The organism is Pantoea sp. 1.19 (assembly GCF_001922585.1).
Taxonomy (GTDB): Bacteria; Pseudomonadota; Gammaproteobacteria; order Enterobacterales; family Enterobacteriaceae; genus 1-19.
Window position 1 is genome coordinate 1 of record NZ_MRBS01000003.1, and the last position, 113,778, is coordinate 113,778.

Consider the following 113,778-nt stretch of genomic DNA (forward strand, 5'->3'; position numbering starts at 1 on the left):
CGTGCGCGCTCTGGATACGTACATTTTTGCCGACGGCCAGCTGAGCTACCATTTTGACGTGCGCCTGCCGTACCGCGAGCCTTCGGGCCTGTTCGACGGGGCGGCGGAGTCGGTCTGGGACGTGCGGACCTGGCACGGCCCGGCCACCGGCGCCGTCGCCACGCGGGATTACAACTACCGCGCCGCCTGCGCGCCGATGGACGCGGCGGCCAGCGTGCGCAGTGACGCGGTGACGACGGGCGAACACTACCGCTACAAAGAGCCGTACCGGGAAGCCGGCGACGACAGCGACCCGGAGGCGGAAACCGAAACCGGCGCGTTCTACGCGCGGCTTCACCACGAGCGGGAGCTGAACAAATCGGCCCGCATTCACCTGTTCAGCAACGCTGCCCACCTCACGCCCGGGCAGGTGCTGGAGCCGCAGGGCGACGTCATTGCCGCCCTGCAAGAGGGCGTGCTCCTCACGCGGGTGACCTACCGGGGGGCCCGCGACTCCCGCCTGCACGTGTCGGTCTGGGGCCTGCCTTACACCGAGCGTTACTGCTTCCGTCCGGCGGAAGTCCCGCGCCCGGTCATCCCGGGTACGCTGCCGGCCCGCGTCGAGAGCCGGGAGAAGAGCGATACCTACGCGCACCTGGACGAGCAGGGGCGCTACCGGGTGAAGCTGGACTTCGACCGGGAGGGGACGGAACCCGGCTACGGTTACCTGTGGCTGCGGATGGCGAAGCCGACGGCCGGTGGCACGCTGGGCTGGCATGCGCCGCTCATCGACGGCACCGGAGATACCGTTGCGGATAACGCCATGAGTTTCGGCGCAGCGGGGACCAATAACATCACTTTTCGCCATCAGTCATCCCAAAAGATGAGCATAAAACAACACTCACTCTGCGTCACGACCCTGAAAACTGTTGAAACGTGATGATAAGGGATGCGTGTATACAGCTTCTGATTAACGCCATGCGTTAAAAAGCTCCGCGACTGCCGTGCGGAGAAGCCGCAGGGTTGATCAGGCGCTCAGCGTAACGGTGAGAGCCTCGCAGACCAGCGCTGCGGGGGCACGGTTGCGCAGTGTCGATGGTGATAAACGGATTGTCACCGCTTGCTGACGGAGCCGCGTATAAACCGGCGGCATTTTCAGCGTGACATCATCGCCCGGCGCTATCCGGGAGCGCTGGCGGCAAGATGCAAGGGGAGTGAGTTGTCTGATGCGTTCGCCAGTGAGCCAGCGCAAGCCAGACGGCAATGGCATACCGAATGGCATAGCGAACAGAAACGCAAAAAAAAGCGCATGTTCATTGATAACATGCGCTCGTAATATGGCGGTGAGGGAGGGATTCGAACCCTCGATACGTTGCCGTATACACACTTTCCAGGCGTGCTCCTTCAGCCACTCGGACACCTCACCATATTGTTTGTTATCAACAGCAGGCTGTCGACGGGCGCTAATGTAGGGGAAGCGGCGGCGGGGGTCAATCCCCTTTTTCAGGATGTTGATGCGTTTAGCTACTATTTCGTCATTGTGCGCTGAAAGTGTGCGCTTTTACCCGGCGGGAAAGGAAAACAGCGGCCCGGGGTGGTGCGCTTGCGATGCTACGCGGCATATTTTTCTTGCCTCGGCGCGGCTTTTCTCAGAGCCTTGAGGAAAAAGGAGGAAGCATGGAACTTATCTTTTACCATCCATTTTTCAACAGTGACCGCTGGATAACGGGTCTACAGACGCGGCTGCCCGGATCGCAGGTGCGCGTCTGGCAACCCGGCGATGATGCCCCCGCCGACTATGCGCTGGTGCGCACGCCGCCGCCGGAGATGCTGCGGGGGCGTCAGGGGCTGAAGGGCGTGTTTGCGCTGGGCGCCGGTGTGGATGATATTCTCGACCAGCTACGCACCTGCCCGGATATGCTGGACCCCGCGGTGCCGCTGTTCCGCCTGGAAGACACGGGCATGAGCCTGCAAATGCAGGAGTACGCGGTACAGCGCGTGCTGGGCTGGTTCCGCCGCTTTGATGAGTATCAGCAGCTGCAAGCGCAGGGGCGCTGGCAGCCGCTGAAGCCTCACCGCCGGGAATCCTTTACCGTCGGCGTGCTCGGCGCCGGCGTACTGGGCCAGGCGGTGGCCTCCAGCCTGAAGGCGTGGGGCTTTCCGCTGCGGCTGTGGAGCCGCTCGCCGCGGGAGTGGGCCGGAATGCAAACGTTTCACGGACGGGAACAGCTGCCGGCGTTTCTCGCCGGTACGCAGGTATTAATTAACCTGCTACCGGCGACGGCTGAAACCGAGGGCATTATCAATCGCGCCATGCTGCGCCAGCTGAATCCGCAGGCTTATTTGCTGAATCTCGCGCGCGGCGTACACGTGGTCGAGGCGGATCTGCTGGCGGCGCTGGCGGCCGGCGAACTGCAGGCCGCGGCGCTGGACGTGTTTAACGTCGAGCCGCTGCCGGAAGATCACCCTTTCTGGCACCATCCGCGAATCGCTATCACGCCGCACAATGCGGCGGTAACCCTGCCGGAAGAGGCCATGGCGTATATTGCCCGCGCGATTGGCGAGTACGAAGCGGGCAAAATGCCGGCAGGGTGGGTTGACCGCCAGCGCGGCTATTAATTGCAGTCCGGGGCGCCGGGCGTGCCCCGTATTATTCACATCAGGAGAAGGCAATGTACCCGGTTGATTTACATATGCACACCGTGGCCAGCACCCATGCTTACAGCACGCTGCGGGACTACGTCCTGCAGGCGCAAACCTGCGGCATCCGCCTGCTGGCTATCACCGATCACGGTCCGGATATGGCCGATGCGCCGCACTACTGGCACTTCGTCAATATGCGCGTCTGGCCGCGGATGATTGACGGCGTCGGCATCCTGCGCGGCATTGAGGCCAACATCAAAAACCTTGCGGGGGAGATCGACTGTAGCGGTCCGATGATGGACGCGATGGATATCGTGGTGGCCGGCTTTCATGAGCCGGTATTCCCGCCGCAGGATAGCGATACCCATACCGCCGCGATGATCGCCGCGATGGCCAGTGGTCAGGTGCACATCATTAGTCATCCTGGCAATCCGCGCTATCCGGTAGATATCCCGGCAATTGCCGCGGCGGCGGCCCGGCACAACGTTGCCCTTGAGCTGAATAACTCTTCCTTCACCCATTCCCGCAAAGGCAGCGAGCCAAACTGCCGGGCGATTGCGGCGGCGGTTCGCGATGCCGGTGGCTGGCTGGCGCTGGGGTCAGATTCCCATACCGCCTTTACTCTCGGTCATTTTGAGCACTGCCTGCGTATTCTGCGCGAGGTGGATTTTCCGGAAGATCGGGTGTTAAATGTGACGCCCCGACGCCTGCTGAACTTTCTTGAGCTGCGCACCGGGAAACCCATCGCCGAACTGGCTGAACTGTGACGTTGTCACATATAACGGAATAACATCATGAATGAGTTTTCAATCCTCTGCCGCGTGCTGGGCTCGCTGTATCACCGCCCGCCGCAGGATCCGATCCTGACGCCGCTGTTTGCCCTGCTGCGTGAAGGCACCCTGCGGGCGCAGTGGCCGCTGGAGCAGGATGCGCTGCTGCAGCGACTGGAGCAGAACGCCGAACCGGCCGCGCTGGCAGGGGATTACGCGGCGCTGTTTGTCGGTGAGCAGTGCGCGGTCCCGCCCTGCGGATCGCAGTGGCCGAACGGGCCACAGGAAGCGGAGGTGCGCGCCTTTTTAACCTCGCGCGGGATGTCGCTTGGCGAGGCGCCGGCGGATCACATCGGCCAGCTGCTGCTGGCCGCCTCCTGGCTGGAAGATCAGTCGCAGGAGGATGAATACGCGGCGCAGGTGAGGCTGTTTGACAGCTACCTGCTGCCGTGGTGCGGCACGTTTCTGGGTAAGCTCGAAGCGCACGCTCAGACGCCGTTTTATCGTGCGCTGGCCGGCCTGAGCCGCGAAGCTATTCAGGCGATGCGTGAAGAGCTGGCGGAAGTGGAAACCGCGGCCGCCGATCGCGGCGCCTGACGTCGTCAGGTCGCCCAGCGTGCCGCGCGACCAGCACCACGGGGTGCCGGGTAGCCAGAAGGGTGCGCGCAGACGCTGTCCTCCCCCCGCGCCGTTAGCGCAATCCCGGCGTTCACATCGTCCGGCGTGCCGGTGACCGGCGGCGCCGCTGGCCGCTGCGCGCAACCAGAAACGCCGGGGGGCGGCCAGCGACAGCCGCGCCTGCCCGTCGCGCGGCTGCTGCAGGCGTTCGCTGATGCCGCGCAGCACGGCGGCGGCCATCAGATAACCGGCGGCGTGATCCCGCGCCGGCAGCGGCACCGGCCGGTTGGCCTGCTGCCAGCGCTGACCGGCTTCGTCCATGCCGCAGGCCATGTGTACCAGGCTGTCAATGCCACGCCCCCGGCCAGCCCCGTGCGTTCAGCGAAACGTCAGGCAGCCCTGGCGCCAGTCGCTGCAGGCTGTCAGCTTCATATCGCAACCGCTCCAGCGCAGCGGCGCGCTAGCCGTGAACCCGAATCCCGGGCTGCGCCAGCAGCCGCGTAAACGCGGCGCTGTCGTCACGCGGCCGTCCATCGAGACGGGCGCAGCGTTTGCCCAGCGTCAACGCCTCCTTGCTGCCCGACTCCTGCCAGCCGGATGGATCAATGCGCAGCACCTCCGCGTCCACTCCGGGCAAAAAGCGGGCGATGACCGGGCCGGCAATGGCGGCGTGGGCGATCATCCCGGGCTGCGCCAGCAGCCGCGCAAACGCGGCGCTGTCGTCACGCGGCCGTCCATCGAGACGGGCGCAGCGTTTGCCCAGCGTCAACGCCTCCTTGCTGCCCGACTTCTGCCAGCCGGATGGATCAATGCGCAGCACCTCCGCGTCCACTCCGGCAAAAAAGCGGGCGATGACCGGGCCGGCAGCCGGCCCGATGGGCGCCTGGCCACGGCGGCGCCGGCAATGGCGGCGTGGGCGATCCGCGGGGCCTGCTGTCCGGCAATACCCCGGGGAGGCTGCCGTCACGCCGCAGGGCTGCGCAGGTGTGCGGCACAGCCGCCAGACGCCAGGATGGCTCCTCCAGCGCCGCTGCCGCCCCCGGGCTTACCGCCGCGGCCAGCCGGGTGTTATCGCCGTGAGCGCCCCGCACCGCCCGCATTGCCGCGCGATGATTCGGGGCAGTCGTCAGCAGACGGATCCCGCCGCCGGCAGCGGCGGTATCTCCGGCCAGCGGGTCCCACAGGGCCTGAGCCGGCCGGTTTAGCGGAATAACGCGCGGCGCGAACCAGCGCGAGGCCAGCCGCACATCAATCTGCGGCGTGCGGGCCGGCCAGGCGCGCTGCGGCGCTGATCGCTACAGCCGGGCTGCTGGCCGCCGGCTCACCGATTGCACAGGCGCAGCCGAGCCGCTGCTCGCCGCAATGGTATGCTGGCCGGGAGCGTATCGGTAAATGGCTGCGGCCAGAGGGTTTGCCACCGTGAGGTCTGTGAAGACAGGCTTTGGCTCTTTATATCACCCCGACGCTCAGGAACGGCGGGCACGCTGGAACCGCCACAGCGCACGCAGGTGGCTGCGATTCACCACCGCGACGCAGGTACCGGTGACCACCAGCGCCGCACCGATCAATTTAAACTGATTCAGACTGTCTCCCAGTACCAGAATACCAAACAGCACCGCCAGGACGGGGGTCAATAAAGACCAGGGCATCAGCATATTCACCGTGTATTTGCGGATCAGGCCATACCAGAGAGAATAGGCCAGAATGGAGGATCCGATGGCGCTGTACAGAATCGCAAACCAGCCGCGCCAGCTGGCATGCTGCAGCGCGCTCCATTGGTCCTGTTCCAACAGCAGCGAGGCGGCGCCGACAATGGGAATGGCCAAACATGACACCCAGGCGCTCATGGTCAGCGGCTTGATGGGCGGGGACTTTTTCACAATCATATTACTGATCGCCCAGCCTGCGGCGCTGGTTAATAACAGGCAGAGCACCCACCAGTGCGGAATGGTTGGACTGCCGCTGATCACCATGACGCCGGTGAGGGATAACAGAATACCGACAATTTGCTGCAGGCTCAGTTTCTCTTTCAGCACCAGCATGGCGAGGATCATGGAGAACGGCGTGCCGAGCTGCACCAGAATGGCGCTGGTGCCGGCGTCGGTGTAGCGGGTACCGACGAACAGCAGTGAAAAGTGCATAAAACCAAAGGTAAAGGCCAGCGGTACCAGATAGCGCAGTTCGGCGCGCCTGACGCGACAGAACGGCACCAGCAGCACGGAGACGACGACAAAGCGCATTAGCGTTAAAAACAGCGGCGGCAAATCGACCAGTCCCCATTTAATCGCTACAGAATTAAATGCCCAGAGCGAAACAATACAGAGAACCAATAATTGATGACGGGGAGCCAAAGGAAATCCTTTATAGTCAGGCGGCGCTGGCGGATAAAAAAACGCCAGCGGGCGGTAAATCAGATAAAAGAATACTATCGCATTCTGGCACGTTTTTTTCACCGCCTAATGATGAGGAATAATTAACCGCAGGAAAGGATTCACCGCGCGGAACAAGTCTGGTATTTTTTCTGCGGTAAGCAAAAAATACCCTGCCGTGCATTAATTATGCCGCCTCTGTTTGGGAGTGAGCCCATGCGTCGAGAGTCTGTTGCCCCGTTAGCGATTATTCAGTTACAACCCCCTCCGGAGCGCGTGCGCCAGCAGATTGGCGAGCAGCACCAGTGGTTTATTGCCGCGCTCGATTTACAGCCGGGCGACTATCAGGTCTGCCGCCCGGATCTCGGCGAGGCGTTGCCAGCGCCCAGCTCTCTCTCCGCGGCAATCATCTGCGGCTCCTGGGCAATGGTCACCGACCATGACGCCTGGTGCGATCGAATGGCGGACTGGGTGCGACTGGCGGTGAGCACCGATCTCCCGCTGCTGGGGGTCTGCTATGGCCATCAGCTGATGGCCTGGGCGCTGGGTGGTGAAGTGGCGGATAACCCCAACGGCTGGGAGCGCGGGTTACAGCAGATATTGGCCTTGCCGCCGCTGGCGAGCGATCCGCTGCTGCAGCGCTTTCCCGCCCAGTTTTCCGCGTGGCTGTCGCACCGGCAGTCGGTCATTACGCCGCCGCGCCAGGCACAGGTACTGGCGCGCTCGGCGCTGGATGGCTGCCAGATCCTGCGCTACAGCGATCGGGCGCTGTCGGTACAGTTTCACCCGGAGTTCACCGGCGAGATGATGACGGCCTGCCTGACGCACGCGCTGCCGCCGGGCGGCGTCGTGAGCCTGATGTGCCATCAGGAAGAGCCGCACTGGGCGCGCGAACTGCTGCTGCGTTTCTGGCAGCAGGTGGCGGTCAGCCCGTCGCGCGCGCTGGCGGAATAAAAAAGCCGCCCGGTGGGCGGCTTGATGTGATGGGGTCTGACTTACAGCATAATGGTCATCAGGTAGGCGACAAACAGCGCCAGGTGTGCCGCGCCGTTTAGCACGTTGGTCCTGCCGGTCGAGAACGAAATATGGCAGAGCACCAGCGCTGCCACCATCACCACCATTTGCGGCGGCTGCAGGGCAAAGATCAGCGTCTGGTTGGTCAAGATGGCAATGATGGTCACCGCCGGCACGGTCAGCGAAATGGTGGCCAGCACCGAACCGAAAAACAGGTTCATGGCGCGCTGTACCTGGTTAGCCAGTACCGCTTTTAACGCGCCCAGCCCCTCCGGCGACAGGATCAGCAGCGCCACCAGGAAGCCGGTAAACTGCGCCGGAGCGTTCATGATCGTCAGCAGCTCTTCCAGCGGATTGGCGTTCATTTTGGTAACGCTGATCACTGCAATCAGGTGCACCACCAGCCACAGCGCATGCCACAGGCTGCTGTGTGCCGACGGCTTGCCGTGATGGGGATCGTCACCGTCATCTTCATGCTCATAAACAAACAGGCTCTGGTGCGTTTTGGTCTGGATCAGCAGGAAGACGCCGTACATGGAGGCAGAAATGGCCGAGGCGATCAGCGCCTGGGTCGGGGTAAAATTGCCGCCGGGCAACGCAAAGGGAAACACCAGCACGATAATCGCCAGCGGGAAAATCGCAATCATATACTGCTTGATGCCGCCAAGGTTGACGTACTGGGTCGCAAATTTCCGTCCGCCCAGCAGCAGCGAAAAGCCGACCAGGCCAGTAGTCACAATCATCACGATGGAATACAGCGTATCGCGCATCAGCGCCGGGGCGGCATCACCGGTGGCCATCAGCGCGGAGATCAGGCTGACTTCCAGAATCACGACCGACAGGCTGAGGATCAGCGATCCGTAAGGTTCGCCCAGACGGTGAGCCAGCACGTCAGCATGGCGCACCACGCTGAAGGCGCTACTGAGGATCGCCACCAACGCCAGCAGGTTAATGCCGATCAGCGCCGGCAGATCGGTGGTCGCACCAAACAGGATAAGGACCCCGATCGCGAGCAGTGGGAAAAGCAGTGAGTATTCGGTATGGCGGGTTTTCGTGCTGTCTGCGGCACTCATAGGCAACATCTCCTTACACCAGAATTCCTGAAAAAAGACTTCAAAACCGCGCAGTGCGGGATAAAGCGCCAGCGGCGCAGGGTCGAACGCAATAAGTGTAGCGAATTTCACCACACTGAATAATTTTTTTTACTTTTATTTACTTCAGTTGATTTTCGAACATGAAGGGGATTTATTGCGAAGTGACTAATTAACTTGTTGATAGTAATGGTTATGATAAAGAGGGTTTTGGTGCTTATCTCAGGCTGGCTGGCCGATAATCGCCTTAAATATCGGTTGGAATAAGGCATTGTTCATCGTTTATTTCGATGACAGCAATAAGTCACAGGTATCCCTCCGCCGGTAAACAGGTTTGCCGCCAGAGAGCCCGAACTTGATCGCGCCGGGTGAAAACCCTATGGTGGTAGCCTCACCGGGTGCGAGGCATCGCACCGGCTGAAGTGACCGCTGAGAACGTTGTACGGGGGAAAGCAGTGCTAACACGAGACTGGTTACAACAGGCCGATTATCGCACCGCATTTGGACAGATTGATGAGGCGCTGCTGTGGAGCGATGCACAGCGCGAGGCGTCCCTGCGCCATACGCTGGCCGCGCGGCCCGATCGCAGTCCGGTGTGGCTGTTTGGCTATGGTTCGCTAATGTGGAACCCGCTATTTGAGGCCGAGGAGGTGGCGCCGGCTACGCTGGAGGGCTGGCACCGGGCTTTTTGCCTGCGGCTGACCGCCGGGCGCGGCACGCCGGACAGTCCCGGGCGCATGCTGGCCTTGCGCGACGGCGGCCGCACCCACGGACTGGCCTTTCGCCTGCCCGAGGCGACTCTGCTGGCAGAGCTGCGGCTGCTGTGGAAGCGCGAAATGATTATCGGCTGCTACGTGCCGACCTGGTGTGCGCTGACGCTTAAGTCGGGGCAGCAGGTGACCGCGCTGGCGTTCGTGATGGATCCGACCCATCCCCTGTATGAACAGGACGTTACGCCGCAGGCGGTGGCGCCATTGATTGCCCGCGCCAGCGGACCACTGGGCAGTAACGCCCAGTATCTGTTTGCCCTGGAGCAGGAGCTGGTCAGGCGCGGTATTGACGACGGCAGCCTGCGGGAGCTGGTGGAGCGGGTACGTATTCTGCACGCTCCGCCCGCCAATCGCGGCTAGCGGGGCAGAGCGATAAGCCAGGTGCCGGGTGAATCCACCTGCAGCCGCTGCGTCAGCCGCTGGCTGCCGCCCTGTACTTCAAGCTGGTAGTCGCCGGCGGCCAGATTGAGCACCGCATAGCCGTTATCGTTTGGGGTAACGGCGATCGCCTCACCGTTTAGCCGCAACCGCTCACCGTGGCTGAGGCGCAGGTAAACCGTGGCCAGCGTCGGTCCTCCGGCGGCGGGCTGGCCGGCGAGGGGGACGCTGGCCACCGGCGCTACGGCGGACGGGCTGATGGCCCGCCACAGGCCGAATCCCATCGCCAGCAGGGCCAGCAGCGCGACGCCGCCGAGCACCAGCGTGCGGGGCCGCAAACCTTCGCCGGGCAGCGCGGCTGACGGCAGCGGCTGAGCGGCGGCGGGCCGGCGGCGCGCCGGCGCGGCGCTCTGCCGGGTGACGATGGCCCCGACCTCCAGCGTCTCGCCGGCCGCCGCCTCGCCGACCGGCAGGGCCAGCAGCGCGGCAAAGGCCTCAATGCTGGCCGGTCGACGATCCGGCTGCATCGCCAGCGCCTGGTCAATGGCGCGCAGCAGCGGCGGGGAGAAGCCCGCCGGGCGGCGCGTGGCCAGCGGCTGATAGTTATCTTCGATACAGCGCACCACGCTGGCGCTGGGCGGTTCGCCGGTGACCAGCGTATGCAGCACGGCGCCCAACGCATAAATGTCCGTCCACGGCCCCTGTCGGTTATCCTGCTCTTCACTGTATTGCTCAATTGGCGCGAATCCCGGCTTCAGGATGATGTCGGTCTGATCGCTGAGGTTGCCAATCGCTTTGCGCGCCGAGCCAAAGTCGAGCAGCACCGGCAGCTGATTATCCTGTACCTGAATGTTATCCAGCGAGATATCGCGGTGCAGGTAGCCTGCCCGGTGCAGCGTGGCAATGGCGCCAAACAGCGGCGGCAGCAGACGGCGAATCCAGGCTTCATCTATCATCTCGCGGCGCTGCTCTAACCACGCCTTCAGCGTCATCCCGCTGTAGTAGACGGTGCCCATGTAGGCGGTGCCGTTCTGTTCCCAGAAGCGCAGTACGTGCAGCAAGCCGGGGTGATTAAAGCGCGCCAGCAGGCGCGCTTCCTGCATAAAGCTGTTAAGGCCGGCGCTGAACAGCTTTTGCCAGCGCTCGCCGCGCACCTCCACGTTCATCGCCTCGTTTCGCTCCGCCAGCGATACCGGCAAATACTCTTTGATAGCGATGGTGCGCTCCAGCTGGTGATCCCAGGCGCAATAGACCAGACCAAATCCGCCGCCGCCAATAACCTCCAGAATCTCAAATTCATTAAAACGGTAGCCGGCAGGCAGCGCGTGTGGCGCGGTGAGCTCTGACGTCGTCATCGTTGTCTCCCTGTAAGCGGCAAAGGGCCGCGAGTGGTGCGCTATGCTGACCGCGCCTTAGGGTGCCGGCGTAAGGCGGCGCCAGGCGGCCGCGCTGGGATCGGCCGCGGTCACCGGCAGTGCGTCAACCAGATACACGCTATCCAGCGGCCTGGCGCCCAGCACCGGGCGCCAGGCCTCTTCCACCGCGCTGACCCGACTGGCCAGCGCGGCGTTGGAGAGCGCCGGGGACGCCGCCTGCAACAGCAGCAGAGCGCCGGTAAAATGCCAGACGTGGCGCTCGCGATCAAAGGGCAGCAGCAGCCAGCTGTCGGGGGCCGCGGTGCTGGCCAGCAGCAGCCGCTGATTGTTAATCGCCGCCACGCGCAGCCGATCGTCGCTGCGCAGGCCGGAGAGCGGGTAACCGGCCAGGAACAGTACCGGCAGGGACTGCGTCTGTCCCGCGCGGTGAAGCGTCAGGGTGGCGGCCCCCTCCAGCCACCCTTCGGCGCTACAGCGGAGCACCGGCGCCTGTGGGATAAACAGCGATGAGCCGCTGGCGTCCCACCAGGTGCGAAAATGGCAGCCGTCCGGTAATGCAAAATGCTGCAGCGGCTGGCGGTTAGCCGGCGCGGAGGCGGTGAGCGTCGCCGCCGGGGCGATCGCCAATTCCACCCGCCAGCCCTCGGCGCGGCTGGCGCTGCCGCTGGCCAGTCGGGCGCCGGTTTTATCCGTCAGCTGCCAGGGCAGGAGAGTCAGGCTGGGGCACTGGTTTTGCAGCAAATTACCCACGCGCGGCAGAAAATCCTGCAGCACTGCCGGGCTGGCCGCCTCGCCGGTCACAATGCGCAGCGGCAGCGTTGGCTGACACCAGCTCTCCGGTGCGCTGTCGGCAACATGGTCAATATAGACCTCCAGCGACAGGCTGGGCGACCAGACCGCGCGGTAATTTTCCGCACCGGCCGCGCCGGCCAGCGCCAGCAGGATCGGAGCTATCAGAGCAGGTTTCATGCGTATTCCGGTTCAGTGTTGGGACGGAAGAGAGTGGGCGGCAGCGCCCGGCAGCGGCCGCAGAGCCACCGCCTGCGGCGCACCGATCCAAACCGCCAGCGCGCTTAAATTATCGCGCGGCGGCGAGGCGGCGCTGGCCTGTAGCATCCGCGTCAGCCACGCCTGCGGTGAGCTAACCCCGTGCAGCGTCTGCACCATATCCGCCGGCGTAAGCTGCTGCCAGAAGCCATCGGTACAGAGTAAAAAGGCGTCGCCGTCCTCCAGCGACAGCAGGCCACTGTAGCTGGCCTCGCGCGGCGGCTGCGCCCCGAGCGCGTTGACCAGCAGGTGGCGGCTGCGATCGGAGACCTCCAGTCCGGCTTCGCGCAGCTGCTGCGCCAGGCTGTGGTCGCGGGTCACCTGACAGAGTTCGCCGCGGCGGAAGTGATACAGCCGGCTATCGCCGGCGTGCGCCCACCAGGCCTGCTGCTGATGGCGATCAATAAACAGCGCGGCCAGGGTGGTGCTCATCTGCGCATGCTGCGGGGAGCGGCGCTGGCACTGGCGGATCCGGGCATCGGCCTGCACCACCCGCTGCCGCGTCTGCTGCGGACTGAACCGTTCCTCGCCGGCCGCCGGCGCGAGCAGCACCTGCCGGGCGATCCCGGCCGCCAGATCACCGCCGGGGGTGCCGGCCACGCCGTCGCAGACCAAAAAACAGCCGCTGTCGGCGTCAAGCCGCGCGCCGGTGAGATCCTGATTGCTGTCGCGTAGCCCCTGCAGGCTGTCGGCTGCCCAGGTAATGTTCATGACGCGTCAGTCCGGTTTTGTGAATCCTTGTACTGATGCACTTCCGTATCGTAGGCGTGGAGAAAGGCTTCGCCAAACAGGGTGTGAAAGTCATCTTCAATTTCGCCGGCGGTGTGCTGATAGTGGCGCTCAAAAAACGACCACATCGCCGCTTTTCGTCCGCCGCTCAGGGCAAATTTCGGCGCCAGCCCCTCGCGCTGCGCCAGTTCCTCAAGCCGTTGAGGATGAAATGATTGCAGCATGGCGGCAATGATCGCGCGGATGCCGGCAATCATGCCGAGCTGATGGGCCTGCAGATCCACCAGCGCATCGCGCACCGCCGTTTCCGGTGCCATAAAGCCGGGCATCTCGCTCTGATACATCTGCATCAGCACGGTTTTGCCGGAGGGCAAAATCTTGAACGGATTATTGGCCTCATTGAGAATCAGGGTCATCTCCGCTTTGACGCCGCGTTTGAGAATTGAACGCGAGGAGAGCAGGGCCACGGTGCCCTGGGCGAACAGGCTGAGCATTCTGCCGGTCATGCGCATCTGTTCCTCATCCAGGCCGCCAGGCTGGCCGTGCAGATCGAGGCCCATGCCCTCCAGCAGGGCTGACACCAGCCGCGGTTGATCGGCCGCCGGGGCGGCACGATCCGGCGGCATGCTGGCCAGCGGATCGATACTCAGGCGCTGATGGGCCGCGCTCTGCGTCGTCCCGGAGGGGGCGGCCTGGCGCGGCGGGCAGAGCTCCGCGGCCTGCGGCTCGCCGCTGCCGTGCGGCGCAGCCGGTTCGCCAACCTGGATGGCGTAGTGGCCAATGGTCAGCACATCGCCGTTGCGCAGTACCACCTGGTCGCCACACGCCAGCGGCTGCGCATTCAGCAGCACCGGGGTGACGCTGCCGTAGTTGGTGAGCCGGCAGTCGCCCGCGGCGCTGAGATGAACCACCGCCTGCAGGCGCGAGATAGCACGATCGTCATCCGGCAGCACCAGATCGTTGTCCGAACTTCGGCCAATCGTTCCGCCGGGCGGGCGGAACGTGATGCTGTCGGTCGGACACGCTGGCGGTGCCGCTATCAGGGTAAATTGCATGGTGATTTCCGAATCATGGCCGATGCCGTTAGTCGAACATCGGTGGATAAAGCCCGTGTTGCCCGGGACGCGATCCCGCCGCGGGATGAAACAGCGTGGTGAACAGTTGGGCGGTCAGCTTGCCACTGTGTTTATGGGTGGTCAGGGGATACCCGTCGCGCTGATTTGTCCACCAGTAGCTCACGTACTGCATCGGATCAAAATGGCTGCCGACCTCATCCCAGCGCAGCGAGCCGGGCAGACTCTGCCAGCCCAGTACCTCCAGAATAGCCGATGGCCGCGGGTCCGGCACCGTCAGCGGCGGCAGTGCCATTAGCTGCGCGTCGAGCTGTTCGGCATCCAGCCGGTTGCGCACCGCGGCGCCGAGCGTCTCGCCGAGATCGTCAAACCACTCGCCCGCCAGCGCCAGCTGCGCCGGATGCCAGTGGGCGGGGGCAAAGCTGCGCAGGGCCAGCAGCGGCCAGGCGCGGCCCACCCGATCACGCGACGGCAGCAGGCAGCCAATTTGCACCCGCTGGATCCCCAGCGTGGCGGGCAGGGCGAAGTTCCAGATCGGCGCGAGCCCGAAGCGATCGCCCGCCAGACCGCTGAACTGATGCCAGTGGCTCAGGCCGGACTGAAACCAGTTCGACCAGGCTGATACGGTGGCATCTGAGACGCGGCGCTGTAAAAAATCGCCGGCGCCGGGTAATTTGCCGTACCACCCCAAACCGTAGCGTTCAGCCATCTCTTCCCTCCCTTATGGCGACGTCAGTGATGGCTCAACCACCGCCGTGATTGGCCGCCGCGGCGCGGGGACATCGGACGGTGGCAGACCGGCGCCCTCCAGCCTGTTGGCCAGTCTGCGCATCATCAGCGCATTATCACGCGCATAAGGCGAGGATTGGATCTGCTTGTCCAGCAGCTGACTCAGGTGCCAGTCGAGCTGCTGCAAATCGCGCGGCGTCGCGCCCGGCGGCAGCGAGCGCTGGACATTCTGCATCACCCAGCCGCGCAGGAACTCGCCGTCGTAGCTGCGCGGCTGATACAACATCTGATAGGCGCGCAGCGCGGCGCGGCTAAAATCATCATCGCTGCCGTTATCATGGCGCAGCGTTTGGGTGATGCTTTGCGCCACGCGCGGCAGCAGCAGGGCGCGCAGCGCGTGTTGATACAGCGCCCAGCTGGCGTTGGCAACCTGTTCGCCGCGCCACAGGCCGGCGCGCAGGCTCAGCGGCGGATTATCCAGCGTAAAGTCAGGGCTTTGCGGCAGCGCAATCAGCTGATTGAGAAACGGCAGCAGGGCGAACAGATCGCCGCGAACGTCGCGGCTCTGCTGCATTGCCGCCTGCTGCATCGCCGGCAGGCGTTCGGCCACCCGGGCGAGGTAGCTGCGGTTGTGCAGGTAGCTGAGCGTCCAGAGGCTGCAGAGCAGGGCCAGCATCGCGGCAAGGGCGCCGTAGCCCAGCCAGTGGAGGCGCCGGTGGCGATACTCCCAGCGGCGATCGCTGCCGGCCAGTCCGCGCTCGCGAAACACCCGATCGCGCAGCAGGTGGTGGATAAAATAACTCTGACCGCGGGGGGCGGGAATCGGCGCCTGCCGGCTCACGCTGTCCCAGCTGGCCAGCGTCTGGCTGCGCGTACCGGGCAGCTGAAGCTTGCGCGTTAGCTCGCCCATAATCCGGTCAAACGGCAGTCCCTCCTGGGTGCCGCTGGTGAAAAAAAGGCCGCGCGGCGACCACGGCAGGCGCGGCTGTTCAGGCGTAAAGACGCGCTCCAGATATTCGGCCAGCAGCGGCTGCAGCGAGGCAAACTCCTGTGGAAACAGAAACGCGTCGGCGCGCGACTGCAGTTCGTGCTGACCGGCCATGCGGGCAGCCAGCCCCTGCATCAGCTGCTGGTGCATCTGACTAAAGCCCTGGCTAAAGCGCGCGTGCAGCGCATCGCGGCTTTGCGGCACGCTCTGCCACGGAAAAGTGAAGCCCCAGTGCTGCTGGCGTCCTGCTTTATCCAGTCCGGCAAAATAGCTCATAAAGCCCTTCAGCAGGTCGGTTTTGGTCACCATCAGGTAGACCGGAAAGTGAATCCCGATCTGCTGGTGCAGCTCTTCCAGCCGCTGCCGCAGCGCCAGCGCCTGCGCCTGGCGCATCTCAGCAGTATCACTGAGTAAATCAGCCACCGACAGGGTGAGGATCACACCGTTGATTGGCTGGCGCGCGCGATAGCGCTTTAGCAGCGAGATAAAACGCTGCCACTCGCTGGCGTCGCGCTCGCGCATACTCTCCTGCAGGGCGTAGCGTCCGGCGGTATCCAGCAGCACCGCCTCGCCGGTAAACCACCAGTCGCAGTGGCGGGTGCCGCCAATGCCGCGCACGGCGGCGTTGCCCAGCGTTTCGCTCAGCGGAAACGGCAGCCCGGAGTTCACCAGGGCCGTGGTTTTGCCGGCGCCGGGGGCGCCAATCACCATGTACCAGGGCAGCTGGTAGAGGTACTGCGTATTGAATCGCGACCAGCGTCCGCTGCGGCTCTGGCCGTCGGGCGTAAAGTGGGCCCGCTTGAGTACCTGGATCGCATCGTTAAAGCGCTGGGTCAACACTCTTTCGGTGGCCTGCAGCGCATCATCACCCCGCGGGGGTTGCAGATGGCGCAGCAGCTTGCGGTTAAACCAGCCGGCGTACAGGCGGGGAATCAGCTGAAACAGCACCCAGGCAAAACAGCATCCCGCCATTGCCAGCTGGCGGTTTAGCGGCGACGCCAGCGGGTGCCCGTCGCCCAGCGGTAGTAGCGGGCCCACTAACCAAATTAGCGAGCAAAGGGCGGTGATCCCGAGCAGTCCCCACAGCAGCGGGTGCGTGAGGAGGGCGTGACGTTTAGTCGGCATTGGGAACCTCGTGTGCGCGTTCAGCATCGGCCGGCGGCGCGGCGGACAGGACCAGTTCAACCCGGCGGTTGCGCTGGCGGTTTTCCGCCGTGTCGTTGGGCAGCAGCGCACCGCTATCGCCGCGGCCCTCGGTCTTCAGCGCGCGTCGCGCGCCCTGACCGTGCTGGCTCAGCAGCGTCGCGACAGCCCGCGCCTGGGCGAGGGTATATTCATAGCTGGAGGCGAAACGCCCGTCAGCGTGCGCACCGTCATCGGTATAGGCGCTGATAGTCAGAGTGCCGTCGATTGGGCCCATCACCCGGGCGACGCGCAGCAGCAGGGCACGCCCTTCGGCGGTTAATACGCTGGCGTCGCGACCAAACAGGGTATCGCTCGGTACGATCACGTTGCTGCTAACCGGGCCGTCATTGACCTGCAGTGCCTGGCGGTGCACCTCTGGCGCCAGCGCGTCGCGCAGCGCGAGCAGCGGCGTGCCGCTACGGCGGTCGGCAATCGGCCGCGCGCTTTGATAGATTTCGCGTAACACCGGCTCGGCGGCGTTGCCCAGCCGCCAGTTTAGCGCGGTATAGACCAAACCAGCCAGCAGGGCGGTAAGCATAAGCGCGGCCCACAGCGGCACCGGCGGGCGCCAGAGAGCAGTGTGCGCCGGGGGAACCACCAGGTTGGCCAGCGGCGCCGCGGCAAGCGGACGGTGCGTCGCGGCGAGCAGCGCGCCAAGCCGCTGCACCGTCGCCTCACGCTCGGCGCGGCCGTTTTCCAGCCCGCGATAGCGGCCTTCGTAGCCCAATAGCAGGCAGTAGTGCATCACTTCCAGCAGCCAGAGATTTGGCTGCGGCTGTTCTGAGAGGCGGGACAGCAGCTGAAAAAACTTTTCTCCCCCTCCGCTCTCAGTGTGAAAGGTGACCAGCAGGCCGCTGCCGGACCATACGCCGCGGCTGCCCCAGGGCGTGCGCGATGCGGCCTCATCCAGCACGCTGCACAAGCAGTAGCGGCAACCGATCAGCATATCGAAAGGCAGTCCGGCCTGTTTGCAGCGGGTTTCAAACAGGCGCACTTCGTCGATCAGCTGCAACCGCAGACCGGCGGGATCGTCATGGGTGGCCGCCATGCGCAGCTGCACAACCGTGTTCAGCAGCGGCGTGGCCGCCCGCAGCAAAGGGTTATCACCGTTAGCGGTATGGCCGCCCACCGCGCGACGCGCTGGCACGTTCACGTCCGGCAGGCCCAGCGGAACGCGTCGCCGCACTGGCGATGCTGTCGCTGAACGGGGAGGGCAGACCGCGGTCGCCGACGGCCCGCGACGTCCGGAGGTAAAGGGCGGGATCGGCTCATTCGAGGATCCAGGTGCTGCTGGCGTGACTGCGGCAAGCTTTGCTTTGTCCCCCGACGTCGACGCACTCTTTTTTCACCGCCCTGCGCGGCCGCGGGCGATCGCTGCGCAGGGTGGCGGCATAGCGATCGCTGGAGACCAGCGCTTTGCGCGGCACGTAGCCGAGCAGCTGTGACGCACCGGCATCAGCCACTGCGTACCACTGGTTTTCCACCTCGCCCAGCAGCCGGTAGTGGGCGCCATTCTCCAGCTGCTGCACCACGCTGCCGCCAAAATCGGGCCGGGACATGACCGAGGCGGTATAGAGGGCGCGATAGTCACCGTTCACCGGCGTAAACTGCGCCGGCGGCTGAATGGCATAGCGGTGCAGCAGTGTCACACCGTCCACCTCGCTGGTGATGAGCGTGTCATCCGTCGGCGGCGGCGGGGCGGTTTTACAGCTCGCCAGAGCCAGAATTGAGACAAGAATGCACGCGGCGCGAATTTTCACAATGATCCTCGGGAACATTAACTGTTTTATTTACCGATCATACTTAACAAAATTAAGACGGAACGGGACGCAGGCGATAAATAACGGGTGCCAGGACTGGCTAAAATTGCTTCAAATTACATGAAGATAATACCGGCGTTTAGTCTACCTGACCGCTTTGGGAATTCAAACAATTGCGCAACGGGGCAAGTTATGATCCGGCCCTGCCGCCGCCGTTACATCGGGGAAAGAGGCGCAAAAAAGCTTACAATTTAACGGGAAAGCGCGGTTCACCGCCGCGCGTGCCCAGAGCTAACAGTGTGAAATTTAAGAATTTCCGCGTCGCGTCGTTATGCGTCTGGCCAGCGGCTTTCGGCGCTCAGCGTTTGCGCCAGCGCGGCGGCGGCCTGCGATAAACGATGTTGTTTATGCTGCAGCAGGCCTACCCGACGCTCAATGGCAGGGTGGGTGAGCGGCCGGCAGACCGCGCCCAGTTCACGCATCTGCTGCACGCACAGTGCCGGTACCGCGCTGACGCCCAGCCCGCAGGCCACCATTTTTCCCACCGTCACCAGCTGATGACTTTCAAAGGCCACGTCGAGGCGTTTCCCGTCCCGCGCCAGCGCCTGTTCTAACAGCAGGCGCACCGCCGAGGGGCGCTGCAGGGTGATGAAATCCCACTGCAGCAGCTCGCGCCAGCTAATGTACTCGCGCGAGGCCAGCGCGCTGTCAGCGGCGACAATCGCCACAAAGCGGTCGCTGCCCAGCGGGGTAAAATGCAGCGAATTCGCCGGCTCCGGTTCAAAGGCAATGCCCAGCTCGACGCGTCCCTCCTGCACCATCTCCACGACCTGTTCGTTTATCACATCGTGCACCGCGACGTTGATGCCCGGATAGCGCTGGCGAAACGCCTTTAGCACCGCCGGCAGCTGATTTCCGGCAAACGACGGCATCGCCGCCACGGACACTTTGCCCAGCTGCAGGGTGAAGCGCAGGTGCATTGCCTCTTCGACGTTGTCCCAGTCGGCCAGCAGCCGCCGCGCCAGTGGAAAAAAGGCTTCTCCCTCGGGCGTCAGAGTGACGTGGCGCGTGGTGCGCAGCAGCAGTGCGCCGCCCAGCGCGTCCTCGAGCGCGCGGATGGCAAGGCTGAGCGCCGGCTGGGAAATATTCAGGCGTTCGCTGGCCAGGGCAAAGTTCAGAGTGTGAGCTACCGCTAAAAACGCGCGTAACTGCTTGATACTCATTTTCATCGCTGTTCTTTTTAACCTGATTGAAAACAATAGGTAACATTTAATTAATAAGTAAATTAAATCAATTTTGCATAAAAACAAAATTAACAAATCATTTTTGTGACGCGACTATGCCGACAACGCGCCCTGCGGGGCGACAGCAATAGCGGAGGCGGTATGGCAGGGCTGGATAAACGCGTGGCCAGTTATCAACAGGCGCTTGAGGGGTTACAGGACAATATGACGGTGCTGGCCGGCGGTTTTGGCCTGTGCGGTATCCCGGAAAATTTGATCGCTGAAATTCGCCGACGCGGTACGCGCGGTCTGACGGTGGTCTCCAACAACTGTGGGGTGGATGGCTTCGGTCTCGGTGTGCTGTTGGAAAATCGGCAGATCCGCAAGATGGTCGCGTCTTATGTCGGTGAGAATGCGCTGTTTGAACAGCAGATGCTCAGCGGAGAGCTGGAGGTCGAGTTAACGCCGCAGGGCACGCTGGCTGAAAAGGTACGCGCCGGCGGCGCCGGTATTCCGGCGTTTTTTACCGCTACCGGCTACGGTACCCCGGTGGCCGAGGGCAAAGACGTACGCGAGTTTGACGGTCGGCACTGTATCCTTGAGCCGGCTATTCGCGGCGATTTTGCCCTCGTTAAGGGCTGGAAAGCCGACTGGTTTGGCAATGTGATTTACCGCCATACGGCGCAGAATTTTAATCCGCTGATGGCCACCGCCGGCAAGATTACCGTGGTAGAGGTGGAAGAGATCGTCCCGCCCGGTACGCTGGATCCCGCCGCTATTCACACGCCCGGTATCTACGTTGATCGTCTGATCCAGGGCGAGTTTGAGAAGCGGATCGAAAAGCGCACCCTGCGTGCAGGAGGCGATCATGCTAACCCGTGAGCAGATGGCGCAGCGCGTGGCTCAGGAGCTGCGCGACGGCGATTACGTCAATCTGGGTATTGGGATGCCGACGTGGGTGGCCAACTACGTACCGACCGATATCGATGTGATGCTGCAATCCGAAAACGGGCTGCTTGGCATGGGCGCATTTCCCGATATCGGGCAGCTGGACGCCGACATGATTAACGCCGGAAAGCAGACGGTCACCGCGCGCGCCGGCGCCGCCATTTTCGACTCCGCGCAGTCGTTCGCGATGATCCGCGGTGGCCATGTGGACATGACCGTACTGGGGGCGCTGGAGGTGGATGTCAGCGGCAATATCGCCTCGTGGATGATCCCCGGTAAGAGAGTGAAAGGCATGGGCGGAGCGATGGATCTGGTGGCCGGCGCCGGAAACATCATCGTGATGATGACCCACGCATCGAAAGGGGGGGAGTCGAAGCTGCTACCGGCCTGTCGCCTGCCGCTGACCGGGGTGGGCTGTATTCGCCAAGTGATCACCGAACTGGCCTGGCTGGAAATTGCCGACGGCGCGTTTATTTTGCGTGAGCGCGCGCCGGGCGTCAGCGTGGCGGAGATTCAGGCGAAAACGGCCGGGAGGCTGGTTATCCCGGACGACGTACGTGAGATGTCCTTTTTTCCCACGGCGGGAGGTGAATGATGCAAGACGTCGTGATTGTGGCGGCAACGCGAACGCCGATCGGACGCTTTCAGGGCGCGCTGGCCTCGCTCAGTGCGGTAGCGCTGGGTGAGACGGTAATTGCTGGCCTGCTGCAGCAGAGCGGTATCGATCCGGCGTCGGTTGATGACGTGCTGATGGGGCAGGTTCTGACCGCCGGCTGCGGGCAAAATCCGGCGCGGCAGGCGGCGCGGCGGGGCGGCTTGCCGGACAGCGTGCCGGCCAGCACTCTGAATATGGTGTGTGGCTCTGGCCTGCGGGCGGTCCAGCTGGCGGCGCAGGCGATTGCCTGCGGCAGTGCTGATATCGTGATTGCCGGCGGTCAGGAGAGCATGAGTCACGCGCCTTATCTGCTGCCGGAGATGCGCGGTGGTCGCAAGCTGGGGCACGGCCAGCTGCTGGACAGCGTGCTGCATGATGGCCTGTGGGATGCGTTTTACGACTGCGCGATGGGCGTCACCGCGGAGAATGTGGCGACGCGCTTTCAAATCGATCGCGCCAGCCAGGATGCGTTTGCGCTGGCGTCGCAGCAGAAGGCTGCCGCGGCGCGCCAGGCCGGTGACTTTGTCGCCGAAATCACCCCCGTCGCGGTAGCGCAAAAGGGGGATGCTCCGCGTTGGATCCGTGAGGATGAACAGCCGCGGGCGGAGACCACGCTGGCCCAGCTTGGTCGCCTGCGCCCGGCGTTTCTGCCCGACGGCACGGTCACCGCCGGCAATGCCTCCAGCCTGAATGACGGCGCGGCGGCGGTGCTGCTGATGTCGGCACAGCGGGCGCAGGCACTGGGGATGACGGTGCTGGCGCGCCTCTGCGGCAGCGGTATCAGCGGTGTGGATCCGGCCTTCATGGGCATCGGCCCGGTCGAAGCCAGTCGGCGCTGCCTGCGCCAGGCGGGCTGGCAGCTGCAGGACGTGGAGGTGATTGAAGCAAACGAAGCGTTCGCCGCACAGGCGCTGGCGGTGGGGGCCGCGCTGGGCTGGGATCCCTCGCGGGTCAATCTGCGCGGCGGTGCGATTGCGCTGGGGCACCCGATCGGCGCTTCCGGCTGCCGTATCCTGGTGACCCTGTTACACATCATGCAGCAGCGCGCCCTGACGCGCGGGCTGGCTACCCTGTGCGTCGGCGGTGGCCAGGGCGTGGCGCTGGCGATCGAGCGCCCGGGCACCGCGCCAGTGTCGGAGGCAACACCATGAGCGTCACTATTGCCCTGGCGGCGCTGGCGCTGCTGATGATCGCCGCGTATCGCGGTTACAGCGTGATTCTGTTTGCGCCTATCGCCGCGCTGATGGCGGTACTGCTGACCGATCCCAGCGCCGTAGCGCCGGTGTTCAGCGGTCTGTTTATGGAAAAAATGGTGGGCTTCGTGAAGCTCTACTTCCCGGTGTTCCTGCTCGGGGCGATTTTCGGCAAGCTGATTGAGCTGTCGGGCTTTTCGCGCGCCATCGTCAGCGCCGCTATCCGGCTGCTTGGCCAGCGCCACGCCATTCCGGTGATTGTACTGGTCTGCGCGCTGCTGACCTACGGCGGCGTCTCGCTGTTCGTGGTAGCGTTTGCGGTCTACCCCTTTGCCGCCGAGCTGTTTCGCCAAAGCGATATTCCCAAGCGATTGATTCCGGCCACGGTGGCGCTCGGCGCCTTCTCTTTTACCATGGATGCGCTGCCCGGTACGCCGCAAATTCAGAACATCATTCCCGGCAGCTTTTTTGGCACGAACGGCTGGGCGGCGCCGTGGCTGGGACTGATTGGCTCGCTGTTTATCGTGATTATTGGCTTGAGCTGGCTGGAGCGCCAGCGCCGCCGGGCGCAGGTGCGCGGTGAGGGCTACGGCAGCGCGTTGAAAAATGAGCCGGAGACGGCCGAAGATATCGCGCTGCCGCATCCGCTGATAGCCATTCTGCCGCTGCTGTTAGTGGGCGTGTTAAACCTGCTGTTTACCCATTGGATCCCGCAGTGGTACGGCGCGGAGCACACCACCAGCCTGCCGGGCAGCCGCGCGCCGATCGTTACCGACGTGGTAAAAAGCACCGCCATCTGGGCAGTACAGGCGGCGCTGCTCAGCGGTATCCTAACGGTGCTGCTGTTCGGCTGGCGCAATATTCGCGGCCGGCTGGCCGAGGGCAGCCGCACGGCGGTTGGCGGTGCGCTGCTGGCGGCGATGAATACTGCGTCGGAATACGGTTTTGGCGCGGTGATTGCCGCGCTGCCGGGGTTTATGGTGCTGTCCAACGCGCTGCAGGCGATCCCCAACCCGCTGATTAACGAAGCGCTGAGCATTACCGTGCTGGCCGGGATCACCGGCTCGGCTTCCGGCGGGATGAGCATCGCGCTGGCGGCGATGGCTAACGAATTTATTGCCGCGGCGAACGCCGCCGGCATTCCGATGGCAGTGCTGCACCGCGTGGCGTCGATGGCCAGCGGCGGGATGGACACGCTGCCGCACAACGGCGCGGTCATTACTTTGCTGGCCATTACCGGCCTGAGCCATAAACAGGCTTATGGCGGCATTTTTGCCATCACTATCATCAAAAGTCTGGCAGTGCTGTTTGTGATTGGGGTGTTCTACCTCACCGGCATTGTCTGAATCAGGAGACGCTTATGCAACTGCATGGAAAAACCGCGCTGATCACCGGATCGACCAGCGGAATCGGCCTCGGTATTGCTCATACTCTGGCCGCCGCCGGAGCCAATATTATTCTTAACGGCTTTGGCGAAGTGGCGCAGGCGAAGCAGGCGCTGGCGCCGCACGGCGTGCGCGTACTGTATCACGATGCCGATATGGCCGATGCTGAACAGATTGCCGCCATGATGGCCTGGGCCGGAGCGGAGGCGGGCGGTGTTGATATTCTGATTAATAATGCCGGTATACAGCATACCGCGCCGGTGGCCGCGTTTCCGGTAGCCAGCTGGGACGCCATTATCGCCGTTAATCTCTCCTCGGTGTTTCACACCAGCCGGTTGGCGCTGCCGATGATGCAGGCGCGCGGCTGGGGGCGGATAATCAATATCGCTTCGGTGCACGGACTGGTCGCCTCGAAGGAGAAGGCTGCCTACGTAGCCGCCAAGCACGGCGTCGTGGGGCTGACCAAAGTGCTGGCGTTGGAAACGGCGCACGCCGCCATCACCTGTAATGCCATTTGTCCCGGCTGGGTACTGACCCCGCTGGTGCAGCGGCAAATTGATCAACGCATTGCCGCCGGGGCCAGCCCGGAGGCGGCCAGCGCCGCGCTGCTGGCGGAGAAGCAGCCGTCGCAGCAGTTTGTCACCCCGCAGCAGCTGGGCGAACTGGCGCTGTTTTTATGCAGTGAGGGCGCCGCACAGGTGCGCGGCGCGGCGTGGAATATGGATGGAGGCTGGCTGGCGCAGTGATCGCCCCGGCTGGGCGAAACGTGCTCTGGCCATGTTGTCCCGGAAAATTCCGATTATACTGCTACCCGACGCCGCGATCGGCCGATCGCGGCGCTTTTTTATGACCGGGTGCGCCCGCGCGCTGCCCGCCACCGATGAAAAAGACAGGGTCAGTCATGAAATATTTCATCCTCGCGATCTTTCTTCTTTCCGTGTTATACGTGCATTTTCGCGGCCGGGTGCGCTACCGCTTTTGGCGCCAGCTGTCCGATCACTCCACCTTTACCGCGCCGCTTAACGGCTTTATGTACCTGTTCTCCGGCGTGCCTAATACGCCGTTTTTGTCGCCACAAACCTTTCCCGAGCTGCAGGTACTGCGCGATAACTGGCAGGCGATCCGCGATGAGGGGCGTCAGCTGATGGCGATGCAGCAGATTAAAGCCGCAGAGGGGTATACCGACGCCGGATTTAACTCCTTTTTCAAAACCGGCTGGAAACGTTTTTACCTGAAGTGGTATGAGGAGGCCCATCCCTCTGCCAGCGCGCTCTGTCCGCTGACTTCGGCGCTGCTGCGCGATATTCCGTCGGTAAAGGCGGCCATGTTTGTCACCTTGCCGGACGGCAGCCGCCTGCCGCGTCACCGCGATCCCTATGCCGGATCGCTGCGCTATCATCTGGGACTGGAGACCCCGAATGATGACCGCTGCTTCATCGAGGTGGACGGTACGCCTTACAGCTGGCGGGACGGCGAAGCGGTACTCTTTGATGAAACCTACATCCATTTTGCCGAGAATCACAGCGGTGCCAACCGGCTTATCTTGTTTTGCGATATTGAACGCCCGATGCGCTATCGCTGGGCCCAGGCGGTCAATCACTGGCTGGGTCGGCACCTGATGAGCGCCGCCGCGGCGCCTAACGGCGAGGGCGATCGCACCGGCGGCGTCAATCGCGCCTTTAAATACATCTACCCGATCCGTCTGGTCGGCAAGCGGCTGAAGGCGTGGAACCGACGCGTCTATTACCTGGTGAAATGGCTGCTGTTCGGTGGCGTGGCCGCCCTGATCTGGTTCTCGCTGTGATTAATGGTTCGCCGATTGCCCCTGACGTCGCGGCGAACTGTCTGATAATCCCCAGGCGGCCCTGAGAAATGGATCCGCTTATGTTACGCTTACGTTTAATGTTGTGATTGAGATAACGCGTTTACCGCTACGGACCCGCTGTGATGATCGTTAGTCCGCGCTTACGCCGCTGTATGACTCTGTTGGTCGTCGGGCTGCTGCCCGCCGTGCCGGTGCTCTCTGCCGCCCCGGGGGTGTCGGAGGCGCCGTTTTCCGATCCGGCACGCTTCCAGGCCCGGGAGCAGGGGCTGCCCGAGCTGGGCGGTCAGCAGGACGATCAGGCGCTGGCCCGCCGGCTGGCCGAAATGGCGCGCGACATTGGCGAAGCCAGTATGAACAGCAGCGACGATCGCTCGCTGGGCGATCAGGCGGAGATCTGGGCCTTTAACCAGCTGCGCGACACGGTTGCCGGCGAGGTCAGCGATCGCGGGGAGGCGCTGCTGTCGCCGCTGGGCAACGCCACGCTTGACCTGCAGGTGGATATGGACGGCAATTTTAGCGGCACCGGCGCTCAGCTGTTCACCCCGTGGCAGGATCGCGACGATCGTTTGACTTTTAGCCAGCTGAGCGTCCGGGAGCAGGATGAAGGCCTGCTGGGTAACGCCGGGTTGGGTCAGCGCTGGATAAGCGAACGCTGGCTGCTGGGCTATAACGCCTTTGTGGATCACCGCTTTCGCGACGGCAGCAACCGCGGCTCGATCGGGGCCGAAGCCTGGAACCGCGCGCTACGCTTTTCCGCCAACTATTATCTGCCGCTGTCGGGCTGGAAAAACGCCGGCGCCGGACAGCAGCAGCGAATGGCGCGCGGATATGACATAACAACCCAAAGCTACCTGCCATTCTGGCGACAGCTGGGCGTGTCGCTGAGCTATGAGCAGTACCTCGGCGATCGGGTGGACCTGTTTAACAGCGGTAATCCCTATCACAATCCCTCGGCGGTCAAGCTCGGCGTAACCTGGACGCCGGTGCCGCTGGTGACCCTGTCGGCCAGCCATAAAGAGGGTGAGGGGGGAGAAACCCAGGATCAGTTTGGCCTGAAGCTTAACTACCGTTTCGGCGTGGCGCTGGAGCAGCAGCTGCGTCCGGATAACGTGGACGCCATCCGCTCGCTGCGCGGCAGCCGCTATGACAGCGTCGAACGCCGTCAGGATCCGGTGATGGCTTACCGCCAGCGGAAAACCCTGTCGGTGTTTCTGGCTACGCCGCCGTGGCAGCTGGCGCCCGGCGAGACGCTGGCGTTGAAAGTGCAAATTCACCACGCCCACCCCATTCGCCAGGTGATCTGGCAGGGCGACACCCGCGAGCTGAGCCTGACGCCGCCGCCGGATAATCGCGATCCGCAGGGCTGGACAATCATTCTGCCGGCCTGGGACGGCCGTCCGGGGGCCAGCAACAGCTGGCGACTCTCGGTGACGCTGGAGGACGATACCGGGCAAAAAGTGACCTCGAACTGGATAACCCTGAGCCTCACGCCACCGGTCACGCTCGACGACGGTGACGCAGACGCCCGTTTTAATCTGATGGCCCCCTGAAAACGTCCGCGTGTGCGACAAAAGCGTGCAGCCCTGCCTCTCGGTGGGGCAGCCGCCGGCAAAAAACCTGACCCATTCCCGGCAGCGATCACAACTCCATCATTTTCTTCCCATTTTGCATAACTCTGCTGATTAATGCATGGCGAAAGCCGGCATTCGGAGAGTTATTCACTTTTTATGCATTTTAATTGAATAACTGGCGGGGCTAACTCATTGATATTACTTCAGCACAGCGATTTTATGCATTTATTTCGCTAGCTGGCACGAACGCTGCAAATTACATTAGAACCGTACCTAATCATTTCAGTAACATTATTAGAACTTTTGATTAACTTGTCAGCTGAGGAGCGCGAGGCCGCTATGCAACAGTCCATGTCACGTCAAGATTTCGATCGCCTGATGGTGCCCACCTACGCGCCGGCCACTTTTGTACCGGATCGGGCCGCCGGTTCTCGCCTGTGGGATCAGGCTGGCAAAGAGTATATTGACTTTGCGGGCGGCATCGCGGTGAATGCGCTGGGCCACGCCCACCCGGCGCTGCAGGCGGCGCTGCAGGAGCAGGCTACCCGCCTGTGGCACACCGGTAACGGCTACACTAACGCGCCAATCCTGCGGCTGGCGCAGGCGCTGACCGACGCCACCTTTGCCGACAAAGCCTTCTTCTGTAACTCCGGCGCCGAGGCCAATGAAGCGGCGCTGAAGCTGGCGCGTAAAGTGGCGCACGATCGGGTAGGCATGCACAAAAGCGGCATCGTGGCGTTCAGTAATGCGTTTCACGGCCGCACGCTGTTCACCGTCTCCGCCGGTGGTCAGCCAGCCTATTCGAAAGACTTTGCGCCGCTGCCGGGCGCCATTAGCCATGCACCGTTTAATGACCTGACCGCCGCCAGCCAGCTGATCGACGACAGCACTTGCGCGGTGATCGTAGAGCCGGTGCAGGGGGAAGGCGGCGTACTGCCGGCCACGCAGGCCTTTCTGCAGGGGCTGCGCGCGCTGTGTGATAAGCATCAGGCCTTGCTGATTTTTGATGAAGTGCAGACCGGGGTGGGCCGCACTGGCGAACTGTATGCCTATATGCATTACGGTGTGACTCCGGACGTCTTAACCACCGCCAAAGCGCTGGGCGGCGGCTTCCCAATTGGCGCCATGCTGACCCGCGACGATCTGGCCACCGCGCTGGTGGTGGGCACGCACGGCACCACCTATGGCGGTAACCCGCTGGCGGGTGCCGTGGCCGGCAAGGTGCTGGAGCTGATTAACCAGCCGGCGATGCTGGCCGGGGTGAAGCAGCGCCACGAGTGGTTTAAAGAGGGGCTGCAGGCGATCAACCAGCGGCTGGGCGTATTCAGTGAGATTCGCGGGCTGGGGCTGCTGATTGGCTGCGTACTCAGCCCCGCGTGGGCGGGGCAGGCAAAGGCGTTTACGCTCGCCGCCGCCGAAGAGGGCGTGATGGTGTTGATTGCCGGGGCTAACGTGGTGCGCTTCGCACCGGCGCTCAACATCAGCGAGCAGGAGGTGGCCGAGGGGCTGCGCCGCTTTGAGCGCGCCTGCGAAAACAGGCTGGAGGGGGGCGCATCATGATGCTAATCCGTCCCGTCACCCGCGACGATCTGCCGCAGCTACTGACAATGGCGGAGAAGACCGGCGGCGGTATGACCTCGCTACCGGTTGACCGCGAGACGCTTGCGGCGCGCATTGAGCGCTCGCTGCAGAGCTGGCAGGGGACGCTGCCGCGCGGCGAGCAGGGCTTTGTGTTTGTGATGGTCGACGCCGGGCAAGATCGCGCCGTCGGGATCTGCGCCATCGAAGCCGCGGTCGGGCTGCAGGATCCCTGGTATAACTATCACGTCGGCAACCAGGTACACGCCTCAAAAGAGCTGAATGTTTATAACAGTATGCCGACCCTGTCGCTCAGTAACGATCACACCGGCAGCAGCGAACTCTGCTCGCTATTTCTCGATCCGGACTGGCGCGTCGGCAAAAACGGTTATCTGCTGTCAAAATCGCGCTTCCTGTTTATCGCCGGTTTCCGCGATAAGTTCGCCGACAAAGTGGTGGCGGAGATGCGCGGGGTCAGCGATGAGCACGGCCATTCACCGTTCTGGGAAGCGGTGGGGCAGCGCTTTTTTTCGATGTCGTTCCGCGATGCCGACTACCTCTCCGGTACCGGTCAGAAGGCGTTTATTGCCGAGCTGATGCCCAAGCATCCGCTGTATATCGATTACCTGTCACCGGCCGCGCAGGCGGTGATTGGTCAAACCCATCCGCACACCGCGCCAGCGCGTGCGGTGCTGGAGGCTGAGGGCTTTCGCTACCGCAACTATATCGACATTTTTGACGGTGGTCCGACGCTGGAGTGCGACACCCGCCATATTCGCGCGGTGCGTAAAAGCCGGCTGCTGACCGTCACCGACGCCGCGGTCATCGACACCACGCTGCCGCTCTGTCTGGTGGCGAATGAGGACTTTCACCAGTTCCGCGCGACCCTGCTGCGCGCCGATCCGCGGGCGAATACGATCGCCATCGACGCGCGCGCCCGGGGGCTGCTGCAGATCCAGCCGGGCGATACCGTGCGGGTGGTTAAACTTTGTGAGGAGGAGAAAACAGCATGACGCATCTGATTAACGGTGAGTGGCAGACCGGCGAGGCGGCCCCCTTTGCGAAATGCGATCCGCTGAGCGGGGAGTGCCTTTGGCAGGGAGAGGCCGCCAGCGATGGGCAGGTCGACGCCGCGGTAAGTGCGGCGCGCGGCGCCTTCCCCGAATGGGCACGGCAGACGTTCGCCGCGCGTCAGGCGCTGTGCGAACGCTTTGCCGGACTGCTCAGCGCCAATCAGCGTGCCCTGGCGGAAACGCTGGCGCGCGAAACCGGCAAGCCGCGCTGGGAAGCGCTGACTGAAGTGGCCGCAATGATCAACAAAGTGGCGTGGTCGGTGCAGGCCTACCATCAGCGTACCGGTACCACCACCCACGCCGACGGGGCGCTGCGCCACCGTCCGCACGGCGTGATGGCGATTTTTGGCCCCTATAATTTCCCCGGTCACCTGCCCAACGGTCACATCGTGCCGGCGCTGCTGGCCGGGAACACGCTGGTATTCAAGCCGAGTGAACTGACTCCCGCCACCGCCGAAGCCACAGTGAAGCTCTGGCTGGAGGCCGGGCTGCCGGCCGGCGTGCTGAACCTGGTGCAGGGCGGACGTGAGACCGGCCAGGCGCTGGCCCGGCATCCGCAGATCGATGGCCTGCTGTTTACCGGCAGCGCCGCTACGGGCTTTCAGCTGCACCACCAGTTTGCCGGCCAGCCGGAGAAGATGCTGGCGCTGGAGATGGGCGGCAATAATGCGCTGATCGTAGAGGACGTGGCGGACATCGACGCCGCGGTTCACCTGACCATTCAGTCCGCGTTTATCAGCGCCGGACAGCGCTGCACCTGTGCCCGGCGCCTGCTGGTCCGACGCGGCAGCGAGGGCGATGCATTTCTGGCCCGCCTGGTGGCGGTGGCCGGACGGCTGCAGCCCGCCGCGTGGAACGCCGAACCGCAGCCGTTCATGGGCACGGTGATTTCGCCGCAGGCCGCCGGACGCATCATGGACGAGTGGCAGAGACGGATAGCGGCCGGGGCGCAGGTACTGCTGCCGATGCGCTGGCCCGATCGCCAGAGCGCGCTGTTAACCCCCGGGATCCTTGACGTCACCGGACTGCCCGCGCTGCCCGATGAAGAGGTCTTTGGTCCGCTGCTGTCGGTGATTCGCTATGACCACTACCCGCAGGCGATTGCCCTTGCGAATCAGACGCGCTACGGCCTCTCTTGTGGGCTGATATCGCCGCAGCGTGATAAATTTGAGCGGCTGCTGCTGGAAGCGCGCGCCGGCATCGTCAACTGGAATAAGCCGCTGACCGGCGCCGCCAGCAGCGCGCCCTTTGGCGGTATCGGCGCCTCCGGTAACCACCGCGCCAGCGCCTGGTATGCCGCGGACTACTGCGCCTGGCCGCTGGCGTCGCTGGAGAGCCCGGATTTAACCCTGCCTGCGACCCTGTCGCCGGGCCTCGACTTTACCCCGGGAGATTATCATGCGCGCGCGTGAAGCGAATTTTGATGGCCTGGTGGGGCCCACCCACCACTACGCCGGCTTGTCCTTCGGTAATGTCGCGTCGACCCGGCATCAGCATCAGGTGTCAAATCCGAAACTGGCGGCCAAACAGGGCCTGCTGAAGATGAAAGCGCTGGCGGATCGCGGGTTTTTACAGGGCGTGATCCCGCCGCATGAGCGCCCCTGTCTGCCGGTGCTGCGGCAGATTGGCTTTTGCGGCAGCGATGAAGCCGTGTTACGCGCCGCGATGGCGCAGGCACCGGCGCTGCTCTCCGCCGCCAGCTCTGCGTCGGCGATGTGGGTGGCCAATGCTGCCACGGTATCCCCCTCGGCCGACAGCGGCGATGGCCGGGTGCATTTCACCGTGGCTAACCTGAATAATAAATTCCATCGGGCTATCGAGGCGCCGGGTACCGAAGCGATTCTGCGGGCGCTGTTTGCCAGCCCGGCGCATTTTCGCGTGCACGGCGCGCTGCCGCAGGTGACGCTGTTTGGCGACGAGGGCGCCGCTAACCACAACCGCTTTGCTGAACAGCACGGCGACCCCGGCGTGCAGCTGTTCGTCTGGGGCCGCGAAGCCAGCGGCGCAGGACTCGCGCCCAGCCGCTATCCGGCGCGACAAACCCGCGAGGCCAGCGCCGCGGTAGCGCGACTGCACGGTCTCGATCCGCAGCGGACGCTGTTTGCGCAGCAGAATCCGGCGGTGATCGATCAGGGCGTATTCCACAATGACGTGATCGCGGTGAGTAACGGTCCGGTGCTGTTCTGCCACCAGCAGGCCTTTGTCGATCAGCCGGCTCTGCTGGCAACGCTGGCCGAACGGGTACCGGGGTTTCAGGTGATTGAGGTGCCTGACCGCGCGGTTTCGGTAGCCGATGCGGTGCAGACTTACCTGTTTAACAGCCAGCTACTGAGCAAAGATAACGGCCGCATGCTGCTGGTGTTGCCGGAGGAGGCGCGTCGTCACGCCGGCGTCTGGCGCTGGCTCAATCAGCGGGTAGTGCACGATTCGGCAATCGACGAATTGCAAGTGTTCGATCTGCGCGAGAGCATGTGCAACGGCGGCGGCCCGGCCTGTCTGCGGCTGCGGGTCGTGCTGACCGACGCAGAGCAGGCGGCGGTGAATCCGGCGGTGTGGATGAATGCGGCGCTGTTTACCCGCCTGAATCAGTGGATCGACGATCACTATCGCGATCGCCTCAGTCAGGCCGATCTGGCCGACCCTCAGCTGCTGCAGGAGAGTCGTACCGCGCTGGATGCGCTAACTACCCTTTTGAATCTTGGCAATATTTATGCCTTTCAGCAATAGGATGGCGGCCTGAACGCCCAGGAGAGAACGATGCAACCGTTGTTACAGACGTTACTACAGCCCGGGATGGTTGGCGATCCCTGCGGTGAAACCGCGACGCTCCAGTGGCAGTGGCGGGAAGAGGGGATCCTGGAGCTGGAGCCACGCCGGCCGGTCAGTCAGTCGCTGGTGCTCTCCTGCGGTATTCACGGTAATGAGACCGCGCCGGTCGAGATGGTCGCGGCGCTGGTGGAGGCGCTGTTGCGCGGCGATGCGCCGCTGCGGGTCAGATTGCTGGTGGTGTTTGGCAATCCGGCCGCGCTGCGCGCCGGAAAGCGCTACCTGCATGATGATATGAACCGCCTGTTTGGCGGCCGCTGGCAGCGCTGTCGCGACGGGATTGAGTCGCGGCGGGCCTGGCAGCTGGAGCAGGCGCTGGAGCGTTTTTATCAGGCCGGGCACGCGGAGGAGACGCGCTGGCATCTGGATCTGCATACCGCCATCCGCGGCTCGCACCATCCCCGCTTTGGCGTACTGCCCTTCAGTTCCCAGCCGTTTCCGACCGCGTTTATCGACTGGCTGCCGGCGGCCGGAATGGAAGCGCTGGTGTATCACCGGGCGCCGGGCGGTACCTTCAGCCACTTCAGCCGCGCGCAGTTTGCCGCAGCCAGCTGTACGCTGGAGCTGGGAAAGGCCCTGCCGTTTGGCGCGAACGACCTGGCGCAGTTCCGCAGCACGGCACAGGCGCTGGCGGCGCTGCTGAGTGCGACGCCGCTGCCGGCCATCACCGCGCGGCCAAAACGTTACAGTGTCACTCAACAGATTACCCGAAACAGCGAGCAGTTTATGCTGCACATGCGCGCGGATACGCTGAACTTTACCGCCTTCGAGCAGGGGACCCTGCTGGCAGAAGAGGGGGATCAGCGCTACTACGTGCAGCAGCCGCGGGAGTATGTGCTGTTTCCTAACCCCGGCGTGGCGCCGGGGCTGCGGGCGGGACTGATGCTGGTGGAGGAACCCGCGGAGTGAGCGGCCTGATGGATTATCCTCCGTGACAGCCCTTATCGCATCCTGAACAGGTCGGCGCCGCGACGCGGCCGGGACCGGAGAGACTGCGCCAGTGGCGGGCGCGGCGCAATAGCAGCAGCAGCAGCAGGTTGACCGCCACAATGCCGACTACCCACAGCAGACTGCGGCCGGGATGCTGGGAAAACGTGGCGATCTGATAGAACAGCGTGGCGATTGACCAGGCGACGTTCAGCCCCCAGCCAATCGAGAACAGCATCCAGCCGCGATGCGCTTCCCGGGCAATCGCCCCCATTACCGATACGCAGGGCACGTAGAGCAGCACGAAGATCAGGTAGCTGTAGGCGGCCACGCCGCTGCCGAATTTGCTGCTCATGATCCCCATCGCGCCGGTGGCCATCTCACCGTCACCTTTGCTGGCTTCGATGGGGTTGGCCAGCACGCTCAGGCTAACAATCTCACGCAGCCCCTGCCAGGTCTGACTCAGCGCAGCGCGCAGCGCGTTGGTCAGGCTGAAAGTGGCGGGGTCAAACGGCTGCTGATGCAATTGTTCCGCGGTGTATAGCGTGTTCAGCGTCCCCACCACTACCTCTTTTGCCATCGCGCCGGTAATCAGCCCAACGGTGGCCTGCCAGTTATCGTCGCTGACCCCCATCGGCCCTAACAGCGGGGTAATCTGCTGGCTAACCGACGCCAGCGCAGACTGGTTGATGTTATCCACCGCCTCTCCCCGCAGCGAAAAGCTGTTCAGCGCGCCAATCACCAGGCTGACAAGGATAATTATCTTGCCGGCGCGTAAAATAAACCCCCGCAGCCGCTGCCACGTCTGCAGCAGCAGGGTTTTCAGGTGTGGCAGGTGATAGACCGGCAGCTCCATGACGAAGGGTGAGGCGCTGCCGCGCATCAGGGTGGCTTTCAGCATCAGGCCGGTGAATACCGCCACCAGGATCCCGAGCAGATAGAGTGAGAACACCACGGCGGCTCCGCCCTGGCCGAAAAACGCCGCGGCGAAGACGGCAAAGATGGCCAGACGCGCCCCGCAGGACATAAACGGTGCCATCATGATGGTGGTCAGCCGTTCGCGCGGCGATTCCAGGGTACGGGTTCCCATCACCGCCGGCACATTGCAGCCAAAGCCAACAATCAGCGGCACAAACGATTTCCCCGGCAGGCCGAGCGCCTGCATCAGTCGATCAATGACAAAGGCCGCGCGGGCCATATAGCCAGAGTCTTCCAGCAGCGATAAAAACAGGTACATCAGGCCAATCTGCGGCACCAGCGGCATCACCGTATTGATGCCGCCGCCGATCCCCTGGGCCAAAAACAGCGTCAGCCAGCCTGGAAAGTGCAGGGTGGCGCCCAGCCACTGGGTGCCCTGAATAAACAGTGCGGCCGAGCCGATATCAAACAGCGGCTGCAGCGCGCCACCGACGTTGATCGCCAGCAGGAACATCAGGTACATCACCAGCAGAAACAGCGGCACGCCCAGCCAGCGGTTCAGTACCCAGCGATCAATGCGCGCCGTGGCGCGGTGCGGTTGCGCCTGATGGCTGTTACTGACCGCCGCGCAGAGCTGGTCAATGCGCTGATAGCGCGCCAGCGCCTCGTCGGTATCGGTGTCGGCGCCGGCGGGCAGCGACCGCACCGCTATCTGCTGCGGCGAACGGCGGTGCTGAAAGGCGTCGATAGCCTCGCGGAGTGCCGCCAGTCCCTGCGCCCGGGTCGAGACCATTGGCACCACCGGACAGCCGAGCCGCGCCGACAGCGCCGCAACATCAATGCGGATCTGCTGGCTGGCGGCGACATCCAGCATATTCAGTACCACGATGCAGGGCAGGTTACGCTCCAGTAGCTGCAGCGTCAGCCACAGGTTACGCTCCAGGTTAGCGGCATCGACGACGTTGATAAATAGCGCCGCTTCGCCGCTGTCGACATAGCGACAGGCGATTTCTTCATCCAGCGAGGTCTGCCGATCGCCGTGGCTTAACGAGTAAGTCCCGGGCAGGTCCACCAGCGTGACCTGCTGGCTGGCGGTCGTAAACTCGCCGCTTTTTCGTTCAACGGTAACGCCGGCCCAGTTGCCGACCCGCTGCCGCGCACCGGTAAGCTGATTAAACAGGGTGGTTTTGCCGGCGTTGGGATTGCCAATCAGGCCGACGGTCAGGCGGGGCAGAGACATCTCAGCAAGCTTCCAGCGTTAACAAAGCAATGTCTTTTTTACGCAGCACGAGGCTGACGCGGCGAGTTTTGATCTCGACCGGATCGCCCAGCGGCGCCACGCGGATCACCGCAAAGTGGCTGCCGGGCAGTAACCCGAGAGAGAGCAGTTTTTGCCGCCACGCCGGCGGCGCTTCCGGCGCAAAGCCGGTAAGGGTGTAGCTGTGGTTGGGCTGCAGACGCATAGCACCTTCCGTCCTGATGGGGAATACGTTAAAAAATAAGAGTGATAATCATTTCAGGTTGGTTCCGGGGCCATATCACCACAGTGGTGCCGGAGTGTCCAGAGGGATAGTGGTATCAGTTGATGAACGATTGACCCGCACGCCTTTCCCTGCGCCGGCAATTGGATTACACTTCTGCCGAATTTCTGCATGATTCCGCACTGTTACATCTTTCGTTGCAATTTTTCACGCCAATCTTCGCATTTTCTTCATGGTTGTTCAGTTCGTGTCTTTTACCCTTGCAGGGCTTTACGGTTGTTCTGACTGATTGACACTCGACCCCGTAAACTTGTTTTCGAACACACGACACCTCAACATGGTGCCGTCATACATCCGAAACGAAAGGACAATATCATGCGTAAACTCACCTCTCTGGTTGTAGCAATGTCACTGGCGCTGGGAGCAGCAAATATCGTTCACGCCGCCGCCGATAATCTGACACCGCCGCCGGCCGGCGCGGAAAAACCGGCGCACAAACCGGGCATGCACGGTCACAAACACGGCCCGATGGCCATGCTGAAAGACCTGAACCTGACCGACGCGCAGAAAACCCAGATTCGCGACATCATGAAAGCCGGCCGTAAAGAGATGAAGCGTCCGTCGGTTGAGGAGATGCGTCAAAACCACGCCATTATTGCCGCCAGCAGCTTTGATCAGGCTAAAGCAGCGCTGCAGGCGGATAAAATGACCGCTAACGCGAAAGAGAATGCGGTGGCGATGATGGCGACGCAGAACAAAATCTACAACGTTCTGACCGCGGAACAGAAAAAGCAGTACGATGCCAATTTTGAGAAGCATTTGGCAGAAATGGGTAAGCATAAAGATAAGATGCTGACACCGGCGGAATAACGTCGGGCCGCTTATTGCCCCGCCGCCAGTGCGGCCGGGGCTCCCGCCTTGAGACCGCCGGCGCTGCTCACCATCCCTGATTGCGGGGGTGAGCAGCGTCGGCGGTTTTGCGTTGGGCTCAGAACACGCCGCTGCCGCCGTCGGAACACCAGATTTGCCCGGTGGTGTAGCTGCTCTCATTGCTGGCCAGCAGTACATAGATGCCGGCAATCTCCGCCGGCTGACCCGGACGGCCCAGCGGCGCGGACTCGCCAAAGCTCATCACTTTTTCCATCGGCTGTCCGCCGCTTGACTGCAGCGGCGTCCAGTAAGGGCCGGGCGCGACCGCATTGACGCGGATACCCTGCGGTGCCAGCTGTTTCGCCAGCGCCTGACTGAACGCGGCAATGGCGGCTTTGGTTGACGCATAATCCAGCAGGTTTTCACTGGGCTTCCCGGCCTGCACCGAGGAGGTGTTGATGATAGCCGCGCCTGGCTTCATCAGCGGTACGGCCGCTTTGGTGATCCAGAACATCGCATAGACGTTGGTTTTATACGTCAGATCAAAGGCCTCGCTGCTCAGTTCGCTGATGTGATTGGCGAACTGCTGGCGGCCGGCGTTATTGACCAGAATATCCAGCCCGCCTAACGCCTCCGCCGCCTGCTCCACCAGCGACTGGCAAAAGGCTTCCGATGTAATATCCCCGGGCAGGGCCACCGCTTTTCTTCCTTCGGCTTCAATCAGGGCAATCACCTCGCGGGCGTCGGATTCTTCGGCGGGCAAATAGTTGATGGCCACGTCGGCCCCTTCACGCGCGTAAGCAATGGCCGCCGCGCGTCCGATTCCGGAGTCGCCGCCGGTCACCAGCGCTTTACGCCCCTGTAGCCGGCCGCTGCCGCGGTAGCTGGTCTCCCCATGGTCCGGCAGTGGACGCATCTCACTGGCCAGTCCAGGAGGCTGTTGGGGCTGGCGCGAAAATGCCGGCGCCGGCCCGGCGTCGCGTGGGTCAAGTAGCGGCTTGCGATCTGACGGGTTCATATGACCTCCCTGAAGTGTAAAAACAATCGGCCCGCAGAGTGCGGGCCACGGATTTAACACCTTAAGCCTGGTCGACGATTGACGATCGCGCCGGATAATTTATCGTTTGTCGAGATAAATTAACGGGTAATCACCGCGGAGCAGCGGTTTGCACAAAATCTTGTAGCCATCCTGATCAAAACTGGCGGCGGTGCGGCTGAGGGCCTGGGCCGCCTGCGGATCGCTGACCGATCCCAGCCACAGCCAGTGGTGAATAACATGGATTTGCGTCATGGTCGGCCCCTGTTCCACCATGCCTACGGCGCCTTGCCACGGCCAGCACACCAGCCGCACGCGCTCGAGTGCTGTTCGCAGACGCGCATCGTGCGCCGCGCGGCTTTCGCGACCGCAGCAGGCACCGGCGCAGCGCTGCAGCGCTGCGCGAAAGCAGGGGCGGCCGGCGCGCAGGGATTCCAGGCCCAGCAAACCGTAGCAGAGCTGGTGGTCATCGGCGAGACTGCGCAGGGTTTCCAGCGCCGCGTGGCGGCTGCCGTACAGGCCAAACAGGTCCGGCGTGTGGGCAAAATCCACCGCTTTAGCAGAGACCACCTCCGGCGTCGCGCCGTCCTGCAGTCGCAGGGAGCACAGTTGGCGATTTTTGCGCAGCCGCTTATTGAACAGCGGCTGACGGGTCTTGATCAGCTGCGCTTCCAGCAGCAGCGCACCCAGCTCACCGGCGGTTTCCGTGTAGCGGATCGTCCGGGTTTGCCGCAGCAGTCTGGCCTCGGCAGGGGTGCGAAAGTGGGACATGACGCGGGTGCGAATATTAATGCTTTTACCGATATACAGCGGCAGCGTATCGCTGTCGCCGTGGAATTCATACACGCCGGGCCCGCGCGGCAAATCGGCCAGCTGGTCCCGCAGGTGTTCGGGATACTGATAGATATCGGCGTCGTCGGCGACGGGGCCGTATTGCGTAAAACGTTTAACCACGGTGGCTCCTGATACTGTAGATAAACCCAGTATAGCAAGCCGCGGGAAACGCGCAAAGCGTGACCAGCCGGCAGGCTGGTCAGCGCAGTCAGGCTTGCCAGAAGTCGTCAAAGACGGTAATGGGCGGACGACGCTTGTGCTCAGTCTTGCGATACCAGTTTTCAATGGTGCGCGCCGCGGCGGGGTCGATGGACTGTCCCTCCAGATAAGCGTCAATCTGCGCGTAGGTTACCCCCAGCGCCACTTCGTCCTGCAGGCCGGGACGGTCATCCTCCAAATCGGCAGTCGGATCTTTCAGATACAGATGCGCGGGGCAGCCCAGCGCTTTCAGCAGCTGCTTACCCTGACCCTTGTGCAGGCGGAAAATCGGGTTGATGTCGGTGCCGCCGTCGCCGTACTTGGTGAAGAAGCCGGTGACCGCCTCCGCGGCGTGGTCGGTGCCGACCACGACGCCGTGGGTCATGCCGGCGATGCTGTACTGGGTTTTCATGCGCTCGCGCGCTTTGTCATTGCCGCGAACGAAATCGGAAACCGTCAGGCCCGCCGCTTTCAGCGCCTGCTCGGTGGCCTGCACCGCCGGTTTAATATTGACGGTTAGCACGCGATCCGGCTGGATAAAAGCGATGGCATCCTGACAATCCTGCTCATCGGCCTGAGTGCCATACGGCAGGCGCACGGCGATAAACTGGTAGTCATGAATGCCGGTCTCCTCGCGCAGTTCGCCGATCGCCAGCTGGCAGAGCTTTCCGGTCAGGGTGGAGTCCTGGCCGCCGCTGATGCCCAGCACCAGCGTGCGCAGGAACGGATGTGTTTTCAGATAGGACTTCAGAAAATCGACGCTGACCCGCACTTCGTGCTGCGGATCAATGGTGGGCTTGACGCCAAGGGCGGCGATAATCTCCTGCTGCAATGCCATACTGGTTCCCCCGTGAATGGATGGGCCATCGGGCCCGCTATCAACGTTAAACGTTAGCGCCTGCGGTGGCAAACGACAAGCGTCATTGCGCCTGCCGGATGGCCGCTGGCAAAAGGTCAGGCGCCGGTCGGTTGTCGCGCCAGCAGCCGGAATGTCAGCATCGCCAGCAGGTAGCAGCCAAACAGCGTCAGGCTCATGCTCAGCAGCGAGGTGCCGCCAAGGCTGGTTAGCGGGACGGCCACGCCGCCGAGAGTAAAGCCGGTGACGCCAATCAGCGCCGAGGCGCTACCTGCCCGCTCTCCCTGGCTCTGCATCGCCAGCGACGATGCGTTGACGGCGATGGCGCCCAGGCTGCCAATGGCGCAGAACAGCGCCAGCAGCACCAGCGGTAACGGTGCCGCCAGCAGGGCCGTCAGCAATAGCGCCGCGGCGGCGCTGAGCGCCAGCCACAGCGCGCCGCGCAGGACGCGATATTCGCCCCACAGCCCACTCAATCGGGAGCCGGCCTGCGAGCCGATGATCAGCCCGGCGCCGTTGGCGGCAAAGCAGTAGCTAAAGGCCTGCGGCGACAGGCCGTAAATCAGCTGCAGCACAAAGGGGGAAGCGCCGATGTAGGCAAACATACCGGCCATCGCACACCCCTGGGTCAGGCAGAAGCCCATAAAGGTGCGGCTGGCCAGTACCGGTCCCAGTCCGGCCCAGGTGCTGAGCAAGGATCCCTGACGCCGCCGCGGCGCGGGCAGGCTCTCACGCAGAAAGCGGCAGGCCATCAACAGCAGCGCCAGCGCAATCAGCGACAGCGCGGCAAACAGCCCGCGCCAGCTGAGGAAGGTGAGCAGCGCGCCGCCAAGCACCGGCGCCAGGATAGGCGCCAGGCCGTTAACCAGCATCAGCAGCGCAAAAAATTTGGTCAGATCGTGACCGCTGTAGGTGTCCCGGGCCATGGCGCGCGACAGTACTGCCCCTCCGGCGCCAAACATCCCCTGTAGCAGCCGCGCCAGCAGCAGCTGTTCAATGTTTTGCGCGAGGCCGCAGGCCAGCGAAGCGAGCAGGAACAGCAGCAGCGAGGCCAGCAGCGGGCGCAGGCGGCCATATTTATCGCTCAGCGGGCCAAACAGCAGCTGGCCAAGGCCAATGCCGGCCAGTCCGGCGGTGAGGCTGAGCTGCGCGGTGGCCGTGACGGTGTGTAAATCGGCGGTCAGCGCCGGCAGGGCCGGCAGATACAGATCGATACACAGCGGGCCCAGTCCGGCCAGCAGACCGAGGACGATGGCAAAGCCTAAACGGTGGGGAGTGGATGCGGTCATACAGCCTCTAAAACGGTAACGCGCATCCGTGATATGCCTGCGGATGCGAAAAGTTGACATAATTATACGTAAGTTGACCGCCTAACCCCACCCTTTCTGCGCGCCGGCTGGCGGAACCTTGAGCGAAAACAGGCGGATAATTTGAAAAAATATGATTCCTGCGCCAGGCTTATGCTGAACATGGACTCAGTGAGAGGAATAATGATGAAAAAAGTAACAGGATTTTTAGGTGCGGCAGTGGTGCTGGCACTGCTTTCCGGCTGTACCGCTTACGATCGTGCAGAAAGCTATGTCACCAAGCCGGTCGTGAAAGATGTGAAAAAAGGCATGACCCGTGACCAGGTTCGCCAGATTGCCGGTGCGCCGTCCACGGAGATTACCATGGTGCACGCGCGCGGTACCTGCCAGACCTACGTGCTGGGCCAGCGCGATGGTAAAGCGCAAACCTATTTCGTGAGCTACAGCGACACCGGTCGGGTAATGAATTACGGCTTCCAGAGCTGTGAAGAGTACGATACCGATCCGCAGGTGCCACAGAAGTAAGTGTCTGCAGTTCGCTAAAAGCCACGTCAGTGGCTTTTTTTACGCCCGCGCGAAGAGGGCACGGCGCCCGAAAATCCCGCGCGTCGTGCCCGGCGGCGGCGGGCGGGCAGGAGGACGTCTCCGGTCGGCTGCGCGTGGGGCGGCGGCGGGCAGACCGACGCCCGCATCAGCCCGGCGCTCACACCCGCGCGGCGCTTTCCGCCGCGGTGGCTGAGTAAACCACCGGCGCGCGCTGCCCGCTGCGCCGCGCGCGGAGGATCAGGCCGGAATGAGCCGCGAACGCGCGCTTCGCGACCAGATGCGGTGGCAGGTGAGGGCGGAGAGGAATTCGCTCATCAGGACGCCCTCCGCCTTGCTGTCTTCGATCACCCCCTCTTCGGTTTCTCCTGCGGCAAGGCCCCAGGGGGCCTTGAAGCGGCGCGCTTCGCCGCTCAGGCCAATGACCTTCAGGTGTTTGTAGGCTTCCATCAGGTAATAGCGGGCCGCGCCGTTTAACCACAGCCCTTCCATGTCACCGTCCGGCATCATCACGGCGTCAAACAGCAGCGACGGCAGAGTGCTAAAGGTGCCATCTGGCGTGACCGACGACCCGTCATCGGCCGTCACCGCACCCAGACCCGGCGCCACCAGCCTGGCATACACGCCTTCGGCGCGCAGCGCCTGTAGCATCGCCAGCAGATCCGCCGCGCTGACGCCGTTATCAATCACGATGGCGACCTGTCGACCGCGAATGTGGCCGCTGGGAATGGCGTACAGACTCAGGCTGGCATCCTTGCGCAGGCCGTTGACGTCCTTAGGCGGCAGGGTGTGCAGCAGATCATCTGCGAGGCGAATGCCCAGTCGCTCAGCGACCGCGTGGGCCAGGCCCACGTCAATGTGTACCAGCGCGCCCACGACCCGCTCGCGCAGAGCGTGGCGGCGCACTTTGCTCAGTTCATAGGCGAAGGCGTCGACGATGTGCTGCTGCTCAACCGGCGTCTGGCTGTGCCAAAACAGACGCGGCTGCGAATAGTATTCGCCAAAGGATGGACTGGATTCGCGGGTGGGTAGGCCCTCGCTCCGCTCCGGGTAGCTGGCAAACCCGCCGCGGTGCGGGCCAGGCGGCGTTTCGCGTGGCCAGTTATCGTTAATCGAGTTAGGGTGATAGTTCACCGGATCGCTGTCGATGACGCTGCGGTGACGCCCCGCCCGCTGGTGGTTATGCCATGGGCAGAGCGGCCGGTTGATCGGCAGCTCGTGGCCGTTCGGGCCACCCAGGCGTCCGGTTTGCGCATCGGTGTAGGCGAACAGGCGCCCCTGCAGCAGAGGATCGTGGGTAAAATCGATCCCCGGTACGATGTGGCCCGGGTGAAACGCTACCTGCTCCGTTTCGGCAAAATAGTTATCCGGATTTCGGTTGAGCACCATTTTGCCAATCAGCTCGACCGGCACCAGCTCTTCGGGGATAAGCTTGGTGGCGTCCAGCAAGTCGAAATCGAATCGCGAGGCGTCCTCCTCCGGAATACGCTGAACGCCCAGCTCATATTCCGGAAAATCGCCGGCTTCGATTGCGTCCCACAGGTCGCGGCGGTGGTAATCCGGATCGCAGCCGGCCAGCTTTTGGGCTTCATCCCAGACCAGCGAGGCTTTGCCGGCCACCGGCTTCCAGTGAAAGCGTACCAGCGTGGCGTCGCCCGCGGCGTTAATCATGCGAAAGGTATGGATGCCAAAGCCCTCCATGGTGCGGTAGCTGCGCGGGATGCCGCGGTCCGACATCATCCACAGCACGTTGTGCAGCGTTTCCGGCTGCAGTGAGACGTAGTCCCAGAAGCTGTCGTGCGCACTTTGTCCCTGCGGCATCTCACTGCGCGGATCCGGCTTCAGGGCGTGGACAAAATCGGGAAACTGAAGCGCGTCCTGGATAAAAAAAACCGGCGTGCTGTTGCCCACCAGATCAAAATTCCCTTCCTCAGTGTAAAACTTGGTGGCAAAACCGCGAATGTCGCGCACGGTATCGGCGGAGCCGGCGCTGCCGGTCGCGGTGGAAAAACGCACAAATACCGGCGTGATTTGCTCTGGCGATCGCAAAAAATCGGCGTGGGTCAGTGTCGCCAGCGAACGATAGGGCTGGAACCAGCCGTGGGCCGCCGCGCCGCGGGCGTGCACCACCCGCTCCGGAATGCGCTCGTGGCCAAAGTGGCTGAGTTTTTCCCGCAGGATAAAATCTTCCAGCAGGGTCGGGCCGCGCACCCCGGCGCGCAGTGAACGCTGATCGTTGGCAATCCGGGTGCCCTGATTCGTGGTGAGCGGCTGGTTTTCGCTCCGGCGGCGAAAGGTGTCCAGCGCCTGTAGCTTCGCCGAGCTGACGTCAGGGGCCCCGCGCCCGTCGGGGGCGGTGGGCTGGCTACCCGGGGCGCCGGGACGGTGCGGACCGTCCGCCGGCACCGGCGAGTCCGTTCCAGGCCTGGCGGATTCCGGGCCGCTGGCGGAGGCCGGGTGCTGCGGGGGCGTAAACGCGTTATCTTTCGACATGGCCTGATGCTCCTGTTGCCGTCGGGTACCAAGGTCACTTAACTATAGAACATCCCCCCCGGCAGACAGCAAAAGGGCGCCTTATGGCGCCCTGAAAGGGTAACAAGCCGTGAACCGTTAGCGATGCGCCAGTTCCGCCTCGTCCTCTTTATCGGTGTTCATAACCTGGCGATCGGTGAGCTTCATCCACTGGCTGGTCAGGGTGCCGGCAGTCATCGAACCGTTCACGTTCAGCGCGGTGCGGCCCATGTCGATCAGCGGCTCAATGGAGATCAGCAGCGCCACCAGCGTGACCGGTAACCCCATCGTCGGCAGGACGATCAGCGCGGCGAAGGTGGCCCCGCCGCCGACGCCGGCCACCCCCGCGGAGCTCAGGGTGACGATTCCGATCAGGGTGGCCATCCACAGCGGATCAAAGGGGTTAATGCCCACCGTGGGGGCCACCATCACCGCCAGCATCGTCGGATAGAGACCGGCACAGCCGTTCTGGCCGATGGTCGCGCCGAAGGAGGCGGCGAAGCTGGCAATGGATTCCGGTACGCCGAGGCGACGGGTTTGTGCTTCTACGCTCAGCGGAATGCTGGCCGCACTGGAGCGGCTGGTGAAGGCGAAGGTGATAACCGGCCAGACTTTACGGAAGAAGCGCAGCGGGCTGACGCCGTTGACGGAGAGCAGCAGCGCATGTACCGCGAACATGATTGCCAGGCCCAGGTAGGAGGCAATAACAAAACTGCCGAGCTTGATGATGTCGTGCAGATTAGAGCTGGCAACCACTTTCGTCATCAGCGCCATCACGCCATACGGCGTCAGCTTCATCACCAGGCGGACCAGCTTCATCACCCAGGCCTGCAGGGTATCGATCGCCGCCAGCACGCGTTCACCTTTACCGGCATCGTCTTTCAGCAGCTGAAGCGCCGCGACGCCCAGGAAGGCGGCAAAGATTACCACGCTGATGATGGAGGTCGGGCTGGCGCCGGTCAGATCGGCAAACGGATTTTTCGGAATAAATGACAGCAGCAGCTGCGGCGCAGTGAGATCCGCCACTTTGCCTGCGTAGTTGCTCTGAATCGCCGCCAGACGCGCGCTCTCCTGAGCACCCTGCACCAGACCACTGGCATTAAGGCCAAACAGCCAGGTAACGAAAATGCCTACCGCGGCGGCAATTGCCGTTGTAAACAGCAGCACGCCGATGGTCAGAATGCTGATTTTACCCAACGAGGAGGCGTTGTGCAGGCGCGCCACCGCGCTGAGAATAGAGGCAAAAACCAGCGGCATAATGATCATTTGCAGCAGCTGGACGTAACCATTGCCGACGATGTTAAACCAGCTGATCGAGGTTTTCAGCACCGGATTGTCGGCGCCGTACACGGTATGCAGTGCCAGACCGAACAGCACGCCGACCACCAGGCCGGCAAGGACTTTTTTTGACAGGCTCCAGTCAGCGCGCGCGGTACGCGCCAACAGCAGCAGTAGCGCGACAAACGCGACGATATTCAGAATCAACGGCAGATTCATCCCCAGTTCTCCTTAGCGCCCGTCTCGCCTGACGCAAGCGGGCATCTTGTGATGATAAATTACGCCAGCAGCGTAACAGTTCGCGCATGGTATCAGTTCGCCCCGTGGGCGACTTATATCCAAAAAGTATGGCTTATAACCGAACGCGTGAATTTGTACACTGACTGAGCGATGTGCTACCTGATTAGCCGGTTAAACGTGTCATGAAGTGCGGTCAGCGTCTGCTCTGGCCAGGCGGTAGTGCCGAACGGCGGAGTGCCGGGGCTGAACCACAGCGACCAGGCGACCAGCGCGCTGCACAATACCCGTTCCAGCTGATTGCCGCGCTGGCTGTTGAGCAGCGGCAGGCGAAAGCGCCAGCGGCACGGCCACAGCAGCGGCACTCCGGCGGGGGTGAGCATGTCGGCAATGATATGACTGAGGTAGCCGACGACCATCCCCTGCAGGGCATCGGGGGGCAGCCAGCTGTCGGCAGGCAGCTTCACTTTTAACAGAAACACCCCGCCGGCGACGGCCAGCAGGCTGTGGGTGAAACCACGGTGGCCAAAGATGCGCGCGATAGGCTTTGATAACCACTTCAGCCGCTGGCCGAGCAGGGATTTGGGGTGATCAATATCCGGTAACAGGCAGGTTAACAGCGCTGCCGGGATAATGTGCCACCAGTCGCCATTGGCCAGTTCAGGGGTCAGCTCAGCGCGCCCGGCGAAGATGGCGCTGGCCAGGGCAAAGATAACGTGGCCTTCGGCGGTCATCGCGGATTCCTGGAGGATTCTGGTAATCCATCCAGTATAGGGAATTTATCCAGTGGTTTGAAGTGGTTACACTGTAACTAAAGTTATCTGCTGCTTTTCCCGGCAGCCGCCCGCGCGGGCGGCCGTTGCGGCCTTTAGCCGTGCAGATCCGCGGCGCGAAGCGCGCAAAGCTGGCTGAGCCTGACCTCGGCCAGCACCCAGCGCGGATCGGTACGCTGCGCCGCGGCAGGAACCACAATGGCGCGCATGCGGGCAGCCTTGACCGCCACCATGCCGGTCAGCGAGTCCTCCAGCGCCACGCAGCGCTGCGGATCGATCCCCAGCCCGGCGGCGGCGTTAAGATAGACCTGCGGATGCGGCTTGCTCAGCGGCAGCGTGTCTGCCGAGGCAAGAAAGGCAAAGCGATCGCGCAGCGCGAACAGCGTCAGCACCTGCTCAATCATCGCCAGCGGCGAGGCGGACGCAAGGCCGATTTTCAGCCCCTGCGCCGCGCACAGGTCAAGCGCATGATGGACTCCGGGCATGAGCGGGCGGGCTGCCTGTATCAGCGCCAGGGTGCGGGCGCTGATCTGCTCGGTCACCGCTTCGCACGACGGGCCGCGCCAGGGCGAGACGGCGTACCACATCGCCACGACCTGATCGATACGCACGCCGGTGGTTTCCGGCAGCCGGTCGCGGCAGCGCAGATCAACGCCCAGTTCACCCAGCACCTCCTCTTCGGCACGCTCCCACAGAGGCTCGGAGTCAATCAGCAGACCATCCATATCAAAAATGGCGGCTTCACAAGGCAGATGATAACGCATGCGACGTTCCTGTTTGGGAAGAGAGGCTTTACTGTAACATGTCCGCCGGGGGGAAGGCATGCGCCGTGCTCCCGTGGGCAAAAAAGAGCGATTTTTCAGGCGTGATGGGCTAACTGCGGGTAGACTTACAGCCACTGAAATCTGGAGAGGAATTACGATGACTTATCAACAGGCGAGCAGGATCGCAGTGGTAAAGCGGTTGGCCGGTTGGGGGCTGTTTTTGATTGCGCTGCTGTCGACCACCGTGTCGCTGCTCGGCTTTTTATATCAGCGTAGCCAGCATCCGCTGCAGGGGCTCGACGCCGTGCTGCTGGATTTTATTCGCGTGATGGTGGAGATGATCAGGTTTAATACGCCGTTTCTGGCGCCGCTGTGGCAGCACTCTCCGGTGCCGGATTTTCGCACGGCGGCCAACGTCGGCTTCTGGCTGGTCTATTTTCTGATTTTTGTCGGTCTGGCGCTGACCGCCTCCGGCGCGCGGATGAGTCGCCAGGCCCGCCACGTGCGCGAGGGCATTGAAGACCAGTTGATCCTCGAGCGCGCAAAGGGCAGTGAAGGGCGCAGCCGCGACGAGCTGGAAGCAAAAATAGTGCTGCCGCGGCATACTATCCTGCTGCAGTTTTTTCCGCTGTATATCCTGCCGCTGCTGATCGCCGCCGTGGGCTATTTCATCCTGAAGCTTGTCGGCTTTCTGCCCTGATGCCCGGGCGTCAGGCCGGCCTGGCCTGGCGCTCTCCCAGTGGTTCAGCGTCGAGCAGATCGCCAATCGCACACTGCGCGGCATCCAGCCATTCACCGCCGAAGACGTTAGCCCGGTTCAGCAGGTAGTAGAGCTGATAGACGGTCTGACGCCGCGCATAGCCCTCCGGCAGCGGGTTTACCGATTGGTATCCTGCCATGATTGCCGCGACCGGCAGATCATGGAAGCGCGGCAGCATCGCCAAATCGCACTCCCGATCGCCCCAGTAGCAGGCCGGATCGCACACCCACGGGCCGTGCGCGCCTCCGGCGCAGTTAGCCGGCCAGAGATCGCCGTGCAGCAGTGAGGGCTGAGGATGATGGCTGGCGAGGAGCGCCTGAACGCATTGCACAATCAAATCGGCGTTCCCGTAGCGGATGCCTTTCTCCTCCGCCAGCTGCAGCTGCCAGCCAATCCGCTGCTCGGCGAAAAAGACCGACCAGCGTTTGAGCCAGCCGTTAGGCTGCGGCGTGGTGGTGATGTTATTGTCAAAATCGAGGCCGAACTGCGGCTGATCGCTCCACTGATGAAGCCGGGCCAGCTGGGCTCCAAGGTGATGACCGGCCTGCGCATCAAGCGGCAGGGCGTCATGCCAGGAGAGCAGCAGGAAACTGTGCTCTTTGTCCTCACCGACGCCATACACTTCAGGCACGTTGACAGTGTGCGTCCGCGCCAGCAGCGCCAGCTGATCCGCTTCCCAGCTGAACAGTTCACGCATCTCACGCTGATTGCTTTTGACAAAAACATCGCGCTCGCCGAAGCGAATATGCCATGCCGGATGCACATCGCCGCGCTGCAGCTTTTTGCGCGACACAATGGTTGCGCTGCCGAACTTCTCGCTGAGAATCTGACTGATGGCTGACCACATACCGGTTACTCCTCTTTTCGCAGTGTACGCAGTGACCTGACGCGTCAAGACGACAGTAAAACCCGTGTTTGTTCACAGCTAAGCGCAACTTTTACCCCATGACAAGCCCTTCAGGGGGGCATTTCTGTAACCAGCGCTCCCAGGGCTGCACCTCGACCTGCACTTCGCGGTGCAGCGCTGATTCAGCCAGTCCGGCGGCGTGGCTGCGTAGCGTCTCCGCATCCTGTCCGCTGGTGATACCAAAGCTGTTCGTACCCAGCTCCCAGGTTTTACCGTCGTCGTCGGTCATTCGCGTGCTGTAGTGGGCCAGCGTGAAGACGCTGGTCAGGTTATTCAGGTCATTCAGATTACCGCCTTCATAGCGCAGTGTTACCACATAACGGGCGATGTTTTCCTCACTCATGATTTACCTCGTTGTTTTTTCATCCCTGTTAGCATAGTCAAAAAAGTAACGTTTACAGGTTAATGATGCTGTGCAAAAAATTATCAGCGCGGTGTGATGTAATTCACGTTACGACTCTCTATAATGCGCCGCGGTAATCGGTTCAGTCCACCCTGAGGGCGGCACCGGCCATGTTGGTAGTAACATAAAGTGTTAAATTTCACGACGGCGCTTGCCCTGCATGGTCTTGATTCCAAGAAGGTTCTCTTTCAGACTCACCCCTTTGAAACTGTTGCTAAGGCCACAATGTAATGAAAGCGCAATACAAGTTCCCCGCTCTGCTTCTGCTCTCTGCTTCCGTGTTCAGTTCGATGGCGCTGGCAGATAACAATGTGTTTACCGTCATGGACGATCCGTCCACGGCCAAAAAACCATTTGAAGGTAATGCCGCCGCCGGTTACATGGCGCAGTCAGGTAACACAAAAAGCTCATCGGCCACCGCTAACCTGAACGCGACCTGGTATCAATCCCAGATGGCGTACAGCCTGTGGGGCAGCGCGGCGAACACCTCATCTAATGATGAACGTTCTTCAGAGACCTATCAGGTGGGAGGGCGTACCCGTTATAACATGGACGATCGCAACTACCTGTTTGGTCAGGCGAGCTGGCTGAGCGATCGCTTCAACGGTTACGACGGTCGTACCTATGCCGCGGCCGGTTATGGTCGCCAGATCCTCAACGGACCGGTGCACTCGCTGCGCGTGGAAGCCGGCCCCGGCGTGCGTTACGATGAATTCCATGAAGGTGGTCATCAGACTCAGGCACTGGGCTACGGTGCGCTGAGCTATCAGTGGCAGCTGACCGATAATACCCGCTTTGTGCAGGGCGTATCGGTACTGGGCGCGGAAGATACGACCGTCAACTCCGAGACCGGTTTGCAGGTCGGTATTAACGATCGTTTTGCGCTGAAACTGGCTTACAACGTGACATACAACACGAAACCACCGGCTTCGGCACCGGACCACACTGATACCCGTACGACCATTTCGCTCTCTTACGCCATGTAAACCGGGCGGGCCGTCGCCGCTGGCGGCGGCCGTTCACTTCCTGAGCCAACGACGCCCGTTTCTTTATCCCTCCGCTATTTATGTGTAGACTACCCTCTTCAGGATGCTGCTCCGTCGGCCCTGAAGTCTGTTTCGGGTTATGAACCTATTCGGCAACAGTGAGCCAAACAGATGCGATAACCCGCGTTTAAATTCACGACTCGCTCTTGTACGTAGCCTTACGTAGGGGTTACCACTGCAATTAAGGATGTAACATGCCAGTAATTACGCTTCCTGATGGAAGCCAGCGTCAGTTTGATCATCCCGTCTCGGTCATGGATATCGCTCAGGACATCGGTCCCGGGCTGGCGAAAGCCTGCATTGCCGGACGCGTGAATGGTGACCTGGTCGACGCCGTCGATCCAATCGCTGAAGATGCCCACGTGGCGATCATAACCGCCAAAGACGATGCCGGACTGGAGATTATCCGCCACTCCTGTGCGCATTTGCTGGGTCACGCCATCAAGCAGCTGTGGCCGGATACGCGGATGGCCATTGGCCCGGTTATCGATAACGGCTTCTATTATGATGTCGACATTGACCGTGCGCTGACGCAGGAGGACCTCGAGGTGTTGGAGAAGCGGATGCACCAGCTGGCCGAGACCAACTATGAGGTCATCAAGAAGAAGGTGAGCTGGCAGGAAGCGCGCGATGCATTTGCCGCGCGCGGTGAAACCTATAAAATGGCCATTCTTGACGAGAATATCCGCCGCGATGATCGTCCCGGACTCTATCATCACGAAGAGTACGTGGACATGTGCCGCGGCCCGCACGTGCCAAACATGCGTTTTTGCCACCACTTTCGATTGCAGAAAATTTCCGGCGCTTACTGGCGCGGTGACAGCAACAATAAGATGCTGCAGCGCATTTACGGAACGGCCTGGGCGGATAAGAAGCAGCTGAATGCGTATCTTCAGCGTCTGGAAGAGGCGGCCAAGCGCGATCACCGTAAAATCGGTAAGCAGCTCGATCTCTACCATATGCAGGAAGAGGCGCCGGGCATGGTGTTCTGGCATAACGACGGCTGGACCATTTTCCGCGAGCTGGAAGTGTTTGTACGGACCAAGCTGAAAGAGTACGACTATCAGGAAGTTAAGGGTCCGTTCATGATGGACCGGGTGCTGTGGGAGAAAACCGGGCACTGGGAGAACTATAAAGATGCGATGTTCACCACCTCTTCAGAGAACCGGGAATACTGCATTAAGCCAATGAACTGTCCCGGGCACGTGCAAATTTTCAACCAGGGGCTAAAATCCTATCGCGACCTGCCGCTGCGTATGGCAGAGTTTGGCAGCTGTCATCGGAACGAGCCTTCTGGCGCGCTGCACGGGCTGATGCGCGTGCGTGGCTTTACTCAGGACGATGCCCACATTTTCTGTACGGAAGATCAGGTGCGTGATGAAGTGAACGGCTGCATCCGCATGGTGTATGACATGTACACCACCTTTGGCTTCGAGAAAATCGTGGTGAAACTCTCCACCCGCCCGGAAAAGCGCATCGGTACCGATGAGGCCTGGGATCGGGCGGAGGCGGACCTGGCCGCGGCGCTGGAAGAGAACAACATCCCGTTTGACTACCAGCCGGGAGAGGGCGCCTTTTACGGTCCGAAAATCGAGTTCACGCTGTATGATTGCCTCGATCGTGCCTGGCAGTGTGGCACCGTGCAGCTCGATTTCTCGCTGCCGAAGCGCCTGGATGCCACCTACGTAGGCGAAAACAATGACCGTCAGACTCCGGTGATGATTCACCGTGCGATCCTCGGTTCTGTTGAGCGCTTCATCGGCATCCTGACCGAAGAATTTGCCGGTTTCTTCCCAACGTGGTTGGCGCCGGTGCAAGTGGTGGTGATGAATATCACCGATAGCCAGTCCGATTACGTCAACGAATTGACGCGAAAATTGCAGAAAGCGGGCATTCGTGTAAAAGCGGACTTGAGAAACGAGAAGATTGGCTTTAAAATCCGCGAGCATACATTACGTCGTGTTCCCTACATGCTGGTTTGCGGTGACAAAGAGGTGGAAGCAGGCAAAGTGGCCGTGCGCACCCGCCGCGGTAAAGACCTCGGGAGCATGGACGTTAATGAACTGATCGCAGCGCTGCAGCAAGAGATTAGCAGCCGCAATCTTCATCAATTGGAGGAATAAGGTATTAAAGGCGGAAAACGAGTTCAACCAACGCGTCCTAACCGAATCAACGGCGAAATCCGTGCAACAGAGGTACGCTTGACCGGTGTCGATGGCGAACCAATCGGTATTGTCAGCCTGAATGAAGCGCTTGAGAAAGCGGCAGAAGCAGGTGTCGATCTGGTCGAGATCAGCCCTAACGCCGAACCGCCGGTTTGCCGCATCATGGATTACGGCAAATTCCTCTATGAAAAGAGTAAATCTTCTAAGGAACAGAAGAAGAAACAAAAAGTTATCCAGGTGAAGGAAATTAAATTCCGCCCTGGTACAGACGAAGGCGACTATCAGGTAAAACTCCGCAGCCTGATTCGTTTTCTGGAAGAGGGTGATAAAGCCAAGATCACGCTGCGTTTTCGCGGTCGTGAAATGGCGCACCAGCAGATCGGCATTGAAGTGTTAAACCGCGTCAAAGACGATCTGAGTGAACTGGCCGTGGTCGAATCCTTCCCCTCGAAGATCGAAGGCCGCCAGATGATCATGGTGCTCGCCCCGAAGAAGAAATAACGGGCAAACAAGCAGTTGAAGCCGCGCGGTCGCGTGCCGTGCGGTCTTCGACTCGCCCGTTGTTTCGTTTTATTAACAATGCGAAGTGGATATTTTTAACATGCCAAAGATTAAAACTGTACGTGGTGCAGCGAAGCGCTTTAAAAAAACCGGTGGCGGTGGATTTAAGCGTAAGCACGCCAACCTGCGTCACATTCTGACCAAGAAATCAACGAAGCGTAAACGTCACCTGCGTCCGAAAGGCATGGTGTCTAAAGGCGATCTGGGTCTGGTTATTGCCTGCCTGCCGTACGCTTAAGTTAATTTTTTTCTCCCCGCTGGCTGACGCCTGACGTCAGGTACGGGGTACACTCAGAATGTTGAAACAGGAGAGCTCACATGGCTCGCGTAAAACGTGGTGTAATTGCTCGCGCACGTCACAAAAAAATCTTAAAACAAGCTAAAGGCTACTACGGTGCACGTTCGCGTGTATACCGCGTTGCCTTCCAGGCTGTTATCAAAGCTGGTCAGTATGCTTACCGCGACCGTCGTCAACGTAAGCGTCAGTTCCGTCAGCTGTGGATCGCGCGTATCAACGCAGCGGCTCGTCAGAACGGCATGTCCTACAGCCGTTTCATCAATGGCCTGAAAAAAGCGTCCATTGAGATCGACCGTAAGATCCTGGCCGACATCGCGGTCTTCGACAAAGTGGCATTCACTGCCCTGGTCGAAAAAGCGAAATCAGCTCTGGCGTAAGCCGGTTGAAAGAGGGAGCGTGCTCCCTCTTTTGCTTTTCAGAGCGCTAACTCCAGCAAATGATTGACATTTTCGTCGGCTGGCTTTTCAATAGAGCCCTGACGCCATCGCGATAAGGTAACTGCAAGCATGCACGCTGCTCTTTTCCGTTTCTTTTTTTACTTTAGCACCTGATCATCGGGGCTTTTGCGCACAGAAAAGAAACGAAAAATCGCGCTGAAAGCCTCCTGTATGGAGGCTTTTTTCGTTTATCGGCGCCGAGAATTTGCGGCTCAACGAACAGACTGACCACCGGGTCAAAAGAAGAGGATACCATGTCACAACTCGCAGAACTGGTCGCTCGCGCCAGAGCGGCCGTCGAAGCGGCGCAGGACGTCGCGGCGCTGGATGCCGTTCGCGTTGAATATCTGGGCAAAAAAGGCCACCTGACCCTGCAAATGACCACCCTACGTGAGCTCCCGGCGGAGGCGCGCCCGGCAGCGGGCGCGGTGATCAATGAGGCGAAGCAGCAGGTGCAGGAGGCACTGAATGCGCGCAAGACGCTGCTGGAGTCGGCGGCGCTCAACGCGCGGCTGGCCGCGGAGACCATCGACGTCTCGCTGCCGGGACGCCGCATAGAGAACGGCGGCCTGCATCCGGTTACCCGCACCATCGATCGCATTGAAACCTTTTTCGGTGAGCTGGGCTTTGCGGTGGTGAACGGTCCGGAAATTGAAGATGACTACCATAACTTCGATGCGTTGAATATTCCGGGTCACCACCCGGCGCGCGCCGATCACGATACCTTCTGGTTTGACGCTACCCGCCTGCTGCGTACCCAAACTTCCGGCGTGCAGATTCGCACCATGAAAAACCAGCAACCGCCGATTCGCATCATTGCCCCGGGCCGCGTCTATCGTAACGATTACGATCAGACCCACACCCCGATGTTCCACCAGATGGAAGGGCTGATCGTAGATAAAAACATCAGCTTCAGCAATCTGAAGGGCACGCTGCACGATTTTCTGAACAACTTTTTTGAGGAAGATTTGCGTATTCGCTTCCGTCCCTCCTATTTTCCGTTCACCGAGCCGTCGGCGGAAGTGGATGTGATGGGCAAGAACGGCAAATGGCTGGAAGTGCTGGGCTGCGGAATGGTGCATCCAAACGTGCTGCGTAACGTCGGCATCGATCCGGAAGTGTATTCCGGCTTTGCCTTCGGTATGGGGATGGAGCGCCTGACCATGCTGCGCTACGGCGTGACCGATCTGCGCGCCTTTTTCGAAAATGATTTACGTTTCCTCAAACAGTTTAAGTAAGGACGGGATGACCAATGAAGTTCAGTGAATACTGGTTGCGTGAATGGGTGAACCCGGCCATTGATACCGAGGCGCTCTGCGGACAAATTACCATGGCGGGGCTGGAAGTGGACGGTGTTGAGCCCGTCGCGGGCGCCTTTCACGGCGTGGTGGTCGGCGAGGTGGTCGAGTGCGGCCAGCACCCCAATGCGGATAAGCTGCGGGTGACCAAAGTGAACGTCGGCGGCGATCGCCTGCTGGATATTGTGTGCGGCGCGCCAAACTGCCGACAGGGCCTGAAAGTGGCGGTTGCCACCGTCGGTGCGGTGCTGCCGGGCGATTTTAAGATTAAGGCGGCCAAACTGCGCGGTGAGCCGTCGGAGGGGATGCTCTGCTCCTTTTCTGAGCTCGGCATCAGCGACGATCATGACGGCATCATTGAGCTGCCGCAGGACGCCCCCGTTGGTCGCGATCTGCGCGACTATCTGACGCTCAATGATAACACGATCGAAATCAGTGTGACGCCAAACCGCGCCGACTGCCTGAGCCTGCTCGGCGTGGCGCGTGATGTGGCGGTGATCAGCAAGCTGGCGCTCAGTGAACCGACGTTCACCCCGGTCAGTACCACCCTTAGCGACACTTTCCCGATTCGCGTTGCGGCCCCGGAGGCCTGTCCGCGCTACCTCGGCCGGGTAGTCAAAGGGGTAAACGTCAGCGCGGCCACGCCGCTGTGGATGCGCGAGAAGCTGCGCCGCTGCGGCATTCGCTCCATCGATCCGGTCGTTGACGTTACCAACTACGTCCTGCTGGAGCTGGGCCAGCCGATGCACGCCTTTGATCTGGACCGCCTGCAGGGCGGCATCGTGGTGCGGATGGCGGAGGAGGGCGAAACCCTGACGCTGCTGGACGGCAGCGAAGCGAAGCTGACGGCCGATACGCTGGTGATCGCCGACGAACAACAGGCGCTGGCCATGGGCGGGATTTTTGGCGGCGAACAGTCCGGGGTGAATCCGCAGACGCAAAACGTGCTGCTGGAGTGCGCCTGGTTTGCGCCGCTGGCGATTGCCGGCCGCGCCCGTCGCTATGGCCTGCACACCGATGCTTCGCACCGCTACGAACGCGGCGTGGATCCACAGCTACAGCATAAAGCAATGGAGCGGGCGACCGCGCTGCTGCTGGCCATTTGCGGCGGTGAAGCCGGTCCGGTTATGGACGTGACCGATACCGCTGCGCTGCCGACTCCGGCGACCATCACCCTGCATCGCGACAAGCTGGATCGGCTGATTGGTCATGCGATCCCGGATGCTGACGTCAGCGATATCCTGACCCGCCTTGGCTGTCAGCTTACGGTTGGCGAAGGCTGCTGGACGGCGGTGGCTCCCTCCTGGCGCTTTGATATGGCCATCGAAGAGGACCTGGTAGAGGAGGTGGCACGGGTTTACGGCTACGACAATATTCCCGATGTGCCGGTGCAGGCCAGTCTGGTCATGACCCGTCATCAGGAGAGCACGCTGTCACTGAAGCGCGTGAAAAATCTGCTGGTAGACAAAGGCTATCAGGAAGCGATCACCTACAGCTTTGTCGATCCTAAGGTGCAGGCCCTGCTGCATCCGGGTGAAGACTCTCTGCTGCTGCCGAACCCGATTTCCGTTGATATGTCGGCGATGCGCCTGTCGCTGCTGACCGGACTGCTGAGCGCGGTGGTGTGGAACCAGAACCGTCAGCAGAGCCGCGTGCGTCTGTTTGAGAGCGGCCTGCGCTTTGTGCCGGATACTCAGGCCGATCTGGGCATTCGTCAGGATCGGATGCTGGCCGGGGTGATCAGCGGCGCGCGGGTTGAAGAGCACTGGGATCTGGCGCGCGAAACGGTTGACTTCTATGATCTGAAAGGAGATTTGGAGTCGGTGCTGGAGCTGACCGGTAAGCTGGACGCGATCGCCTTTCGGGCGCAGGCGCACCCGGCCCTGCATCCGGGCCAGAGCGCGGCGATTTATTTAGCCGAAAAAGTGATTGGTTTCATCGGCGTGGTGCATCCTGAACTGGAGCGTAAACTCTCTCTGAACGGCCGCACCGTGGTGTTTGAACTTGACTGGGAAAGCCTTGCAAGCCGCGTCCTGCCTGCTGCGCGCGAGATTTCACGCTTCCCGGCGAACCGTCGCGATATCGCTGTGGTGGTACCTGAATCGGTGCCCGCCGCAGATATCATAACTGAGATTAAGAAAGTTGGCGTAAATCAGGTAGTTGGCGTAAACTTGTTTGACGTGTACCGCGGTAAGGGCGTGACAGAGGGCGAAAAGAGCCTCGCGATCAGCCTGATCTTGCAAGATACCAGCCGGACACTCGAAGAAGATGAGATTGCCGCAACCGTCGCCAAATGCGTTGCGGTGTTAAAAGAGCGATTCCAGGCAACCTTGAGGGATTGAACCTATGGCGCTTACAAAAGCTGAAATGTCAGAATACCTGTTTGAAAAGCTTGGGCTTAGCAAGCGGGATGCCAAAGAGCTTGTGGAGTTGTTTTTTGAGGAGATTCGTCGGGCTCTGGAAAATGGCGAGCAGGTTAAATTGTCTGGTTTTGGCAACTTTGACCTTCGCGACAAAAATCAACGCCCGGGGCGTAACCCCAAAACCGGCGAAGATATTCCCATCACGGCCCGCCGTGTGGTGACGTTCCGTCCGGGGCAGAAGTTGAAAAGCCGGGTGGAAAACGCCTCTCCGAAGAGCGAATAATTTCAGCCAGCAAAAGGCCCGCGCAGCGGGCCTTTTTTTTGCCGTTGGTCACGGTTTGCGCCGGGGTAGCGTACCGGCAGGTCGCCGAAGTCCCGCCTTATCAGCAGGCCCGGCGCGATGCGATAACCACCGCCGATCCGCCGGGCTGATGGAACGCATAGCCTTGTAGCGGGGGGGGAGGAGCCGCTGGCACAGATCTTATCAGCCGCGGGGAGGGCGGGAGAGCGGACGCGCTGGCCGCGTAATGGCGCAGGACGCCGCCGCCGCTTTCTTTTTTTTACTCACCCCGTACAATCCTCTCGTTAGCACTTTTTCACCTGACGGGGATGCTCTTGATTACGCCACTTCAGACTCAGGCCGCGCGGCGGGCGCGCCGCTGGCAATTCGGCCTCTGGCTGCTGCTTATTGTTCTGACCCTGCTGAGCCTGAGTGCGGGCGAGCGCTGGATCTCACCCGTTCACTGGGGGGAGCGTGATGCATGGCTGTGGGTCGGGCAGCTGCGACTCCCGCGCACGCTGGCGGTGCTGCTGGTGGGGGCGGCGCTGGCGGTCACCGGCGCGGTGATGCAGGCGCTGTTTGACAATCCGCTGGCGGAACCCGGACTGCTGGGGGTCTCCAGCGGCGCCGGGGTCGGCGTGGTGGCCGGCGTGCTGCTGCTGCCGACGGCCGGCAGCGGCAGCCTCAGCCTGTTTGCCATCGCCGGTGCGCTGCTGGTGACGGGGATCCTGCTGCGGTTTGCCCGCCGGCATCTCTCCAGTGCGCGGCTGCTGCTGGCCGGCGTGGCGCTGGGCATGATCGGCAGTGCGCTGATGACCTGGGCGGTCTATTTCAGCAGCAGCCTTGATTTACGCCAGCTGCTGTACTGGATGATGGGCGGCTTTAGCGGCATCGGCTGGCAATATGCTCCGCTGATGCTGGCGCTGCTGCCGCTGCTTTTCTGGCTACTGGGTCGCTGGCGGGTGCTGGATCGGCTGGCGCTGGGCGAGCTTGCCGCGCAGCAGCTGGGGCTGCCGCTGGCGCGCTGGCGCAGCCTGCTGGTGCTGGCCACCGGGGCGGTGGTCGGGATCTGCGTGGCGCTGGCCGGCAGCATCGGTTTTGTTGGGCTGGTGATCCCGCACCTGCTTCGGCTGTGCGGGCTTAGCCAGCACCGCGCCCTGCTGCCCTGCAGCGCGCTGGCCGGCGCTGCCGGGCTGCTGGCCGCCGATATTTTGGCGCGGCTGCTGCTGAGCGCCGCCGAACTGCCGATTGGCGTGGTCACCGCCACGCTCGGCGCCCCGCTGTTTATCTGGCTGTTGGTGCGTCAGCACCGCTAGCCGCCGTTGTTTCACACTGAGGAGTAACCCGATGTCATTGTATTCCATCCCCCTGACCACGCTGGCCGGCGAGGCCACCACGCTGGCGCCCTGGCAGGGCAACGTGCTGCTGGTGGTGAACGTGGCCTCACAGTGCGGCCTGACCCCACAGTATGCGGCGCTGGAAGCGCTGCAGCGGCAGTATCAGGCGCGCGGCTTCAGCGTGCTGGGTTTTCCCTGTAATCAATTCTTGCAGCAGGAGCCCGGGAGCGCGGAGGAGATTCAGGCGTATTGCCGCACGACCTGGGACGTGACCTTTTCGCTGTTCAGCAAGATCGCAGTGAACGGCCCCGATCGGCATCCGCTCTACCAGTGGCTGACGGCGGCGGCGCCGCAGGCGGAAGCACCGGCCGGCAGCGCCTTCTATCAGCGTCGGGTGGATAAGGGACAGGCGCCGCAGGCTCCCGGCGATATTCTGTGGAATTTTGAGAAGTTCCTGATCGGCCGCGATGGCCGCGTGCTGGCGCGCTTTTCCCCGGACATGGCACCGGATGATGCGGTAGTGCTGCGCCAGCTGGAGCAGGCGCTCGGCTGATGGTGCTGACGCTGAACCAGGCCGGGTTTCCTCCGCGTTTGCAGCCCATGTCGGCGCAGGTTGCCGCCGGTGAAATGGTGCATCTGCTGGGCCCCAACGGCGCCGGCAAGAGTACACTGCTGGCTCTGCTCGCCGGCCTGCTGCCCGCGGTAGGCGAGGTGCAGCTGGCAGGACGCTCGCTAAGCGCCTGGCGACGCCGCGAGCTGGCGGCCAGGCGCGCCTGGCTGCATCAGCAGCAGACCCCGGCGGGACCGCTGCCGGTCTGGCACTTTTTGGCGCAGCACCTGCCCGGCGCGTGCGGGCCAGAGGCGGAGGTGCGCGTCGCCGAACTGTGTGCGGCGCTGCACCTGCAGGATAAGCTCAGCCGGCCGGTGGGGCAGCTCTCCGGCGGGGAGTGGCAGCGGGTGCGGTTGGCGGGAGTGCTGCTGCAGTGTGACCCTCAGCTCAATCCGCTGGCGACTCTGCTGCTGCTGGATGAGCCGCTTACCGGTCTGGATGTTGCCCATCAGCAGGCGGTGGAGGAGTGGCTGGCCGCCCGCCGCCGGGAGGGGCTCAGCATCATCATGAGCAGCCATGATTTGAATCACACGCTGCAGCAGGCCGATACGGTCTGGCTGCTGCAGCAGGGGCGGCTGCGGGCGCAGGGCGATCCGACGACGCTGCTACAGCCGGCGCTGCTGGCCGAGGTGTTTGGCGTGCCGTTTCGCCGGGTGAGCCTGCCTGAGGGCGCGTTTCTGCTGCGCGAACGCTAATGCGCAGGAAAACGTTGCCCGGTCGTCGGGTTTCCCGCTATAAAGACGTGTTGCCTCTTTTTGACCAGACAGGAGCATCGGATGCGTTTTGCGGTCGTACTGTGGGTAGTTATATTGGCGGGCTGCAGTAGCCATCGCGCGCCGCCGGTAAACGGGCGTCTTGCCGATTCCATCACCGTGATTGCCGAACTGAACGATCAGCTCAGCGCGTGGCGCGGCACGCCCTATCGCTACGGTGGGATGAGTCGCGGCGGCGTCGATTGTTCAGGTTTTGTGGCGCTGACGTTCCGCGAGCGCTTTGACCTGCAGCTGCCGCGATCGACCCGCGCACAGACGGAGCTGGGGACGCGCATCGATAAAGCGGAGCTGCTGCCGGGCGATCTGGTTTTTTTTAAGACCGGCAGCGGTGAAAACGGGCTGCACGTGGGTATCTACGATACTGATAACCAGTTTATTCACGCGTCGACCAGCCAGGGCGTGATACGATCCTCACTGGATAATGTCTATTGGCGCAAAGTCTTCTGGCAGGCGCGGCGTATTTAAGCCGGGCGAGGTGCGCCTGCGGCGATGCCCAACCCGCGCACGATTGGCTGCTGCGCGGGCGGGGCGCTGGCGGATAATATCGGGATAATTGGCTTTTACACAGGATGTGACAGGTTAAAGCTCTGGCTGTAGCGGTTCATGGGATATAATTCGCTTTACAGCCGCCCGTTTCCTTGTCATATTTCAACGCCTTAGCGAGCGGAGTCGCCATTTTTACCGGCAGATTAACATGAATAACCATCTGGAAGCCGACTCTCTGAGTCAGGCAATCTATTCACCGATGTACCGTTTTAACGGCGAGCTGGCCGCGGTGACGGTCACCACCCCCTTCCAGCATGCGTCCGCTAATGTCCTGTTGCCGCAGGAGATGCATAACGCTCAGCTGACGCTGGCGCAGCGCGAACGCCTGCTGCTGGCCCAGCTGCAGGACATTGAGAAGCACCGCGCGTTTTTCACGCAGCATCGGGTCGAGGCCGGTATTGCGATTGACGCCGTGGTGGCCGACGCGCTACTGACCCATCCGCCGCTGCGCGAGACCCTCGAACGCCTGCCTTTTGTTGCTCTGCTGATTCGGGAAGATTTCCCCCATCTCGCCCAGGGGCTGCGTGACCCGCTGCTTCGCCAGCTGAGTGAGGCGTTTATGCTGTGCCTTGAGAACGCCGGGGCCGGAAAAGCGCCGCCAACCGCCATTTATGATGGGATGTTTCATCGCGTGCGGCTGGATAAGCGTTTTGTGCAGCAAATGATGAAGCGCGGCGCTTTCCGTCCGTTTATGCAGACCCTGCGCGACAACTTTGCGCCGTTCTGCGATGAGCTGGTGATTCAGGGCATTGATAACGTGACCATGCTGGAGAAGGTGCGCCACCTTGGCTATCACGCCGTGTCCGGCGATCTGTTTGCTAATGCCACGCCCGACACCCTGAGCGCGCTGACGCGCTGTCCGGACGTCTTTTCCTGATCCGCCGGGTTAGCCATCCCCGCTTTTCCTGTGCCTGACGGCGCTGGGCGGTTACACTGTGGCGAAATGTGCTTAACAGGATAACGGCGATGCAGCCTCAGTTTGACAATACCTGGCACCGGGAGCTTCCCGGCACGTATACGGCCACACAGCCCACGCCGCTGGCCGGGGCGCGCCTCATGTATCACAGCGCGCCGCTGGCGCAGACGCTGGGCCTGCCGGAAACGCTGTTTACCGCCGGTGCAGACGGCTTATGGAGCGGAGAGACGCTGCTGTCGGGCATGGCGCCGCTGGCGCAGGTCTATAGCGGGCACCAGTTTGGCGTCTGGGCCGGCCAGCTGGGAGACGGCCGCGGCCTGCTGCTGGGTGAACAGCGGTTGGCCGATGGCCGTAAAATGGACTGGCATCTCAAAGGCGCCGGCCTGACGCCCTATTCGCGGATGGGCGACGGCCGCGCGGTCATCCGTTCGACGGTGCGCGAGTTCCTTGCCTCGGAGGCGCTGCACCATCTCGGCATTCCCACTTCGCGCGCGCTGACGCTGGTGACCAGCGACGAACCGGTGTGGCGCGAGCGCGAAGAGCGCGGGGCGATGCTGCTGCGCGTCGCTGAAAGCCACCTGCGCTTCGGGCATATTGAACATTTCTACTATCGCCAGCAGCCGGAGCAGGTGCGCCAGCTGGTCGGGTACGCGATTCGCCACCACTGGCCCGAGCTGGTCGACGAGGGCGATCGCTACCGGCTATGGTTTACCGACGTGGTGAAGCGCACGGCGCGGCTGATTGCCCGCTGGCAGAGCGTTGGCTTTGCTCACGGGGTGCTGAATACCGATAACATGTCGCTGCTGGGTTTGACGCTGGATTACGGGCCGTTCGGTTTTCTGGATGGCTATCAGCCGGATCGCAGTCTTAACCACTCCGATCATCAGGGCCGCTATGCTTTTGATAATCAGCCTGCGGTCGGTCTGTGGAACCTGAACCGGCTGGCTCATGCGCTGTCGGACCTGATTGACGCCGATGGCCTGCGCGCGGCGCTGGCCGTCTACGAGCCCACGCTGATGGCCGCGTGGGGCGATGCAATGCGCGCCAAACTCGGTTTCCTGCGCGCAGAGCCGCAGGACAACGATCTGCTAACCGAGCTGCTGGCGCTGATGACCCGCGAGCGCAGCGACTACACGCGGACTTTTCGCCTGCTCAGCCACGCAGAGCAGCGGCAGTCGGCATCGGCGCTGCGCGATGAGTTTATCGATCGTGCCGCCTTTGATCACTGGTATCAGCGCTATCAGCAGCGACTGCAGCAGGAGGGCGTGGAAGATGCGGCGCGTCAGGCGGTGATGAAGCGTGCCAATCCGGCGCTGGTGTTGCGTAACTGGCTGGCGCAGGAGGCAATCAGCGGCGTGGAGCAGGGCGATAGCGCCCCGCTGGCGGCGCTGCATCAGGCGCTGTGCGCGCCCTATGACGAGCCGGAGAGCGCGGCGGTATTCCGCCAGCGCCCCCCGGAGTGGGCGGCCGGTCTGGAAGTGAGCTGCTCCAGCTAGGCCGTTCGGCGGGGCGGCCTGCGCCGCCCCGGCCCGTTAAAAGCGGCTGTCTACCGCGTCGGCCAGCTGCGCCAGCACCGCGACGCTGTCATCCCAGCTGAGGCAGGGATCGGTGATCGACTGCCCCCAGGTGAGCGGCTGGCCGGCCACCACTTTCTGCGTTCCCTCCTGCAAAAAGCTCTCCACCATCACTCCGGCAATGGCCGGCGAACCGCGGCGGATTTGCTGGGCGATATCCGCCGCGACATCGCGCTGGCGCCGGTGCTGTTTCAGGCAGTTGCCGTGGCTGAAGTCGACCACCAGCTGCTCTGGCAGGCCATACTCGCGCAGGCGGGTCGCGGCGGCGGCGATGTCGGCGGCGTGATAGTTCGGCTGCTTACCGCCGCGCATAATAATGTGTCCGGCCGGATTGCCGCTGGTTTGATAGATGGTCATGCGTCCGGTTTTATCCGGTGACAGGAACAGGTGGCTCGCCCGCGCCGCGCGGATGGCATCCACGGCGATTTGCGTATTGCCGTCGGTGCCGTTTTTAAACCCGACCGGGCAGGAGAGCGCTGAGGCCATCTCGCGGTGGATCTGGCTCTCGGTGGTGCGCGCACCAATTGCGCCCCAGCTGATCAGATCGGCAATAAACTGGCCGATCACCATATCGAGAAATTCAGTCGCGGTCGGCAGGCCCAGCGCATTAACGTCAATCAGCAGCTGGCGGGCAATGCCTAATCCCTCATTAACCCGACAGCTGCCGTCAAGCTGCGGGTCGGAGATCAGGCCTTTCCAGCCCACTACGGTGCGCGGTTTCTCAAAGTAGGTGCGCATCACTATCTCCAGCCGGTGCTGGTAACGTTCACGCATGACGTTGAGGCGTGCGGCGTACTCCAGGGCGGCGGCCGGATCGTGGATTGAGCAGGGGCCCATCACGACCAGCAGGCGCGGATCATCGCCGCGCAGAATCGCACTGATACGATCGCGAGCGGCGGTGACGGTGCTGACAATTGCCGGCGTAATCGGGTGGCGGGTGGCCAGCTCGGCCGGCGTGATCAGACTGTCGATGCGCGCGGTGCGCAATTCATCCGTTTTATTCATGGTCATCTCTGAATACGTCAACTGGGGACTTCGCAACGGCGGGAGTGCCGGGAAGTGATGGCCATCACCTTATCGGAACTGGCGGCGAATTCAACCTGCCAGCCGGATAAACCGCGCGCATTTCTTGCGCCGCCGCCTCTGCCTCAGAACATTTGCCGGCTGAGGCCCATGATGTCGAGAATTTTTGTGGCGATCTCCTCGACCGAATAGTTGGTGCTGTTCAGGTAGCGGATCTGGTGGGTGCGCAGCAGGGCCTCTACTTCGCCCACCTCCAGCCGGCACTGGCGCAGCGAGGCATAGCGGGTATGCTCTGCCCGCTCCTGACGGATGGCGGACAGGCGCTCCGGATCAATGGTCAGACCAAATAGTTTTTGCTGCCAGGGACGCAGCGCGGCGGGCAGCTTCAGGTTGTCCATATCATCGGCAATAAACGGGTAGTTCGCGGCGCGGATACCAAACTGCATGGCCAGATAGAGGCTGGTGGGCGTCTTGCCGCAGCGCGACACCCCCAGCAGAATGACCTGTGCCTCCTCCAGCCCGCGCAGGGAGATACCATCATCGTGGGCCAGTGCGTAGTCAATGGCGGCAATGCGCGCATCGTACTTGTCGAGATTGCTGGCGGTCAGGCCGTGGGTGCGGTGAGCCACCGGCACCGGCGCGTGCCCGAGCTCCTGCTGCAGCGGCGCCACCAGGCTTTGCACAATATCCTGACAAAATCCCTCACTTTGCAAAATGATCGCCCGTACGTCCGGCAACACGATGGAAAAAAAGACCAGCGGCCGGATGCCGCTTCGCTGCCAGATAGCATTGATTTGCGCCTTCACCGCCAGCGCCCGCTGTTCGTTTTCGACAAAAGGCAGGGTCACGCTGTGGGTGGCGACCGGAAACTGCGACAGCACCGCGTGGCCGACCACCTCGGCGGTAATCGCTGTGCCATCAGAGATGTAGAATACGCTGCGTTCGTTACCAGACTCCATAATACTGTTCTTCTCCACGATCGGGCGCAGGGTGAGATGCGCGAAAACGAAACGTCCGGGGCGGAATAAAATACATTACTCAGCAAAATAAAACAGGGAATATTAACTCTACTCTAAGGCGGGATTCATTGTCGTGATGCCTCTCCGGATTATTTTATATGGCCGGCATCAGGGGGAACGGCCAGGCATTATCTGGTTGCGCAACGCAGATTAGCTACGAAATGCAATTATAATTTATCCATATGAAAATGATGGATTTTTTTTGGTTTGTCGTTGCGCAAGTGTGAGGCAGGCCCCGCCGGTTGGCGGAGAAATTCTTATTTTTCCTGCTTGAACGATTCACCACTTTATCTTTGTCTGGCGAATGTGCCAGGCTGGAATCGCTGAAAAACACCTCCCTCGGGTGCTGTCATTTGCCCTCACTCATTTTAAAAGGATTGCTTCAATGTCCATCACAGGTGATTTACCGCTGGTGCTCTGGTACAACCAGCTTGGCATGCATGATGTTGATCGCGTGGGCGGCAAAAACGCCTCTCTGGGTGAGATGATTACCCATCTCTCTGCGCTGGGGGTAGCGGTTCCCAACGGATTTGCCACCACCTCTGACGCCTTTAATCAGTTTCTGGAACAAAGCGGAGTCAATCAGCGTATTTACGCGTTGCTGGACAGCACCAACGTCGATGACGTTAACCAGCTGGCGCAGGCCGGCAGGCAGATTCGGCAGTGGATCGTGGACACGCCGTTTCTGCCGGCGATGGAAGCCGCCATCCGCGACGCCTATCAGCAGCTGGCGGCCGACGATGCCGGCGCTTCATTTGCCGTGCGCTCTTCGGCCACCGCAGAGGATATGCCGGACGCCTCCTTTGCCGGTCAGCAGGAGACCTTTCTGAACGTGCAGGGCCTGGACGCGGTGATGGTGGCTATCAAGCACGTGTATGCCTCACTGTTTAACGACCGGGCAATCTCATACCGCGTCCATCAGGGCTATGACCATCGCGGCGTGGCGCTGTCCGCCGGCGTGCAGCGGATGGTGCGCGCCGACGTCGGCGCTGCCGGGGTGATGTTCACCCTTGATACCGAATCCGGCTTTGACCAGGTGGTGTTCATCACCTCGGCGTACGGTCTGGGAGAAATGGTCGTGCAGGGCGCGGTAAATCCGGATGAGTTCTACGTACATAAACCCACCCTCAACGCCGGTCGACCGGCGATTGTGCGGCGCAATCTCGGCTCTAAAAAAATTCGCATGGTCTATGCACCCACGCAGGAGCACGGCAAGCAGGTGGCCGTTGAGGAGGTAGCGGAGGCCGAACGCGATCGCTTTAGTCTGAGCAGTGACGAGGTGGAAGCGCTGGCGCGGCAGGCGCTGCTGATTGAGCAGCACTACCAGCGTCCTATGGATATCGAGTGGGCAAAGGATGGTCACACCGGCAAGCTGTATATCGTGCAGGCGCGGCCGGAAACGGTGCGCTCCAATGGCCAGGTAATGGAACGCTATACGCTCACGGCGCGCGGCACGGTCCGGGTGGAAGGCAGGGCGATTGGCCACCGTATCGGCGCCGGCAGGGTCAAGGTGATTCGCGACATCAGCGAAATGGATCGGATTGAAAAAGGGGACGTGCTGGTGACGGACATGACCGATCCGGACTGGGAGCCAATCATGAAAAAAGCCGCGGCTATCGTCACCAACCGCGGCGGACGCACCTGCCATGCGGCAATCATCGCCCGCGAGCTGGGTATTCCGGCGGTGGTCGGCTGCGGTGATGCCACGGAGCGGCTGGCGGAGGGAAGCCCGGTCACGGTCTCCTGCGCCGAAGGCGACACCGGCTATGTCTACGCTGACCTGCTGCACTTTGAGGTCAGTCGCTCGCAGGTTGAAGCGATGCCGACGCTGCCGCTAAAAATCATGATGAACGTCGGCAACCCCGACCGCGCCTTTGACTTTGCCTGCCTGCCGAACGAGGGGGTCGGACTGGCGCGGCTGGAATTTATCATTAACCGGATGATCGGCGTGCATCCCAGGGCGCTGCTGGCATTTGACCAGCAGCCCCCGGCGGTACAGGCTGAGATCCGCACGCTAATGAAGGGCTTTGACGATCCGGTGGAGTTTTACGTGGCCCGCCTGACCGAGGGCATTGCAACGCTGGGCGCGGCTTTTGCGCCAAAGCGGGTGATCGTGCGACTGTCTGATTTTAAATCCAATGAGTATGCCAACCTGGTTGGGGGCGAGCGTTATGAACCGCATGAAGAGAATCCGATGCTGGGCTTTCGCGGTGCAGGTCGCTACGTGTCTGACGACTTTCGCGACTGCTTTGCCCTTGAGTGCGCCGCGGTGAAGCGGGTGCGTAATGACATGGGGCTGACCAACGTCGAGATCATGGTGCCGTTTGTTCGCACCGTGGCGCAGGCGGAGGCGGTGATTGACGAGCTGGCGCGGCAGGGACTGAAGCGCGGTGAGAACGGCCTGAAGGTGGTGATGATGTGTGAGATCCCCTCCAATGCGCTGCTGGCGGACCAGTTCCTCGCCCATTTTGACGGTTTTTCCATTGGCTCCAATGATATGACTCAGCTGACGCTGGGGCTGGATCGTGATTCCGGCGTGGTCTCGACGCTGTTTGATGAACGCAATGCGGCGGTGAAGGCGCTGCTGTCGATGGCGATTCGCGCCGCGAAGCAGCAGGGCAAATATGTCGGTATCTGCGGTCAGGGGCCGTCCGATCACGCTGATTTTGCCGCCTGGCTGATGGCCGAGGGCATTGACAGTCTGTCACTGAATCCGGATACGGTGGTCCAGACCTGGCTAAGTCTGGCGCAGCACGCATCGGCAGGCAACTGAGCGACGGGCTGCGGTACGGCGTTACGCCAGGCCGGCTCCGACCGGCCTGGCTACCGGGCAAAAAAAAGCCCATCATCCGATGGGCAAAGACTACACACAGCAATACTTGACGCTACTCAGGGGTAACCGGGAGTGAGATTCATTCACTCATTGCGCTAAGGATAGTAGGGCAGTCGGGGAGCTGACGTCTTTAAGAATCCTCTTATTCGTTAGCACTGATAATATTTTAGGCCGTAAAAATAATGGTGGACGGCATAACGGCGCCTCAAAAGCGATCGCCTGTGGCCAAATCTGTTATCCGGGCGGAAAAGCGGTGATTTTTTATTAATATTTTCTTAAGTAATTTTGCAGGCTTTTCGCACGAGGTTGCCTGGCGATAGGGCGTGCAGCGATTGCCCGGCCGGGGCCGGGCAATCACATTCAGCGCGGTGGGGGAGGCGCTGCGGAGAGCACGTCACCGTCCTGCGCCGGGGGCGGCAGCGGAGTCTCATGCATCCAGACCGACAGCAGACGGTAAGAGACGGCCAGCACGACCGGGCCGATAAACAGGCCAATCATGCCGAAAGCAATCAGGCCGCCGATCACCCCGGACAGGATAAGGATCATCGGCAGATCCGCCCCCATGCGAATCAGCACCGGGCGCAGCACGTTATCCAGCGTGCCGACGACGCAGCTCCACACCAGTAGCACGGTGCCCCAGGTGGTATCGCCGCTCCAGTAGAGCCAGATAATGGCCGGAATCAGCACCGGGAGTGGTCCCAGCTGCACCAGGCAAAACAGAATCATCAGCACCGTCAGCAGGGTGGCATAGGGAATACCCGAAATGGCGAGGCCAATACCGCCCAGTACCCCCTGCACCAGCGCAGTCACCACTACGCCGAGCGCCACCGCGCGAACCGCCTGCCCGGCGAGCACCACCGCCGCATCGCCGCGCCGGCCGCCGAGGCGCCAGGCAAAGTGGCGGATCCCCATGCCCACCTGTTCACCGCGCCAGAACAGCAGTATGGAGAACAGCAGCATCAGCCCCAGATGCATAATAAAGCGGCCGAAGTGACCGGCCTGAGCAAAGAAAAAGCCGGTAGTACGCCCGATATAGGGCTGCGCTTTGGCCAGCGCCGCGCTGCCGCCTCCGGCCAGCAGATTGTGCCAGGCGTTCCATAGCTTCTCTCCAACCAGCGGGAGTCGGCGCAGCCAGTCAAGCGTCGGCGGCGTCAGGTGGCCGGACGTCGCCCAGGCGATCAGCGGCCGGCTGTTGTCGATCAGGCTGTTCACCAGCAGGGCGATGGGGATGATAAACAGCAGCAGCAGCAGCAGGGTCATCACCAGCACCGCCAGCGAACGTCGTCCCCACAGCCAGCCCTGCAGGCGGACCATCAGTGGCCAGGTGGCGATCACCACCATGCTGGCCCAGGCAAAGCCTAAAATAAACGGCTGTACGACCCAAAAGCAGGCGACCAGCATCAAGACAATAAACATCAGGGAGAAGATGATTTGGGGTAAATCCTTCTGCCGTTGCAAACTATTCATGCGTCAACATCCACGTTGCGTTAAAGAAAACCCTCCGCGCGGCAGGGGGGACAGCACCTCGCCGTGCGGGCTGGGCTTATCATGCGGTATTTCCCCGATGCGCAACAGGGGGGCGCGGGGATATTCTCGTCGGGGCGGCGGCAAAACCCGGCACACGGCGAAAAAATATGATAAAACGAAATGCACTGTCTGAGTGAAGTCAGCGATAAGCAAACGATTAACCCAACATTTGGTCACCCGATAATGATCCCACAGATTGCTCAGGCGCCGGGGCTGATTCAGCCGGTGCTTGATTACCTCGCCGCGCTAAAACAGCACGGTTTCACCGGCGATATCGCCACCGGCTATGCCGACCGCCTGTCGCTGGCCACCGATAACAGTATCTATCAGTGTCTGCCCGATGCGGTGGTGTTTCCACGCTCAACGGGTGATGTGGCGCTGATTGCCCGCCTGGCGGAGGAGCCGCGCTTTCAGCGTCTCGTCTTTACCCCGCGCGGCGGCGGAACCGGCACCAATGGCCAGGCGCTGAACCACGGCATTGTGGTCGATTTGTCGCGCCACATGAACCGCATTCTGGACATCAATGTCGAGCAGCGCTGGGTGCGGGTGGAGGCCGGCGTGGTGAAGGACCAGCTGAATGCCTGGCTGAAGCCCTACGGCTTTTTCTTCTCTCCGGAGCTCTCAACCAGCAACCGCGCAACCCTCGGTGGCATGATCAATACCGACGCCTCCGGGCAGGGATCGCTGGTGTACGGAAAAACCTCCGATCACGTGCTGGGCGTGCGCGCGGTGCTGACCGGTGGGGAGATCCTCGATACCCGCGCGATGCCGGTGACGCTGGCGGAAACGCTGGCCGCCGAAGAGACGCGCGAAGGGCAGATTTATCGCGATGTGTTAACGCGCTGCCGCGAGCAGCGGGCGCTGATTCTGGAAAAATTCCCGAAGCTGAACCGGTTTCTTACCGGCTATGATTTACGCCACGTGCTCAGTGACGATCTGCAGCAGATCGATCTTACCCGGCTGCTGTGCGGCTCCGAAGGGACGCTGGCGTTTATTTGCGAAGCGCGGCTGGACATTACTCCGCTGCCGAAAGTCCGCCGGCTGGTAAACATTAAATATGACGCGTTTGATTCGGCCCTGCGCAATGCGCCGTTTCTGGTCGAGGCGCGGGCGCTCTCGGTGGAAACCGTCGACTCACGGGTGTTAAATCTGGCGCGGGAAGATATCATCTGGCACTCGGTAGAATCCTTGATCGCGCCGGTGCCGGATAAGGCGATGCTCGGGCTGAATATCGTCGAGTTCGCCGGCGATGATGCCGCGCTGATCGCCGGTCAGGTCAGCGCGCTCTGTCAGCGGCTGGACGCGCTGATGGCCGCCGGTGAGGCCGGCGTCATCGGCTGGCAGCTGTGTGAAGACGCGGCCAGTATTGAACGCATTTACGCGATGCGTAAAAAAGCGGTCGGTCTGCTGGGCAATGCAAAAGGTGGCGCCAAGCCGATTCCGTTTGTCGAGGATACCTGCGTGCCGCCGGAACACCTGGCCGACTACATCGCTGAATTTCGCGCGCTGCTTGACGGCCACGGCCTCAGCTACGGGATGTTTGGCCACGTTGACGCCGGAGTGCTACACGTGCGGCCAGCGCTGGATATGTGCGATCCGCAGCAGGAGCGGCTGATGAAGCAGATCTCTGACGAAGTGGTGGCGCTGACTACCCGCTACGGCGGGCTGCTCTGGGGGGAGCACGGTAAAGGCTTCCGCGCGGCCTACAGCCCGGCCTTCTTCGGCGAGACGCTGTACGGCGAGCTGCGGCGAATTAAAGCGGCGTTTGACCCGCATAACCGACTGAATCCCGGGAAAATTTGTACGCCGTGGGGCGTCGATGCCCCGCTGCATCAGGTCGACGACGTGACGCGCGGTCGCTTCGATCGGCAGATCCCGATCGCGGTGCGTGACGACTGGCGCGGCGCGATGACCTGTAACGGTAACGGCCTGTGCTTTAACTTCGACACGCTGACGCCGATGTGCCCGTCAATGAAGGTGACCCGCAACCGCGTCCACTCGCCAAAGGGCCGGGCTACGCTGGTGCGCGAGTGGCTGCGCCTGCTGGCGGAGCAGGGCGTGGATCCCAGCCGGCTGGAGCAGGCGCTGCCGGAACAGCGCGTCAGCCTGCGCGACCTGATCGCCCGCACCCGCAACAGCTGGCATGCCCGCCGCGGCGAATATGACTTCTCTCACGAAGTGAAAGCGGCAATGTCCGGCTGTCTCGCCTGTAAGGCCTGCTCCACGCAGTGCCCGATTAAAATTGACGTGCCGGGATTTCGCGCGCGCTTCCTGCAGCTCTATCACACCCGCTATCTGCGCCCGGTCAGCGACTGGCTGGTGGCCGGGGTGGAGCAGTACGCTCCGCTGATGGCGCGGGCGCCGCGTCCCTTCAACTTTTTCCTGCGCCAACCCTGGCTGCGCGAGCTTAGTCGTCAGCGGATTGGCATGGTCGATCTGCCGCTGCTGTCGACCCCGACGCTGAAGCAGCAGCTGGCCGGCCACCGCAGTGCCGGCCTGACGCTGGAGCAGCTGGAACAGTTGAGCCCCGCCGAGCGGGCGAAGACCGTACTGGTGGTGCAGGATCCCTTCACCAGCTACTACGAAGCGCAGCTGATCGGCGATCTTGTCCGCCTGATTGACGCACTGGGCTGGCGTCCGGTGGTATTGCCGTTCTCCCCCAACGGTAAACCGCAGCACGTGAAAGGTTTTTTACAGCGCTTTGCACGTACCGCGCAGAAAACCGCGGCCATGCTTAACCGCGTGGCGCAGCTGGGCATGCCGCTGGTGGGGGTCGACCCGGCGCTGGTGCTCTGCTACCGCGATGAGTACCGCGAGGTGCTTGGCGATTCGCGCGGCGATTTTCACGTGCAGCTGGTTCATGAGTGGCTGCAGCAGGTGCTGCCCGCCGGGGAGACGGTGCCGCTCAGCGGCGAAGCCTGGTACCTGTTTGGCCACTGTACCGAAGTCACCGCGCTGCCGTCGTCATCCCAGCAGTGGCAGACGATTTTCGCCCGACTGGGCGCGCGGCTGGAGAGCGTCAGTGTGGGCTGCTGCGGGATGGCCGGCACCTACGGTCACGAGGCGGCACAGTTGGACAACTCGTTAGGCATCTACGCGCTCTCCTGGCATCCTGCGCTCAGTAAGCTGCCGCGCCAGCGCTGCCTGGCGACCGGCTACTCCTGCCGCAGTCAGGTAAAGCGCATTGAGGGTGGAGGCATGCGCCATCCCCTGCAGGCGCTGCTGGAGCTGATATCATGAGTATTTGGCGACGTGAGGCGACGCTGGAAGCCCTCAATGCCGGCTGCGCCGGCACCCTGGTCTCGCACTGCGGGATCTGCTTTACCGCGCTGACGGAAGAGGCCCTGGAGGCGACCATGCCGGTAGACAGCCGCACCCGACAGCCGTTCGGCCTGTTGCATGGCGGCGCCTCGGTGGTGCTGGCAGAGAGCCTCGGCTCGCTGGCTGGCTGGTTGTGTACCGAAGGCGATGCGCAGGTGGTGGGGCTGGAGATCAGTGCCCATCACCTGCGCGCCGTACGCGATGGTGTGGTCCGCGGTCACTGCCGCGCGCTGCACCTCGGGCGGCGCCACCAGGTCTGGCAGACCGATATTTTCGATGCAGATGGCCAGCTCTGCTGCACGGCGCGGCTGACCACCTCGGTTCGCTGACCCCCCAGGTCCGGCCACCGCGCGTTGCGCGGTGGCGGGTCTTCCCTCGTATCTTCCTGCCCCCCGCCAGCCCGTCACCGTACTGCGCGGCGATTAACCACGTCTGTTGCTGACCATCGCAGCCACGCAGCGCCAGCGGCCGGCGCCGCTGAACGATAAATGCGCTCTGTTATTGCGATGGGTGACAGCAATCGATCGCGGTCACCGATGCCGGCAGCACGCAGTAAAAAGCAGCCGTGGCAACAAAAATAATTATACCTATTAACAAGTTGCTACGAACAGACGGCAAACGGCGCGCCGCCGACCACAGCGTCTAAACTTAAGATCAGGCGCGCCGATGCGTACAGCGGGCAAAACCCCTGCTCAACAAGCGGTTGAAGTGATAGCGGCGGGCACTACCATAGAGGGACGGGCCTCGTGGCCCCTATGTGAGGAGTTGACCATGAACCAGACCCACCCTGACACGTTTTCACCGGACGACTTTATCTGGCAAGGCGTGACCCTGACCGACCGCGCGGCGCAGCACATCCTTGCGCTGATCGCGCACGATGCGGAACTGCAGGGGCTGCGTCTCGGTGTTAAGCAGAGCGGCTGCGCCGGCTTTGGCTACACGTTTGATCTGATTAGCACGCCGGCCAGCGACGACCTGATGTTCACCCACCAGGGCGCACGGCTATATGTTCCGCTGCAGGCCATGCCGTTTCTTGACGGTACCGAGGTCGATTTTGTCCGTGACGGGCTGAATCAGGTATTCAAATTCAACAATCCCAAAGCGCAACACGCCTGCGGCTGTGGTGAAAGCTTTGGCGTAGAGTAACCATTATGTCCCGACACCATGATGCAAGCGATGATGTTCAATACTGGGAAGGCGGTCATCAGTACAAAGAGGGCTTCTTCACGCCATTGCAAACCGATGAGCTGGCGCACGGCATCAGCGAAGAGGTGGTGCGCGCCATTTCTGCCCGGCGCAACGAGCCGCAGTGGATGCTTGATTTTCGCCTGAAGGCCTACCACGCCTGGACTGAAATGGAGGAGCCGCACTGGCTGAAAGCCAATTATCAGCCGCTCAACTATCAAGACTACAGCTACTACTCTGCTCCCTCCTGCGGCCACTGCGACGACGACTGCGCCTCCGAGCCCGGCGCGCGGCAGAGCAACGGCGATCGGCCGGCCGGCAGCTATCTGACCCGGGAAGTGGAGCAGGCGTTCGACCAGCTCGGCGTGCCGGTTCGCGAGGGACAGAACGTGGCGGTGGATGCGATTTTCGACTCGGTGTCGGTGGCCACCACCTATCGCGACAAGCTGGCTGCGGAGGGGATCATCTTCTGCTCGTTTAGCGAGGCGATTCAGGAACACCCGCAGCTGGTGCAGCAGTATCTCGGCAGCGTGGTGCCGGCCAACGATAACTTCTTTGCCGCGCTCAACTCCGCGGTGGCCTCCGACGGCACCTTTGTGTATATCCCCAAGGGGGTTCGCTGCCCGATGGAGCTGTCAACTTACTTCCGCATTAACGCTGCGAAAACCGGCCAGTTCGAACGCACGATCCTGATTGCCGATGAAGGCAGCTATGTCAGTTACATCGAAGGCTGCTCCGCGCCGGTGCGCGACAGCTATCAGCTGCATGCCGCGGTGGTCGAGGTTATCATACTGAAAGACGCCGAGGTGAAATACTCGACGGTGCAAAACTGGTTTCCCGGCGGCGAAGGCGAGGGCGGCATTCTAAACTTTGTCACCAAACGCGCGCTGTGCGAAGGGGAAAACAGCAAAATGTCCTGGACCCAGTCGGAAACCGGCTCGGCCATTACCTGGAAATACCCCAGCTGTATCCTGCGCGGAGACAACGCCATCGGCGAGTTTTACTCGGTGGCGCTGACCAATGGCGTGCAGCAGGCGGACACCGGCACCAAAATGATCCACATTGGCAAAAATACCCGTTCGACCATCATCTCCAAGGGCATCGCCGCCGGTAAAAGTCAGAACACCTATCGGGGACTGGTAAAGATCATGCCCACCGCGACCCACGCGCGCAATTTTACCCAGTGCGATTCAATGCTGATCGGCGAGGCCTGCGGCGCTCACACCTTCCCCTATGTCGAAGTGCGTAACAATACCGCGCAGCTGGAGCATGAAGCCACCACCTCGCGTATCGGTGAAGATCAGCTGTTTTATTGTCTGCAGCGCGGCATCCGGGAAGAGGATGCCATCTCAATGATAGTCAACGGCTTTTGTAAAGACGTCTTTTCCGAGCTGCCGCTGGAGTTCGCCGTGGAAGCGCAAAAATTGTTGGCCATTAGCCTTGAACACAGCGTGGGTTAACGCCTGTCGACGCCTGGAGCCCTTATGTTAAGCATCAAAAATTTACAGGTCAGTATTGAAGATAAACCGATTTTACGCGGGCTGGATCTCGAGGTCAGGCCGGGCGAAGTGCACGCCATTATGGGGCCAAACGGATCGGGCAAGAGCACCCTGTCGGCGACGCTGGCCGGCCGTGAGGAGTATCAGGTCACGGATGGCAGCATCGATTTTAATGGCCATGACCTGCTGGAGATGGCGCCGGAAGCGCGCGCCGGGGAGGGCATTTTTATGGCCTTCCAGTATCCGGTTGAAATCCCCGGCGTCAGTAATCAGTTTTTTCTGCACACCGCGGTCAACGCGGTGCGCGCCTACCGTCAGCAGCCCGCGTTGGATCGCTTCGATTTTCAGGATGTGATGGCCGAAAAGCTGGCGCTGTTGAAAATGCCGGACGATCTGTTGACCCGCTCGGTTAACGTCGGTTTCTCCGGCGGGGAAAAAAAACGCAATGATATTTTGCAGATGGCCGCGCTGGAGCCGCGCCTGTGCATTTTGGATGAAACCGATTCTGGCCTGGACATTGATGCGCTGAAAATCGTCGCCAACGGTGTAAATTCACTGCGCGACGGCCAGCGTGCCTTTATCATTGTCACCCACTATCAGCGGATCCTTGACTATATCCAGCCGGACTACGTGCACGTGCTGTATCAGGGCAGGATAGTCAAATCCGGCGATTTTACGCTGGTGAAACAGCTGGAGGAGCAGGGATATGGCTGGCTTACCGACGAAGCATAATCCGGTTCCCGCGCGCTGGCAGCAGCTGTTTGATGGCGCGCCCGATCGCGGCGAGCAGGCGCGTGAACACTGGCAAGAGTTACAACGTCACGGGCTTCCCGGGCCGCGCCATGAGGACTGGAAATACACCCCGCTGAACACCCTGCTGACGGCGGAACTGGTCCAGCCGGCGCCGCGGTTGCCCGACGCGGCGCGCTGCCGGGGGCTGGCGTTGCCGCTGGACGCAGTGCGGCTGGTGTTTGTCGACGGTCACTATCAGCCGACGCTGAGTGACGGTGACCTCGATGCGTTCCAGCTTCGGGTCTACCGCGGCGGCGAACGCCCGCCGCTGGCGGCGGCTATCCAACCGGAAGCCTTTCTGCACCTTACCGAGAGCCTGGCGGCCGAGGTGGCGGTGATCAGTCTCGCGCGGCATCAGCGCGCCCCTCGCCCGCTCTATTTGCTGCATATTAGCAGCGGCGCACCGCAGGGTCTGGCGACCCATCACTATCGTCACCACGTGGCGCTGGAGGCCGGGGCGGAGGCGACGGTGGTAGAACACTATGTGTCACTTGATGATCGCCCGCACTTTACCGGCGGTCGCACCACGCTGGCGGTGGGCGATAATGCCGCACTGCAGCACTATAAGCTGGCGTTCGAACAGGCGGCCAGCGTGCACTTCGCGCATAACGATCTCACGCTGGCGCGCGCGGCGCGCGCCAGCAGCCACAGTTTTTTACTCGGTGCGGGCCTGAGTCGCCACCACACCAGCGCCCAGCTGCAGGGTGAGGGCGGCGATGTGGTGATCAACAGCCTGGCGCTGCCGGTGGACAATGAGGTGTGTGACACCCGCAGCTGGCTGGAGCACCGCGTCGGCCACTGCCAGAGCCGCCAGCTGCACAAAACCATCGTGCGCGATAAAGGCCGTGCGGTGTTTAACGGCATGATCAAGGTCGCTGAGCACGCGCTGAAAACCGACGGCCAGATGACCAATAATAATCTGCTGCTTGGCCGACTCGCGGAAGTGGACACCAAACCGCAGCTGGAAATTTATGCCGATGACGTTAAGTGCAGCCACGGCGCCACGGTGGGGCGCATTGATGATGAACAGCTGTTCTATTTGCGCTCGCGGGGGATTGCCGAAGCGGCTGCGCAGCAGATGATCATCTTCGCCTTCGCCGCTGAGTTGACCGAGGCGCTGACCGATCCAGCGGTAAAACAGGCGGTGATGCAGCGCATCGCGCAGCGTTTTCCGGGAGGCGTGCATGACCCTCAATCCTGAACGCCTGCGGGCTGAGTTTCCGATTCTGGCGCGTGAGGTTCACGGTCAGCGGCTGGCGTATCTCGATAGTGCGGCCAGCGCGCAGAAGCCGCTGGCGGTGATTAACAGCGAGCGCGATTTCTACTGCCACGGCTATGCCGCGGTACACCGCGGGATCCATACGCTGAGCGCGGAGGCAACCACCGCAATGGAAAACGTGCGCACCCGCTGCGCGCGCTTTCTGAATGCCGCTTCGCCGGAGGAGATCGTGTTTGTTCGCGGTACCACTGAAGGCATCAATCTGGTGGCCAATACCTTTGGCCAGCTGCAGGTGGGCCCCGGGGATAATCTGATCATCAGCGAAATGGAACATCACGCCAATATCGTGCCCTGGCAGATGCTGGCCCAGCGGGTAGGCGCCGAAGTGCGGGTGATCCCGCTGCTGGCCGACGGCACGCTGGATATGGACGCCCTCGACCGGCTGATTGATACGCGCACCAGGCTGCTGGCCGTCACCCACGTCTCCAATGTGCTGGGGACCGTCAATCCGGTGGCCGCACTGGTAGCGAAAGCCAAAGCGGCAGGCGTGGCGACGGTGATTGATGGTGCGCAGGCGGTGATGCACGCCCCGGTAGATGTGCAGGCGCTGGAGTGCGACTTCTATCTCTTCTCTGCCCACAAGCTGTATGGTCCCAGCGGCATCGGGGTGCTGTACGGGCGTAAGGCTCTGCTGGATGCCATGCCCCCCTGGCAGGGCGGCGGCGCGATGATTGCCTCGGTCAGCCTGTGCGAGGGCAGCCGCTGGTCGGCGGCGCCGTGGCGCTTTGAGGCGGGGACGCCAAATACCGCAGGCATTATCGCCCTGGGCGCCGCTCTGGACTGGGTGACCGCCCTCGGCTGGGAGGCGATGATCGACTATGAAGCGTCGCTGATGCGTTACGCGCAGGCCGGACTGGCCAGCGTACCTGACATCACGCTGTTTGGCCCGCCGGCGCGCGTCGGCGTGCTGTCGTTCAATCTTGGCCAGCACCACGCTTATGACGTCGGCAGCTTCCTTGACCGCTACGGCATTGCCATCCGCACCGGTCACCACTGCGCGATGCCGCTGATGGCACATTATCAGGTGCCGGCTATGTGCCGCGCATCGCTCGCGCTGTACAACACCGAAGAAGAGATTGACCGCTTAGTCACCGGGCTGACGCGGATCCACCGCCTGCTGGGTGGTTAACCACGGCGACAGAGGGAGTACCCATGGCGACACTGCCGGATAAAGAGAAACTGGTGCGCAATTTTCACCGCTGCGCCAACTGGGAAGAGAAGTATCTGTACATCATCGAGCTGGGCGGCGCGCTGCCGCCGCTGGCGGACAGCGATCGGCGCAGTGATAACAAGATAGCCGGCTGCCAGAGCCAGGTGTGGATTGTGATGACGCAGCAGGCGGATGGCCGCGTGGCGCTGGCCGGTGACAGCGATGCGGCGATTGTAAAAGGGCTGATTGCGGTCGTGTTCAGCCTCTATGATCAGCTGACGCCGCAGCAGATCCTCGACGTCGACGTGCGCCCATGGTTCAGCGATCTGGCGCTGACCGCGCACCTCACCCCGTCGCGTTCGCAGGGGCTGGAAGCGATGATCCGGGCGATTCGTCAGCGGGCGCAAGCCCTGATCTGAGCATACACGCTGTTCAACCGGCCCGGCACCCGGGCCGGTTGAACGCCACCTGATAAGAGAGTCGGTATGAAATCGTTTACCCTGGCCGGATGGCTGCTGGCGTCACTGTTAACCACCCTCCCGGTGCGCGCCGGCACCGATTATCCGTTGCCACCGGCCGGCAGCCGCTTAATTGGTGAAAATCAGCGCTACATCGTGCCGGATGATAAGCGCCCGCTGGAGGATATCGCCGCGCGCTTCAGCGTTGGGCTGCTGGGCATGCTGGAGGCCAATCCCGGTACCGACCCCTGGCTGCCGACACCCGGCGATGAGCTGACTATACCAACGCAAATGCTGCTGCCGGAGACGCCGCGCGAGGGGATTGTCATCAATCTCGCCGAGCTGCGGCTGTTCTACTACCCGGCGGGTGAGAACCGGGTGGTGGTCTATCCGATTGGCATTGGCCAGCTGGGGGCGATAACGCCGTCAATGGTCACCCGCATCAGCCAAAAGATCCCTAACCCGAGCTGGACGCCAACCCCTAACATCCGCCAGCGCTATGCCCGGCAGGGCATTACCCTGCCCGGAACGGTGCCGGCCGGACCGGATAATCCAATGGGGCAGTTTGCTCTGCGGCTGGCTTACGGCAAAGGACACTATCTGATTCACGGTACCAACGCCGACTTCGGGATAGGGATGCGCGTGAGCTCCGGCTGCATTCGCCTGCGTCCGGATGACATTGCTGCGCTGTTTAATGCCGTGCCGGTCGGTACGCGGGTCCAGGTGATTAATCAGCCGGTGAAAGTAGCGCAGGAGCCGGACGGGAAGCGTTACATGGAAGTGCATCAACCGCTGTCGCGCAGCGAGCGTGACGATCCGCAAACTGCGCCGCTGGCGCTCACCGCCGGGACCCGGCAATTTTTGCGCAGTGAGCAAAACGATCGACAGGTCGTCGAACAGGCGCTGACGCGTCGTTCGGGCATGCCGGTACTGGTTGCTAAGGGGAGAGCGCTGGGCGCGGTGGGGGAGCCGTCAGGCAGCAGGGAATGAGCAAAAAAAATGGCACACCGAAGTGTGCCATTTTCAAACCAGAACTCTTACTTGCGGTAAGAGTGAGCCTGGTTGTCCAGACGCTGGTTAGCGCGAGCTGCGTCGTCTTTAGCAGCCTGAACGTCAGAACGCATTGCGTTCACGTCGTTGCTCAGCTGGTCAACTTTCGCGTTCAGAGTCTGAACGTCGGAAGACAGCTGGTCAATTTTAGCGTTGCTGGAGCAACCAGCCAGCAGAGTTGAACCCAGGATTACCGCGCCCAGTACCAGTTTAGTACGATTCATTATTAATACCCTCTAGATTGAGTTAATCTCCATGTAGCGTTACAAGTATTACACAAAGTTTTTTGCAATGAGAATAAATTTTTGATGAGAAGATGCTTAAACTTGATCGTTCGCTCAAAGAAGCATCTGCCCGCGGTAAAAGTCGAAAAAAAAGAGGAAAAACAGGCGATTTTAATCGGGTTAATCTTAAATCCTGCTGCTATTTTATCGTTATTACCGATTGGATTTTTTTAAGATTTGAATTAAAGGCAGAAAAAAAAGCGCCCGGTTGGGCGCTTTTAAAAAAAACAGTTAAAAAACTGAGTTACAACACGTGTACCGAGGCGGTATTGGTGGTGCCGCTCGGCACCAGCGCGCCGGAGACCATCACCACCACTTCGCCTTTCAGCCCGTAGCCGCTGGCCAGCGCGGTCTCTTTGCCAATGCGATAAAAATCATCGGTCGAGGCAATCTCTTTCACCACGTGGGTCACAATGCCCTTGCTCAGCAGCAGCTGACGCGCGGTGGTTTCGTTGGTGGTCAGCGCAAGGATAGTCGCGTGCGGGAAGTACTTACGCACTGACTTCGCAGATTTGCCGCCTTCGGTAGCAACCACAATCAGCGGGGCTTCCAGCTTCTCAGCTGTTTCTACCGCACCGCGGCACACCGCTTCAGTAATGCGCATTTTGCGGTTGTCATTCAGGGTGTCAATCCGCGGCTTCATGACCCGATCGGTACGCTCGCAGATAGTGGCCATAATGGTGACCGACTCCAGCGGGTAGCGGCCCTTGGCACTCTCACCGGAGAGCATCACCGCATCGGTACCGTCCAGAATGGCGTTAGCGACGTCGCCGGCTTCAGCGCGGGTCGGACGCGGGTTTTTGATCATCGAATCCAGCATTTGCGTCGCGGTAATCACCACTTTACGCGCCTGATTACATTTTTTGATCATCATTTTCTGGGCGAAGATCACCTCTTCCACCGGGATTTCTACGCCCAGATCGCCGCGTGCCACCATAATGCCGTCGGAAGCATCGAGAATTTCGTCGAAGTTGTTCAAGCCTTCCTGGTTTTCAATCTTGGAGATGATCTGAATGTGCTCTCCGCCGTGGGCTTTCAGGTGCTCGCGGATTTCCAGCACGTCAGAACGCTTACGGATAAAGGATGCGGCCACGAAGTCCACCCCTTGCTCACAGCCGAAGATAAGATCGCGTTTGTCCTTCTCCGCCAGCGCCGGCAGTTGGATGGACACGCCCGGCAGGTTCACGCCCTTGTTCTCACCCAGGTCGCCATTGTTGAGCACGGTACAGACGACGGTGCTCTCGGTAACCTCAACCACTTCCATCCCAATCAGGCCGTCGTCGACCAGGACGGTATTACCGACTTTCAGGTCGGCGGCGAAGCCCGGATAGGTCACCGCCACGCGATCCGCATCGCCAATCACGGTTTGATCAGTGGTGAAAGTAAAGGTTTGTCCGGCCTTCAGCGACACGTCGTTGCCGCCGGCCAGTTTCATGGTGCGAATTTCCGGCCCCTTGGTGTCGAGCAGGATAGCGGCCTGCAGGCCGGTGTTTTGCATCACCGCGCGCAGGTTAGCAATGCGCTGACCGTGCTCGGCGTAGTCGCCGTGGGAGAAGTTAAGACGCATGACGTTCATCCCTGCGTTAAGCAGGTTGGTCAGCATCTCTTCCGATTCGGTTTTAGGACCGATGGTGCATACGATTTTAGTCTTTTTCATGACGGGTTATCTTGTAAGTTGTGATGAATGAATAAAGCAAGATTCGTCGACGGGGTCGACGAGTGGAAATGGGGTCGCAGGCTGGTTTCGCGTAAGGATAGAGGTGAGGTGACGGGCGGCGAACAGGCTGAGCGGCGGCGCATAAGGGCGCGGCAATCCATCAGAAAGCGTTGCGCAAAGCGGTAAACTGTTCGATAGCGACACGTCAATTGGCTGAAACCATTCGTATAAAGTGACCCCGACAGTATAATCGCTGATGCGCTGAAAACCAATGAAAAACCACCGTTGCGCAACCGCGCGATCGCTGCCGCTGACCCCGCCGCGCCGGCAGGGCGGGGAAAATCGACGGGCGCACCGGCGGCGGGGCGGCGGTGATGGCTGTAAGCGGGCACCAGCGGTGCATCAGCGGCGCCAGAGGATCGCAAGGCCATTGGATTTCGTCACCCGTCGGGCGGCACGACGCGAACCGGTAAGCGCGCAATCCGTGCGGAACGTACGTAAAAAATCGCAAGGGAGTCACAAGCGGCGAGAGCAGGCAGCGCGAGTCCGGCAGGGCCGGTCAGCAATAGAGAGCACAGGAGCGAGAGAAAGCGAAGGGTGGTGCGTTCTAGAGGACTCGAACCTCCGACCCCCACCATGTCAAGGTGGTGCTCTAACCAACTGAGCTAAGAACGCATCGGGAAACAGGCTGTTCGGCTTGGTGCGTCCGAGTGGACTCGAACCACCGACCCCCACCATGTCAAGGTGGTGCTCTAACCAACTGAGCTACGGACGCACGATATGGTGCGTTCTAGAGGACTCGAACCTCCGACCCCCACCATGTCAAGGTGGTGCTCTAACCAACTGAGCTAAGAACGCGCTATTGCCGGGTGACAGCGGGGACGAATATTAGCGGCAGCCCGCAGCGCTGGCAAGCAGAAACGCACAAATTTATGTTCAACCGCTGGCAGAGTGTGCGGGGTGGCGCTTTTTTAGGCGCGCCACCCGCTAAAACAGTGAAAAATTAATGTGCTGCGCGTTGCAGCAGGGTCGCTGCCGGCAGACGCTGCAGGCGCAAAATGCGCCAAATCATCATCAGCGCCGCTGAGGTCAGGCCAATGATAAAACCGGTCCAGAAGCCGGCCGGCCCCATCGGTGACACCAGCCAGTCGGTGAGCGCCAGCACATAACCGATCGGCAGTCCGAGTAACCAGTAAGCGATAAACGTAATAAAGAAGATCGCCCGGGTATCTTTATAACCGCGCAAAATGCCGCTGCCGATCACCTGAATCGAGTCGCTGACCTGGTAAATCGCCGCCAGCAGCATCAGCTGGGCGGCCAGCGTCACTACCGCCGGGTTATCGTTATACAGCAGCGCAATCTGCTCGCGAAACACGACGGTCAGCAGGGCAGTGCAGCAGGCAATCGCTACGCCCACGCCCTGGGAGGTCCAGGCGGCGACGCGGGCCGCGTCGGCCGATCCCTGCCCGAGGCGGTAACCGACGCGAATCGTTGCCGCCACGCCGAGCGACAGCGGCAGCACAAACATCAGCGAGCTGAAATTCAGCGCGATCTGATGACCGGCGACCTCGACAATACCAAGGGGGGAGACCAGCAGGGCGACCACGGCAAACAGCGTGACTTCAAAAAACAGCGCCAGGGCGATCGGCAGGCCAAGCGTAAACAGTCGCCACAGGGCGTGGCGATCCGGTTTGCCGGCGCGCTCGTTGCTGCGCACGTCGCGCATGCTGGCCGCGCGGCGGATCCAGGCACGCATCAGAAAAAACATGATCCAGTAGACCGAGGCGGTAGCCACTCCGCAGCCAACCCCGCCCAGCGCCGGCATGCCCAGCTTGCCGTAAATAAAAACGTAGTTGACGGGAATATTCACCAGCAGGCCAATAAAGCCCATGACCATCCCCGGCTTGGTCTTGGACAGCCCTTCGCACTGACAGCGCAGCACCTGGAAAAACAGATAGCCCGGCGCGCCCCACAGCAGTGCGTGCAGGTAGCCGGTAGCGATGTCGGCCATTCGCGGATCAATATTTTTCATCGCGTGAATCAGGTGCCCGGCATGATACAACACTACCATGATCACCAGCGAAACGATGGCCGCCAGCCAGTAGGCCTGACGCACCTGATGGGCAACCCGATTCCGTCGTCCGGAGCCATTCAGCTGCGCCACCACCGGCGTCAGCGCCAGCAGCAGGCCGTGGCCAAACAGGATGGCGGGAAGCCAGATTGACGTGCCGACAGCCACGGCGGCCATGTCCGTGGCGCTGACGGCGCCGGCCATAATCGTATCAACAAAGCCCATGGCGGTTTGCGCAACCTGCGCAAGGATCACCGGAACTGCCAGAGCCAGCAGTTGACGCGCTTCTGTCATGTACTTCTGCACGTGAACACCTTTATTTAGCGAGATAGGGGTGGAGAAAAACGAGGAAAACCGGCCGCATGTCGCGATGGGCCGGTTAAAATGGAAAAAATCCGCTGCCAGTGTAGCCTGTAGGCCCGCACAAGCCAAATGCGGAACGAGAAAAGTGTTATCTGCGCCGCGCCGGCACCGGCAGCCGTTGACGTGGCATCAGCGCGCGTCCAGTCCGGCAATCCGGGCGCGGGCTGATGCCCGGTCAGAACAGAGGGCTGCCCGGTAATCCGTTGGCGGTCAATCTCAATCTGCGGCTGCCGTGCTGCAGCAAAACGCATCGCGCCGCCGGCCTGCGTCATCACCCACGCCGGGTAATCGCGCCGCGCCTCGTCGTGGTCTGCGTAACCAGGGCGATCGCCGGCGGTGGCCTGTTTCAAAACAACCCTATTATCACCTATCGCCGCGCCGGCGAAGGTCCCGACGAGTTAATGACGGTATTTCAGCCATGTGTCGGTCGCACGCGGCGTTTCTTGATGCTCTGTCCGCATCACCGCCATTTCTCAGCCCGGGTACGGCGTTTGTCACCGGTTTCAGGCCGGCGGTGACTGACCGCTGAGCGCGGTTCCCCGCCCGCGCGCCGATCGTATGCCGCAGGAATCATCTTCAGATGCCCTGCGGCTCTTCGGGCGCGCCAGCTTGTGATAGTATGTTGCAAACTGAAGGAGAGCCTGATTATGTTTACCGGAATTGTGCAGGGTACCGCCAGCGTGGTGTCCATTGAAGAAAAGCCCAACTTTCGCACCCATACCGTGACGCTGCCGCCGGCGCTGCTGCCCGGTCTGGAGCTGGGGGCCTCGGTGGCCCACAACGGCTGCTGCCTGACGGTCACTGCCATCGACGGCGATCGCATCAGTTTCGATCTGATTAAAGAGACGCTGCGCATCACCAACCTGGGGGAGATCCGCGTTGGCGACGTGGTGAATATTGAGCGGGCGGCACGCTTTAGCGATGAAATCGGCGGGCATCTGATGTCAGGGCACATCATGACGACCGCGGACATTGTGAAAATCGTTAATGCGGAAAATAACCGCGAAATCTGGTTTAAACCGCAGGATCAGAGCCAGATGAAGTACATTTTGCACAAAGGCTTTATCGGCATCGACGGTATCAGCCTGACCGTAGGCGACGTCAGTAAAAGCCGCTTTTGCGTGCACCTGATCCCGGAAACGCTGGCGCGCACCACGCTGGGAGCCAAAAAGCTGGGGGCGCGGGTGAATATCGAAATTGATCCGCACACGCAGGCGATTGTGGATACCGTCGAGCGGGTGCTGGCCAAGCGTGAAGCGGCGCTGGCCGACGCGGTGGCCCTGGCGGCCAGCCAGCGCGAAGAGGCGTAACCGGACGTCGGGGCGGCATGTCGCCCCGATTGGGCTAGCGCGGAACCCGCAGGCCCCCGGCCACGCCGCGGCTAAATACGACCTGCCACAGCTGGATGTCCCGCGCGCGGAAAGCGCCGGCGCAGGCGTTGAGATAATAGCTGAACATGCGTTTAAACCGCTCGCCGTAGGCGTCAGCAATCTCCGGCCACGCGTCCAGGAAGCGCTGGTACCAGGCCATCAGCGTCAGATCGTAATCCGCGCCGAAGTTATGCCAGTCCTCCAGCACCAGATGCGGCTCGCTGGCCTCGGCAATGTGGCGCACTGAGGGCAGGCATCCATTGGGAAAAATGTACTTATTGATCCACGCGTCGACATTCTCATCGGTGTGGTTGGCGCCAATGGTATGCAGTAAAAACAGCCCGTCTTCGGCAAGGTTACTATCCACCACCTGAAAGTAGGTGGCGTAATTTTTGGGGCCAACGTGTTCAAACATACCCACCGAGACAATCCGGTCAAAGCGCGCCTGCAAATCGCGGTAGTCCTGCAGCAGAATGGTTACGTCCAGTCCGGCGCAGCGCTGCTGCGCCAGCTTTTGCTGTTCCGCAGAGATGGTTACGCCGGTGACGCTGACGCCGTAGTGGCGGGCGGCAAAGGCCGCCAGGCCGCCCCAGCCGCAGCCGATATCCAGCAGCGTCATACCCGGCTGCAGCTGCAGCTTGTCGCAAATTAGCGCCAGCTTGGCTTCCTGCGCGTCCGCTAAAGCGTCAGCCGTTTTCCAGTAGCCGCACGAATACTGCATATAGGGATCGAGCATGCGGGTGAACAGGTCATTACCGAGATCGTAGTGCACTTTGCCCACCTGCCAGGCGCGCTTACGCGACTGTAGATTAGTCAGACGAGTTACGGCGACACGCAGCGTATCGCGCAGGTGGTGCGGTAATTTTTCCTGCAGGCGGTGGGCCAGCACGCGGTGGAAAAACATGTCCAGTCGCTCACACTGCCACCAGCCATCCATATAGCTTTCACCGAGACCGAGCGAGCCCTGCTGCAGCACGCGCTTGAAAAAATCGGGGTGGCTGACCCGGATATCCCAGGGACGGGATCCATTCACTTCTATTCCCGCCGTCGCCAGCATCTCCCGGGCAATACGAAACCACGGATTATCGGTCAGGCTCAATTCTTCTATACACGATGAACTCATAGCTTCTCCATCACGTTGTGAAGGGCGCGCGGACGCATCCGCCCTGATACCTGAAAAAAATGATAGACAATTTATTCAGGGTTGTGAGTAATTTCACAGAAATTGCATTGGCCCGAATGGAGGCACGCGCAGAGGGAGACTGGACGGCAGCTAAGCCAGTAGCCGCACGGTAATAATGGGAGGTCACAGCGTCACTCTCCTTGTGATCCTGTAGGCCAGAACCAGAACCCTGGTCGCAAAAAACCTCCGGAAAGTATAGGCTCGCCGGAGGGATAGTTCAACGATTCACTATTAGGGAACTAAGCGTTTAGCACTCTTGAGCTGCCCGCTGCGCGCTTTCCCCGCTGCCGGCGGTGCGTTGCCAATAAAAGCCGATGGCGGCCAGTAGCACGGTCAGGGCCATCATGCTGGTGGTGGCGGTCAGCGCCCAGGGAAGCAGCAGTGAAACCAGCAGGCTGGCCAGGCAGCAGAGGCCTAACTGCAGCATATTTTGCAGTGCGGCAGCTTTGCCGGTGGCCTGCGGAAAGGGGAGCAGCGCATTGGCAACCACAATGGGATAGATGGCACCGTTGGCTAACGCCATACCGCAGAATGGGATCAGCAGGGTCAGCAGCGTCGGTGTGCTAAACAGCGCCACGGCAAGCAGCGCCAGCAGGCTCACGCCATAGCCGGCCAGCAGCCACGGTAACATCTGTGCGCCCTTGAGGCGGGACAGCAGCGCGCGACAGCCAAAGCCGCCGAGCAGAAAGGCCAGCGTCTGCGGCACGTAGCTCAGACCAATATCCCCCGGCGTCAGCCCCAGCGCGGCCAGAATAAACGGTGAACCGGTCAGCCAGGCAAAAAAGCTGGCCGAACAGGCGGCATAAATCAGCACATTGCCGCTGTACTGGCGATTACTCAGCAACTGCCAAAGTGAGACCGGCGCGTGGGTGGCCGCATTGCGCGCGGTTGAGGGTAAGCGCAGGGTCGCCAGCCACAGCGCCATCCCGATCAGCAGCAGCGCAATAAAGATGCTGCGCCAGCTAAAGTGGTTTAACAGCCAGGCACCGAGCAGGGGGGCCAGCGCCGGCGATAGGGCGACCAGCGGCATGATGGTGGCAAAGATGCGGTTCGCCTGCGCACCGCGAAAGCGATCGATCACCAGCGCCTGCCAGCTGACCGCCGCAGAGCAGACCCCCACCGCCTGCACGAAACGCAGCAGCAGCAGAACGGCCGGCGAGCGGACCCACAGCATGCCCAGACAGCCGATTAAAAACAGGCCCAGCCCCATCAGCAGCACGGGCTTCCGACCGATGCGGTCAGACAGGGGGCCCCAAAAAATCTGCGCGCAGGCAAAGCCGGCGAGAAACAGGCTCAGGCTGGCGCCAATCAGACCCGGCGAGGTGGCCAGGTCCTGCTGCATTGCGCCAAACGCCGGCAGGTACATGTCGGTGGCAAGAAAGCCGAGCATACTTAAGCCGGCGAGGTAGAGGAGAAAACTTTTTGCAGGCACGATGGATTACTCATTTGGTTTATTTTCAGGCGGTGGAGAGTGTAGCGGGCTGTACAGGCGCTTGTGAAACGGTAATATTTGTATTTTGCGATGAAAAATTTTGAAGGCAAACGCTATGTGGTCAGAACACGCCCTGGAAGTGATGGATGCGGTGGCCAAAACCGGCAGTTTTACCGCCGCCGCCGCCGAGCTGCATCGCGTGCCCTCGGCGATTGGTTATACCGTACGCCAGCTGGAGCACTGGCTGGCGGTACCGCTGTTTGAGCGGCGCCATCGCGATGTGGTGCTCACCGAAGCTGGCCAGGTCTTTCTTGAGGAGGGGAGGCAGGTCATCAAGCGGATGGCTGCGACCCGGCTGCGCTGTCAGCAGGTGGCAAACGGCTGGCGTGGACAGCTGCAAATCGCCATTGATCGGATCGTGAAACCGGCGCGGATGCGCCAGTTAATTATTGATTTTTATCGTCATCATCCGGACATGGAGCTGTTGATCAGCCTCGAGGTATTTAATGGCGTGTGGGACGCGCTGGCCGATGGGCGGGTTGAGGTCGCGATTGGCGCAACCCAGGCGATACCGGTGGGTGGGCGCTTCGCCTTCCGCGATATGGGATCGCTGCACTGGAACTGCGTGGTGCATCCGGCGCATCCGCTGGCGCGCGCGACCGGGCCACTGAGTGACGATCGCCTGCGGGAATGGCCATCGCTGGTGCTGGAGGATACCGCCCGTACCCTGCCGAAACGGACCACCTGGGCGCTGGACAACCAGCGTCGGCTGGTGGTGCCTGACTGGTCATCTGCGCTGGCCTGCCTGCAGCAGGGCCTGTGCGTCGGTATGATCCCCGATCATCTGGCCACGCCGCTGCTGCAGCGCGGTGAGTTAGTCAAGGTATGGCTGGATGCGCCATTTCCCGACAGTCCGTGCTGCGTCAGCTGGCAGGCGCAGCACCTGTCGCCGGCGCTCAGCTGGCTGCTGGAGTATCTGGGCGACAGCGAAACCCTGAACGCCGAGTGGCTGCGCGCTGGGGATTAGCGCCGGTAATCGCGGAACGGGCCGTCGGTTACCGAGCGGCGTTCAATCAGCGTCGGATGGACTTCGATGGTTTGCGACTCTTCGCGTTTATTGATGATGCGATCCAGCAGCATATCGAAGGCGCGCTCGCCGAGTTGCTCTTTCGGCTGGTGAACGGTGGTCAGCGCCGGCGTAAAATAGCGCGCATTGCGCACATTATCATAACCGATCACCGAAATATCTTGCGGTACCCGCAGCCCCATCTCATCGGCAGCGCAAATGGCACCCATGGCCATGATATCACCACCGCAGAACACCGCGGTGGGGCGCTGCTTCTGTGAGAGAATCTGCTGCATCGCGCGGTAACCGGACTCCGGCTCAAAGTCGCCTTGCACGATCCACTCCTCGCGCGGCGTGATGCCCGCCTCGTGCAGCGCCTTTAAAAAGCCAGCATGGCGCCCGCCGCCGGTGTTGCGCTCCAGCTGACCGGGGATCGCGCCGATGTCGCGGTGTCCCCGCTCAATCAAATAGCGGCCCACCAGGTAGCCGCCCTCAAAGGCGTTGTCCAGCACGGTATCGGTGAAATCGCCGCGCGACTTGCTCCAGTCCATCACCACCATCGGGATATTGCGGCTCTCCTCCAGCATGGCAATCAGCTCATCGGGGTATTCAGAACACATCACCAGCAGGCCATCAACGCGTTTTTGCGCCATCATGGACAAATACGCCTGCTGCTTCTGACGGTCGTTATGTGCATTGCCGAGGATCAGCGTATAGCCTTTGGCGAAGCAGCGGTTCTCTACCGCCTCAATTATTTCGGCAAAGTAGGGGGCCTCTGACGAGGTGGCTAACAGACCAATGGTTTTGGTGTGGTTGACCTTCAGGCTGCGGGCAACGGCGCTGGGAGAATAGTGCAGCGCTTTGATTGCCGCCCAGACCGCTTCGCGGGTCTCTTCCGCCACAAAGCGGGTCTTATTGATGACGTGCGAAACCGTGGTCGTGGAGACCCCGGCGCGTTTCGCTACATCTTTGATGGTTGCCATTAAAACCGTACTCCTGAGTACCTATCTTATTGATAAGCAGTCTGTTAATCGTTTGCCTTCTGCGGCAGTGACTGTGCGCAAAAATTGCTGATGTGTCGGCGAGTGAAAGGGCACTGAGGCGGGATAACATGCCCAAAGCCGCGCCGTTGCGCGCGTGTCGGCGCCCGTTGCGCAACAGAAAAGGTGAATTCTATCAAGGCCGTGAACAGAAAACGAGATTTTTACCGAAAACTGTGAGAAAATTTAAATCCCTGCACCCCGCAGGGATTAACCCAGGGAGTTGGAATGATGAGCACTGAATTACGCCTGGCACTGGGCATGACCGTCTTTGCACTGTTGATTATTATCACCTTCAGCTTTACCGCCGTGCTGCACTGACCCACCGGCGGGGCGGTTCTGTCCCGCCTGTTTGCTGCACCAGACGAATATTGTCCGGCGTCATGATGCGCCGAGCCCCCACATAGTGTTTGTGCCAGTAGGTGTCCGCCAGCTGACTGATCTGGATATCTTTACCGGTGCGGGGTGACTGAATAAATTTCCCCTGACCGAGATAGACGCCAACGTGATCCGCCGCGCCCCGGCCGTTGATGCGAAAGAACACCAGATCGCCGCGTTCCAGTTTTTCCCGCCGCACCGGCGAGGCTTCCCGATACTGGAACATTTCATTGGCGGTGCGCGGGATGCGATTTTTCAGCAGGTCCTTGTAGGCGTACCATACCAGACCGCTGCAATCAAAGCCGGTGCTGGGCGAAGCGCCGCCCCACAGATAGGGTTTCCCGAGTTGTCCCATCAGCTTATTCATCGCCGTCTGCCGCGCCTTTTGATAGCGGGCGTGGTGAGCGGCGCTCATGCGAATCGGGGCGTTACGCGCCGCCGGATCGTCGCGATCCCGACGCCGGTTTTTTTTGCCGCGCAGGCCGCCCGACTTACGGGTAAGGGCCAGCTTGCTGAGCGTCGTTTTTGCCCCCTTAAGGGCCGCCGGCGTCGGCGCACGAGGCCCTTCGGCGGTGCGGCGCGTTTTGCGACGGGGGGCGGGCGCCGACTTCTTTTTCGCCGCGGCCTGCGCGCGGCGGGCTTCGGCGGCGCGCGCGGGTTTCGCCGCGGCCTTGCTTACCGGGGAGGCGCTGGCGCGACGCTTGCGGCGATGCTCCTCGCCTGCGTCACGCGGTTTCACTTTAAGCTGTGTAGATTTTTCCGTCGTTTGCGGTGACGCCTGCGCCGCCGGCATGCTTAACGGTAAAAAAAGCAGCATCAAAAAAGTAATCAGTAAACGCATCATCCGGTAACAGGTTAGGCTCGCGAGAGCGGGTTAAATAGAGAGTCCATTGTCAGGAGAAGCCCGGCGGTGGATAAAAGCCCACCTGCCTAAACACTATAGTTATGAATTAATTAAGTACAATAATTAATCATTTAATCCTGCTATTTCAGTCGCTTAAATTACCAAAACTTACGATGAACGCCAGATCTAATCGCCGGGGCAGGGGCAGGAAAATGTTATTTTGTATGTCAGCGGCGGCGGGCTTAACGTTCGAACGATGGCTAAGACCTAAAATGTCAATTTCCCCGGGCGCGGGGAATCGCTACAATGGACCCACTGACGTGCCGTTGTTTATATTGAGGAAGGCAAGATGAGTACTGTTGAAAAAATTGAACGCCAAATCGCGGAAAACCCAATCCTGCTGTACATGAAAGGCTCACCGAAGCTGCCGAGCTGTGGTTTCTCCGCCCAGGCGGTGCAGGCGCTCTCCGCCTGTGGCGAACGCTTTGCCTATGTGGATATTCTGCAGAACCCGGATATCCGCGCTGAGCTGCCGAAATATGCTAACTGGCCGACGTTCCCGCAGCTGTGGGTGGACGGCGAGCTGGTCGGCGGCTGCGATATCATTATTCAGATGTATCAGGCCGGCGAACTGCAGACCCTGATCAAGGACACCGCGGCGAAATACCCGAACGCGGAATAAAAAAAAGGCCCGTAAGGGCCTTTTTCAGCAGGGCGCCGAATCGCCGGCGTCCGCTGTCGGCAGCGGTTCTGGCGGCCAGCCGCCCAAGCGTTTCCAGCGGTTCACTAACTCGCAAAACAGATCGGCGGTTTGTTCGGTATCGTACAGCGCCGAGTGTGCCTGACTGTTATCAAAGGGGATCCCCCCGGCTACACAGGCTTTGGCTAACACCGTCTGACCCAGCACCAGTCCGCTCATCGCGGCGGTATCAAAGGTAACGAACGGATGAAACGGATTGCGTTTCAGGCCGGCGCGCTCGGCCGCGGCCATTAGAAAGCTGTGGTCGAAGGTGGCGTTATGCGCGACCACAATCGCCCGGCTGCAGCCGCTCTCCTTCATCCCTTTGCGCACCGCTTTGAAAATGGCGTGCAGCGCGTCGTACTCTTTCACGGCGCCGCGTAGCGGATTCCACGGATCGATGCCGTTAAACGCCAGCGCTTCCGGCTGCAGATTCGCCCCTTCGAACGGCTCTACGTGATAATGCAGCGTTTCATCTTTTTCCAGCCAGCCCGCTTCACTCATTTTGACCGTCACGGCCGCAATCTCCAGCAGGGCATCGCCTTTGGCATTGAATCCGGCGGTTTCAACGTCAATCACCACGGGATAGAAGCCGCGAAAACGGGCATGTAACGTATTCAGGTCGTTCGATTCAGACATTAGTTACTCAAGTGACGAGAAAAAGGCAGCGCATTATGGCAAATTTTTGCAGCGGGGAGTAGGGCAGGTTCGCACCTGCCCTGCGGAGTTAGTGGCCGAGGCCCTGGCCCGCCTGTTTGTTTTCGATCAGTTCGATTTTATAGCCATCCGGATCTTCAACAAAGGCAATAATGGTCGAACCGCCTTTCACCGGACCGGCTTCGCGGGTTACGTTACCGCCGTCGTTACGGATGCGCTCGCAGGTCGCGGCCACGTCATCCACGCCCAGAGCGATATGACCGTAGGCGTTGCCGAGGTCGTAGCTATCCACACCCCAGTTATACGTCAGCTCAATCACGGCGCCGTCGCTCTCTTCGGTGTAGCCGACAAAGGCGAGGGTGTATTGGTACTCGGCATTCTCACTTTTACGCAGCAGGCGCATACCGAGCACGCGGGTATAAAAATCGAGTGAGCGATCCAGGTCGCCCACGCGGAGCATAGTGTGTAACAGACGCATAAGGTCCTCTGTCGTCAGAAAGTTGAACGGATAAGGATACCAGAAGCGCGCGGCGTTTTCGCCGCGCGGCGGTAATTTTACAGGGTTGGGTAGTCGGTATAGCCTTCCGCTCCACCGCCGTAAAAGCTTTCCGGACGCTGCGCGTTGAGCGGCGCCTGCAGGCGGAAGCGCTCAACCAGGTCCGGGTTGGCGATGAAGTCGCGGCCAAAGGCGGCGGCGTCGATCAGGCCGCGGTCAATCAGATCGGCGGCTTTTTCCGGCGTGTAGGCGCCCGCGCCGATGATAACGCCCGGATAGACCTCGCGCATCTGGCGACGGAAGGCCTCGCTGTAAGGTTTACCGCCCGCCCAGTCGGGCTCAGACACGTGCAGATAAGCGAGATTACGCTTGGCCAACTCTTTCAGATAGTAGAGGGCGGCCTCCTCCTGATCTTCTCCGTTATCCAGCCCGTTGAATGGCCCCAGCGGAGAGATGCGGATACCGATGCGGTCTGCCTGCCAGCCGTCAATCGCCGCGTCGACCACTTCCAGCGCAAAGCGGGTGCGATTAACAATGCTGCCGCCATACTGGTCATCGCGCTGGTTGGATGCCGGGGAGAGGAACTGGTGAATCAGGTAGCCGTGCGCCGAGTGCAGCTCGACCAGGTCGAAGTCCGCTTCGCGCGCATTGATCACCGCCTGGCGGAAATCCTGAACGATCCCGGCGATTTCCGCCGTGCTCAGCGCGCGCGGCGTTGAGGTGGCTTCGCGAATGGTGTTACCTGCAGCGTCGCGCAGTGAGGTGCGGGTGTCGGCGTTAATCGCTGACGGGGCAACCGGCGCCTGGCCACCCGGTTGCAGGGTACTGTGCGAGATGCGGCCGGTGTGCCACAGCTGAACCGCCATATGACCGCCGTCGGCGTGAACGCCGGCGTTAATCGCTTTCCAGGCGGCAATCTGTTCGCCGGTATGCAGGCCGGGGGCCCCGGCATAGCCCTTCGCCTGGAAGGAGATCTGCGTGGCCTCGGAAATGATCAGTCCGGCGCTGGCGCGCTGGCGATAATATTCACCCATCAGCGGGGTTGGCACGTCGCCTGGCTCGATGCTACGCAGGCGCGTCAGCGGGGCCATAAATACCCGGTTGGGTACGCTAATCGCCCCCAGTTTCAGTGGGGTGAAAAGAGATGAGATGGACATAACAACTCCTGCTTGGGTTTAACATCAGGCAGACAGGGTAGTGAAGTTGCGTTTGGGCCACTTAGCAGCACATGCTCTGGTCAGCAGATGACCAGAGCACGGAAATTCAGCTTTGTCGGCACGCAGCCAGAATATCCAGCTGTGGTTGATAGATGCGGGTGTGCACATCCAGCATCCCTAGCAGGGTATGAAACAGATTATCCTGAGAGACTGCCTCACGGGCGGCGCGCTGGCTGACGCAGTGCCCATCAACGTGCATCGCCTGACGCCAGCCCGGTGATAGCCACATCAGGAACGGAATATGGGTCTGCTGACTGGGCGCAAACAGCCACGGGGCGCCGTGCAGATACATGCCGTGTTCGCCCAGTGACTCTCCGTGGTCGGAGAGATAAATCAGCGCAATGTTAAAGCGATCGCCATAGCCCTTCAGCAAATCCAGCGTATCGCTCAGCATGCTATCGGTGTAGCGCACGCTGTTGTCGTAGGTATTAACCAGCGCCTGATGATCGCAGAGTTGAATCTGATGACTGTCGCAGGTCGGTGTAAAGGGGCGCTCACCGGCGGGATAGCGCCGATAGTAGGCCGGCCCGTGACTGCCCATTTGATGCAACACCACCACGCCATTGTTATCCAGGCCGTCGAGGTAGTGATTTAACCGATACAGCAGGACCTCATCAAGGCATCCCTCAGTCCCGCAACGCGGCGCGGGCAGCTGCCACTGCGTCATGTCGGTATGCGGTACGCGGTTGCAGGCGCCTTTGCAGCCGCCATCGTTCTCGCGCCACAGCACGCTGACTCCGGCGTGTGCCATCACGTCCAGCAGCCCTTCGCGATGGCGCGCCAGTGTGGCATCGTAGTGGCTACGCGTCATGCCGGAAAACATACAGGGCACCGACACGGCCGTCTCCGTACCGCAGGAGGTCGCCCGGGGGAAATAGATAACGTCCTGCCGGGCCAGTTTCGGATTGGTGTTGCGCCCATAGCCACCGAGGGAGAAGTTCTCCGCGCGAGCGGTTTCACCGAGTACCAATACCACCAGCGTTTTTTTATCGGCGGCGGCGATCCGCGGGCCTGTGCGCGCGTCCTCCCCGAGGCGTACCAGCGCCTGGCTACCGGAGAACCAGCGATCCTGTACATAGTGCCCGACGCCGCTGATCGCATTGGCCGGCGTCACCAGTTTGACAATCGGCTTGTTGTTGCGCACCAGCGACGCGTAATCCTTAAAGAAAAAGGCGGCAATGAGCAGGATAGTCGCCAGCGCCGCCAGCGCTGTGGCCAGCCGCAGCGCCAGCCCCATCCACCATGGGCGCTGGCAAATAATGTGCAGACTACACAGCAAGACGGCGGGTAAAAGGCCGGCCAGCAGCATCCACAGCAGATAGCGTGGGGTGATCAGCGCCAGCGCTTCCTGGCAGTTGGTCTCAAATACGTTCTGCACCATGTTGGTGTCTATGACCGTGCCGTAACTCACGCTGAAGTAGTTAGCTGCCGCGCTGACCAGCAGAAGCAGGGTCAGCAGCGGCTTGCGGATCCACGGCAGCGCGAACAGACTGAACAGCGCCGTAAACGCGCAAAACAGTACCAGCGGCACGGACAGGGCGAACAGATAGCTGACTATCCTCTGATAATCAATCAATTGCCATGCGCGCCAGATAAACCATCCATTTCCTACCGCGGTAAACCACAGCGCCGCCAGCAGGGTAAAGGTCATTTCATGACAGCTCAGTAGAGACCGGATTTTCATTTTTTCCACAGTGAACGGGTTAGCTTGTGGAGCAGCGTAAGCAGGAAGCCTTAATAAAACCTTAATACATCAGCTTACGCGTAGCGCGGCTTCCTGCGCCGCCGGCGATCACGCTTTTCTGCGCCATTTACGCGCAAAGCTTGCAGATTAGCGGCGGGATGGCTTCAATAAAGCAAGTGTTAGAGGAGGTCCTGTGGCGGAACAACTCGAGTTTTTTCCGGTGCCCAGTCCGTGCCGGGGGATTTGTCAGAGCGATGAGCGTGGCTACTGCCGCGGCTGCTTTCGCAGCCGCGAGGAGCGGTTCCAGTGGCAGCGCTTCAGCGACGCGCAAAAACGTGACGTGCTGCGCTTGTGCCGGCAGCGCTTTCTGCGCCTGCGGCGAGCCACCACCCCGGCCGATGAGCAGCCGCCAGAGCAGCCTACGCTGTTTTAACCGGCTGTTTTAGCGCCGCACGCCGGCTATACTGGGGACGCTTTCGCCGTAGCGGACGGCGTTTTCCAATAAGGAACACTCTGATGACAGCACGTATCCAACTTTCGCCGCAGGGGCCGGAATTGTCACGCATGGTGATGGGCTACTGGCGGCTGATGACCTGGCAACTGCGCCCGGCGGCGCTGGCGGATTTTATTCGTCAGCACCTGGAGCTGGGGGTGACTACCGTCGATCATGCCGATATTTACGGAGACTACCAGTGCGAAGCGGCGTTTGGCGATGCGCTGCGCCTGGCGCCGTCCCTGCGTCAGCAGCTGGAAATCGTCACCAAGTGCGGTATTGCCACTACCGCCCGAGCGCAGCATGCGCTGGGTCACTACATCACCGATGCCGGACACATCACCAGCAGCGCCGAAAACGCCCTGCGCCACTTCGCCACCGACTACCTTGACGTGCTACTCATTCACCGCCCCGATCCGCTGATGGTGGCCGACGAGGTGGCAGAGGCCTTTTTAGCGCTGCACCACAGCGGGAAAGTGCGGCATTTTGGCGTCTCTAACTTTACGCCGGCGCAGTTTGATCTGCTGCAGTCGCGGCTGCCGTTTGGCCTGGTGACTAACCAGGTCGAAATCTCACCGATTCAGCAGGCGGTGCTGCTGGATGGCACCCTCGACCAGTGCCAGCAGTTACGCCTGCACCCGATGGCGTGGTCATGCCTCGGCGGCGGCGCAATCGTCAACGATCCCGCCTACCAGCCGCTGCGCGACGCGCTCGAGCAGGTGCGTCGGGAAGTGGGTGCCGACACCATCGAGCAGGTGGTCTACGCCTGGGTGATGTGCCTGCCTTCGCAGCCGTTGCCGATTATCGGGTCCGGTAAAATTGCGCGGGTGAGGGAGGCGGTAGCAGCGCAGCAGCTGACCCTCGATCGCCAGCAGTGGTTCCGCATTCGCAAAGCGGCACTGGGCTACGACGTGCCCTGATCGGCGGCTCCCGAATCGGCGCCGCGCAGCGGTGTCAGCGCGGCGTAGAGTCGCCACAGCATGCCCGCCAGCTCGCCGGCGGCCGGTTCAGGCCGGCTGGCCAGCTGTGCGATCTGCCAATGTAAATCCTGCAGGACACCCTCCAGCGCCGCGGCGGAGATGTCGCGCGGCGTGAATACCCGGCGCAGGGCGGCAACGCAGGCGTGGCGCTGCGCCAGCAGGGCTGGTTCGGCACAGGACCCGTCACGCAGCTGCCAGAGCAGGTGGCTACAGTTCAGTAACACCACGCCCCAGCGAAGCAGTGCAAGGTGTGCCGGGTGATCGACGCTGCCGGCAGGCGGATTGATCAGGTAATACACCCGGGATTCAAACTGCTGTTCGCTCAGCGTGGGCATCGGGCGCAGCTGATCAAGAAAGTCGCGCCGCAGCGTTTGGATATGGCGACGGCTGCGGCGCCGATCCGAGCTGGGGCTGAGCAGGTAGAACGCCACAATGCTGAGCATCACGCCCAGCACCCGCCCGAGGTTATCGTTGATAAACTCGGGATAGTCGAACACCGGCGGGTTAGTCACGGCAATAAACGAGCCCATAAAGACGATAAATTGCCCCAGCATTGGGGCGTGGCGTGGATGCTGCGCTTTTAACAGATACAGCGTTAACACCAGCGGAAAGAACAGCAGCAGAAACTGCCCCATATCATTGACCTGAATCATCACGCCAAATACCAGCACAAAACTGAAGGCGGAGAGCGCCACCAGGGTCTTCATCAGCAGCGACAGCGTACGGGTGGGCGACGGCGTTGACGCGTAGAGCACGCAGGTAATGGCCAGCAGCGTCAGCGCGGCGGCGCCGTTCTCCCACTGGGTGGCTATCCAGAAGCCGCAGCCCGTTACCACCGCGACAAACGTCCTCAGTGCATTCCAGGCGGCCTCGGTGCTGTCGGCCCGCCGGCTTAAGGGCGGCGTGCGCGGCGGCGATAAGCGCGTCTCGCTGTCGGCCTGCTCAAGCTGCCGCAGCCAGCGCCTGACGTTCAGCGATAGCCAGCAGAAGCTGCGCAGCTGTAGCCCCCAGGTGCGATAGCGGAAATCCGTTGCCCCGGCGGCAAGCAGGGGCTGCAACAGCCGGGCCAGCCGGTACTTATCACTCTCCGGGCGCGCCAGTTCGGACAAAATCCTCGCCGTATCGCGACAGACCCGGGCCGGGGGGGCTGGCCAGTTCAGTAGCATGCGCCGCAGTCCGGCGCTGACGCTGGTCATCCGCAGCTGCTGATGCAGCAGGTAATTGACCACCGGGTTGTAGCGGCGAAAGCGGTAGTGGCTCCAGAACGCCTGGATCCGCAGCAAATTCAGCGTCAGTACCTGGCCAATCATGGCCTGATGCGCGTGCCGCGTTTCGCCGGAGGGAGCGCTGTTAAGCATCCAGCTGGCGTGCTCCAGCAGCCGCTGGTGCTGCGCGCGCAGCGAACCAATCAGCGCCTCACCGTCGTTGCTGCCAGGGAGGATAATCATCATGACGCCACCGCAGAGAATCCCGGTAATCACCTCGCAAAAGCGGGCCTGTGCGGTATTCCAGATAGCTGCCGTATCGGTCAGCTCTACCAGGGTAAAGACGATGATCGCCGCGGTGTAGCCGGCCAGCGCGAAGGCATAGGCAACGTTGTTCTGCTGGTGGCTGGCGGCCCAGGTGCAGATCGCCAGCCAGCCGGCGATATAAAAAGTAAACAGCCAGGGTTCGTTAAGCGTATTGCCGGCGATCAGCAGCGCGGCGCAGGCGCCCAGCAGGCTGCCGGCAAGGCGGCCGAGACTTTTACTGATGATGCCGCCAACCGAACTCATGCCGCTGACGACTGCGGCAGAGGTCAGCGCCCACCACGGCTGGTCGAGCTGAAGCGCATAGGCAAAAGTCAGGGCCAGGCACATGGCCAGCGTACTGCGCAGTGCGCTTTTCCACTGCGCGGCGGTGGCGACGACCCACGGCAGAGCCACCGGGCGCGAAAGTTTCAGCCTCATGCGCGGTTACCCGGCGATGGTGATGCTGCAGGTGGTGCCGGCAATCAGCGTCACCCCGCGCGGGAGATCATCGAGGCGAATCCGGATCGGGACGCGCTGGGCCAGCCGTACCCAGGGTACCGTAGGCTTAATGTCCGCGAGCAGGCCGCTGTCTCCGGCCTCGCTTTGGTCGTAAATGGCGCGGCCGATGCTGTCGACGTGCCCCTGCAGCCGCTGTCCGGTGCCGTACAACACGATACTGGCCGGGGCACCTATGCGGATATGGCGCAGCTTGGTCTCTTCAAAATAACCCATTACGTAAAACGAGTGGCTGTCGACCAGGGCAAACAGCGGTTCGCCCTGGCTGGCAAAGTTACCGTTGCGCAGCCGCAGATTGGTTATCCAGCCATCGGTAGGTGCCAGCACGCGGGTTTGCTGCAGCTCCCAGCGCGCCCGCGCCACTTTCGCCTCGGCGGCGTGTTCCGCCGCCACCATCTCGGCCAGCGTCTGATTGGCGACGTCAATTTCTTCCGCTGAGAGGGTATTGCGCAGGCTGCTGCGCCGGGTGGCCTCATGCTGCGCGTTGATGCGACGGGCGCGGGCGCTGGCCTGCTGAGCCAACGCGTCCTCCAGCCCGATGCGGTAGGGTACCTCGTCAAGCGCAAACAGCAGGTCGCCGCGATGGACAAACTGATTGTCGCGGATTGGCAACGCGGTAAGCTGACCGGCGACCTGCGGAGCAATGCTGACCACCTCGGCGCGGACCTTGCCGTCACGCGACCACGGCGACTGCATATAGCTGTTCCATAGCCACCAGCCTGCCAGCAGGGCGGCGCTGGCGACCAGCAGAGTACTGAAGTATTTTAAGCGGGACAGACGCATCGTTTATCCCCTGCTCAACAGCCAGAATGCGGCGCTAACGCAGAGAACGAAGACTGACAGCTCCATCAGCATTGGGTGCCAGAACGCCCCCGAGGAGAGCGCGTCGCGCAGCAGTGGGTGGACGAGCAGCCAGAACAGCAGCCCCAGCAGCACCGAGCGAAACAGCGGTGGAAACAGCAGATAGGCGCCAAAGAGCAGATCGGTAAAGGCGCTGGGAGAGGCAGGGAATGCATGAGTCAATTTTAACTTTCCTTCGAGGTGACCGTCGGCGTCCTGGCGCTGCAGTGTGCAAACCTGCCGGGCGAGGGGGCGCGATTGTAATTACTGCTTCAAACGCAGAAAATAGTCTAAAATGACGCTTGATAGCTAGCAAGCTAATTATAAGGAGTTGAAATGGAAACCCCTCTGGGAACCGACCTGGCGCGCCTGGTCCGCATCTGGCGCGCCCTCATCGATCAGCGCCTGAAGCCGTTAGCCCTGACCCAGACGCACTGGGTCACCTTGCATAACATCCATCAGCTGCCACCGGAGCAGTCGCAAATTCAGCTGGCTAAAGCGATCGGTATTGAGCAGCCGTCGCTGGTGCGTACGCTGGATCAGCTGGAGGAGAAAGGGCTGATTACCCGTATCACCTGCACCAGCGACCGCCGGGCTAAGCGTATCCGGTTGACCGAGGCGGCAAGACCGCTGATAGACGAAATGGAAAAGGTGATCGACGAGACCCGCGATGACATTCTGCAGGGGATCTCTCGTCAGGAAGTGGAGCAGATGGTGACGCTTATCGCCCGGCTGGAGCGAAATATCTCCGAGCTACAGCACCGCAGCTAAAAAAAACCGGCCAGCGGCCGGTTTTTTTGCCCGTCAGCGCGCTCAGCGCGGCGAGACGGTGATCTGGCTGCCGTTGGAGGCCATCGCCACGCGCTGCCCCACCGAGAAGCGGCTGGCGGCCTGTTTCTGGACCACCATGATGGTGTTACCGTCATCGCGACGGATTTCCAGCTCAACGCCATCGGTTTTGTTGATTGCCCCTTCAACGCCTTGTCCGGCTACGCCGCCGAGGATCGCCCCTCCGGCGGTTGCCAGACTGCGTCCGGCGCCGCCGCCGATCGTATTGCCAAGGAAGCCGCCCAGCACCGCACCGCCGATGGCGCCAATCACGTTGCTGTCGTTACCGGCCTGAATTTTTACCGGACGCACGGAGACCACCGTACCGTAACTGACGGTCTGCACCTGTTTTGCCTCTGAGGCGCTGTAAACGTCACCGGACAGAGTGTCAGTATTAGTACAACCTGCCAGCGTTAAACCGGCCAGAGCTACGATAAATACACGCCTGAACATCGTTAGAAACTCCTTCATCTAAGGGTTGCGCGGAAACCCGCCGCCACACCACAATCAGTATACTCATCATCCATCCATGCTGCTCGGTAGAGAACGCGGCGCGGCAGCGAAACCGCTGCTATGATGTCGGCCCGGGCGGGCACAGCGATCGAGTGACGCACAGCATAGCGTAAGCAGAATAAACAATCATTCAATGTTGCGAGCGACGCGAACAGCGGTGTCAGCCCCGCGAGGTTTTTATAAAAAAACACTCTCAATCATAGAATTACCCGTAAGATTTTGCCAGGCTGTTCTCCTGATCATTTCGCACGCCTGGCGTGCAGCGAGGAAGTCATGAAATCAGGGCGTTACATCGGCGTGATGTCCGGCACCAGCCTCGACGGCATCGACGTGGTGCTGGCGGCTATCTGCCCGGAAATGGTGGCCCAGCAGGCCAGCTATACCCATCCCATCCCGCGGCCGCTGCGGCAGGCAATTCTTGATGTCTGCCAGGGACAGCCGCTGACGCTATCGCAGCTGGTGCAGCTGGATACTCGCCTTGGCCGGTTGTTTGCTGAAGCGGTGCTGACCCTGATGCAGCGCGAGGGGCTGGAGGCCAGCGACGTGACAGCGATTGGCTGTCACGGACAAACGGTGTGGCACGAACCGCGCGGCCCGGCCCCCGGAACGCTGCAAATTGGCGATAACAATCACCTCGCTGCCGCTACCGGCGTCACCGTCGTCGGCGATTTTCGCCGCCGTGATATGGCGCTGGGCGGGCAGGGAGCGCCGCTGGTGCCGGCGTTTCATCATGCGTTGCTGATGCATCCGCAGGAGCGGCGGATGGTGCTGAATATCGGCGGAATTGCCAACCTGTCGCTGCTGATCCCCCATCAGCCGGTACGCGGTTATGATACCGGGCCGGGCAACATGCTGATGGATGCCTGGGTGTGGCGTCAGTGCGGTGAGCCGTTCGATCGCGATGCGATGCTGGCCCGCCGCGGTCAGGTTGTTCCGGCACTCCTGCAAAAAATGCGTGCCGACCCCTGGTTTGCGCTACCCGCGCCGAAAAGTACCGGGCGGGAATACTTCAACTACGGCTGGATTGAGGCGCAGCTCAGCGCTCAGCCGGCGCGGCGCCCGGAAGACGTGCAGGCGACCCTGCTGGAGCTGACCGCCAGCAGCATAGCCGATCAGGTGCTGCTCAGCGGCGGCTGCGATCGCCTGCTGGTGTGCGGCGGCGGCGCCCGCAATCCCCTGCTGATGCAGCGGCTGGCTGCGCAGCTCAGCGGGACGGCCGTGGAAACCACCGACAGCGCTGGCATTCGCGGCGACGATATGGAGGCGCTGGCTTTTGCCTGGCTGGCGTACCGCACCTTGTCGGGGCTGCCGGGCAATCTGCCCTCGGTCACCGGCGCCTCGGCGGCATCCATCATCGGGGCCATCTTTCCCGCGTCGCCCGATTTCGGCCCGGCGACAACGGCGTAACCCGGCCAGCTGTGCGCCGGTGACCGCCATTAACCTGTTGGTGAGGAAACCAATCATGAGAAGAGTGCTGTGTATGACCACGCTGCTGCTGTCCGGCTGTAGCCTGATGCCCCCCGCACCGTCACCGGTGCAAACGCTGCACTACCGCTGCGGTACGCTGCCGCTGACGGTCAGTCTGGATAACGCCCGAAGTGAAGTCGCCTTTGTGATTGACGGCCAGTCGGTGACGCTCAAGGAGCAGATTGCCGCTTCCGGTGCCCGCTACAGTAACGGCACTTATACCTTCTGGTCGAAGGGTAACGGCGCCTTTGTCGAACGCAACGACAAGGTTATCATCGATGACTGTGAACTTCAGCCGGCTAACTGATTGAACAGTCGGGAAATGGCGAGCACAATAGCGTTAATCCCCTGAACGGAGTTTACGGTTATGAGCGACAGCGACATCCTGCAGCATATCGCCCACCTGCGCCGCGAATACACCCGCGGCGGCCTGCGGCGGCGCGATCTTCCCGCCAGTCCACTGACTCTGTTTGAGCAGTGGCTTGGCCAGGCCTGCGAGTCGGGGCTGCCTGACCCGACCGCCATGTGCGTGGCCACCGTAGACGCCAGCGGCCAGCCGTGGCAGCGCATCGTGCTGCTGAAGCACGTGGATGAGCAGGGCATGGTGTTTTATACCAACCTTGGCAGCCGCAAAGCGCAGCAGTTGGCGCACAATCCGCGCATTAACCTGCTGTTTCCCTGGCATATGCTGGAGCGGCAGGTGATGGTCACCGGTCAGGCGGAACCGCTGAGCATGGGTGAGGTTTTGCGCTATTTTCACAGCCGTCCGCGCGACAGCCAAATTGGCGCCTGGGTGTCGCGCCAGTCCAGTCGCCTCTCCGCCCGCGCGGTACTGGAGAGCAAATTTCTTGAGCTGAAGCAGAAGTTCCAGCAGGGAGAGATCCCGCTGCCCAGCTTCTGGGGAGGCTATCGGGTGCGAATTGACAGCATGGAGTTCTGGCAGGGGGGGGAACACCGTCTGCACGATCGCTTCTTCTGGCAGCGCGATGGTGACGGCTGGAAAGTTGACCGACTCGCTCCCTGAGGTGTTAAAAACCGGCCGAAGCGCTGGCACGATGCGTTCCGGCGCTTTATTCTATAGCCCTTATTTTTCCGCGAATGGCGGAACGCTGTGTACCAGCTTAGGTGCAGATCATTGTTGATGGAGTCATTAATGACCAGCAGTAACCTGATTAAACAATTGCAAGAGCGTGGGCTGATTGCCCAGGTGACGGATGAAGACGCGTTAGCGGAGCGGCTGGCGCAAGGGCCAATCGCCCTCTATTGCGGTTTCGATCCCACCGCGGACAGCTTGCATTTGGGCCATCTGGTGCCGCTGCTCTGTCTGAAACGCTTCCAGGATGCCGGTCATCAGCCGGTGGCGCTGGTGGGCGGTGCCACCGGTTTGATCGGCGATCCCAGCTTTAAGGCCGCCGAGCGCAAGCTGAACACCGCCGACACCGTGCAGGAGTGGGTCGAAAAAATTCGTCGTCAGGTCGCGCCGTTCCTTGACTTTGACTGTGGAGCGAACAGCGCCATCGCCGCCAATAACTATGACTGGTTTGGCGGAATGAATGTGCTGACCTTTCTGCGTGACATCGGCAAACACTTTTCAGTGAATCAGATGATTAACAAGGAAGCGGTGAAGCAGCGTCTGAACCGTGACGATCAGGGCATCTCCTTTACCGAGTTCTCCTACAACCTGCTGCAGGGCTACGATTTTGCCGAGTTGAATGCCCGCTACGGCGTGGTGCTGCAGATTGGCGGTTCCGATCAGTGGGGCAACATCACCTCCGGCATCGATCTGACCCGCCGCCTGCATCAGAATCAGGCGTTCGGTCTGACTGTTCCGCTGATCACCAAGTCGGACGGTACGAAGTTTGGTAAGACCGAGGGCGGTGCGGTGTGGCTGGATCCGAGCAAAACCAGTCCTTACAAATTCTATCAGTTCTGGATCAATACCGCTGATGCTGACGTCTATCGCTTCCTGAAGTTCTTCACTTTCCTGCCGATGGAGACGATCAACGCCCTCGAAGAAGAGGACAAAAACAGCGGCAAAGCCCCGCGCGCGCAGTATGTGCTTGCCGATGAAGTGACGCGCATGGTACACGGTGAGGCCGGGCTGGAAGCAGCAAAACGTATTACCGCCAGCCTGTTCTCCGGCGCGCTCAGCGACATGACCGCGGCCGACTTTGCTCAGCTGGAGCAGGACGGTATGCCGAGCATTACCCTGACGGAAGAGGCGGATCTGATGCAGGCGTTGGTCAGCGCCGGGTTGGTCCCGTCACGCGGTCAGGCACGTACCATGATCGCGTCCAATGCGGTCACCGTAAATGGTGAAAAACAGGCGGACGCGGAGTACCGCTTCAGCGAGGCGGATAAATTGTTTGGCCGCTACACGCTGCTGCGTCGCGGTAAAAAACATTATTGCCTGGCGTGCTGGCAGTAACAGGATGTAGTTAAGCGGGGCCGGTGAAAACCGGCCCCGCGTTGTTTCGGCAGGAAGAAGCAGGTTACCCCCCAATGAAGATAAAAAATATTCTCTCCATTCAGTCTCACGTGGTCTATGGCCACGCCGGTAACAGCGCGGCGGAGTTTCCCATGCGCCGTATGGGCGTTAACGTCTGGCCGCTGAACACCGTACAATTTTCCAATCATACCCAGTACGGTCACTGGGCCGGCACCGTGATGCCCGCCGGGCACCTCGGTGAGATTGTTGAAGGCATCAGTAATATTGACCGGCTAAAGACCTGCGATGCCGTGCTCAGCGGCTATCTTGGCTCAGCCGAGCAGGGCGAGCAAATTCTGGCCATCGTCAAGCGGGTCAAGGCGGCCAATCCGCAGGCGTGGTACTTCTGCGATCCGGTGATGGGCCATCCGGAAAAGGGCTGCATTGTGGCACCGGGCGTTGCGGAGTTTCACTGTCGCTTTGCGCTTCCGGCCAGCGACATTATCGCGCCGAATTTGCTGGAGCTGGAGATGCTCAGCGAGCGCAGCGTCGCCTCGGTGGAGGACGCCGTAGCGGCGGCGCGCGAGCTGATTGTCCGCGGACCGCGGGTGGTGCTGGTGAAGCACCTGGCCCGCGCCGGTTACCGCAGCGATCGGTTTGAAATGCTGCTGGTGACCGCAGACGAGGCCTGGCACATCAGTCGCCCGCTGGTGGATTTTGGCGTGCGCCAGCCGGTGGGCGTGGGCGATCTGACCAGTGGTCTGCTGCTGGTGGATTTGCTCCAGGGGCTGCCGCTGGATCGGGCGCTGGAGCATATCACTGCGGCGGTGTATGAGGTGATGATCGCCACGCACGAAATGGGTGAGTATGAGCTGCAGCTGGTGGCCGCGCAGGATCGCATCGTTCAGCCGGTTCACCATTTTGCGGCGGTGAAGCTTCCCTGATGCAGTACGGGGCAACGTGCGCGCTGCCCCGTCCCGGATTGCTCAGGCCAGCCCCTCGGCGCTCAGCGCCGCCTGCACCGCCGGTCGGGCTGCCACCCGCGCCATCCAGGCCGATAAGTGCGGCAGCGCAGTGACATCAATGCCCAGCGATGCGGTCCAGCGCGTGACCGTAAACAGGTAGGCATCGGCGATGGAAAAATGCATGCCCATCAGCCAGCTTTTTCCCCCCAGCTGCGCATCCACCCAGCGAAATTTATCTGCCAGCTGCTGACGCACCAGCGCCTTCAGCGTCTCTGGCGTCTCCGGACGATAGAGCGGCGTAAAGCTTTTATGCAGCTCGGTCGCGATATAATTCAGCCACGCCAGGGTTTGATAGCGACAGGGAGTATTCACCGGCGCCAGCAGCTGGCGATCGGGCTTACGGTCGGCGAGGTACTGCACGATGGCCGTGCCCTCGGTCAGCACGGTGCCATCATCCAGCAGCAGCGCTGGTACCTGGCCCTTAGGGTTGATACGACGATAATCCTCGCCCCGTTCGGTCTTTTTCGTCTGGATATCGACCATCACCAGCGTAAAGTCCAGTCCGGCTTCGCGTAATACAATGTGGGGAGAGAGCGAACACAGACCCGGTGAAGCATACAGTTTCATAGCGCACTCCTTCGGCAATGTTATGGTTAAAAAAACATCTTACTGCCGTCGGCGACAAATGTCAGTGACCGGTATTGCCCTGCGGGACGGGGGCGAGGGCAAAAAAAAGGCCACCCTACCGGGTGGCCTGCTGTTACGACGTAAGCCTTCAGGCGCGGGCGGTTTTCAGCGCGCGCTCAGCATCATCGTCCTGCGTCATGCGGTTCAGCCGCGGAGCGGTCACAATCATTAGCAGGGCAATCACTGCGGTCGTGATACCGATCTGCATGAACACGTGGCTGTAAACGCTTAGCGACTGCAGCGGATCGGTGACGTTTTCCGGCACCGCCATCAGGCCTGCAACTTTACCCGCAATCATCGCCGCACCGGCGGTAGTCAGGAACCAGGAGCCCATAATAAAGCCCATCAGACGCTGCGGCACCAGCTGCGCCACCATTGCCAGGCCGAGACCGGAGATCATCAGCTCACCGACACTCTGCAGGCCGTAGCAAACAATCAGCCAGTTGAGCGAGACAATGCCGGCATCGCTGGCAAATTTCGCCCCGAGCGGCAGAACCAGAAAGGCAGCAGAGCAGAGCACCATGCCGAAAGCGAATTTGTGCGGCATCGGCAGGCGGTCACCCAGTTTGTTGTAGACCGCAGCCAGAATCGGACTGGCTACCATGATCCAGAAAGGGTTCAGCGCCTGGAACTGCTCCGGTTCAAAAGTGAGGCCAAACAGCGTGTGCTCGACGTTGCGAATGGCAAAGAAGTTCAGCGAAGTCGGCATCTGCATATACAACACGAAAAACACAATAGCTTCCACCATCAGCAGAAAGGCGACAATCATTTTACGGCGGGCGGCACCTTGCAGGGCGAACGTCTCTTTAGCGAAGATCAGCACGATACCCAGCGCGACCACCGCCAGCGTCAGGCGGGCAATCTCCTGATGGTGCAGCAGCCAGGCGGAAATCGCCACCAGCGCCACAATCGCCACCAGCGTGGCCAGCAGTTTACCGACGTGCAGTGGGGCGAAATCGGCTTTTGAACCGAAATCTTTTACCATGCGTTTGCAGAACAGGAAGTTAAGCAGGGTGATCACCAGACCAATCACCGACAGCGAAAAGGCTACGCTCCAGCCATACTTTGCCGCCAGCCAGGGCGTCAACATCATCGAGAACAGTGAGCCAATATTGACCGACATATAGAACATGGTGAACGCGCCGTCGATGCGCGGATCGTCTTTCTCGTAGCAGGTTGACAGCAGCGACGACGGATTCGCTTTAAACAGGCCGCTGCCGACGGCAATGGTCGCCATGCCAATATAGACGATATCCGTATTGTGGCCGGAGAAGGCCACCAGCGCGTAACCCAGCGCCAACACCAGTACACCCAGGACAATCACGCGCTTGGTGCCGAGGATTTTGTCGCCCAGCCAGCCGCCAATCGCCACCAGGCCGTAGACCAGCGCGCTGAATGAGGAGAACAGGGTAATGGAGTCGGCCTCCGACATGCCCAGCTGCTTGACCAGATAAACGGCCATGATGGCTTGCAGGCCGTAGTAACCAAAGCGTTCCCACAGTTCAATTGAAAAAATCAGATAAAACGCTTTCGGTTGTTTGAACGCGTTGAGGCTTATCGCCTCATCAGTGTGTTTGTTTGCAGTAGACACGTAGACCTCTGTGTTGCGATCCTGTTTTGCAACAGGAATTAAGCGCCCGTCATACCGGAGTATTCGCGGCGTTCTAAGTGTGGATCGGTAAAGCGGCGGTTAATTTCGCTGATCCTGAGCGATCAGGCAAGATTTTTTTCATCTTCTGTTAATAGCAATAGGTACGATGTTAAATTTTTAATTGTTACGTTAAAAATGGAATTTAAATCTGATTTATTTCGTTGTATTGGAAATTACTGCTGTTCTGCTTCGCGGCACGCTGCGTCAGGTGGGAGGAACGGCTAAACTGCCTTTAGTCAGTCTTATGTGTCGCATCTGTGCATTTTATTAGCATGCATAGCTGAAATTTTCCGTAAAATGATATAAATCAATATGTTGCTTCTGTGGTGACCATGCCGTGCGCGAAAAGTGACAGGGATCACGAAACAAGCGATTACTTTTTCCAGTAAAAAAAGTCGCCTGTCCATTGCAATTCGCTCTGATGCGGGGCAGAGCGAATCGGCCATCAGCGGCGGCGGTTAATCGCTGGTTTTGGCTTTATACTCGCAGAGATCTTCAATCAGGCAGGAACCGCAGCGAGGCTTACGCGCGATGCAGGTGTAGCGACCGTGCAGAATCAGCCAGTGGTGGCAGTCGACTTTAAATTCGGCGGGCACCACTTTCAGCAGGCGCGTCTCGACCTGCTCAACCGTGCTGCCCTCGGCGAAGCGGGTGCGATTACAGACGCGAAAAATATGGGTATCAACGGCGATGGTCGGCCAGCCAAACGCGGTATTCAATACTACGTTTGCGGTTTTACGGCCGACCCCCGGCAGGGCCTCCAGCGCCGCGCGATCTTCCGGCACGCGTCCCTGATGTTGCTCCACGAGGATGCGGCAGGTTTTGATGACGTTTTCGGCCTTGGTGTTAAACAGGCCGATGGTCTTGATGTAGGCTTTTACCCCATCGACGCCCAGCGCCAGCATGGCGGCCGGCGTATTGGCGACCGCATACAGGCGCGCGGTCGCCTTATTGACGCTGACATCAGTCGCCTGCGCGGAGAGCAGAACGGCGATCAGCAGTTCAAACGGCGAATGAAACACCAGTTCGGTCGTGGGATGGGGATTGTTATCGCGCAGGCGGGTGAGGATCGCCAGGCGTTTCTCCTTGTTCATAGCTTTCCGGTACTCGCATTGGGCGGCAGGGCATCACGGGCTTTCTGCCGCGCCGCCCGCGCTTTCATTTTCTGGTCAATCACGTATTTGGCTGCCAGCAGCAGGCCCAGGCCGATAAATGCGCCCGGGGGCAGCATGGCCAGCAGCATCGGTGAGTCAAAGTGAATCACTTCAATACGCAGTGCCCTGGCCCACGGGCCCAGCAGCTGGTCCGCACCGTCAAACAGCGTGCCGTTGCCGATGATTTCACGCAGGGAGCCGAGGACGACCATTACCGCCGTAGCGCCGAGGCCAATGGCCAGCCCGTCCAGTGCCGAGAGCGACACGCTGCTTTTTGACGCCACGGCCTCCGCCCGCCCCACCACGATACAGTTGGTAACAATCAGCGGAATAAAGATCCCCAGCGACGCATACAGACCGAAGGCGTAGGCATTGATCAGCATCTGCACGCAGCTGACCACCGAAGCGATAATCATAACGTAAATCGGAATGCGGATTTCAGAAGGCACCCAGCGGCGCGAAGCGGAGATCGCGCTATTGGTGATGGTCAGCACCAGCGTGGTGGCCAGCCCCAGACCCAGCGCGTTAGTGGCGGTGGAGGTAACGGCCAGCAGCGGACACAATCCGAGCAGTTGCACCAGCGCGGAGTTGTTTTTCCACAGGCCACCGGTTATCAGATTTTTCGCTTCACTCATGGGTATCTCCACATTCGGGCAGGGAGGACAGCCGCGGCGGCAGCGTCCCGATGAACAGCGTGGTACGCTTCACCGCGTTGACGACCGCACGCGGGGTAATGGTCGCGCCGGTAAACTGGTCAATTGTGCCACCGTCTTTACGTACGGCAAAGCGCGGATCCTGCGCGCCGGCGATGTGGCGACCGGTCAGGGTTAAAATCCAGTCGGAAACGCGGGTCTCGATTTTATCGCCCAGTCCGGGTGTTTCATGGTGTTCGGTGACCCGGGTCCCCAGCACCTTACCGCTGAAGTCGGCCGCCACCAGCAGCTGAATATTACCCGAGTAGCCATCCGGTGCGGTACTCTCCACCACCGCGGCCACCGGGTGCTGCTGACGGGTTGCCAGCCACAGCCGGTGGGGAGCGGCGTTGCCCAGCGCCGGATCGGTGACAACGTAACAGGCGTGCTGCAAATCGTTATCATACCGATCCCCCGGCAGCACCTGATCGAACAGCGCCTGCTGCTGCAGCTGCGCCTGATGGCGAATGGTGGGTTTCGTGACGGTATTGACCACCGCGGTCAGCCCGGTGGTGACGGCGGCAAAAATCGCCAGCCGCAGCCCGTTCTTACGCATTGCATCGAGCATGATTACTCCTTACGGTGGCCGTAAACGCGCGGCTGAGTGTAATAGTCAATCAGCGGCACGGTGATGTTCGCCAGCAGTACGGCAAAGGCCACGCCGTCAGGATAGCCGCCGAAGCTGCGAATTAACCACACCAGCAGCCCAATCAGCGCACCAAAAATCAGCCGTCCTTTATTGGTCGTGGAGGCAGTGACCGGATCGGTGGCAATAAAGAACGCCCCCAGCATGGTGGCACCGGAAAACAGATGCATCAGCGGTGACGCGAAGCTTCCGGGGGCTATCAGCCAGCCGACCGTCGCGCACACCAGCAGTGACAGCAGCATCGCCAACGGAATATGCCAGCGAATGGCGCGATACCACAGCAGAAACAGCCCGCCGGCCAGATAGCCAAGGTTCACCCACTGCCAGCCGAGACCGGCCAGTACGCCGCTGTACATCGGCTGCGCCAGCAGCTGCTCAGCGCTGTGGCCGGCGCGCAGGCCGGTCTTGAATCCGTCCAGCGGCGTGGCCTGCGTGATGCCGTCTACTCCCTGCTGCAGCTGCAGCAGGGTCTCGCCGGCCAGCGTATGCTGACTGAAAATCATGCTCAGCGTATCACCCAGCCCGGGATGCATGGATTGCAGCCCCTCTGGCGGCAGCCAGCTGGTCATCTGCACCGGAAAGGAGATCAGCAGCACCACGTATCCGACCATAGCCGGATTAAACGGATTTTGCCCGAGGCCACCGTACAGCTGTTTGGCAATAATAATTGCAAAAGCCGTCCCAACCACCACCAGCCACCACGGCGCCAGCGGCGGCAGGCTGATAGCCAGCAGGACGCCGGTCAGCAGCGCGGAATAATCATTCAGATGTTCACGCGGCGCCGTGTTGCGCAGGGTGAGGATCGTGGCCTCACAGAGCAGGGCGGTCAGTGCGGCCAGCACCAGCTGTACCAGCGTTCCCCAGCCGAAGCACCACCACTGGGCCAAAATGCCCGGCAGGGTAGCCAAGAGTACCACCAGCATAATATTGCGGGTGCTGCGGTGATTGTGTGTATAAGGCGAACTTGCGATACGAAAAGCCATTTAATCCTCTTGTGACTCAGCGTGCTGAGCTTTACGGGCCTGCGCCCGGGCGATGGCCGCTTCTATCGCGGCCTTGCGCGGATCGGCCGGCGCGGCGTCGGCGGCGGTCGCGGCCCGTTTGGCTTTGGCGCGGGCAATGGCCGCTTCTACCGCGGCCTTGCGCGGATCGGCCGGCGCGGCGACGGCGTCGGCGTCGGCGGCCGG

Annotated in this window: 107 protein-coding genes, 4 tRNA genes and 1 pseudogene (1 of these 112 only partly in view); 58 read left to right on the forward strand and 54 right to left on the reverse strand. The window is 61.3% G+C overall.

Features of this window, described 5'->3' with window-relative positions; translation table 11 throughout:
* A pseudogene (locus BS626_RS06625) lies at positions 1-793 on the forward strand (contractile injection system protein, VgrG/Pvc8 family); the annotation flags it as partial.
* Between the two features lie 524 nt (positions 794-1,317).
* Here BS626_RS06625 and BS626_RS06630 read toward each other — a convergent pair.
* Positions 1,318-1,405: transfer RNA gene (locus BS626_RS06630), tRNA-Ser, on the reverse strand.
* Between the two features lie 251 nt (positions 1,406-1,656).
* Here BS626_RS06630 and ghrA point away from each other — a divergent pair.
* Genes ghrA through BS626_RS06645 form a run of 3 tightly spaced genes read left to right on the forward strand, consistent with a single transcriptional unit; the run spans position 1,657 to position 3,989 of the window.
* On the forward strand, positions 1,657-2,598 hold the full coding sequence (gene ghrA / locus BS626_RS06635) for a glyoxylate/hydroxypyruvate reductase GhrA (RefSeq protein WP_075181618.1): 942 nt from the start codon (positions 1,657-1,659) through the stop codon (positions 2,596-2,598).
* Positions 2,599-2,651: 53 nt separating this feature from the next.
* Positions 2,652-3,389: a phosphatase gene (locus BS626_RS06640; RefSeq protein ID WP_075181619.1), complete on the forward strand. Its 738-nt coding sequence runs from the start codon at positions 2,652-2,654 to the stop codon at positions 3,387-3,389.
* Between the two features lie 27 nt (positions 3,390-3,416).
* Positions 3,417-3,989 (forward strand): molecular chaperone, encoded by a 573-nt coding sequence (locus BS626_RS06645; protein ID WP_075181620.1) that lies wholly within the window; start codon positions 3,417-3,419, stop codon positions 3,987-3,989.
* A 481-nt stretch (positions 3,990-4,470) separates the two neighbouring features.
* Here BS626_RS06645 and BS626_RS06650 read toward each other — a convergent pair whose 3' ends face one another.
* Both BS626_RS06650 and BS626_RS06660 read right to left on the reverse strand, forming a co-directional pair.
* Complete coding sequence (locus BS626_RS06650) at positions 4,471-4,830, reverse strand: hypothetical protein (protein ID WP_075181621.1); 360 nt, start codon at positions 4,828-4,830, stop codon at positions 4,471-4,473.
* A 646-nt stretch (positions 4,831-5,476) separates the two neighbouring features.
* Positions 5,477-6,361 carry a DMT family transporter gene (locus tag BS626_RS06660; protein WP_075182075.1) on the reverse strand — a complete coding sequence of 295 codons (885 nt, stop codon included), beginning with the start codon at positions 6,359-6,361 and terminating at the stop codon, positions 5,477-5,479.
* Between the two features lie 234 nt (positions 6,362-6,595).
* Here BS626_RS06660 and BS626_RS06665 point away from each other — a divergent pair, with 234 nt between their 5' ends.
* A complete protein-coding gene (locus tag BS626_RS06665) occupies positions 6,596-7,333 on the forward strand; it encodes a glutamine amidotransferase (protein ID WP_075181623.1) in 738 nt (245 codons plus the stop codon).
* Positions 7,334-7,374: 41 nt separating this feature from the next.
* Here BS626_RS06665 and chaA read toward each other — a convergent pair whose 3' ends face one another.
* Positions 7,375-8,466, reverse strand: coding sequence for a sodium-potassium/proton antiporter ChaA (chaA, locus tag BS626_RS06670; RefSeq protein ID WP_075181624.1), 1,092 nt, complete (start codon positions 8,464-8,466; stop codon positions 7,375-7,377).
* Positions 8,467-8,939: 473 nt separating this feature from the next.
* Between chaA and BS626_RS06675 the strand changes: the two genes are divergently transcribed.
* On the forward strand, positions 8,940-9,614 hold the full coding sequence (locus BS626_RS06675; RefSeq protein ID WP_083615910.1) for a gamma-glutamylcyclotransferase: 675 nt from the start codon (positions 8,940-8,942) through the stop codon (positions 9,612-9,614).
* Here BS626_RS06675 and BS626_RS06680 read toward each other — a convergent pair.
* The 9 genes from BS626_RS06680 to BS626_RS06720 all read right to left on the reverse strand — a co-directional run bounded on the left by BS626_RS06680 (position 9,611) and on the right by BS626_RS06720 (position 19,748).
* Entirely contained in the window at positions 9,611-10,987 is a 1,377-nt protein-coding gene (locus tag BS626_RS06680; protein WP_075181626.1) for a serine/threonine-protein kinase, read from the reverse strand. The two genes, BS626_RS06675 and BS626_RS06680, sit on opposite strands and share 4 nt — an antisense overlap.
* A gap of 57 nt (positions 10,988-11,044) precedes the next feature.
* Complete coding sequence (locus tag BS626_RS06685; RefSeq protein WP_075181627.1) at positions 11,045-11,977, reverse strand: hypothetical protein; 933 nt, start codon at positions 11,975-11,977, stop codon at positions 11,045-11,047.
* Positions 11,978-11,989: 12 nt separating this feature from the next.
* Positions 11,990-12,766: a PP2C family serine/threonine-protein phosphatase gene (locus BS626_RS06690; protein ID WP_075181628.1), complete on the reverse strand. Its 777-nt coding sequence runs from the start codon at positions 12,764-12,766 to the stop codon at positions 11,990-11,992.
* Complete coding sequence (tagH, locus tag BS626_RS06695; RefSeq protein WP_075181629.1) at positions 12,763-13,839, reverse strand: type VI secretion system-associated FHA domain protein TagH; 1,077 nt, start codon at positions 13,837-13,839, stop codon at positions 12,763-12,765. Before tagH ends, BS626_RS06690 begins: the two co-directional genes overlap by 4 nt.
* Positions 13,840-13,867: 28 nt before the next feature.
* Entirely contained in the window at positions 13,868-14,566 is a 699-nt protein-coding gene (gene tagF, locus BS626_RS06700) for a type VI secretion system-associated protein TagF (protein ID WP_075181630.1), read from the reverse strand.
* A 12-nt stretch (positions 14,567-14,578) separates the two neighbouring features.
* Positions 14,579-16,699 (reverse strand): type VI secretion system membrane subunit TssM, encoded by a 2,121-nt coding sequence (gene tssM / locus BS626_RS06705; protein WP_075181631.1) that lies wholly within the window; start codon positions 16,697-16,699, stop codon positions 14,579-14,581.
* Positions 16,689-17,906, reverse strand: coding sequence for a type IVB secretion system protein IcmH/DotU (icmH, locus tag BS626_RS06710; RefSeq protein ID WP_075182076.1), 1,218 nt, complete (start codon positions 17,904-17,906; stop codon positions 16,689-16,691). The genes tssM and icmH overlap by 11 nt, the downstream gene beginning before the upstream one ends.
* A 121-nt stretch (positions 17,907-18,027) precedes the next feature.
* Positions 18,028-18,522, reverse strand: a complete 495-nt coding sequence (locus BS626_RS06715) for an SH3 domain-containing protein (protein ID WP_371328491.1) — start codon at positions 18,520-18,522, stop codon at positions 18,028-18,030.
* 326 nt (positions 18,523-18,848) lie between these two features.
* Positions 18,849-19,748 (reverse strand): LysR family transcriptional regulator, encoded by a 900-nt coding sequence (locus BS626_RS06720; protein WP_075181633.1) that lies wholly within the window; start codon positions 19,746-19,748, stop codon positions 18,849-18,851.
* 156 nt (positions 19,749-19,904) lie between these two features.
* Here BS626_RS06720 and BS626_RS06725 point away from each other — a divergent pair, with 156 nt between their 5' ends.
* From BS626_RS06725 to astE, 12 genes are all read left to right on the forward strand, one after another.
* Positions 19,905-20,624 carry a CoA transferase subunit A gene (locus BS626_RS06725; protein ID WP_075181634.1) on the forward strand — a complete coding sequence of 240 codons (720 nt, stop codon included), beginning with the start codon at positions 19,905-19,907 and terminating at the stop codon, positions 20,622-20,624.
* Positions 20,611-21,285 (forward strand): 3-oxoacid CoA-transferase subunit B, encoded by a 675-nt coding sequence (locus BS626_RS06730; protein ID WP_139308779.1) that lies wholly within the window; start codon positions 20,611-20,613, stop codon positions 21,283-21,285. The genes BS626_RS06725 and BS626_RS06730 overlap by 14 nt, the downstream gene beginning before the upstream one ends.
* Positions 21,285-22,496, forward strand: coding sequence for an acetyl-CoA C-acetyltransferase (locus BS626_RS06735; protein WP_075181635.1), 1,212 nt, complete (start codon positions 21,285-21,287; stop codon positions 22,494-22,496). The genes BS626_RS06730 and BS626_RS06735 overlap by 1 nt, the downstream gene beginning before the upstream one ends.
* Entirely contained in the window at positions 22,493-23,884 is a 1,392-nt protein-coding gene (locus BS626_RS06740) for a GntP family permease (RefSeq protein ID WP_075181636.1), read from the forward strand. The genes BS626_RS06735 and BS626_RS06740 overlap by 4 nt, the downstream gene beginning before the upstream one ends.
* A gap of 14 nt (positions 23,885-23,898) precedes the next feature.
* Positions 23,899-24,669 (forward strand): 3-hydroxybutyrate dehydrogenase, encoded by a 771-nt coding sequence (locus BS626_RS06745; RefSeq protein WP_075181637.1) that lies wholly within the window; start codon positions 23,899-23,901, stop codon positions 24,667-24,669.
* A gap of 155 nt (positions 24,670-24,824) precedes the next feature.
* A complete protein-coding gene (lpxO, locus tag BS626_RS06750) occupies positions 24,825-25,727 on the forward strand; it encodes a lipid A hydroxylase LpxO (RefSeq protein WP_075181638.1) in 903 nt (300 codons plus the stop codon).
* 143 nt (positions 25,728-25,870) lie between these two features.
* Entirely contained in the window at positions 25,871-27,298 is a 1,428-nt protein-coding gene (locus tag BS626_RS06755) for a YchO/YchP family invasin (protein ID WP_371328492.1), read from the forward strand.
* Positions 27,299-27,658: 360 nt separating this feature from the next.
* Positions 27,659-28,879 carry an aspartate aminotransferase family protein gene (locus tag BS626_RS06760; RefSeq protein WP_075181639.1) on the forward strand — a complete coding sequence of 407 codons (1,221 nt, stop codon included), beginning with the start codon at positions 27,659-27,661 and terminating at the stop codon, positions 28,877-28,879.
* Positions 28,876-29,910, forward strand: coding sequence for an arginine N-succinyltransferase (gene astA / locus BS626_RS06765; protein WP_075181640.1), 1,035 nt, complete (start codon positions 28,876-28,878; stop codon positions 29,908-29,910). The genes BS626_RS06760 and astA overlap by 4 nt, the downstream gene beginning before the upstream one ends.
* Positions 29,907-31,382 carry a succinylglutamate-semialdehyde dehydrogenase gene (gene astD / locus BS626_RS06770; protein ID WP_075181641.1) on the forward strand — a complete coding sequence of 492 codons (1,476 nt, stop codon included), beginning with the start codon at positions 29,907-29,909 and terminating at the stop codon, positions 31,380-31,382. Before astA ends, astD begins: the two co-directional genes overlap by 4 nt.
* A complete protein-coding gene (gene astB / locus BS626_RS06775; RefSeq protein WP_075181642.1) occupies positions 31,369-32,697 on the forward strand; it encodes an N-succinylarginine dihydrolase in 1,329 nt (442 codons plus the stop codon). Before astD ends, astB begins: the two co-directional genes overlap by 14 nt.
* A gap of 30 nt (positions 32,698-32,727) precedes the next feature.
* Positions 32,728-33,705, forward strand: coding sequence for a succinylglutamate desuccinylase (gene astE, locus BS626_RS06780; RefSeq protein ID WP_075181643.1), 978 nt, complete (start codon positions 32,728-32,730; stop codon positions 33,703-33,705).
* Between the two features lie 13 nt (positions 33,706-33,718).
* Here astE and feoB read toward each other — a convergent pair whose 3' ends face one another.
* Together feoB and feoA are read right to left on the reverse strand one after the other, a co-directional pair.
* Positions 33,719-35,875 carry a Fe(2+) transporter permease subunit FeoB gene (feoB, locus tag BS626_RS06785; protein WP_075182079.1) on the reverse strand — a complete coding sequence of 719 codons (2,157 nt, stop codon included), beginning with the start codon at positions 35,873-35,875 and terminating at the stop codon, positions 33,719-33,721.
* Positions 35,876-35,882: 7 nt separating this feature from the next.
* Positions 35,883-36,104, reverse strand: coding sequence for a ferrous iron transporter A (gene feoA, locus BS626_RS06790; protein WP_075181644.1), 222 nt, complete (start codon positions 36,102-36,104; stop codon positions 35,883-35,885).
* A gap of 393 nt (positions 36,105-36,497) precedes the next feature.
* On the opposite strand from feoA, the gene spy reads away from it, so the two are divergent.
* Entirely contained in the window at positions 36,498-36,992 is a 495-nt protein-coding gene (gene spy, locus BS626_RS06795; protein WP_075181645.1) for an ATP-independent periplasmic protein-refolding chaperone Spy, read from the forward strand.
* A gap of 118 nt (positions 36,993-37,110) precedes the next feature.
* On the opposite strand, the gene BS626_RS06800 is transcribed toward spy, so the two are convergent.
* From BS626_RS06800 to BS626_RS06815, 4 genes are all read right to left on the reverse strand, one after another.
* Entirely contained in the window at positions 37,111-38,010 is a 900-nt protein-coding gene (locus tag BS626_RS06800) for an SDR family oxidoreductase (RefSeq protein ID WP_075181646.1), read from the reverse strand.
* Positions 38,011-38,109: 99 nt separating this feature from the next.
* A complete protein-coding gene (gene cho / locus BS626_RS06805; RefSeq protein WP_075181647.1) occupies positions 38,110-38,982 on the reverse strand; it encodes an excinuclease Cho in 873 nt (290 codons plus the stop codon).
* Positions 38,983-39,070: 88 nt separating this feature from the next.
* Entirely contained in the window at positions 39,071-39,898 is an 828-nt protein-coding gene (nadE, locus tag BS626_RS06810; RefSeq protein ID WP_075181648.1) for an ammonia-dependent NAD(+) synthetase, read from the reverse strand.
* A gap of 116 nt (positions 39,899-40,014) precedes the next feature.
* Complete coding sequence (locus tag BS626_RS06815) at positions 40,015-41,205, reverse strand: multidrug effflux MFS transporter (RefSeq protein WP_075181649.1); 1,191 nt, start codon at positions 41,203-41,205, stop codon at positions 40,015-40,017.
* 204 nt (positions 41,206-41,409) lie between these two features.
* Here BS626_RS06815 and osmE point away from each other — a divergent pair, with 204 nt between their 5' ends.
* Complete coding sequence (osmE, locus tag BS626_RS06820; RefSeq protein ID WP_075181650.1) at positions 41,410-41,748, forward strand: osmotically-inducible lipoprotein OsmE; 339 nt, start codon at positions 41,410-41,412, stop codon at positions 41,746-41,748.
* 258 nt (positions 41,749-42,006) lie between these two features.
* Here osmE and katE read toward each other — a convergent pair whose 3' ends face one another.
* From katE to hxpB, 4 genes are all read right to left on the reverse strand, one after another.
* On the reverse strand, positions 42,007-44,259 hold the full coding sequence (katE, locus tag BS626_RS06825; protein ID WP_075181651.1) for a catalase HPII: 2,253 nt from the start codon (positions 44,257-44,259) through the stop codon (positions 42,007-42,009).
* A 117-nt stretch (positions 44,260-44,376) separates the two neighbouring features.
* Positions 44,377-45,774: an L-cystine transporter gene (locus BS626_RS06830; protein ID WP_075181652.1), complete on the reverse strand. Its 1,398-nt coding sequence runs from the start codon at positions 45,772-45,774 to the stop codon at positions 44,377-44,379.
* Positions 45,775-45,950: 176 nt separating this feature from the next.
* On the reverse strand, positions 45,951-46,526 hold the full coding sequence (locus tag BS626_RS06835) for a metal-dependent hydrolase (protein WP_075181653.1): 576 nt from the start codon (positions 46,524-46,526) through the stop codon (positions 45,951-45,953).
* Positions 46,527-46,660: 134 nt separating this feature from the next.
* The gene (gene hxpB, locus BS626_RS06840; RefSeq protein WP_075181654.1) at positions 46,661-47,329 is read right to left on the reverse strand and encodes a hexitol phosphatase HxpB; all 669 of its coding nucleotides are present in this window, start codon (positions 47,327-47,329) and stop codon (positions 46,661-46,663) included.
* A gap of 157 nt (positions 47,330-47,486) precedes the next feature.
* Between hxpB and BS626_RS06845 the strand changes: the two genes are divergently transcribed.
* Positions 47,487-48,029, forward strand: coding sequence for a YniB family protein (locus BS626_RS06845; protein WP_075181655.1), 543 nt, complete (start codon positions 47,487-47,489; stop codon positions 48,027-48,029).
* Between the two features lie 10 nt (positions 48,030-48,039).
* Here the strand turns inward: BS626_RS06845 and BS626_RS06850 are convergent, their stop codons facing one another.
* Both BS626_RS06850 and ghoS read right to left on the reverse strand, forming a co-directional pair.
* A complete protein-coding gene (locus BS626_RS06850; protein ID WP_075181656.1) occupies positions 48,040-48,936 on the reverse strand; it encodes a fructosamine kinase family protein in 897 nt (298 codons plus the stop codon).
* Positions 48,937-49,027: 91 nt separating this feature from the next.
* Complete coding sequence (gene ghoS / locus BS626_RS06855) at positions 49,028-49,339, reverse strand: type V toxin-antitoxin system endoribonuclease antitoxin GhoS (RefSeq protein WP_075181657.1); 312 nt, start codon at positions 49,337-49,339, stop codon at positions 49,028-49,030.
* Positions 49,340-49,629: 290 nt separating this feature from the next.
* Between ghoS and BS626_RS06860 the strand changes: the two genes are divergently transcribed.
* The 15 genes from BS626_RS06860 to BS626_RS06925 all read left to right on the forward strand — a co-directional run bounded on the left by BS626_RS06860 (position 49,630) and on the right by BS626_RS06925 (position 63,525).
* The gene (locus tag BS626_RS06860) at positions 49,630-50,385 is read left to right on the forward strand and encodes a YdiY family protein (RefSeq protein WP_075181658.1); all 756 of its coding nucleotides are present in this window, start codon (positions 49,630-49,632) and stop codon (positions 50,383-50,385) included.
* A 254-nt stretch (positions 50,386-50,639) separates the two neighbouring features.
* Positions 50,640-52,568 carry a threonine--tRNA ligase gene (gene thrS, locus BS626_RS06865; protein ID WP_075181659.1) on the forward strand — a complete coding sequence of 643 codons (1,929 nt, stop codon included), beginning with the start codon at positions 50,640-50,642 and terminating at the stop codon, positions 52,566-52,568.
* A gap of 3 nt (positions 52,569-52,571) precedes the next feature.
* A complete protein-coding gene (gene infC / locus BS626_RS06870; RefSeq protein WP_075181660.1) occupies positions 52,572-53,111 on the forward strand; it encodes a translation initiation factor IF-3 in 540 nt (179 codons plus the stop codon).
* Between the two features lie 100 nt (positions 53,112-53,211).
* Positions 53,212-53,409 carry a 50S ribosomal protein L35 gene (gene rpmI, locus BS626_RS06875; protein WP_075182080.1) on the forward strand — a complete coding sequence of 66 codons (198 nt, stop codon included), beginning with the start codon at positions 53,212-53,214 and terminating at the stop codon, positions 53,407-53,409.
* An 80-nt stretch (positions 53,410-53,489) separates the two neighbouring features.
* Complete coding sequence (rplT, locus tag BS626_RS06880) at positions 53,490-53,846, forward strand: 50S ribosomal protein L20 (protein WP_075181661.1); 357 nt, start codon at positions 53,490-53,492, stop codon at positions 53,844-53,846.
* 129 nt (positions 53,847-53,975) lie between these two features.
* Complete coding sequence (gene pheM / locus BS626_RS18580; RefSeq protein ID WP_170870447.1) at positions 53,976-54,020, forward strand: pheST operon leader peptide PheM; 45 nt, start codon at positions 53,976-53,978, stop codon at positions 54,018-54,020.
* Between the two features lie 140 nt (positions 54,021-54,160).
* On the forward strand, positions 54,161-55,144 hold the full coding sequence (gene pheS, locus BS626_RS06885; RefSeq protein ID WP_075181662.1) for a phenylalanine--tRNA ligase subunit alpha: 984 nt from the start codon (positions 54,161-54,163) through the stop codon (positions 55,142-55,144).
* 14 nt (positions 55,145-55,158) lie between these two features.
* Entirely contained in the window at positions 55,159-57,546 is a 2,388-nt protein-coding gene (gene pheT / locus BS626_RS06890) for a phenylalanine--tRNA ligase subunit beta (protein ID WP_075181663.1), read from the forward strand.
* 4 nt (positions 57,547-57,550) lie between these two features.
* Complete coding sequence (gene ihfA / locus BS626_RS06895; RefSeq protein WP_075181664.1) at positions 57,551-57,850, forward strand: integration host factor subunit alpha; 300 nt, start codon at positions 57,551-57,553, stop codon at positions 57,848-57,850.
* A 326-nt stretch (positions 57,851-58,176) separates the two neighbouring features.
* Positions 58,177-59,163: a vitamin B12 ABC transporter permease BtuC gene (btuC, locus tag BS626_RS06900; RefSeq protein WP_075181665.1), complete on the forward strand. Its 987-nt coding sequence runs from the start codon at positions 58,177-58,179 to the stop codon at positions 59,161-59,163.
* A gap of 31 nt (positions 59,164-59,194) precedes the next feature.
* Complete coding sequence (locus BS626_RS06905) at positions 59,195-59,737, forward strand: glutathione peroxidase (RefSeq protein ID WP_075181666.1); 543 nt, start codon at positions 59,195-59,197, stop codon at positions 59,735-59,737.
* The gene (gene btuD / locus BS626_RS06910; RefSeq protein ID WP_075181667.1) at positions 59,737-60,489 is read left to right on the forward strand and encodes a vitamin B12 ABC transporter ATP-binding protein BtuD; all 753 of its coding nucleotides are present in this window, start codon (positions 59,737-59,739) and stop codon (positions 60,487-60,489) included. The genes BS626_RS06905 and btuD overlap by 1 nt, the downstream gene beginning before the upstream one ends.
* 81 nt (positions 60,490-60,570) lie before the next feature.
* Positions 60,571-61,032, forward strand: a complete 462-nt coding sequence (locus BS626_RS06915; protein WP_075181668.1) for an NlpC/P60 family protein — start codon at positions 60,571-60,573, stop codon at positions 61,030-61,032.
* Between the two features lie 229 nt (positions 61,033-61,261).
* Positions 61,262-61,990: an EAL domain-containing protein gene (locus BS626_RS06920; protein ID WP_075181669.1), complete on the forward strand. Its 729-nt coding sequence runs from the start codon at positions 61,262-61,264 to the stop codon at positions 61,988-61,990.
* A gap of 89 nt (positions 61,991-62,079) precedes the next feature.
* Positions 62,080-63,525, forward strand: coding sequence for a protein adenylyltransferase SelO (locus BS626_RS06925; RefSeq protein WP_075181670.1), 1,446 nt, complete (start codon positions 62,080-62,082; stop codon positions 63,523-63,525).
* 36 nt (positions 63,526-63,561) lie between these two features.
* Here BS626_RS06925 and BS626_RS06930 read toward each other — a convergent pair whose 3' ends face one another.
* Positions 63,562-64,608 carry a 3-deoxy-7-phosphoheptulonate synthase gene (locus tag BS626_RS06930; RefSeq protein WP_075181671.1) on the reverse strand — a complete coding sequence of 349 codons (1,047 nt, stop codon included), beginning with the start codon at positions 64,606-64,608 and terminating at the stop codon, positions 63,562-63,564.
* A gap of 143 nt (positions 64,609-64,751) precedes the next feature.
* On the reverse strand, positions 64,752-65,585 hold the full coding sequence (locus BS626_RS06935; RefSeq protein WP_075181672.1) for a pyruvate, water dikinase regulatory protein: 834 nt from the start codon (positions 65,583-65,585) through the stop codon (positions 64,752-64,754).
* Positions 65,586-66,030: 445 nt separating this feature from the next.
* On the opposite strand from BS626_RS06935, the gene ppsA reads away from it, so the two are divergent.
* A complete protein-coding gene (ppsA, locus tag BS626_RS06940) occupies positions 66,031-68,418 on the forward strand; it encodes a phosphoenolpyruvate synthase (RefSeq protein WP_075181673.1) in 2,388 nt (795 codons plus the stop codon).
* Positions 68,419-68,838: 420 nt separating this feature from the next.
* Here ppsA and ydiK read toward each other — a convergent pair whose 3' ends face one another.
* Positions 68,839-69,945, reverse strand: a complete 1,107-nt coding sequence (gene ydiK / locus BS626_RS06945; protein ID WP_075181674.1) for an AI-2E family transporter YdiK — start codon at positions 69,943-69,945, stop codon at positions 68,839-68,841.
* Between the two features lie 243 nt (positions 69,946-70,188).
* Between ydiK and BS626_RS06950 the strand changes: the two genes are divergently transcribed.
* The 9 genes from BS626_RS06950 to BS626_RS06990 all read left to right on the forward strand — a co-directional run bounded on the left by BS626_RS06950 (position 70,189) and on the right by BS626_RS06990 (position 80,679).
* The gene (locus BS626_RS06950; protein ID WP_075182081.1) at positions 70,189-73,245 is read left to right on the forward strand and encodes an FAD-binding and (Fe-S)-binding domain-containing protein; all 3,057 of its coding nucleotides are present in this window, start codon (positions 70,189-70,191) and stop codon (positions 73,243-73,245) included.
* Positions 73,242-73,655 carry a hotdog fold thioesterase gene (locus tag BS626_RS06955; RefSeq protein WP_075181675.1) on the forward strand — a complete coding sequence of 138 codons (414 nt, stop codon included), beginning with the start codon at positions 73,242-73,244 and terminating at the stop codon, positions 73,653-73,655. The genes BS626_RS06950 and BS626_RS06955 overlap by 4 nt, the downstream gene beginning before the upstream one ends.
* Positions 73,656-74,097: 442 nt before the next feature.
* Positions 74,098-74,472, forward strand: coding sequence for a Fe-S cluster assembly scaffold SufA (gene sufA, locus BS626_RS06960; RefSeq protein ID WP_075181676.1), 375 nt, complete (start codon positions 74,098-74,100; stop codon positions 74,470-74,472).
* Positions 74,473-74,477: 5 nt separating this feature from the next.
* On the forward strand, positions 74,478-75,971 hold the full coding sequence (gene sufB / locus BS626_RS06965) for a Fe-S cluster assembly protein SufB (protein ID WP_075181677.1): 1,494 nt from the start codon (positions 74,478-74,480) through the stop codon (positions 75,969-75,971).
* Between the two features lie 24 nt (positions 75,972-75,995).
* The gene (gene sufC / locus BS626_RS06970; RefSeq protein WP_075181678.1) at positions 75,996-76,742 is read left to right on the forward strand and encodes a Fe-S cluster assembly ATPase SufC; all 747 of its coding nucleotides are present in this window, start codon (positions 75,996-75,998) and stop codon (positions 76,740-76,742) included.
* On the forward strand, positions 76,717-78,003 hold the full coding sequence (gene sufD / locus BS626_RS06975) for a Fe-S cluster assembly protein SufD (RefSeq protein ID WP_075181679.1): 1,287 nt from the start codon (positions 76,717-76,719) through the stop codon (positions 78,001-78,003). Before sufC ends, sufD begins: the two co-directional genes overlap by 26 nt.
* Complete coding sequence (sufS, locus tag BS626_RS06980) at positions 77,987-79,210, forward strand: cysteine desulfurase SufS (protein WP_075181680.1); 1,224 nt, start codon at positions 77,987-77,989, stop codon at positions 79,208-79,210. The genes sufD and sufS overlap by 17 nt, the downstream gene beginning before the upstream one ends.
* Before the next feature lie 23 nt (positions 79,211-79,233).
* Positions 79,234-79,650 carry a cysteine desulfuration protein SufE gene (gene sufE, locus BS626_RS06985; RefSeq protein WP_075181681.1) on the forward strand — a complete coding sequence of 139 codons (417 nt, stop codon included), beginning with the start codon at positions 79,234-79,236 and terminating at the stop codon, positions 79,648-79,650.
* Positions 79,651-79,716: 66 nt separating this feature from the next.
* Entirely contained in the window at positions 79,717-80,679 is a 963-nt protein-coding gene (locus tag BS626_RS06990; RefSeq protein ID WP_075181682.1) for a L,D-transpeptidase family protein, read from the forward strand.
* Between the two features lie 47 nt (positions 80,680-80,726).
* Here the strand turns inward: BS626_RS06990 and BS626_RS06995 are convergent, their stop codons facing one another.
* The 7 genes from BS626_RS06995 to BS626_RS18315 form a co-directional block, all read right to left on the reverse strand.
* On the reverse strand, positions 80,727-80,963 hold the full coding sequence (locus BS626_RS06995) for a major outer membrane lipoprotein (RefSeq protein ID WP_002908860.1): 237 nt from the start codon (positions 80,961-80,963) through the stop codon (positions 80,727-80,729).
* A gap of 304 nt (positions 80,964-81,267) precedes the next feature.
* A complete protein-coding gene (gene pykF, locus BS626_RS07000; RefSeq protein WP_075181683.1) occupies positions 81,268-82,680 on the reverse strand; it encodes a pyruvate kinase PykF in 1,413 nt (470 codons plus the stop codon).
* Positions 82,681-83,278: 598 nt separating this feature from the next.
* Positions 83,279-83,355: transfer RNA gene (locus BS626_RS07005), tRNA-Val, on the reverse strand.
* Positions 83,356-83,378: 23 nt separating this feature from the next.
* Positions 83,379-83,455: transfer RNA gene (locus tag BS626_RS07010), tRNA-Val, on the reverse strand.
* A gap of 6 nt (positions 83,456-83,461) precedes the next feature.
* Positions 83,462-83,538, reverse strand: a tRNA-Val gene (locus BS626_RS07015).
* A 145-nt stretch (positions 83,539-83,683) separates the two neighbouring features.
* Entirely contained in the window at positions 83,684-85,057 is a 1,374-nt protein-coding gene (locus BS626_RS07020) for an MATE family efflux transporter (protein ID WP_075181684.1), read from the reverse strand.
* 14 nt (positions 85,058-85,071) lie between these two features.
* Positions 85,072-85,464 (reverse strand): hypothetical protein, encoded by a 393-nt coding sequence (locus BS626_RS18315; RefSeq protein ID WP_139308780.1) that lies wholly within the window; start codon positions 85,462-85,464, stop codon positions 85,072-85,074.
* A 297-nt stretch (positions 85,465-85,761) separates the two neighbouring features.
* On the opposite strand from BS626_RS18315, the gene BS626_RS07030 reads away from it, so the two are divergent.
* Entirely contained in the window at positions 85,762-86,424 is a 663-nt protein-coding gene (locus BS626_RS07030; protein ID WP_075181686.1) for a riboflavin synthase subunit alpha, read from the forward strand.
* A gap of 34 nt (positions 86,425-86,458) precedes the next feature.
* Here BS626_RS07030 and cfa read toward each other — a convergent pair whose 3' ends face one another.
* Both cfa and punC read right to left on the reverse strand, forming a co-directional pair.
* A complete protein-coding gene (gene cfa, locus BS626_RS07035; protein WP_075181687.1) occupies positions 86,459-87,607 on the reverse strand; it encodes a cyclopropane fatty acyl phospholipid synthase in 1,149 nt (382 codons plus the stop codon).
* Positions 87,608-87,914: 307 nt separating this feature from the next.
* Complete coding sequence (gene punC / locus BS626_RS07040; RefSeq protein ID WP_075181688.1) at positions 87,915-89,102, reverse strand: purine nucleoside transporter PunC; 1,188 nt, start codon at positions 89,100-89,102, stop codon at positions 87,915-87,917.
* 112 nt (positions 89,103-89,214) lie between these two features.
* On the opposite strand from punC, the gene punR reads away from it, so the two are divergent.
* Positions 89,215-90,126 (forward strand): DNA-binding transcriptional activator PunR, encoded by a 912-nt coding sequence (punR, locus tag BS626_RS07045; protein ID WP_075181689.1) that lies wholly within the window; start codon positions 89,215-89,217, stop codon positions 90,124-90,126.
* Here the strand turns inward: punR and purR are convergent.
* Entirely contained in the window at positions 90,123-91,148 is a 1,026-nt protein-coding gene (purR, locus tag BS626_RS07050; protein ID WP_075181690.1) for an HTH-type transcriptional repressor PurR, read from the reverse strand. The two genes, punR and purR, sit on opposite strands and share 4 nt — an antisense overlap.
* Before the next feature lie 285 nt (positions 91,149-91,433).
* On the opposite strand from purR, the gene BS626_RS18320 reads away from it, so the two are divergent.
* Complete coding sequence (locus BS626_RS18320) at positions 91,434-91,526, forward strand: YnhF family membrane protein (protein ID WP_139308781.1); 93 nt, start codon at positions 91,434-91,436, stop codon at positions 91,524-91,526.
* Here BS626_RS18320 and BS626_RS18095 read toward each other — a convergent pair.
* A complete protein-coding gene (locus BS626_RS18095) occupies positions 91,507-92,424 on the reverse strand; it encodes a C40 family peptidase (RefSeq protein ID WP_083615911.1) in 918 nt (305 codons plus the stop codon). The two genes, BS626_RS18320 and BS626_RS18095, sit on opposite strands and share 20 nt — an antisense overlap.
* A gap of 352 nt (positions 92,425-92,776) precedes the next feature.
* Between BS626_RS18095 and BS626_RS07060 the strand changes: the two genes are divergently transcribed.
* On the forward strand, positions 92,777-93,109 hold the full coding sequence (locus BS626_RS07060) for a Grx4 family monothiol glutaredoxin (protein ID WP_075181691.1): 333 nt from the start codon (positions 92,777-92,779) through the stop codon (positions 93,107-93,109).
* A 24-nt stretch (positions 93,110-93,133) separates the two neighbouring features.
* Here BS626_RS07060 and rnt read toward each other — a convergent pair whose 3' ends face one another.
* The 4 genes from rnt to eptA all read right to left on the reverse strand — a co-directional run bounded on the left by rnt (position 93,134) and on the right by eptA (position 97,220).
* Entirely contained in the window at positions 93,134-93,805 is a 672-nt protein-coding gene (gene rnt / locus BS626_RS07065; protein WP_075181692.1) for a ribonuclease T, read from the reverse strand.
* Positions 93,806-93,893: 88 nt separating this feature from the next.
* Entirely contained in the window at positions 93,894-94,301 is a 408-nt protein-coding gene (gloA, locus tag BS626_RS07070; protein ID WP_075181693.1) for a lactoylglutathione lyase, read from the reverse strand.
* A 77-nt stretch (positions 94,302-94,378) separates the two neighbouring features.
* Positions 94,379-95,476, reverse strand: coding sequence for an alkene reductase (locus tag BS626_RS07075; RefSeq protein ID WP_075181694.1), 1,098 nt, complete (start codon positions 95,474-95,476; stop codon positions 94,379-94,381).
* 106 nt (positions 95,477-95,582) lie between these two features.
* Positions 95,583-97,220, reverse strand: a complete 1,638-nt coding sequence (gene eptA, locus BS626_RS07080; RefSeq protein ID WP_075181695.1) for a phosphoethanolamine transferase EptA — start codon at positions 97,218-97,220, stop codon at positions 95,583-95,585.
* 193 nt (positions 97,221-97,413) lie between these two features.
* Between eptA and BS626_RS07085 the strand changes: the two genes are divergently transcribed.
* Both BS626_RS07085 and BS626_RS07090 read left to right on the forward strand, forming a co-directional pair.
* Positions 97,414-97,653, forward strand: a complete 240-nt coding sequence (locus BS626_RS07085) for a DUF1289 domain-containing protein (RefSeq protein WP_075181696.1) — start codon at positions 97,414-97,416, stop codon at positions 97,651-97,653.
* 83 nt (positions 97,654-97,736) lie between these two features.
* Positions 97,737-98,633, forward strand: a complete 897-nt coding sequence (locus BS626_RS07090) for an aldo/keto reductase family oxidoreductase (protein WP_075181697.1) — start codon at positions 97,737-97,739, stop codon at positions 98,631-98,633.
* Here the strand turns inward: BS626_RS07090 and BS626_RS07095 are convergent.
* From BS626_RS07095 to BS626_RS07105, 3 genes are read right to left on the reverse strand one after another with little or no spacing between them, the layout of a single operon-like run.
* Entirely contained in the window at positions 98,618-100,642 is a 2,025-nt protein-coding gene (locus tag BS626_RS07095) for an FUSC family protein (protein ID WP_075181698.1), read from the reverse strand. The genes BS626_RS07090 and BS626_RS07095 overlap by 16 nt on opposite strands.
* Positions 100,643-100,648: 6 nt before the next feature.
* Positions 100,649-101,503 (reverse strand): HlyD family secretion protein, encoded by an 855-nt coding sequence (locus tag BS626_RS07100; protein WP_075181699.1) that lies wholly within the window; start codon positions 101,501-101,503, stop codon positions 100,649-100,651.
* A gap of 3 nt (positions 101,504-101,506) precedes the next feature.
* On the reverse strand, positions 101,507-101,743 hold the full coding sequence (locus tag BS626_RS07105) for a DUF1656 domain-containing protein (RefSeq protein ID WP_075181700.1): 237 nt from the start codon (positions 101,741-101,743) through the stop codon (positions 101,507-101,509).
* Between the two features lie 153 nt (positions 101,744-101,896).
* On the opposite strand from BS626_RS07105, the gene slyA reads away from it, so the two are divergent.
* A complete protein-coding gene (gene slyA, locus BS626_RS07110) occupies positions 101,897-102,331 on the forward strand; it encodes a transcriptional regulator SlyA (protein ID WP_075181701.1) in 435 nt (144 codons plus the stop codon).
* 42 nt (positions 102,332-102,373) lie between these two features.
* Here slyA and BS626_RS07115 read toward each other — a convergent pair whose 3' ends face one another.
* Positions 102,374-102,841 (reverse strand): glycine zipper 2TM domain-containing protein, encoded by a 468-nt coding sequence (locus BS626_RS07115; protein ID WP_075181702.1) that lies wholly within the window; start codon positions 102,839-102,841, stop codon positions 102,374-102,376.
* 333 nt (positions 102,842-103,174) lie between these two features.
* Here BS626_RS07115 and anmK point away from each other — a divergent pair, with 333 nt between their 5' ends.
* The 5 genes from anmK (at position 103,175) to pdxY (ending at position 107,740) form a co-directional block, all read left to right on the forward strand.
* A complete protein-coding gene (gene anmK, locus BS626_RS07120; protein ID WP_075181703.1) occupies positions 103,175-104,308 on the forward strand; it encodes an anhydro-N-acetylmuramic acid kinase in 1,134 nt (377 codons plus the stop codon).
* A 55-nt stretch (positions 104,309-104,363) separates the two neighbouring features.
* A complete protein-coding gene (locus BS626_RS07125; RefSeq protein WP_139308782.1) occupies positions 104,364-104,675 on the forward strand; it encodes an MliC family protein in 312 nt (103 codons plus the stop codon).
* Between the two features lie 60 nt (positions 104,676-104,735).
* Entirely contained in the window at positions 104,736-105,392 is a 657-nt protein-coding gene (gene pdxH, locus BS626_RS07130; protein WP_075181704.1) for a pyridoxamine 5'-phosphate oxidase, read from the forward strand.
* Positions 105,393-105,521: 129 nt separating this feature from the next.
* Complete coding sequence (gene tyrS / locus BS626_RS07135) at positions 105,522-106,796, forward strand: tyrosine--tRNA ligase (RefSeq protein ID WP_139308783.1); 1,275 nt, start codon at positions 105,522-105,524, stop codon at positions 106,794-106,796.
* An 80-nt stretch (positions 106,797-106,876) separates the two neighbouring features.
* On the forward strand, positions 106,877-107,740 hold the full coding sequence (gene pdxY, locus BS626_RS07140; RefSeq protein ID WP_075182083.1) for a pyridoxal kinase PdxY: 864 nt from the start codon (positions 106,877-106,879) through the stop codon (positions 107,738-107,740).
* A gap of 42 nt (positions 107,741-107,782) precedes the next feature.
* On the opposite strand, the gene gstA is transcribed toward pdxY, so the two are convergent.
* The 7 genes from gstA to rsxC form a co-directional block, all read right to left on the reverse strand.
* Positions 107,783-108,388, reverse strand: a complete 606-nt coding sequence (gene gstA, locus BS626_RS07145) for a glutathione transferase GstA (RefSeq protein WP_075181706.1) — start codon at positions 108,386-108,388, stop codon at positions 107,783-107,785.
* A gap of 148 nt (positions 108,389-108,536) precedes the next feature.
* Positions 108,537-110,039: a dipeptide/tripeptide permease DtpA gene (dtpA, locus tag BS626_RS07150; RefSeq protein ID WP_075181707.1), complete on the reverse strand. Its 1,503-nt coding sequence runs from the start codon at positions 110,037-110,039 to the stop codon at positions 108,537-108,539.
* 518 nt (positions 110,040-110,557) lie between these two features.
* On the reverse strand, positions 110,558-111,193 hold the full coding sequence (nth, locus tag BS626_RS07155; protein ID WP_075181708.1) for an endonuclease III: 636 nt from the start codon (positions 111,191-111,193) through the stop codon (positions 110,558-110,560).
* Complete coding sequence (locus tag BS626_RS07160; RefSeq protein WP_075181709.1) at positions 111,190-111,888, reverse strand: electron transport complex subunit E; 699 nt, start codon at positions 111,886-111,888, stop codon at positions 111,190-111,192. The genes nth and BS626_RS07160 overlap by 4 nt, the downstream gene beginning before the upstream one ends.
* Entirely contained in the window at positions 111,881-112,513 is a 633-nt protein-coding gene (gene rsxG, locus BS626_RS07165; RefSeq protein WP_075181710.1) for an electron transport complex subunit RsxG, read from the reverse strand. The genes BS626_RS07160 and rsxG overlap by 8 nt, the downstream gene beginning before the upstream one ends.
* Positions 112,514-112,515: 2 nt before the next feature.
* A complete protein-coding gene (gene rsxD / locus BS626_RS07170) occupies positions 112,516-113,574 on the reverse strand; it encodes an electron transport complex subunit RsxD (RefSeq protein WP_075181711.1) in 1,059 nt (352 codons plus the stop codon).
* Positions 113,575-113,778: the final stretch of an electron transport complex subunit RsxC gene (gene rsxC, locus BS626_RS07175; protein ID WP_075181712.1), read on the reverse strand. The gene runs 2,394 nt beyond the window's last position; 204 of the gene's 2,598 nt are visible here — the last part of the coding sequence; the start codon falls outside the window, past its right edge — the gene reads right to left on this strand; its stop codon occupies positions 113,575-113,577.

Bases quoted from the DNA above. Each gene is read 5' to 3' on its own strand.
- ghrA (WP_075181618.1), top strand. From the start codon at position 1,657: ATGGAACTTATCTTTTACCATCCATTTTTCAACAGTGACCGCTGGATA.
- BS626_RS06640 (WP_075181619.1), top strand. From the start codon at position 2,652: ATGTACCCGGTTGATTTACATATGCACACCGTGGCCAGCACCCATGCT.
- BS626_RS06645 (WP_075181620.1), top strand. From the start codon at position 3,417: ATGAATGAGTTTTCAATCCTCTGCCGCGTGCTGGGCTCGCTGTATCAC.
- BS626_RS06665 (WP_075181623.1), top strand. From the start codon at position 6,596: ATGCGTCGAGAGTCTGTTGCCCCGTTAGCGATTATTCAGTTACAACCC.
- chaA (WP_075181624.1), bottom strand. From the start codon at position 8,466: ATGAGTGCCGCAGACAGCACGAAAACCCGCCATACCGAATACTCACTG.
- BS626_RS06680 (WP_075181626.1), bottom strand. From the start codon at position 10,987: ATGACGACGTCAGAGCTCACCGCGCCACACGCGCTGCCTGCCGGCTAC.
- BS626_RS06685 (WP_075181627.1), bottom strand. From the start codon at position 11,977: ATGAAACCTGCTCTGATAGCTCCGATCCTGCTGGCGCTGGCCGGCGCG.
- BS626_RS06690 (WP_075181628.1), bottom strand. From the start codon at position 12,766: ATGAACATTACCTGGGCAGCCGACAGCCTGCAGGGGCTACGCGACAGC.
- tagH (WP_075181629.1), bottom strand. From the start codon at position 13,839: ATGCAATTTACCCTGATAGCGGCACCGCCAGCGTGTCCGACCGACAGC.
- tagF (WP_075181630.1), bottom strand. From the start codon at position 14,566: ATGGCTGAACGCTACGGTTTGGGGTGGTACGGCAAATTACCCGGCGCC.
- tssM (WP_075181631.1), bottom strand. From the start codon at position 16,699: ATGCCGACTAAACGTCACGCCCTCCTCACGCACCCGCTGCTGTGGGGA.
- BS626_RS06720 (WP_075181633.1), bottom strand. From the start codon at position 19,748: ATGAAAATGAGTATCAAGCAGTTACGCGCGTTTTTAGCGGTAGCTCAC.
- BS626_RS06725 (WP_075181634.1), top strand. From the start codon at position 19,905: ATGGCAGGGCTGGATAAACGCGTGGCCAGTTATCAACAGGCGCTTGAG.
- BS626_RS06730 (WP_139308779.1), top strand. From the start codon at position 20,611: ATGCTAACCCGTGAGCAGATGGCGCAGCGCGTGGCTCAGGAGCTGCGC.
- BS626_RS06735 (WP_075181635.1), top strand. From the start codon at position 21,285: ATGCAAGACGTCGTGATTGTGGCGGCAACGCGAACGCCGATCGGACGC.
- BS626_RS06740 (WP_075181636.1), top strand. From the start codon at position 22,493: ATGAGCGTCACTATTGCCCTGGCGGCGCTGGCGCTGCTGATGATCGCC.
- BS626_RS06745 (WP_075181637.1), top strand. From the start codon at position 23,899: ATGCAACTGCATGGAAAAACCGCGCTGATCACCGGATCGACCAGCGGA.
- lpxO (WP_075181638.1), top strand. From the start codon at position 24,825: ATGAAATATTTCATCCTCGCGATCTTTCTTCTTTCCGTGTTATACGTG.
- BS626_RS06755 (WP_371328492.1), top strand. From the start codon at position 25,871: ATGATCGTTAGTCCGCGCTTACGCCGCTGTATGACTCTGTTGGTCGTC.
- BS626_RS06760 (WP_075181639.1), top strand. From the start codon at position 27,659: ATGCAACAGTCCATGTCACGTCAAGATTTCGATCGCCTGATGGTGCCC.
- astA (WP_075181640.1), top strand. From the start codon at position 28,876: ATGATGCTAATCCGTCCCGTCACCCGCGACGATCTGCCGCAGCTACTG.
- astD (WP_075181641.1), top strand. From the start codon at position 29,907: ATGACGCATCTGATTAACGGTGAGTGGCAGACCGGCGAGGCGGCCCCC.
- astB (WP_075181642.1), top strand. From the start codon at position 31,369: ATGCGCGCGCGTGAAGCGAATTTTGATGGCCTGGTGGGGCCCACCCAC.
- astE (WP_075181643.1), top strand. From the start codon at position 32,728: ATGCAACCGTTGTTACAGACGTTACTACAGCCCGGGATGGTTGGCGAT.
- feoA (WP_075181644.1), bottom strand. From the start codon at position 36,104: ATGCGTCTGCAGCCCAACCACAGCTACACCCTTACCGGCTTTGCGCCG.
- spy (WP_075181645.1), top strand. From the start codon at position 36,498: ATGCGTAAACTCACCTCTCTGGTTGTAGCAATGTCACTGGCGCTGGGA.
- BS626_RS06800 (WP_075181646.1), bottom strand. From the start codon at position 38,010: ATGAACCCGTCAGATCGCAAGCCGCTACTTGACCCACGCGACGCCGGG.
- nadE (WP_075181648.1), bottom strand. From the start codon at position 39,898: ATGGCATTGCAGCAGGAGATTATCGCCGCCCTTGGCGTCAAGCCCACC.
- BS626_RS06815 (WP_075181649.1), bottom strand. From the start codon at position 41,205: ATGACCGCATCCACTCCCCACCGTTTAGGCTTTGCCATCGTCCTCGGT.
- osmE (WP_075181650.1), top strand. From the start codon at position 41,410: ATGAAAAAAGTAACAGGATTTTTAGGTGCGGCAGTGGTGCTGGCACTG.
- katE (WP_075181651.1), bottom strand. From the start codon at position 44,259: ATGTCGAAAGATAACGCGTTTACGCCCCCGCAGCACCCGGCCTCCGCC.
- BS626_RS06830 (WP_075181652.1), bottom strand. From the start codon at position 45,774: ATGAATCTGCCGTTGATTCTGAATATCGTCGCGTTTGTCGCGCTACTG.
- BS626_RS06835 (WP_075181653.1), bottom strand. From the start codon at position 46,526: ATGACCGCCGAAGGCCACGTTATCTTTGCCCTGGCCAGCGCCATCTTC.
- hxpB (WP_075181654.1), bottom strand. From the start codon at position 47,329: ATGCGTTATCATCTGCCTTGTGAAGCCGCCATTTTTGATATGGATGGT.
- BS626_RS06845 (WP_075181655.1), top strand. From the start codon at position 47,487: ATGACTTATCAACAGGCGAGCAGGATCGCAGTGGTAAAGCGGTTGGCC.
- BS626_RS06850 (WP_075181656.1), bottom strand. From the start codon at position 48,936: ATGTGGTCAGCCATCAGTCAGATTCTCAGCGAGAAGTTCGGCAGCGCA.
- ghoS (WP_075181657.1), bottom strand. From the start codon at position 49,339: ATGAGTGAGGAAAACATCGCCCGTTATGTGGTAACACTGCGCTATGAA.
- BS626_RS06860 (WP_075181658.1), top strand. From the start codon at position 49,630: ATGAAAGCGCAATACAAGTTCCCCGCTCTGCTTCTGCTCTCTGCTTCC.
- thrS (WP_075181659.1), top strand. From the start codon at position 50,640: ATGCCAGTAATTACGCTTCCTGATGGAAGCCAGCGTCAGTTTGATCAT.
- rpmI (WP_075182080.1), top strand. From the start codon at position 53,212: ATGCCAAAGATTAAAACTGTACGTGGTGCAGCGAAGCGCTTTAAAAAA.
- rplT (WP_075181661.1), top strand. From the start codon at position 53,490: ATGGCTCGCGTAAAACGTGGTGTAATTGCTCGCGCACGTCACAAAAAA.
- pheS (WP_075181662.1), top strand. From the start codon at position 54,161: ATGTCACAACTCGCAGAACTGGTCGCTCGCGCCAGAGCGGCCGTCGAA.
- pheT (WP_075181663.1), top strand. From the start codon at position 55,159: ATGAAGTTCAGTGAATACTGGTTGCGTGAATGGGTGAACCCGGCCATT.
- ihfA (WP_075181664.1), top strand. From the start codon at position 57,551: ATGGCGCTTACAAAAGCTGAAATGTCAGAATACCTGTTTGAAAAGCTT.
- btuC (WP_075181665.1), top strand. From the start codon at position 58,177: ATGCTCTTGATTACGCCACTTCAGACTCAGGCCGCGCGGCGGGCGCGC.
- BS626_RS06905 (WP_075181666.1), top strand. From the start codon at position 59,195: ATGTCATTGTATTCCATCCCCCTGACCACGCTGGCCGGCGAGGCCACC.
- btuD (WP_075181667.1), top strand. From the start codon at position 59,737: ATGGTGCTGACGCTGAACCAGGCCGGGTTTCCTCCGCGTTTGCAGCCC.
- BS626_RS06915 (WP_075181668.1), top strand. From the start codon at position 60,571: ATGCGTTTTGCGGTCGTACTGTGGGTAGTTATATTGGCGGGCTGCAGT.
- BS626_RS06920 (WP_075181669.1), top strand. From the start codon at position 61,262: ATGAATAACCATCTGGAAGCCGACTCTCTGAGTCAGGCAATCTATTCA.
- BS626_RS06925 (WP_075181670.1), top strand. From the start codon at position 62,080: ATGCAGCCTCAGTTTGACAATACCTGGCACCGGGAGCTTCCCGGCACG.
- BS626_RS06930 (WP_075181671.1), bottom strand. From the start codon at position 64,608: ATGAATAAAACGGATGAATTGCGCACCGCGCGCATCGACAGTCTGATC.
- BS626_RS06935 (WP_075181672.1), bottom strand. From the start codon at position 65,585: ATGGAGTCTGGTAACGAACGCAGCGTATTCTACATCTCTGATGGCACA.
- ppsA (WP_075181673.1), top strand. From the start codon at position 66,031: ATGTCCATCACAGGTGATTTACCGCTGGTGCTCTGGTACAACCAGCTT.
- ydiK (WP_075181674.1), bottom strand. From the start codon at position 69,945: ATGAATAGTTTGCAACGGCAGAAGGATTTACCCCAAATCATCTTCTCC.
- BS626_RS06950 (WP_075182081.1), top strand. From the start codon at position 70,189: ATGATCCCACAGATTGCTCAGGCGCCGGGGCTGATTCAGCCGGTGCTT.
- BS626_RS06955 (WP_075181675.1), top strand. From the start codon at position 73,242: ATGAGTATTTGGCGACGTGAGGCGACGCTGGAAGCCCTCAATGCCGGC.
- sufA (WP_075181676.1), top strand. From the start codon at position 74,098: ATGAACCAGACCCACCCTGACACGTTTTCACCGGACGACTTTATCTGG.
- sufB (WP_075181677.1), top strand. From the start codon at position 74,478: ATGTCCCGACACCATGATGCAAGCGATGATGTTCAATACTGGGAAGGC.
- sufC (WP_075181678.1), top strand. From the start codon at position 75,996: ATGTTAAGCATCAAAAATTTACAGGTCAGTATTGAAGATAAACCGATT.
- sufD (WP_075181679.1), top strand. From the start codon at position 76,717: ATGGCTGGCTTACCGACGAAGCATAATCCGGTTCCCGCGCGCTGGCAG.
- sufS (WP_075181680.1), top strand. From the start codon at position 77,987: ATGACCCTCAATCCTGAACGCCTGCGGGCTGAGTTTCCGATTCTGGCG.
- sufE (WP_075181681.1), top strand. From the start codon at position 79,234: ATGGCGACACTGCCGGATAAAGAGAAACTGGTGCGCAATTTTCACCGC.
- BS626_RS06990 (WP_075181682.1), top strand. From the start codon at position 79,717: ATGAAATCGTTTACCCTGGCCGGATGGCTGCTGGCGTCACTGTTAACC.
- BS626_RS06995 (WP_002908860.1), bottom strand. From the start codon at position 80,963: ATGAATCGTACTAAACTGGTACTGGGCGCGGTAATCCTGGGTTCAACT.
- pykF (WP_075181683.1), bottom strand. From the start codon at position 82,680: ATGAAAAAGACTAAAATCGTATGCACCATCGGTCCTAAAACCGAATCG.
- BS626_RS07030 (WP_075181686.1), top strand. From the start codon at position 85,762: ATGTTTACCGGAATTGTGCAGGGTACCGCCAGCGTGGTGTCCATTGAA.
- cfa (WP_075181687.1), bottom strand. From the start codon at position 87,607: ATGAGTTCATCGTGTATAGAAGAATTGAGCCTGACCGATAATCCGTGG.
- punR (WP_075181689.1), top strand. From the start codon at position 89,215: ATGTGGTCAGAACACGCCCTGGAAGTGATGGATGCGGTGGCCAAAACC.
- purR (WP_075181690.1), bottom strand. From the start codon at position 91,148: ATGGCAACCATCAAAGATGTAGCGAAACGCGCCGGGGTCTCCACGACC.
- BS626_RS18320 (WP_139308781.1), top strand. From the start codon at position 91,434: ATGATGAGCACTGAATTACGCCTGGCACTGGGCATGACCGTCTTTGCA.
- BS626_RS18095 (WP_083615911.1), bottom strand. From the start codon at position 92,424: ATGCGTTTACTGATTACTTTTTTGATGCTGCTTTTTTTACCGTTAAGC.
- BS626_RS07060 (WP_075181691.1), top strand. From the start codon at position 92,777: ATGAGTACTGTTGAAAAAATTGAACGCCAAATCGCGGAAAACCCAATC.
- rnt (WP_075181692.1), bottom strand. From the start codon at position 93,805: ATGTCTGAATCGAACGACCTGAATACGTTACATGCCCGTTTTCGCGGC.
- gloA (WP_075181693.1), bottom strand. From the start codon at position 94,301: ATGCGTCTGTTACACACTATGCTCCGCGTGGGCGACCTGGATCGCTCA.
- BS626_RS07075 (WP_075181694.1), bottom strand. From the start codon at position 95,476: ATGTCCATCTCATCTCTTTTCACCCCACTGAAACTGGGGGCGATTAGC.
- eptA (WP_075181695.1), bottom strand. From the start codon at position 97,220: ATGAAAATCCGGTCTCTACTGAGCTGTCATGAAATGACCTTTACCCTG.
- BS626_RS07090 (WP_075181697.1), top strand. From the start codon at position 97,737: ATGACAGCACGTATCCAACTTTCGCCGCAGGGGCCGGAATTGTCACGC.
- BS626_RS07095 (WP_075181698.1), bottom strand. From the start codon at position 100,642: ATGAGGCTGAAACTTTCGCGCCCGGTGGCTCTGCCGTGGGTCGTCGCC.
- BS626_RS07100 (WP_075181699.1), bottom strand. From the start codon at position 101,503: ATGCGTCTGTCCCGCTTAAAATACTTCAGTACTCTGCTGGTCGCCAGC.
- slyA (WP_075181701.1), top strand. From the start codon at position 101,897: ATGGAAACCCCTCTGGGAACCGACCTGGCGCGCCTGGTCCGCATCTGG.
- BS626_RS07115 (WP_075181702.1), bottom strand. From the start codon at position 102,841: ATGTTCAGGCGTGTATTTATCGTAGCTCTGGCCGGTTTAACGCTGGCA.
- anmK (WP_075181703.1), top strand. From the start codon at position 103,175: ATGAAATCAGGGCGTTACATCGGCGTGATGTCCGGCACCAGCCTCGAC.
- BS626_RS07125 (WP_139308782.1), top strand. From the start codon at position 104,364: ATGAGAAGAGTGCTGTGTATGACCACGCTGCTGCTGTCCGGCTGTAGC.
- pdxH (WP_075181704.1), top strand. From the start codon at position 104,736: ATGAGCGACAGCGACATCCTGCAGCATATCGCCCACCTGCGCCGCGAA.
- tyrS (WP_139308783.1), top strand. From the start codon at position 105,522: ATGACCAGCAGTAACCTGATTAAACAATTGCAAGAGCGTGGGCTGATT.
- gstA (WP_075181706.1), bottom strand. From the start codon at position 108,388: ATGAAACTGTATGCTTCACCGGGTCTGTGTTCGCTCTCTCCCCACATT.
- nth (WP_075181708.1), bottom strand. From the start codon at position 111,193: ATGAACAAGGAGAAACGCCTGGCGATCCTCACCCGCCTGCGCGATAAC.
- BS626_RS07160 (WP_075181709.1), bottom strand. From the start codon at position 111,888: ATGAGTGAAGCGAAAAATCTGATAACCGGTGGCCTGTGGAAAAACAAC.
- rsxG (WP_075181710.1), bottom strand. From the start codon at position 112,513: ATGCTCGATGCAATGCGTAAGAACGGGCTGCGGCTGGCGATTTTTGCC.
- rsxD (WP_075181711.1), bottom strand. From the start codon at position 113,574: ATGGCTTTTCGTATCGCAAGTTCGCCTTATACACACAATCACCGCAGC.